The sequence below is a fragment of the Halomonas alkalisoli genome (assembly GCF_021412585.1).
Lineage (GTDB): Bacteria > Pseudomonadota > Gammaproteobacteria > Pseudomonadales > Halomonadaceae > Halomonas > Halomonas alkalisoli.
The window spans coordinates 281,876-364,847 of the sequence record NZ_JAKCMI010000041.1 but is presented as its reverse complement, the minus strand read 5'-3'; the positions used below and the strand labels follow the sequence as shown (position 1 = coordinate 364,847).

Sequence of the window (82,972 nt, the reverse complement as noted above, 5' to 3'; positions counted from 1 at the left end):
TAGCGTTGCGTTTTCTTCCCCGTGATCATCTCGGGCATCGGTTCTCTCCTGCTGGGGAGTTATCGATGCGTGTCCACTGGGGTGGGGGAAGTCCAATGGCCGCTAGCTGATCTAGTTAGCGCTTCGAAGTACCAGCTTTCAATGCTGCTCCGCGAACCTTTGCCTCACCTTCAATCAATACGCTCCATGCTTTGCGCCTCAGCTTCTGGTCACCCCCTGCCATCACTTCCAGGAGTTGGCGCTTCTCGGCCAGATAGACCCGGGCGAAGCCAGGGTCTCGTGCGACGATGCTGCCGGTGTTGTCGATCAGGTCGGCGTACTTGATGGTCTGCGCTTCGGGGGAAATCTCCGCCAGCCTGTCCCGCTCCAGCGCCTTGCGGTGGGTACGGTTGCCGATTTCCGGATCGATGAATTGATCCGTCAGTTCGTTGACCAGGATGGCGACCCGCTCGCCGAAGCACTCCTCGATGTCCGTCAGCGTAACGCCGGTATCCTCTAGCACGTCGTGCAGTAAGGCAGCGGCGATCATCTCCGGTGTCGCCGTCTCGACTGCTGACACGATCTCCGCGACGGCCAGCGGGTGGTGCCAGTAGGGCTCGCCGCTGTACTTGCGTCGTTGCCCAACGGCTTGATGTGCGGCTCTGCTGAACAGCGCAGCCCGTTCGGCTATGTCGTCCATTCAGGCAATCCCCTCAGCTTCACCTTTTCCATCATGATGCCAGATAACCTTCGGTCTCGGATGCCTCTCGCGAACTCGGTGGGAAGGGGAGTCGTGCCTCATGTGCTAGCTTGAAGCGTATCGAAGCCAAGGATGGGGTTCAGCCTATGGGCGAGCCGGTGAGTTACCAGGACGCTGAGGCGTGCGTGGAGCAGGTCATCGATCGGGTGGGCAAGAACATTGTGTTGGGGCTGCCGCTGGGGTTGGGTAAACCCCTGCGTTTTGTGAACGCCCTCTATGCTCGCGCCCAGCGTGATCCGACGATCAAGCTGCATATCGTCACCGCTCTATCCTTGCTGGCACCGGCGGGCAGCTCCTCCTTGGAGCGCCGTTTCCTGGGACCTTTTGTCGAGCGCCTGTACGGCGATATCCCCGAGCTGGCCTACGCCCGGGATGCCCAGGCCAACCGCCTGCCGGACAATGTCACGGTGGCCGAATTCTTTTTCCAGGCCGGCAACCTGAAGAACAACACCGACCAGCAGCGCCGCTATATCTGCACCAACTACACCCACGCGCTGCGCGATTTAATGGCCCAGGGCATCAACGTGATCGGTCAGATGGTATCGCCCGATGAGCGGGGCGAGACGGTGAGCCTGAGCTGCAACCCGGACCTGACCCTGGATCTGTTACCCCAGCTACGCGCGCAGCCCTATGCCACCGTTTGTGTCGCGGAAACCAATCGGCACCTGCCGTATCTGGGTAATGACGCGGCGGTGGCGCGTAGCGAGTTCGACCTGCTGCTGGAAAACCCGGATACCGACTACCCGCTGTTCAGTGCCCCCCAGACGCCCATCTCGCCGGAAGATCACCTGATCGGCTTCTACGCCAGTTGTTTGCTGAAGGATGCCGGCACGCTGCAAATCGGCATCGGTTCCCTGGGGGCGGCGCTGGTGCACAGCACCCTGTTGCGCCATCGGGACAACGCCCGCTGGCAAGCGATTTACCAGGACCTAAAGGTGGCCCGGCGGTTTCCGGTGGCCGAGCAGTGGGGCGACACCCAGCCCTTCAGCCGGGGTCTGTATGGCTGCAGCGAGATGATGGTGGATGGCTTTATCTACCTGATGGAAGCCGGTGTGCTCAAGCGCCCGGTCTTTGCGGACGCCGATTTTCAGGAGGCGATCAACCGGGGCGAGATCGACCCCGAGAGCAGCGACCACCCCAGCGCGGCCAAGGGTGTGGTGATGCACGGCGGCTTTTATGTAGGGCCTCGGCGTTTCTACGACAAGCTGCGCGAGCTGCCCGACGCCGAGCGCGCGCGCATCAACATGACCAGCGTCAACTACATCAATGATCTCTACGATCACCGCTTCGGGGATCAGCGGCTCAAGGTGGCCCAGCGCCAGCACGCGCGTTTTATCAATTCTGCCATGCTGTGCACCCTCGATGGGGCGGTGGTCTCCGATGGCCTGGAGGATGGCCGGGTGATCAGTGGTGTGGGCGGACAGTACAATTTTGTCGCCATGGCCCACGAGCTGAGCGGGGCGCGCTCGATCATTACCTTGCGCAGTACCCGGGAGGACGGCGGCACAGCCCAGTCCAATATTGTGTTCAGCTACGGCCACTGCACCATTCCCCGCCACCTGCGCGATATCGTGATCACCGAATACGGTATCGCCGATTTGCGCGGCCGCTCTGACGAGCAGGTATGCCTGGCGTTGATCGCCATTGCCGATGCGCGTTTCCAGCCCGAGCTGCTGGCGCGGGCCAAGTCCGCCGGTAAAGTGGCCGCCGACTTCGAGGTTCCCGCGCACTGGCGGGACAACACCCCGGAGCAGTTGGCGCAGCAGTTTGAGCAGATGGGGGGCGAGCAGGTCTTCCCCCGGTTTCCCTTTGGCACCGACTTTACCGACGAGGAGCTGACCCTGGGCAAGGCCCTCAAGCAGCTCAAGGCGCGCACCGCCACCCGGCGCGGCAAGCTCAAGGCCCTGCTCGGCGCTCTGGGTGCAGGCCAAGCCAGCGACGCTGAACGGTCGTTGCTGGCCCGGCTCGAGCTGGATCGGCCCACCGGCTGGAACGAACGCCTGGAGCGGCGATTGGTGCTGCAGGCGCTGCGAACGAGTTAGAGAGTAACAATCAGGCAGCCACTTCTTTCTCGTCCTCAATCGCCAGCTCGAGGTGGAAGCGAGCCGGCCCCGTCAGGTTGACCAGGGCGTCCAGACTGAACTTGTTGATGCGGCCGTTCAGCAGGTCGTTGAGGCGAGGCTGGGTGATGCCCAGTCGGTGCGCGGCCTCATTCTGAGTGATGCCCCACTCCCGGACACGGCCGGCGATCTTCGCCATGAGCTCGGAGCGCAGACGCATGTTCAGCGCCTCTTCGGGAGTGTCCTCGATGGCATCCCACACGCTGTCATAATACTCGATGGCCATGGTGTCACCTCGCTTGGTGGCCGGGCTTAGGGCAGCTCCTTGTATCGCTGCTTGCCCAGGTCGATGTCTTTCTTGGCGGTCTTCTGGGTTTTCTTCTGGAAGCAGTGGAGCACGAATACCGCATCGCCTCGGTTAGCCACATAGAAGACCCGAAAGGCCCCATTGTCTTCCCGGATGCGGATCTCCATGACGCCAGGGCCAACGCTTGGCATGGGGCGGAAGTCGTCTGGTTGTCCTCCAGCTTGAACCTTGTCGATCTGAAACCCTGCTTCGCGCTTGGCGTCCAGAGGGAAGTCGCGCAGCCGGTCCTTCGAGTCTCCGACGAATGCGACGGGTTTCTTCCGCGCCACGCTGCCCTCCTTGGCCTCTGTGATCCTATATCAATACCGATATAATAGGCTCATCAACCGAACGGTTCAAGATCGGTGCGGCAAGCCCTCCGCGCTGAGGGCAGTGAGGTGGCGTGCTGTAGCCAATTGCGCCGCACGACTACCTCGAGCCCCATCAGGTCCAGCACGTCTACATTGATAAAAGAACAAAAAAACCGCCACTTACGGATCATCCCGGGTGGCGGTTTTGCGTTTCTGATCTTGCTGTGGGGATTGCCTGGCATCGATTGCCGCTGGAGGACTGGCTCCGTTCAGCCGCGCAGCTTGAGCACATTCGATTGGGTCTTGGTGCTGTAGGGCTTCAGCGCTGCCGCGGTGATCTTGGCGGGATCGGCGCCGCTGGCCATCGCCACTGCCGCTCGCTCGGTCGCCGTGGCGTAAATCGTCCCTTTCTCCATCATCATGTTCATGGCATCGGGCAGGGTCATGGTGCCGCTGGCCATCATCATGGTGCGGCGGACGATCACCTCACTGGAAGAAAGCATCATCTGGTTGTAGGAAGATGCGATCTTCATCCATGCGAACATCATGTTCATCGGGTTATTCGACATTTGTCTGGTACTCCTCGTGATTCAGGTCTTCGATCTGGTGCTTGTTCATGGAGATTGCTCTTGGAGAGTGCTCCTGTGGATAGCGAGTATCCACGCCTGAGCCTCGCCATGGAGCCATCGGGACTCAGAGTTAGAGTCACGCTAACCTGGCCTGCGACCTGTGTCGGTGCGCTGGCCCACATTCACCAATCGGATAATCCCATCCTCACATTCAGAAGCGATCGACGCGGAACGGCGTCATATCCACCGCGGGCTCTTCGCCATCCATCATCTGGGCGAGCAGCTCGCCGGTGGCCGGGCCCAGGGTAAAGCCCTGATGGCCGTGGCCGAAGGCGAGCCACAGCCCCGCCTTGTCGGGGGCCGGGCCGATCACCGGTTTCATGTCGGGCAGGCAGGGCCGCGCTCCCTTCCAGGGCTGGCCGTCGCGACGCTTGCCCAGCGGGAACAGCTTGCGTGCCACCTTCTCGGCGGCGGCCAGCTGCTTGTACTGGGGTGGCGAGTCCAGGTCGGCAAGCTCGGCGCCGGTGGTCAGGCGAATCCCGGCGCGCATCGGCTCGAGCAGGAAGCCCTTCTCGGCGTCCATCACCCAGTGGTTGAGTTTGGCCCCCTCTTCGGCGGAGTAGTGCATGTGGTAGCCGCGCTTCACGAACAGCGGCACCTTCATGCCCAGCCTTCCCAGCAGCTCGCCGGCCCAGGGCCCCAGGGCCACCACAACCTCATCTGCCTCCAGGGGCCCCTCGCTGGTCTTGACCCGCCAGCCGCCATCGACCTGGAGCACGTCCTCGACGCTGGCCTGCATCACCTGGCCGCCCTGTTCCGCAAAGCTGCGGGCGTAGGCCTGCACCAGGCCGCCCGGGTCCGAGACCATCCAGGGCTGCGTCCAGAGGATCGCCCCGATCAGCCCCTTGCCCAGATACGGCTCCTTGGCGTAGAGCGCCTCGGCGTCAAGCACCTCATACTCCACCCCGAAGCGCTCGTGGTTCTCCCTGGCCTCTTCCTGGCGCTCCTCGAACGCCTTGCGGGTGCGGTAAAGCTCCAGCCAGCCGCCCTTGCGCACCAGCGCCTCGGCGCCGGCGGCCTCGATCATCGGCGCGTGGGCATCCTGGCAGCGCATGATCAGCGATGCCCACTCGCGTACGATGCGCTCGTAGCGCTTACCGCTAGAGTTCAGCCAGTAGTTCAGCAGCGGGCCTGCCGCGCTCATCATGCCGGTGGGGCGGTAGCGGATGTCCACCTGGCGGTTGGGCACCACCCGTAGCAGGGTAGCGACATCACGGGGGAAGGCGTAGGGGCGCACCGCCTCGCGCTGGATGATGCCGGCATTGCCGAAGGAGGTCTCGAGCCCCGGCTCGCGGCGGTCAACCAGCGTGACGTCATGACCGCGACGCACCAGATGCCAGGCCACTGATACGCCGACCATGCCGGCACCAAGAACGATGATATTGCGGGCCATGAAGGTCTCCCTGCCGATGTATATAGGATGTATATAGAAAGCTCCGCCGCGGGGCAGAGCCTGTCATGCAGGGAGTTTAGCAGCACTTCCCGGATAATCGGTCATGCGCTGATAATTAAGATAATAAATCTATTATTGTGGTAATTAGCAGTATTTTTATTCAAAACATGAAGAATAAATAGAGTGATTTTCGATCCAGCCTCCTGGCTCTGCGGCTTGGCACGAACGGGGGAGAGCTAGCTGCTCGATGCAGAGCGTATTCCGCTCCCATGAGGCCTGCCGGGAAGACGCTCCCGGGTATGGATTGACAGCGCCGCGCGCTCGGGCATCAATGGAGTCAATCCTGCCGAGAAGCGACGGGGAGAGACAGTGATGCTGAAGGCGGTATTGCTCGATATCAGTGGCGTGCTGACTGAGGACGGGCAGGCCCTGCCCGGCGCCGTGGACGCGGTGGCGCGGCTGCAGTCCAGCGGCCTGGCGCTGCGCTTCCTGACCAACACCTCGCGCAAGACCTCGGCCGCGGTGTGTGATGAGCTGCAGCGGCTGGGCTTCGCCCCGGCGACTGAACAGGTGTTCACCGCGCCGGGGGCCATCCGTCGCTATCTCGAGCGTAGTGGGCTCTGCCCCTACCTGCTGATCCACGAGCGGCTCGAACCCGAGTTTGCCGGTCTTCCCCGCGGAGAGCCCAATGCGGTGGTGATCGGCGATGCCGAGCAGCGCCTGGACTATGCCCACCTCGACGAGGCCTTCCGGCTGCTGCTGGAGGGGGCGCCGTTGCTCGCGGTGGGCACCAATCGCTACTTTCGTCAGGCGGGTGCCCTGCACCTGGACGCGGGGCCCTTCGTGCGCGCCCTGGAATACGCCGCCGGCATCGAGGCGAAGGTGCTGGGAAAACCCTCTAGCGACTTCTTTCATGCCGTGCTCGAAGAGATCGGCGTGGCACCCGGTGAGGCGCTGATGGTGGGCGATGATGTGGAGTGCGACGTGGTCGCCGCCATGGAGCTCGGCCTGCAGGCCTGCCTGATTCGCTCAGGCAAGTATCGCTCGGGGGACGAGGCGCGGGCGCCGCAGGCGCGCTGTGAGGCGAGCCTGGCCGATCTGGTCGATGCGCTGCTGGAAACGCGTTAGCCGTGCCCGCTCGGTGCGTCGTTGGCGCACCCGCTTGCCGAGGTCTTCGCTGTGGCGAAGGGGGGTGGCCAAGGGCGCATCAATCACGCGGGATCTTCTTCAAGCGCTCATCGGCAAGCTTCACCGTTTTCATCTTTTCCGGCCGCTTCATGGCTTTCCAATGGCGTATCTCCTCCACGGTGCGGCCGCAGCCGGTGCACAGGCCTCCCGATAGTTGGCAAATCGAGACACAGGGACTTTCGATCTTCTTGGCCATTCAGTGCCTCATGGTCTTGGTGCGTAGCCGACGCTGCCAGTCGCCGCCGTGTTCCCGCTGGCACGCGTCTTCGCTGTCGAAGTCGAGATGCCTTGAGGCGTCGCCGACATCGACGCCGGCCTCGGCCAATGCCTCGGCGGTCAGGTCAGTGATGCAGCGTCGGGCATCGCCCTTGAGCGCGCTCGCCAGGTTGGGGTGGGTATCGAACACCCAGGTGACCACCAGGCTCTCGGGAAAGCGCTGGTAATCGACCTCGTGGGTCAGCCAGCAAAAGCCGGGCAACAGGGGCTTGGCCTGCTCACAGGCATGTGTCAGCGAAGCGGCCAATCGCCGCTCCATCTTGCCGCGTTCTTTCTTGGCAATCATTCATTCTCCAAAACGCTCACTCCAAAAACGGTTAGCCTGCCACGGGAAACAGTCCCGCGAAGCCCTTGTCGGTGCCAAAGGCCGATCATGGTGGGCTATAAATTTTGACCGATCAAGGATGTTATAACGTAGCATCTTGAGGCGTTGCGTGTTGCTTTCCAAGTGGCGGCAGTGATGCACTATGAGGATGTGCCGAACGTCACCGATATGACCCATTCGAGGAACGCGCTATGCCGCTGGAACTGTGGCTCTCCTTCTGCCTGGCCTCACTGTTGATCATCGCCTCCCCCGGCCCCGCGGTGGCCCTGCTGGTCACCACCGGGGTCAACCGCGGGCGACGGGCCGCCCTGGCCATGCTGCCCGGCTTCTTCCTGGGTGACCTGCTGGCGATGACCCTGTCGTTCGCCGGGGTCGGCGCCCTGCTGATGGCTTCCGCCGAGCTGTTCCAGCTCTTCAAATGGCTCGGGGCCGCTTATCTGCTCTACCTGGGCATCAAGATGTGGCGCGAGGCCGGCCAGTTGGGCGACCTGCAGCCTACGGGTACGGATATTCGGCTCGGTACGGCCAAGGCGTTCCTGGTCACCGCGCTGAACCCCAAGAGCCTGGCCTTCTTCATGGCCTTCATGCCGCAGTTCGTGGTACCCAGCCAGCCCTTGCTGCCGCAGTTGGCCATCCTGTTCTCGACCTTTCTGGTCATCGGCGTGCTCAGCGATCTCGCCTTCACCTTCCTGGCGACCAGCGGCGGCCGGATGCTGAGCGCACGGCTGCGCCGCATCCTGCACCGCACCGGTGCCGGCAGCCTGATCGGGGCGAGTGCCCTGGTCGCCGCCATGCGGCGGCCTTGAGGACATTTGCTCGAATCATGGTGATATGTCCCGAAAGTTGTCAATTGACAACCCAGTGAGATGCGTCCTATGCTAACAGCAGGAGCCTGAATGACACGTCCTCGCCATAACAAGAAGGAAGTCGAGGCAGCTTTGCTGTATGCCGCTGTGGTGAGTTCTGCATCGTGAGCGTATGGAGTACGCCGAAGAATCCCGCCAACCATGCTAGACAGCTACGCCGTGTCGTCGACAACTGTACGGGTGGCTCATCCTCTGAGGAGGACGACAAACCATGACCCCATACGAGTTTACGCTGAAATTTGCTATTCCTGACACGCTCGATATGGAAGCGTTGGAAACCCGCCTCTTTGAGGCGGGCTGTGACGATGCGCTTGTCGGGCTAGGGCAGAGAGGTCGTCTGGCCCTGGAATTTTCACGTGAAGCAGGCTCGGCCCATGAGGCGGTCTCTAGCGCCATGGCGGATGTAAAACGAGCCATACCAGGGGCGCGCCTGATCGAAGCTGGCCCCGACTTGGTCGGTGTGACTGATATCGCAGAACTGTTCGCTTTCAGCCGGCAGAATATGCGCAAGTTGCTGCAGTTACATCTGACGACCTTCCCGCTGCCACTGCATGAAGGGCGTGCCTCACTCTGGCACCTGGCCGAGGTACTGGAGTGGTTCAGTACCCATCAGCACAAGAGGGTCGATGAGGCTCTGAGCGAGGTGGCCCGGGTCAACATGCAGGCCAATGTCGCCCGTGAGACCAGTCGCCTGGCGCCAGAGGAGATCCAGCGCTTCGACGCGCTGGCCTCGTAACCGCTGCCATCAGCGTTTCGGTTTTCGGGTGCTGGATATAACGCAACAAGGCCCGCCGAAGCGGGCCTTGTCATCGAACCCTAAGGTTCGACAAATCGTTTAACCGTTAAGTTATGCGATTTGCTTGATATTTGAAGCCTGAAGGCCTTTCTGGCCCTGGGTCACGTCAAAAGAGACGGAACTGCCTTCCTGCAGGGACTTGAAGCCTTCTGCCTGAATTTCGGAGAAGTGGGCAAAAACGTCATCGCCGCCGTCAGCCGGAGTAATGAAGCCGAAGCCTTTGGAATCGTTGAACCACTTAACTGTGCCAGTCGTCATAATATAAATCCTTTCGCGCTTAGCGCCTTGCAATGTTTCTGGTTTTACCCAGGTTTATAGCGGGTAGAACGAGATAAATTACAGACTGCCGAAAGAATCGAACACTACTGAAACTCTATAACGCTTACTAACCAGCTGCGACTACGGTGTCACGGTTACTGGCTTGGGTCAAAGTCTTTCTGTTTAATTTTCCAGTATTGGCGTGAAGCGCATGTTTTCGTTGAAATTAATAAAATGCTAATTTCGAGTGATGCGGTACGACAGCCTCACCCGCCCAGTCGATGGACGCGCGGCCCGACCCTGTGAGGCCTGGATTCGAGGGCGCCGGTGGCGGGCTGACAGCAGGGCTCACGTTCCAGTTTATGTTATGATATAACATAAAGGTTGGACTTGGGATGCACCCCTACTCGCCAAGGAAACGTGAGACACGCCAAGGCGGTGCGAGTGGGATGTTTCGCCGGGGCCTGCCAAGAACTCCCTTTCACTTCAACGATGTGGCGATGAACATGCCCCGTTACGGTGCTTCGTATGAGCCCTGATGACAACGTCCTGATCCCCGTTACCGTACTCACCGGCTTCCTCGGCAGCGGCAAGACCACGCTGCTCAATCGCCTTGTTCGTCAGCCCGCCATGAAGGATGCGCTGGTGGTGATCAACGAGTTCGGCGATATCGGGTTGGACCACCGGCTGGTCGCCGAGAGCGACGAGCATACCGTGGTGGAAATGAGCAGCGGCTGCTTGTGCTGCACCATCCGTGGTGACCTGAGCCGCACCGTGCAGCAGGCCTGCGAGGCGATCGAGCGGGAGGGGGGCAAGCCCTTCTCGCGGGTGATCATCGAGACCACGGGGCTTGCCGACCCGGCCCCCATCCTGCACACCCTGATGACCGACCACTGGCTGGCTCACCGCTTCTCGCTGGATGGCGTGATCTGCCTGGTGGATTCTGCCAGCGGCATCTCGACCCTGAATGCGCATCGCGAATCGCAGCGCCAGGTGGCGGTTGCCGACCGGTTGCTGCTCACCAAGACGGACCTGGTGGATGAGGAGCGGCTGTCGCGGCTGGCCAGCCATCTGGCGGCGATCAACCCGGCCGCCGAGCAGCTGCAGGTGCGCCACGGTGAGCTGGCGGCCGAGCATGTGGTCGGGAGCGGCTTGCCCGCACAGGGGCAGCGCGCCGAGCGTTGGCTGCGTGCGGCTTCCTATGCTCAGGTTTCCCCCGCCCAGGCTTCCCCCGGCATGGGTATGACGCCACCGACTCCCGGCGGCCTGGCATCGATGATGGCGCCTGCATCCGGCCCGGCGCTGACCCGGCACGGCGAACAGATTCGTTCCTTCTGCTTCACCGTCGAGCAACCCATCGCGCCCGAACTCCTCGAAGACTGGCTGGACCTGCTGTTGTCGCTGCTGGGCGATAAGATCCTGCGGGTGAAGGCCATCGTGAAGATTGCCGGGCGCGAGCAACCGCTGGCCCTGCATGGTGTGCAGCACATCTTCCACCCGCCGGAGCCGCTGCCGGTCGAGGCCTGCCGCGACGGTGTCTCGCGCTTCGTGTTCATTACCAACGGCGTGGCGCCCGAGGCGGTCACGCAGCTGTTCGACTACTTTCAGCCCGCACCGGCCACCTGAACCCGGTGGTCGGGGTGAACAGGTTAGCGCTTGAAGATATCGCCGCCGCACCCGCTTCCCGGCTTGGTGCACTGAGCTGGGTCGGCATGGAGCAGATCGCCCTGCGTGTGGTGCACGCCGAGAGCCTGCACGCCCACGACGCCGTGGCGCGCAGCGAGTGGAACTGGGGGGGCTCTGTTCGCCTAAGCTAGGGTATGCCTCAGGACAAGGACTGCCGATGACTGCCCAACAACGCTTGACCCTGACTCGCGCCGATGCCCGGCGCCTGCTGGTGCGCTACCACTTTCAACTGGCGCCGCTGGCGACCGTCATCCGTCGTCTGGGGACCATTCAGTTCGATCCCCTGGCGCCGGTCGGTACCAACCCGGACCTGGTCCTGCAGGCGCGGGTGCCCGGATACCGGCGGGGTGACTGGCTGCATGCGGCCTATGGTCAGCGGCTGCTGGTCGATGGCTGGGACAAGCAGGCCAGCCTGATCCAGCCCGGGGAGTGGTGGGCCCAGGCGCCGTTCCATCGCTGGTTCGCCCGGCGCTGGCGACAGCATGGGGTGGACGTCGAGTCCCCGGAAGCCCTCGCCCTGGTCGACCAGGTCGAACGCCATGGCCCCGCCACCAGCCTCGAGCTCGGCGATCAACGGGCCGACCCCGCATTGCGCGGCAGCTGGTACGGCCCCAAGCGCTCGCGCCACCTGCTCAAGGCGCTGTGGGACGCCGGGCGCTTGATGACGCACCACCGAGTGGGCGGTCGCCATGCCTACGACTTGCCTGAACGCGTGCTGCCCCGGGGCGCGAGCGTGCCGGACGCCACGCAGGACGATGCCCTGCAACGGCTGGTGGTCCGTCGCGTGCAAGCCGCTGGCTTGCTGCGCCCCACCGCCGATGCCGCCGTCTGGTTGCTGCCCTGCCCGCGCGCGGAACGTGACCGAATCGCCGCACGGGCCATCGCCAGGGGAGAGTTGATCGAACTCGACGTGGAAGGCTCGGGCTACTGGACCACGCCCGAGGCACTCTCGGTCCTGGAGGAGGCACCCGACTCGGCCGGTGCCACGAGTCAGGGAGTGCGTTTTCTCGCCCCGCTGGATCCGCTGATATGGGACCGCGGTGGCGTTGCCCGGCTCTTCGGTTTCGATTACGTCTGGGAGGTCTACAAGCCCCAGGCCCAGCGGCGCTGGGGGTACTATGTGCTGCCGGTGCTGTGGGGCGAGCGGTTCATTGCTCGTTTCGACGCCAAGTGCCAGCAGGGCACCTTGACCCTCCTCGCCTGGCACTGGGAGCCCGACATCCATCCGGCCAGGCTTCCCGAGGGCCTGCCCGAGGCCCTTCAGCAGGCCGCTCGTGAGTTTCTCGCCTACCTCGGGGCTACCCGTCTCGTCTTGCCCAGGGGCCTCGGTCGCGAGGCTCGACGCGCCTGGCAGCGGGCGGTTAAATGAACCTGCAGGGCACGATCAAATTCTGACCCCGGGTGATCGACCCGCTGGTCGGGGGCCGCCGGATGCGCTACACCGCAGCGTGGGTTCCTGGAGCAAATGCACCACGACAGCGTGGCTATTGTGCTTCGAAGTCCACGCGCCGGATGCTGAAACGCTCCACGGGCAGCTTGCCGGTTAACAGCCGGTCGAGCCTGGCGTAGAGCACGTAGGTTTCGTCGCCCCGCTGCGCCGCCGTCGTCACGAAAACGGCGCCCGTGTCCATGCCGCCGGAGACGTGAGCGCTTTTCCAGCCATCCTCACTGGACAGCTGCACTACCGCATCAGTGCTCACCTCGCCACCGATGATGGCGTTGGCTGTCAGGACCAGCTTGCCTTGCGAGTCCCAGACCATGCCGTCGGCACCCTCGAAGGTGCGGTCGAGCTCGACCTGCTGGACGTCTGAAGGATCATCGAGCGATACGCGAAACAGCGTGCCGTCATTGTACTTGGCGACGATCAGGTAGCCGTCGGGATGGTACACCAGCCCGTTGAGGTTGACGCCTTCGCCTTCGAACAGCTCTGATGTCGTCAGGACGTCGGGTTCGCCGTCCACCGGCACCCGGTAGATCACCGGCGATAGACTGTTGGTCACATACGCAGTGCCGTCTGGTCCGACGATGACATCGTTGCAGAAATGGGCTGCTCCCTCATGAAGGGCGGTGAGGTCGACATGGCGCAGCGGCTCACCGGTAGCGAGGTCGTAGATGGCAAGCTCCGCCACTTGCATCTTGGTGTCCTCCGCCGTTCGCTCGCCGACGCCGAGGTCGGAGTTGCACACCAGCACCCGATTGCGCTCCGTATCCAGGTGCAAGCCGAAGGTCGAGATCAGGCGCTCGTCCTCGACGAGCGGTTGGATATCGCCCTCAAGCGAGACGCGGTAGATGCCCCCGAAATATAGCGAACTCACGAGAAATTCGTCGCGGGCCTGATCATAGGCGAGACCCTCCGGGAAGAGGTTATGCTCCTCGAACACGATTTCGGAGGGGCCCGATGACAACGCCGGCCCGGCTTCTGGCGGCTGGGTTTCGGCGTTCGCATGACCGGCGAGCAGCAAGCCGGCACCGGCGAACAGGGCCGTGCCCAGCGCTTTGCATGGTGTGCTGGAGTGGAATGCTGGCATCAGGCTTCCCCCCTCGTGTGGCCAAGGATGGCCATGGTGTCGAAACATTCGGTTTCGACGGACGATGAGCCCAGAACAATCATCAAAAGATCATTAACCCATTGATTTCATTCCTACTGTTTTCCGTTGACATGGGTTGGTTCGCCTACGGGGCCATAGGGATGGGGTTTCAACAGAATAGCCCAACAGCAGACCGCGCGTGAGTTTCTCGATTACCTCGGCGCTACCCGTCTCGTCTTGCCCAGGGGCCTCGGTCGCGAGGCCCGGCGCGCCTGGCAGCGGGCGGTCAAATGACCCGATAACGCCTCCGTGCCTCGGCGATGGTGCGATGGTGGGTGTCGGCCCAGTCCACCATGGCTTGCATCGGCTCGAGAAATGAGTGGCCGAGCTCGGTGAGGTCGTACTCCACGCGTGGCGGTACTTCCGGGTAGACCGTGCGGGTGATGAAACCATCCTGTTCCAGGTGCTTGAGGGTGCGCGAGAGCATCTGCTTGGAGATGTCGCCGATCTCGCGCATCAATTCGTTGAAGCGCTTGGTGCCGGGTTGCAGGGTCAGCAGTATGAGCACGCTCCATTGATCGCCGATGCGGTCGAGTACGTCGCGGATGGGGCAGGGGTGATCGAATTCGATGATCTCGGGTTGTTGTGGCATGGCAGGCTCCTTGGACGCTCATGGGTCAGGGTGGTGTGACCGGGTCGCATGGCGGTGACTTCTTGCGCAGGGGCAAGAAGTACCATAGTTTGCTGCTTGGGTCTAATTAGTAGACCAGGTCTCGAAAGCAAACCAAGGAGAACTTGATCATGGCCAACGTCGCTCTTGTCGGCGCATCCGGCAACGCCGGTTCACGCATCCTCGCGGAACTCTCCGAGCGCGGTCACACGGTGACTGCCATCGCCCGGCATCCCGACAGAATCGCGACCCTGCCCGGGGTAACCGCCCGCCAGGGAGATGCCAACGACCGGGCGGGGCTCGCCGAGGCACTGCGCGGCCACGATGCCGTGATCAGCGCGGTGCACTTTGCCGCCAGCGATGCCGATACCCTGATCGGCGTGGTACGCGATTCGGGGGTGGGACGCTATCTGGTGGTGGGCGGCGCCGGCAGCCTGGAAATCGCGCCTGGCCAGCGCCTGATCGATCAGCCGGAGTTTCCCGCCGAGTACAAGGCGGAAGCGAGCGCAGGCGTGGTCTTCCTGGAGCGCCTGAGGACCGTCGACGATCTCGACTGGACCTTCCTGTCACCCTCGGCGTTGTTTGTGCCCGGGGAGCGTACCGGCAACTTCCGCCTCGGCAAGGATACGCTGCTGAGCAACGAGAACGGCTCCAGCATCTCCTTCGAGGACTACGCTATCGCCCTGGTCGACGAGCTCGAGCGCCCCGCCCACGTGCGGCAGCGCTTTACCGTGGGCTATTGATCCCGGAGCCGATTTGCTGCATCGACCGCGATTGAATACGCCAAGACCACTTGGGTATCGAAGCCAAGCGGCGGCTCCTTGCGGGGCCGCCGCTTCGCCGAGAGCCGTGCCTGCCTTCGACTGGACGAAGCGGTAGCCGGTGAGCTGTACTGCGATCAGCCAGCGGTCCGGTCGGCCTGGTCCTATTGGCCGGCCAGGCCCGAACAGCGCTGTCTGAGGGAAGAGACAGCGGGTCCGCTTCGATCAGGAAGAGATATATGACAGGAAATGGCGCATGGCGGCTGTTGGCAGTGTGGGCCGTAATGGCATTGTCCATCATCCTTTCCGGGCCCGGCATGGCCCAGATGCCGCAGGGTACGGATGCGAATGATGGCGAGAGTGAGAGCGAGGAGAGAGAGTGGTTTCCTCTCGAATCTCTGAATACCGGACTCGATGAGGTCCCCGAAGAGCTCAGGCGGGAGACACCACGAGAGACGATTCGCAGCTTTCTGGCGCTGACCGGACAGGAAGATTTTGCCGGCGCGGCCCATGTGCTCAATCTTTCCGATCTGGACCCCGACGAGCAGCGCGAGAGGGGGGAAGAGCTGGCCAGGCAGCTGGCCGAGGTGCTTCGGCGTGGTGAATGGCTGAATGTCTCTGACCTTTCCGGCCGCCCGGATGCCGCCATCGAGGACCCCGCAGGGCAGCATCCCCAGACCGGTCAACCGCGCCGCAACCTCGAACTGGCCTCGCTCGAGGCCAAGGGCGATACCTACGATGTTCGTCTGGCCCGCTATCGGGTGGAGGACGAGGATCCGGTCTGGCTGATCACTCCCGATAGCGTTGCGGCAATTCCCGTACTCTACGAAGCGTTTGGGCCGTCGCTGCTGGAGGCGTACATTCCGGATCGCTTCAAGGCCTCTCTCGGCAGGCTCCAGATCTGGGAATGGATCGCGATTCCGGTCTTCCTGCTGCTGATCGGCCTGGTGGGGTGGGGGGTCTACGGCCTGGTCGGCCTGCTGGCGCACTGGTTCCCCAGCGGCGCGCCCAGCATCTTCGCCAGCAGGATCCGCGGACCCATGGCACTCCTCGTCATGGCCTTCGTAGCCCAGGCACTGCTCGACTATGTGGTCTCCTTCACGGCCGTTGCCACCACGTTCATTCGGATCCTGTTGATCATCCTTATCGCCTGGGGTGTCGGTACGGTAGCGCTTCGCCTGGTGGACACCCTTCTGCTCAAGGTGACGCGGCGCATGGTGGGGGAAATCGACGACACCAAGCCCCGCGACGAGCGCAAGCTGCTCACCTCGCTCTACGCGCTGCGCCGGGTCATCATCCTGATCACGGTCGCTGCCGTTTCCGTCTATGTGCTGAGCCAGATCCAGCTCTTCGAGACGCTGGGCATGTCGCTATTGGCGTCGGCCAGTGTCCTGGCGGTGTTGGTGGGTATCGCGGGGCAGGCGGTGCTGGGCAATATCCTCTCCTCGTTTCAGGTGTCATTGGCCAAGCCCATCCGCATCGGCGACCTGGTGATGTTCGAAGGGCAGTGGTGCTACGTGGAGGGCATCTTCTATACCTTCATACGGCTGAGGAGCTGGGACGAGCGGCGCCTGATCGTGCCGGTGACGTATTTCGTCTCCAAGCCCTTCGAGAACCTCTCTGTCAAGAACGCCAAGATGTACCGGACGCTGGAGCTGGTTCTCCACCTGAGTGCTGACGTCCAGGTTATCAGGGACAAGTTTCTGGCGTTCGCCAAGGAGGAGGACAACGTCGTCGAACACCACAAGCTGTGCTGCTACGTCACCGCCCAGACCGAGAGGGCCCAGACGATTTCCTGCTACCTCATGGCCTCCGACCCCTTCGCCGGCTGGATAGCGGAAATGAATATCCGCGAGAGGCTGATGGCCTTCATTCGTGACAACCACCCCGAGTGGTGGCCCAGGGATGTGGTGGTGCTCAGCGATCACGATATTGCCAAGGGAGGCAGTGCAGGTGGCCGCGGGGCGAAAGGGGACGGTTCCGATGCAGGGCCTTCTGAATGAGGCGGCTGGATGGATTAACCTGAGCTGGCCTGTCATTGAAATTACCGGTCGGTAAGTTTCTTTGCGCAGATGCACGATGTTGGCGCCAAGCGAAGCACCTGCATTACCATCGTCTTATGGTAATGCCACAAGAACCGGCGACAGGCGCAAGCGCGGCATCACCACATCAAACGGAAAAATGACATGACTTCCATTCGCCGTGAGCTGGTGGCATTGATCGAGCGGGGTGCGATTCCGCATGAACAGGTAGCGCGGGCGGTCGCGCTATCCGGGCTCCATCCTTCGGGGCGGGCCTGGGGCGTGTTCCTGGATCGATTGCTGCTGTGGCTGGGCACGCTGTCGCTGGCCAGCGCGCTGCTGTTCCTGGTCGCCTACAACTGGGCCGACATGGGACGCTGGCTGCGTTTCGGGCTGGTGCAGGCGGGGCTGGTGGCGGCCATCGGCGTCTACTGGTGGGCCGAAGGACGCGGCCCAGTAGATGAGGGAAGAGCGGATAACGGTGTAGTCGATAACATCGTGGCACGGGCCGCGCTGACGACGGCCTCGCTGCTGCTGGGCGTGCTGCTGGCGCTGTTCGGCCAGGTGTACCAGACCGGCGCCGATCCCTGGCAGCTGTTCTTCTTCTGGGCCGTGCTGATGCTGCCCTGGGTGCTGGTCGCCCGCTTCGATGCGCTCTGGATCCTGTGGCTGGGGTTGCTCAACCTTTCGCTGCTGCTCTACTTCCGAACCTGGGGCGGGGTATTCGGGACCTGGTTCGCCAGCGATACCGCCGCCCTCTGGGGGCTGTTCGCACTCAATACCGTGGCACTCGCGCTCTGGGAGCTGGGCGCGCGGCACTGGCGCTGGCTCTCGACCGGCTGGAGTACTGGCCTGCTGGCGCTGGGCAGCGGCATTCCCCTGACCCTGCTGATGCTCATGTTCATCCTGGATGAGTGGGCCGATGTCTCCGCTGCCGTGCTGGTCTACCCGCTGTGGCTGGCAACACTCTATGTCGTCTATCGCCATTGGCGGCCCGATCTGTTCATGCTGGCGGGCGGCTGCCTGTCGGTCATCGTGGTCGTCACCACCTTCTTCGGCCGGCATCTGCTGTGGCAGGGCGGGGCGGGGGGCTTTCTGTTCTTGTCCATGGCGGTGCTGGCGTTGGGCGCCATGGCGGTGTTCTGGCTCAAGCGGATACACGTGGAGATGTCGGCATGACCCGGTCGCTCAATGAAAGGCTCGGCCAGGCCGGCATCGTCGTCGACGAGGGGGATGCGCCGCCGGTGCTCGAGACGCCCTGGTTCGTGCGGGCGCTGCAGGCGTTCTCTGGCTGGCTGGCCGCCCTGTTCCTGCTCGGCTTCATCGGCATGGGCGCGGTGTTCGTGCTCGACAGCAGCGCCGCTGCCGCCTCCCTGGGGCTGGTGATGATTGCCGGCGCCTTCGCTCTGCTGCGGGGGGCGAACGGAGACTTCGTCGAGCACCTGGCGCTGGCGGGTAGCCTGGCTGGCCAGCTGCTGGTGGCCTGGGCCCTGGGCGCCGCGCTGGGGAGCGTGAGCGCCGGCTTCTGGTGGTCGTTGGTGGGGCTGCAGGCGGTGCTGGCGCTGGTGATGCCAAGCCTCACGCATCGCACCTTTTCCGCCTTCGCGGCGAGCCTGGCGTTCTATCTGGCGTTGACCAAAGGCGTCTCTGCGCCTTCGCTGGCCGGCGGCCTGGTGCTGCTGTCACTGACCATCCTGTGGCTCAACGAGTTTCGCTGGCCGGCACATATGCGCCAGTTGCAGGCGCTGGGCTATGGCCTGTTGCTGGGCCTGCTCGCCATTCAGATCATGGGATATCACGGGCAGTCCCTGCTCCTCGGGCGCTACGATTACGGTACGGGTACGGGTATGGCCTGGCTGGAGCCCTGGGTGGGGGATGGCCTGGCCACGCTGGCGCTGTTGCTGCTGATTCGCCACGTCTTCCTGCGCCACAGGGACGCCATTGCCCCGAGCGCGCGGGTGGCAGCCTATGGCGCTTCGGCCGTGCTGATGCTGCTCTCGCTCGAGGCCCATGGGCTGAGCCAGGGCGCGGTGGTGATCGCACTGGGCTTCGCCATCGGCAACCGCCTGATCATGGGGCTTGGCGTGATATTGCTGCTGCTGGCCATCACCAACTATTACTACTGGCTCGACGTCACGCTGCTGGCCAAGTCAGTGACGCTGTGCTTGCTGGGCGTGTTGCTGCTGGCGTTGCGCTGGGTGTTGCGCCGCAGGTGGCGGATCGATAGGCGGGTCGCTGTCGGGGAGGACGAGAGCCAATGACGCCGACAGCCAAGTGGAACCGGATCATCGTGGTGGTAGCCCTGGTGCTGATCCTGGCACTGGTCAATTGGAGCATCTGGGCCAAGGAGCGTCACCTGGCCGAAGGCGAGGTGGTGTATCTGGAGCTGGCGCCGGTGGACCCGCGTTCGCTGATGCAGGGCGACTACATGGCGCTGAACTTCGAGGTCGGTAACCTCATCCGCGAGGCTCACTATGCCCAGCGCAGGGAGAGCGGCGAACGGCAGGCCACCGATGGCCATGTGGTGGTGCGCCTGGATGCGCAGCGTATCGCGCACTTCGAGCGGCTGGGCTCCGGTGAGGGGGCGCTGGATGCCGATGAGATACGTATAAACTACCGGATGCGCCACGGCCGCGTGCGGTTCGCCACCGATGCCTTCTTCTTCCAGGAAGGTCATGCCGAGCGCTTTGAGCCCGCCCGCTACGGCCAGTTTCGCGTCAACGGCCGCGGCGAGCCTTTGTTGGTTTCCCTCCACGACGCCGAGTTGGAACTGCTTGGAGAGATGGAGCGGTAATAGCGATGGGCTGTGGCAGCAAGCGAGATAGATCAAGGAGGGCAGACATGCATGGACCCAGTCCCGACAATACGCACCCAATGGAAGGGTTTCCCCAGGTTTGCTTCATCAAGAACGTCGTAAAGAGCCCGAATATCATCGTCGGTGATTACACCTACTACGATGACCCTGAGGATTCCGAAAACTTCGAACGCAATGTGCTCTATCACTTCCCCTTCATCGGCGACAAGCTGATCATCGGCAAGTTCTGCGCCATTGCCCGGGGTGCGAAGTTCATCATGAACGGGGCGAACCACAAGCTTTCCGGTATCTCCACTTACCCGTTCCAGATCTTCGGCAATGGCTGGGAAACGGTCGTGCCGGAGCCGGACGAGCTGCCCTACAAGGGCGATACCGTCATTGGTCATGACGTGTGGATTGGCTATGACGCCCTCATCATGCCCGGCGTGAAGATCGGCAATGGCGCCATCGTATCGTCGCGCTCGGTGGTGGTAAGCGACGTGCCGCCCTATACGGTAGTCGGCGGCAATCCGGCCCGGCCTATCAAGCAGCGCTTCCCGCCGGAGGCGGTCGAAACCCTGCAGGCCATTGCCTGGTGGGACTGGCCGGTGGAGAAGATAACCCGGCATCTTTCGCTCATCGTGGCGGGGGATATCGAGGCGCTTCAGCAGGCGTCGGGTGATTGAGTCTTGTTACTGCATCGTGTGTCAGGAGAAAAATGAACAGGGAAAGCGTTCACCGAATGTTGATCGCAGTCGAGATGCTCTTGCTGGCGCTGCCGACGAGTGTGGTCTGCCTGTTCTCCAGCGTGGCCCTGTTCGTCACCTTGGGTTTCCCTTGGAGCCTGATGGACTTGGCGGTCATGCACTTCGTGCTGATTGGAACGCTGGGTATTCTGGGGTTATGGCGTGTGGCGGTCGCTTACCTCTGGAATCGCGCGACGTGGCTCGATCACGAGAGTGCGTTGTTCTGGTGGTGGCGGGCGGCCTGCCTTGGGGCAGGGCTTGCGGGTGTGTCTTTGGTGCTGTTCAGCCTGCTCGCCTTGGGCTGGGATTCCCCTGAGTGGGTGATCATCATTGCCTTGGGCGTTTTTGGCAGCCCCTTGCTGGTGCCCTTTCTGCATCTCGTCTATCTACAGAGGACCGCTCGCTAGCAGCGACTGGCGAAGGCCTCGCGTCAACGCTTGGATTCGCGAGGCGCCGGACGCAACCGCATGTCGTGGGAGCGTCCGGCGTTTTTGCATCAGGCGACCTGCTTCTCGTCGACCGCCGGAGTGAGGGTTCGGCTCAGGAAGGAGCGGTTCAGCGGGCTGTGCGGCTTCCCGGCGAGACGCTCGTGGGCAAGGCCCTCGGCCACGTCGCGGTAGCCGCCGCGCAGGGCGGCTTCGGTCAGTGTCCAGTCGATGATGTCGCGCTGGGCGTGGCTGCCGCCGAAGGCGTTGGCGATGTGACGTGCTGGATACAGGCGTTCCACCGCGGTGTCGTAGTCGCCGCGCCAGAAGGCGACAAAGCCTTCGCTCAGCGGCATGCCGATTCGTTTTGCCCAGGTCGATGCTTCTCGGCCACTGTCGGGATCACGCAGGGTGGCCAGTAGCCGCGTCACCTGATCGTCACGCCCGGCGCCGAGGTACGCCATGACCGCATGCCAGTCGTTGAAGGGGTAGAGCTTGCCGTCGGCGTGCATGTCCCAGGTGTCGGCCAGTTCCTGCCAGCGGTCGCCTACGTTTTGGCCGGTCAGGTGCAGCCGCCAGAGCAGGGCCGAGGCGTCTATCATGTCCAGTGCCACCACGCTGCGCTCTTGCCGGATAGGGCCGTCATAGAGGGCGAGGGCCTCGTCGGCCTGTCCCAGTTCGAGATGGCAGAGCGAGCGATGCCACCAGTTGTGGACCTTGAACAGGTTGTCATCACCGGCCCAGTAGGGCTCGCGTGCGATCATCCAGCCGATGCCGTCCTCGGCGCGCCCCTGCATTTCCATCACATGTGCCACGGCGTGGTGCGCCCAGCAATCCAGCGGTTCCCTGTCCAGCGCCTGGCGGCCGGTCTCTTCGGCGCGGGCGTAGGCGCCAGTTTCTTCGAGCCCGAAGGCGTACATGCCAAGCAGGACCGAATAGCCTGGCATGTCGCGGCTCCATTGGGGCAGCACGCGGGCGAGGCGGTCGCGCAGGTTGCGGGCGTTGGCGCGGTAGAAGTCCATCAGGTGGCCGGCCTGCAGCGCCAATAGGTCATGAGGATAGTGCAGGTTGTGGCGATCCAGGGCGCACGCGGCGGTTGTCCACTCCCCCGCCAGCAGGTGCTCGAGGGCGGCGACGTGGGAGGCTTCGCGGTCATTCAGGCGGTACGACTTCACGGCCACTACATCGGCCCTGGCTGCTTCGGCGGCGTCGGGCTCGGTGGCCAGCGCAAACAGGTAGGCGCGGAGTATTCGCGCCATGGCGAAGTCCGGGGCCGCTTCGATGGCCTGGTCCAGCGGCGTGACGGGGTCGCCGCGGTAAAGGTTGAACGCTTCGGCCGAGCGGTCATAAAGCTCGGCGGTTTCGGCGGTGGCGCCGGAGAGGGGATTTCCTTGACGGTCGGTCTGCATGGGGTATGGCTCCGTGGTGGTGTCGTTGTCGTTCGTCAGGGGCGCAGGGCGGGCATCGAACTCGCCTTGCACCACGCTGCTAAACTACTCGGAGGTGCGGTGGCAGATAATGGTCGAGACGCCAGGGTTCTTGTCCGAGCCGCCGCCATCACGGAGCGTAGGCCGATGGAGGCTTCTCTCGATATGCTGCGCACGCTGCGGCTGACCGGCGGCATCTTCCTTGATGCGCAGTTCACTGCGCCCTGGTGCATTTCCGCCCAGGTTGCACCTGAGGATTGCCATCCCGCCACGCCGTTGCCCGGTGGGATCATTGCCTACCATTACGTCAGTACCGGCCGGCTGCTGTTGCGGGTAGGTGAGGGGGCTGCGATGGAGGTCTCGGCAGGGCACCTCGTGGTTCTGCCGCGCAATGAACCGCATGTGCTTGGCAGCACCCTGGATTGTCCTCCCATCAGTGCCGACCGACTGGTGCAGACGAGCATCGAAAGCGGTATCGCCCGTATCGTCCATGGCGGCGGCGGGGAGGCAACGCGCGTATGGTGCGGTTTCCTGCTCAGCGAGGCGACGAGCGATCCTCTCATGGGCATGCTGCCGGGCGTGATGATGCTCGACGTGTCGCAAGGTGCGGCCGGGCTATGGATCGAAAGCTCCTTTCGCCTGGCTGTCGGCGAGATCGCCAGCGGAGAGGTACGTTCACCGGCGTTGCTCTCCCGGCTTGCCGAACTGCTCTTCATCGAGGCCGTACAGCACTACCTCGTCAGCCTGCCGCCGGATCAGCGTGCCTGGGTAGGCGGGCTGCGTAACCCCTTCGTAAGCCGCGCACTGGCCTTGATGCATGACCGGCCAGCGCGTCATTGGACGACAGAAACACTGGCGCGAGAGGTGGGGCTTTCCCGCTCAGCCTTCGCTGAACACTTCTCCGAACTGATGGGCATGCCACCGATGCGCTACCTGGCGGGGTTGCGTATGCGGGTAGCGGCACGCCGCCTGCAGGAATCGTCAACCCCGATCGCGCTGATCGCCCAGGAAGCGGGATACGAGTCGGAAGCGTCGTTCACCAAGGCCTTCAAGCGGGCCTTCGGTGCGCCGCCCGCGACTTGGCGCCGCGGGCAGCAGGGACCGTCGTGATGTAAGTCATTTCCTACACCGCTGTCGGCGAAGCCCCTGAGGAATCAGGCGAGGTGATGCACTTCCTGCTGCCCGTATACCGGCGTGGGGATGCCTTCCATGCGTGCCTTGAGCTGCAGCGCCAGGTAGTGGGAGTAGTGGCGCGACTGGTGCAGGTTGCCGCCGTGGAACCACAGCGCTTCTTGCTGGGTGGGCTTCCACATGTTGCGTAGCTCGCCCTCCCAGGGGCCGGGGTCCTTGGCCGTGTCGGAGCCGAGCCCCCAGCACTTGCCGACCTTGTCGGCCACCTCCTGGGAGATGATGCGCGCCGCCCAGCCGTTCATGGAGCCGTAGCCGGTGGCGTAGACGATCAGGTCGGCGGGCAGCTCGGAGCCGTCGCTGAGCGTCACCGAGCGCGGGTTGATGCGCTCGATGCCCACGCCGCTGCGCAGCTTGATGTCGCCGTTGGCCACCAGGTCGCAGGCGCCCACGTCGATGTAGTAGCCGGAGCCGCGTCGCAGGTACTTGAGGAACAGGCCGGAGTCGTCGTCGCCGAAGTCGAGCAGGAAGCCGGCGTCCTCGAGTCGCTTGTAGAACTCGGCATCGCGTTCGCGGATCCGGTCGAAGGCGGGGCGCTGGAAGTCGGGCAGCAGCTTGTAGGGGATCGAGGCGAAGATCAGGTCCGCCTTGTCGTGGGTGATGCCGTTCTTCACCGCTTCCTCGGAGTAGAGCGGGCCGAGGGCGTGCTCCATGAGCGAGTCGGATTTCACGATATGGGTAGAGGAACGCTGGATCATGGTCACGTCGGCGTCGTTCTCCCACAGCGCCGCGCAGATATCATGGGCCGAGTTGTTGGAGCCCACCACGACCACCTTCTTGCCACGATAGGCGTCCGGCCCGGGGTGCTGGCTGGAGTGCTGCTGCTCGCCCTCGAAGGTCTCGGCGCCGGGGAAGTGCGGCACATTGGGCACACCCGACATGCCGGTGGCCAGGATCAGCTGCTTGGGGCGCAGCGTGACCCGTTCGCCATCGCGGTTGACCCGCACCGTCCACTCGCCGCTGGCCTCTTCATAGCTGGCGCCCTCGCACTCGGTGGAGCTCCAGTAGTTGAGCTCCATCACCTTGGTGTACATCTCCAGCCAGTCGCCGATCTTGTCCTTGGGTGCGAACACCGGCCAGTTCTCGGGGAAGGGGATGTAGGGCAGGTGGTCGTACCATACCGGGTCGTGCAGGCACAGCGACTTGTAGCGGTTGCGCCAGGCGTCGCCGGGGCGAGGGTGCTTGTCGAGCACGATGGTGGGCACGTCGAGCTGGCGTAGTCGCGCGGCGAGCCCGATGCCGCCCTGGCCGCCGCCGATGATCACGCAGTAGGGCTGGCGACTGTAGCCGAGCTCCCGTTCTTCCCGCTGGCGCGATTCGAGCCAGGTCTCGCGGGTCTTGCTGGCGCCGTGCTCGGCCCCCATGGGCCGATGGTCGCCGCCTGGCTCGGGGTGGTCCTTGAGTTCCTGCATGGTGGTCAGCAGGGTCCAGCACTTGCCGTTCTTCAAACGCAGGAAGCCCTTGCCGTGGGCGGCGTCGGTCTCGAAGGTGAACCAGGCCTCGGTCACGTCGTTGGCTTCGGTGGCCTCGCCGTCGAGCCGCCAGTGCGTGGGGTACGTCTCGCCCAGGGTGGCGTTGAGCATCGACTGGATGGCGTCCTTGCCTTCCAGCGTCTTGAGGTTCCAGGTGAAGGCGACCAGGTCGCGCCAGTAGCACTCGTCATTGAACAGGGCCATGACCCGTTCAATGTCGCGCTGCTCCAGCGCGCTCTCGAAGTCGTGCAGCCATTGCTGGACGTGTTGAGTTGGCGTGGGTGTCGTCATCGTTGTTCTCCGCTTGTTGTTTGGGGACACCCTGAGCCATGGCAGAAACCGTGCCAGTTGCGAAGGTCGAACGGAAAGGTTCTCTAGAGGATTGAAATAACGCGATTTTTATCAAGCGGAGAAAAGCCGCGGGTGCCCGGAGCTGTCTCGCCAACCTGTAACGCCTGTGACAGCTGTCACGCGACGGAGGGGGCTCAGCGTTACACCTGTAACCCCCCGACCAAGGGCGCAGGCGGCGTCGATTGACTCCTGCTCGGTACGGCATAGGCTTGGAGGTAGGCCTGCCACACAACAACAAGGCCCGCCGTCGCACGGTCGCAGGTAGATTGGCAAGACAGATTGGCAAGACAGAGCGGCAAGAGAAGAGCGGCAAGAAGTGCGGCGAGGCGGAGCATGAGAGAGGCAGCGATGCCACTGCGCAACGAGCAACGCCAGCATATCGAGACCCTGACCCGGCTCAGCGAAGGCCAGCCGGCGGACCTGGGTGGGTGCCGCGAGGTCATCCGGCGCTCCTGGGAGCGCTGCGTCGGCGAGTACCGGCTCGACCCCGGCCGCCCTCGCCCCGTGCGGGTGCTGACCCAGCAGGCGCTCAAGGAGCACCGCGAGCCGGTGGACGAGCTTCTGCACGTCGCCCGGGCGGGTGTCGATCAGCTTTTCACCCAGATCGCCCCGCTGGGCTATGTGCTGCTGCTCACCGACCGGCAGGGCATCACCGTGGACTTCCGCGGCCAGCGCGAGCAGGAGACGGCCCTGCGCCAGGCGGGTCTCTATCTCGGCGCCGACTGGGACGAGCGCTACGCGGGAACCTGTGCGGTCGGTACCTGCGTTCACGACGGCCAGGCCATTACCTGCCACCAGAGCGAGCACTTCGATGCCACCCACATCAGCCTGACCTGCACGGCGGCGCCGATCACCGACCCGCAGGGGCAGGTCATCGCGGTGTTGGACATCTCCGCACTGCAGTCGTCGAGCGCCCAGGAGAGCCAGAACTTCGGCCTGCCGCTGGTCACGCTCTATGCGCGGATGATCGAGGACGCCTATTTCCTGCATCGCTATCGCCACTGCCTGATGCTGCGCTTCGATACCGCCCGGGAATTCGTCCATCTCAATGGCCGCGGCTTGATTGCCATAGAGGAGGACGGCAGCGTCATTGCCGCCAATGGCGCCGGACGCGCGCTGATCGATGCCCACCTGCGCCGCTGGCCGCCGTGGTCACCGGGCTGGCAGCCTTCGATCACCCAGCTGTTCGATGGCGAGATGGGCGAGTTGCTGGGCATACCGGCGGCCAGTGACGATGGTATTCGCGCCTTTCGGGCGCGCGCCAATGACACCACCTGCTTCATCACCCTGATCGAACCGCGCGGACGGCGCTTGCCCCCGAGTGCCGCGACCCCTTCGCCCACGCCGGTGCCGGCGCTGGACCGGCTCGCCTCGGACGACCCCGCCATGCATCGCGTGCTTAAGCTGGCCCGGCGGTTGCGCAACGAGCAGGTCGGCGTATTGATCACCGGCGAGACCGGTACCGGCAAGGAGGTGCTGGCCCGGGCCCTTCACGACAGCGGTACGCGCGCCAAGGGGCCGTTCGTGGCGGTGAACTGCGCGGCGATTCCCGAATCGTTGATCGAGAGCGAACTGTTCGGCTACCTGCCCGGCGCCTTCACCGGCGGGCGCAGCAAGGGCATGCGCGGCCTTATCCAGCAGGCCGACGGCGGCACCCTGTTCCTGGACGAAATCGGCGACATGCCGCTGACGCTGCAGACCCGGCTGCTGCGAGTATTGGCCGAGCGTGAAGTGATGCCGCTGGGGGCCGAGAAGGCGGTGCGCGTCGATATCCGGGTGATCACCGCTACCCATCGCGACATGAGCGAGCTGATTGCCAGGGGCGGCTTCCGTGAGGACCTCTACTATCGCCTGAACGGGGCCCAGTTGAAGCTGCCGGCGCTGCGTGAGCGGGCCGACAAGCACTACGTGATTCGCAGCGTCTACCGGGCGCTTCTCACCGATCGCGGACGGGAAGTGCGCCTGCGCGCCGATGCCATGAGCGCGCTGCTGGCCCATGCCTGGCCGGGCAATATCCGCCAGCTCAAGAACGCCCTGGCCTTCGCTCTGGCCACGGCCGAGGGAGACGAGATCACGCTCCACGACCTGCCGGAAGAGTGCCAGGGGCATCTCGGCGCCGCGCCCCGGGTGATCGAGGCGGGGCCCAAAACGGGGGAGCCGAACGAGGGCGAGGCGCTGCACGCTCTGCTGAGGGAAAACAGTTGGAACGTCAGCCTCGTCGCGCGGCGGCTCGGCGTTTCACGGCCCACCATCTATCGGCGCATGCGCCGTCATGGCCTGGTGCCGCCGAACTGGCGCGAGGCCGGCTCGAACCCCGAACCTTAACAGGCTATCTTTTGTCGGACTGGTATGGGCGCATCCGCTTCGTGGCGGAGTGCCGTGCCATATCCCCCCGACAGGAGTCTTCATGAGCCAGGAACACGAGTACGTACCGCCGAAGGTGTGGAAATGGGAGAAGGCGAACGGAGGCCAGTTCGCCAACATCAACCGCCCCATCGCCGGTCCCACCCACGACAAGGCGCTGCCGGTCGGCAAGCACCCCCTGCAGCTCTACTCGCTGGCCACGCCCAACGGGGTGAAGGCCACGATCATGCTCGAGGAGCTGCTGGCATTGGGTCACACAGGCGCCGAGTACGATGCCTGGTTGATAAAGATCGGTGACGGCGATCAGTTCGGCAGCGGCTTCGTCGAGGTCAATCCCAACTCGAAGATCCCGGCGCTGATGGACCACGGCACCACGCCGCCCACCCGGGTGTTCGAGTCGGGCTCGATCCTGCTGTATCTCGCCGAAAAGTTCGGCGAGCTGTTGCCCCGCGACCCGGCCGGGCGCACCGAGACCCTCAACTGGCTGTTCTGGCAGATGGGCAGCGGACCATACCTGGGAGGTGGCTTCGGCCATTTCTACGCCTACGCGCCAACCAAGATCGAGTACGCCATCGACCGCTTCGCCATGGAGGCCAAGCGCCAGCTCGACGTGCTGGACCGGCGCCTGGCCGAGACGCGTTACCTGGGTGGGGATGACTACACCATTGCCGATATTGCGACGTGGCCCTGGTACGGGCAGCTGGCGCTGGACCGTGTCTACGATGCCGGCGAGTTCCTGCAGGTGCAGGAGTACGAGCACGTGCAGCGCTGGGCCAGGGAGATCGATGCCCGGCCGGCGGTGAAGCGTGGCCGCATGGTCAACCGCACCTTTGGCCCGCTGGAGCAGCAGTTGCACGAGCGCCATGACGCCAGCGACTTTGCATCAAGGACACAGGACAAGCTCGAGGCTGTGAGTAGCGATTAGGCAGTTTTCAGACAGTGCCTGGTGCACTACCTGCCACCGGCCGGGTGATAGCATTCGGCCCGTGGCGCTGGCACGCTTCAATCGTCGCTTTCCCTGCCGTGCTGGCTCCGGGCGATCAGTGCGTCGGCCAGGGCACGCGCGGCTAGAGCAAACTCCACCCGCGCGGCCGACAGCGCCCCCATGTCCTTGGAGCCGGCGTCCCGCTCCAGGCCATCGAGCAGAAGCTTGGCCCTTACCAGCCGTCGCTCCAGGTGTTCGTTCGACAAGAAGGCGTGGGACGATACGCCTCTGGCCATATTCAGGTCGTTCATTTCATCTCCTCCCCAGCGTCACCGCCCGCCTGGGGCGGTAGCGATGCATCGCCTGTCATATTCATCACCTGCTAATCTGGTTATCGGACCGCGATGGCCGAACTTGAGCCCTGCTCGCGCGACGGAGCGAAATGTTGCGGCTCGCTGTGACATCTGGGTTGTATTGCAAAGGAGACAGCCGACATGGCAACCATCTTTACCCGTATCATCCAGGGAGACATTCCGGGTCACTTCGTCTGGGACGACGCGCAGTGTGTTGCGATCATGACCCTCAACCCGATGAAGCCGGGCCACCTGCTGGTCATTCCGCGCCAGGAGATCGACCACTGGGACGATCTGTCGCCGGAGCTGTCCGCCCATCTGATGCGCGTGTCGCAGACGCTGGCCAAGGCGCAGAAGCGGGCCTTTCCCTGCGAGCGGGTGGGGATGTTAATCGTTGGCCTGGAGGTGCCGCATGTTCATCTGCACCTGGTGCCGATCGATGCGATGGAGGATATTCGACTGGAAGGGCTGGCTCAGGCGGAGCCGCAGGAGCTGGCCGATGCCGCTACCCGGATTCAGGCGGCGTTGTGAGTGGTGGTCTGGCTATGCCTGGCTCAGGCGATCGCCTCCCGTGGCGCGATCAAGCGCAGCCGAGAAACGGTGGCGGTCTTGTTGCGACCCTCTTTCTTGGCGGCGTAAAGCCCTTCGTCGGCCTGCTGAATCAGCGCCTGGGGGCTGCGGTGATGCACGGGCAGCAGTGAGGCAACCCCGATGCTGACAGTGACGCGATCTGCTACCGGTGAGGCGCCGAAGGCGATGCCGTGTTCGGTTAGCAGGGCGTGGATTCGCTCAGCCAGAACCGTTGCGCCTTCCTGTCCAGTGCGAGGGACGAGGATGACCATCTCCTCGCCACCGTATCGAGCCAGCAGGTCGCCGGGACGGTTGGCCGCCTGGTTGAGTATGGTGGTCACTTCCTGCAGGCAGCGGTCGCCCTCCAGGTGTCCGTAGGTATCGTTGAAGACCTTGAAGTGGTCGACATCGATCATCAGCAGGCTGAGGGGCTGGCGTTCCCGTGCGGCACGGCGCCATTCCAGATTGAGTACTCGCTCGAACTCGCGGCGGTTGACAATGCCCAGCAGGCCATCGCGGGTAGCCTGGTGGTGCAGGTCTTCGTTCAATGCTTCCAGCACTGCTTGTGTCTGCTTGAGCTGCGCTTCGCGAGCTCGGGCATTTCGCAGGGGCGGCAGGACAACGGCCGATGCCAGGGCGATGCCGCCGAGGAAGGCGGCCAGTATGAGGCCGGTATGCAGCGCACCGGGCGCCAGTCCTATCGGAAATGTGGCTTGAACGACAGTCTGTTCCGGTATCAGGCTGCTGAAGGCAAGCACGGCGGCAATGACGACCGCGCCTGCCAGAAGTCTCGGCAATAGGTTGGGGCTAATCTGTAGTGAGTGCTTGGGCTTCATTTGCATAGTGGCGTCTCGTTCCAAAGTCTGATCTCGCCGAGCGGAATAGAGCTTCCAAGTGATGCGCCGTGCCTGTTGCCTTGCCGGTAGAGGCAAAAAAAAAGGCCGCAGAGCGGCCCAAGTACGCAGGGAACTAAAGGATCTTGCTGTCCGTCAGCGAGCCGACATCCCGGACAGCTGAGAATAGGGGGGAGGCGACGTCTCCTTGTCGCAGCCAGGGCCTCCTTGGACTGAGCCGACCATGGTCTTGCCATTTGCCAGGTCCAGTCATCTTGCCATTGCCAACGATAATGCGATAAAGATGCCATGAATAATATTTTCCATTAAAAACAATAGGATAAATATTAACTATCTTGCATGGGGTGTCAGGATGACGGATTTCGGCCAGCGATAGGCGAAGAAGTGTTGCTGTTTGCCGACGCCTTTCTGGCCGGCTGGGTAATATCATTGAAAAACAATGAGTTATATCGTATCCATTTGGCGACACCTGCGGTGGGATATCGAGGGAATGGCGACAGCGGCCCGTTTCCGGCGCACCTCTCATTCGATGGCGGCAGGGGGGCGCGTTCTCTTCAGGCAAGGCTACAGCCCAGCGGGAGATGCCGGGCCCAGGGTGTCGGGCTCAGGTTTCCGGGCTGGGATTACCAGCCAGCGCCTGACAGCGGCCCGCGCAATTAGGGACCACATTGGCAGAGGGGGCGGCGAGAGGCCGCTATCACTGTACGGAGGTGACGAGTACCGGAGCGGTTCCGCGGTTGATCATGCCCAGTTCCCTGGCGGCGCGCTTGGAGAGATCGATGATGCGTCCCTGGACGAAAGGACCGCGGTCGTTGATCAGTACCGTGACCTCGCGACCATTGTCCGGGCGGGTCACCACGACTTCGGTGCCGAATGGCAGGCTCGGGTGGGCTGCGGTCAGGGCCTGCTGATCGAAGGGCTCACCGCTGGCGGTCGTCTGCCCCTGGAAGCGGTCGCTGTAGAAGGATGCTATGCCCTGGTCGATAAGCTCCGGTGTTTCATGGGCCGCTACTTTGCCAACCAGCAACAGGCCTACCAAGCTAACCAGAGCACCTGTCTGGATCAGGCGAGTTCGTGTCGCCATGTTTCACCTCGTGACTACTGCATCGCGCCGCATAATCGTATCCCACGATCAGGCGCCATGAGTGATTGAGGACGCGGGCTCATGCTGCACCAGCCTCGCACTCGTCTCAAACCAGCCCCCCAGGCATGTGTTGCCCACCGGAAATCGGTATCCATATGTCACCCGTGAGTTTCCATATGTCACAAGATCGCCGACGTTAACAGGGGTTGCCGGCAGGATAGTAGCCGTATTGCCCGCCAGGGGCAACCCGATATGAAAACACCCTGTTGGGCCGGGGCTCAACAGGGTGTGGTCGCTACCTCTACGTCACCCATCAGGATGGGTAATCTTCCTTGTACAGCTCGGCCTTGGCGTCACGCATGACGTCTTCGCAGGCCGCTTGCTGCGCGAGCTGGGTCAACAGCCCCTGGGTGACTTCAAAGCCCTTTCCCAGGCAGGTGTCGATATCCTGGCGGCTCACGTGGGGGGTAACGCTGCAGTCGATCTTGATCGTCCTTCCGCTGCCATCCAGCTTGTCGGCAAACTGCCGCAGTCGCCATGCGATGCGCTCTTTCCAGCTTGACGCTTCTTCCACGCCTTCATATACGCTAAACGTGCATTGCCACTCAGGTTTATAGATTTTCATATGAAACCTCCGGGCTGGCTTGGAAAAGTGGTCGATCGTGTTTTCTGCTCCGTATGAGAAAGATAGTACGGTGCCACTATATACCCTTTAAGCCGTCAATAAAGTGCAAAGACTCGGAAACACCACCATGGTGGTAGTTTCCGAGCACGGCCTGCCATGGAACGGCGGGGGCGCCGCCCTCACGGCTCTTGTCATGGTGCCAGTGGCAATGATGCTAGTGAGTGAGGTGGCCGGAATGACCCTGAGTGGGAGCCAGGGGGGCGTGACGTACGCTGGCCAGGTAGTCGGCTAAGGCATCGGATGCGGTACGCTCCAGCCGAGCCTGGTTGGCCCAGAACTGCAGTACTTCGGCTTCGAATGATTGAGTTTGCTGCGTTGCGGTGTTCATGCTTTGGCCCTCCTGAAGGGACTTCACGATCCAGCGTAGGCCCTTTCTTGCTGCATTGCAGCATTCTTTTTGTAACTGATCTGGCTGCACGACGCTTTGTCAAGCCATGGCGTGGGCCACACGCTGCGGCGATCAGGCGAATCCCCTGCTGTTCCCGGTTGGACTGATGCGGCTTCTCTGTCCATGGTTAAGGGTATCGGCGAGGCCAGGGATGGAAATGTGAACAGGGCGGCTCGACTAACGGGTATGGCGCTTGTGGGGGTGGTGCTGATTCTGGCGGCCACGGCGGGGGTGCTGCTGCTGGAGTCGGCGTGGATGCGCGCATGGCTGGAGCGACAGGCCAGTCAGCAGCTCGGTCGTGAGGTCGAAATCGACGACCATAGCATCGGCTGGGGCACGCCCGTCACGCTGCAGCTCGCTGAGGTGCGCATTGCCAGCGCCGAATGGGCCGAGGCGGAACCGCTGGCGCGCATGTACGAGCTGTCGGTTACCCTCAATGTCCGCGCCCTGCTGCAGGGCAGGCTGGAATTGGACCGCATAGCCATCGATCAACCTGTACTGCACCTGATCCGACGAGAAGATGGCTCCAGCAATTGGGAAGGACTGTTCGATGGCGGTGACTCGGAGGAGGGCGATGAGCCCCTGTGGCCCGATGAGTTCAACATCGGTCAGGGGCATCTGGTCTACCGCGATGCGGCCCTGGATCTCCAGCTCGATGCCGTCTTCCAGACGCCGGGAGCAGACACGACGGAGGGGCTGAGCCTCGAGGTCTGGGGCGATGGGCGCTTCAAGGAAGACGAGCTGGAGTATCAGGGGCTGGTTCATTACCTGCGTGCCGAGGGCTACCTCCACGCCGAGTCGATGGAGGGGCAGGTAGGGAACGACCTCTTCTCCGGTGCGCTGGAGCTGGATCTCGATCTGGACGTGCTCTCTCTCCAGGCGCGGCTCGATCTGGTCGAACTGGACCTGGAACGCTGGGTCGATGAGGTGGATATTTCCTTTCCCGGCCCTGAATGGGAGCAGGAGCTGGCCGAAGTGCTGGGGGCGCTGGAGTCCTACGAGGCGGTTCTGGACATTGCCGTGGAAGAGCTCCGCTACGGCGACCAGATCCTTCATGAGCTGATTCTTCAGGGCCGGGCCGGAGAGGGCAGTGTCATCATCGACCGCCTCCAGGCGCTGCAGCGGAAGGAGGACGAAGCGTCGCCTCGGGCGCTCGGCGCGGAAGGGCGCATCGAGCGGCATGAGGAACGTCCGGTGGCGGCAGTGGCGGCGCGGTTCGAGGCCTTCGACCTGACAGCGGCCCTGGCCCCGCTGGGCCTGGGCGAGGTGGGCATCGTCGATGGCCAGGTCAATGCCCGGCTGCAGGAGGGGGCGCTGCTGTTCGAGGATACCGCTCTCGACTATCGCGTACCGGCCTGGGAGCTGGCGCTTTCACTACGTGCCGAGAGCCACGAGGTCGACCATGACGACAGGCCGGCGGTGCGACTGGTCGGCAATGGCGCCTATGGGGGGCAGCCGGTCGAGTACGACCTGACGGTGGGGCCGGTCGACCTGGTCGAAGCGGCGCCGAGCTATCCGCTTGTCGGCCAGGTGAGCACGGGGGCCACCCTACTGCAGATGGATGGACGTCTGGTCCGTCCCTTCGAGCTCGAGGCAATCGAAGGCGACGCTCGCCTTGAGGGGCCCACGCCCGAGGAGTTCTTCGCGCTGTTCGGGGTCGACCTGCCGCCGCTGCCTCCCTACTGGCTTGAAGCCTTCCTGCGTTACAGCGATAACGTGCTGAGCCTCGACGATGCGCAGGGACGCATCGATGAGCTCCATCTCACGGGCGACCTGACGGTGGATTTCGGGCGTGATGTGCCCCACTTCGCCACTCGCATCCATGGAGAATCGCTGGACTTGAATCGCTGGGAGCTGCTGGATGACACCACCACCGATGGTTCGGCATGGGATGGACTGGGGCCGGGACATGACTGGGACCGGGGCCTGGCCGAGTCACTGAAGGGGCTCGATGGATACGATGCCAGGTTCGACCTGGCCTTCGACCGGCTGATCCATGCCGACCGGGTCCTGCACGAGGTGACGCTGGAAGGAGACGTCGAAGGGTCGCGCCTCACCATTGCGCACTTTCATGCGCTGCAGGAGGAGGCCTGGGGTCAGCAGGGGGCACTGACCCTGGAGGGCTGGGCGGAAGAGCGGGACCGGCGGCTGGCGGCGAACCTATCGGCCCAGCTCGACCAGATCAATCTCGGCATGGCGCTGGCGCCACTGGGCCAGGGCGAGATCGGCACCCTCTCCGGTCGGCTCAATGTGGCGGTGGTGGAGGGTGGGCTGCTGTTCGAGGACACCGCGCTGGACTATCACGGCCCGCAGTGGGGTCTGGCCCTGTCCCTGCGGGCCAGCTCCGTGGAGGGGGCCGACACCCCCGGCCTTCACCTGGTCGGCGACGGCACCTATGAGCAGTCACCGTTTGACTACGACCTGGTCGTGGGGCCATTGCTCGGCCTGGCCGTCGACGAGACACCTTATCCGGTGACCGGTGAGCTGAGTACCCGCGATACTCGGCTGTACATCAACGGCAGCGTGGTCCGCCCCTTCGCGCTGGAATCGTTGGAAGGCGATGCTCGGCTCGAAGGCCCCTCCCCGGCGGAGCTGACCGAACTGACCGGCATCAGCCTGCCGGACCTGCCGCCCTATGACGTTGCCGGCTACCTGCGCTACAGCGGCAATCTGCTCAACCTGGATGGCATGGAGGGAAGCGTCGGGAACAGCGACGTGGCCGGTGATGTGCGACTGCGCCTGGGTGAGCGGAATCAAGTATGGGCCACCCTGACCTCTGCATGGGTCGATGTCGATGAGCTGCTGGGTATCGAGCCGGAAAACGGGCCGGATGAAGGACGGCCGGGTCAGCGAGTTTTCCCCGACGATCACTGGAACCTGGAGGCGCTGCGTAACACCGATGCGGTGCTGGACTATCAGGCTGCGGAGGTTCATTCCCGGTACGCACCGCTCAACGACTTGAGTCTCGACCTCGAGCTGGAGCAGGGGGTGATGACCGTCTCGCCGCTGCGAGTGGGGCTCGGTGGCGGGCAGGTGTATGCGGCCTGGGTGCTGGATGCGCATCAGGAGACCACGGCGGGTGAGTTGCAGCTGGAACTCACCCAGGTAAACCTCGCCGCGCTGCTGGACGAGGCGGGGCTCCCCGATGTCGCCGAAGACACCCTCGGCATCATCGGCGGGCACGGGGAATTCACTTTTCGCGGACGCTCGATGGCCGAGATAATGGCCGGGTTGAACGGCGAGCTGGAGCTGGCCATGTCCGAGGGGTGGATGGACATCATCGCCGCAGAGCTGATGCCACTGAATGTCGCCAATGCCCTGGTGCTGGCGCTGGCCGGCGAGGATGAGCAGGTGCGTCTGGAGTGCAGCTATGTTCACCTCAAGGCCGACCATGGCCTGGTCACCCTGGAGAACTTCTTCATGGCCACCGAGATTGCTCACTTCATCGGCGCCGGGGCAATGAACCTGGCCACGGAAGAGCTGGACATGGCGTTTGAAGGCCACAACCGTGAGGTCACCCTGTTTACGGCCAATACCCCGGTCAAGCTGGAAGGACCGTTGAGCGATCTGAGAGTGGAAGTCGTGACCCCTGAACTGCTGGGACGAGGCTTACTATCAGCGCTTGGTGCCCTGGTCGCCCCGCCGCTGGCGATCCTGCCCTGGATCGATCCCGGCGGCGGCGAGGAGGTGGGGATGGGCTGTGACGAGGCGCTGAGGCAATACCATGAATAGCGTGATGGCGTCTGGCTAACCCGGTGTTCATTATTTCAGCGCTACCTTGCCAAGGGCGCGGGTCAGGCGCTCCAGCACGGTGCCGCTATGGCGCCAGAAATGCCAGTAGAGCGGGACCGAAAGCGATTTGCCCGGTGCGATGCTGGCCAGCTTGCCTTCTTCCATCAAGGCGTCTGCCTGCATCAATTGCGGGATCATGCCGTAGCCCATGCCGGCGAGGGCCAGTCGCACAAAGCCCTCCGAAGAGGGGCAGAGGTGATAGGGAAAGCTGCCGTGATAGCCGCATTGGGCCAGGAAGCGATGCTGCAGCTGGTCGTGGGGACCGAAGACGATGGCGGGGGCCTGGCGGAAGGCATCGTTGGAAAGGCCGTGGGGAAAATGACGGGCGATGTAGTCCGGTGTGGCCAGAGGGTGATAGGCCATCTCGCCCAGGGGGACGCAGCGGGCCCCGGCGATGGGCTGGGGACTGGCACAGAGGCAGGCGGCGACGTCGCCGTCGCGAAGTCGCTTGAGTCCCACGTCCTGATCCTCGACCACCAGATCCAGCAGCAGCCCTTCTGAGCGGCAGAGTTCACCCACGGCGTCGGCCCACCAGGTCACCAGGCTGTCGGCGTTGATCGCGATACGCAGCCTGGGAGCGGACTCCTCCAGGGTGGGCAGGGTGGTGCGCAGGTCCCGCTCGAGCAGCTGCACCTGCTGGTAGTGATTGAGCAGGCGCTGGCCGGCGGGGGTCGGGTGCAGTTCGGGGTGACGGATCAGCACCGGCTGCCCCAGTCGGATCTCCAGCGACTTGATGCGCTGGGAAATCGCCGATTGCGATAGCCCCAGGGCATCGCCGGCGCGCTCGAATCCCCCGCATTCGATGACCGTGGCCAGGGCCTGAAGCAGTTTGTAGTCCAGCATGGAGCGGCTCTTTATTAGAAAAACTGATGTGTCATTAGTGGTATGATTTTTCAGTATATCGCCTCCCCATTATGCTTGCCGCATTCAAGTCGGATATTCCGAGCATTCATTGAGGAGGGCAGGCGATGCTGGAGAGTTATCTCACCGGATTGATCGTATGTGGCGGGATCATCATCGCCATCGGCGCGCAGAATGCCTATGTGCTGGGCCTGGCGGTCAGGCGAGAGCATCACTGGTGGTCGGCGGGGCTCTGCATGGGCACCGATGTGGTGCTGCTGACGGCCGGCATGTTCGGTGTCAGCGCGATACTGCTGACCATGCCGAGCGCCATGGAGGCGATGCGCTGGCTGGGCGTGGCGTTTCTCTCATGGCTCGCCGCCCAGGCGTTCTATCGAGCCGCTACCGGGCGAGCGGCGCTGGCGGCCTCGAAGGAGGGCGGGCGCAGCCTGAAGCATGTGCTGTTCGCCACCCTGGCGGTGACGATTCTCAACCCCCAGGTCTATCTCGATACCCTGTTGCTGATACCTGCCATCGGCGCCCAGCAGGAGAGTGCCACCACCTTCGTTGCCGGAGCGAGCACCGCGTCGATCCTGTGGTTCAGCCTGCTTGCCTGGGGCGGTGCGCTGCTGTCGCCATGGCTCTCGCGCCCCCTGGCCTGGCGCCTGATCGATGGGGCGATCGGGCTGATGATGGCGGCGGTGGCCCTGCACCTGCTCCGCAATGGGGTGTAGAGGCCTTAGTCGAGATCCGCTTCATGCCATCCTTGGTGACCGCAACTCAGGCAGCGATAGAATGCCTCGAAGCCGGTACTGGCGTCGGCCGATTCACGCACCGTTCCCCTCTGGTAGGTGAAGGAGCGCAGCGAACAGATCGGGCAGCGGATCTCCTCATGGCGCGGTGCGGGGGGAGACGCCTTTTCCGGAGTGGCGGGGGGGCTCGGCTGGGCTGCGGCCTCAGCCGCCACACGGTCGAGATCGGCGCCGAGCTTGGCCGCCAGCTGTCGCGCCGGCTCCGCCTGCTCGGTTCCCGCCAGGTTCGCCAGCTTCCTGATCCCTTCCTTGACGGCTTCCAGCCGGGACGTGATATCGGCCATTGGCGCTCTCCTGGGGGTTGCTGAGACTCGTCACTTCCTTATATCAGCATACACCCAAGGGTCGCGAGAAGACTGTGGGGCCAGAAGGGGGCGGATCTCAGGGTAGAGGGAAGGCCTAAAGTCGATTGGATGGCCGCCGATAGAGAGAAACAGGGTTCGATTCGCTCCGTCCCCCTTTTTTCGATTACGCATTTCTCTATCACGCAGGCTATCTGGCGGAAGGTTTTATGTCGGGAAGGTTGGTAAGCGCTCTTGTCGCCGTGTCGCTCATCCTGGTGCTGTCGGTACAGAATGCACAGGCCCAGTTGTCGGATGCGCCGAGTCTGACGCTCAACGGCTTCGGCACGCTGGGTATCGTACACTCTGATGAGGATCAGGCAGCCGTTGTTTCCAGCATTTTCGCGCGAAGAGGGGCGGGACATAGCAGCGACTGGAGCGCCGAAGTCGATAGTCGGCTCGGCCTGCAACTTACCGCCGACCTCACGCCCAGCCTATCCAGCGTCGTACAGGTTGTCTCCGAACAACGTTACGACGGTTCCTATCGACCGGTTGTCGAGTGGGCCAACGTCAAGTTCGATGCCACACCGGATATAAGCTTGCGCCTGGGTCGTGTCGTGCTTCCAACCTTCATGAGTTCGGAGTATCGCAAGGTGGGATACGCCACCCCCTGGGTTCGTCCACCGCAGGAAGTCTATCGCACGATTCCCGTATCCAGCATCGATGGTATCGATGCCAGCTATCGGCACCGTTTCGGTGCCATGACCAACACCCTTCGTGCCACCTACGGCCAGACCAATGCGAAATTTCCCTACGTCGATGCGAGCGGGGCTCGAGCGACAGGTGAAGCCGAATCCCGTGAGGGGCTTACGCTAGGCACTCACCTGGAGTGGCGCGATGTGAGTCTTTTTGCCGCGTACAGCCAGGTTCGCCTGACCATCGAGGACTTCACTCCTCTCTTCGATATTTACCGGCTGTACGGGCCCCAGGGCGAGGCCATCGCTGATCGCTACGATATCGAGGACAAGCGTTTCGAGACCATCAGTCTTGGTGCGAGCCTTGATCGGGGCGATTGGTTCGTGATGGGCGAGTTGGCGCAGACTGAGAGCCGCACCTTTATTGCTGATACCCGTGGCTGGTATGTGACTGGGGGGTATCGGCTCGGAAGCGTTACGCCATATCTCACCTATGCAAGGCATCGTATTCTCAGCAATACATCGACTTCGGGCCTGTCCTTGCCAGGCACGGAGGAACTCGACGCCTTTCTCGACGGTATCTTGAGCAGCCAGCCGCAGCAGACGAGTGTTTCCCTGGGCGTTCGTTGGGACTTCAGCAGGAACATGGCCCTGAAAGCGCAGCTTGACCATATCAACCATGACGCGGGATCTCACGGGTTCCTGGTCAACTCTCAGCCAGGCTTCGAACCCGGTGGCACAGTCAATCTATTCAGCCTCGCGCTGGACTTCGTGTTTTGAGGGGGCGGCGAGTGCGAATGCGGCTGACGTCAATCGTCCTTGGGCTATTCCTGAGCTTTATTGTCGGCACTGCCAGCGCCGAGGTGGTGGTGGTCGTCTCGGTACAGAACCCCATCGAGAGCCTGTCGCGCGCTCAGCTCACCGACATCTACCTGGGCAGGCTGAACCGCTTTCCCCATGGCGGGGCAGTGACACCCATGGACCAGCGGGAAGGCACCACCGCACACAGCACGTTCTATCGGGACTATCTTGGCCAGAGCCCGGCGCAGATCAAGGCGCACTGGTCGAAGCTGATCTTCACCGGGCGAGGGCAGCCGCCGCGTTCGGTCGCCGGCGACAGCGCCATGGCGGATACCGTGGCGGCATCCCCCGATGTCATCGGCTATCTCGACTCGACCTATCTCGGCTCGGTCGATGAGGGCGACCGCCTGCGGGTGGTGGCAATTGAATAGCGCCTATGACAAGCATGCTCACAGCGTGTCGGATGACAGCGCGGTTGTCCGGCGTTGGCTGCATCGCCTGGTCGAGCCTGCGTGGCTTTTCACCATAGTTGCCCTGCTGGTTCTGGCGGTCATCTGGGGCGCCACCCTGAACCTCGTGACCAAGGAGTATGCGGCGGCTGACCGAACGGCGGCGGCACTGGTCGCGGATAGTGCCGATACCTATGAGGCACAGGTGGTGCGGGCGCTACGTGAAATCGATACGACTCTGAAGCTGGTGCACTACAGCCTTGGCGACAGGCCTGCACAGGCGGTGCTGGAGGAGCTGCGCGACCGGGATATGCTGCCTCCCGAACTGCTGTTCACGGTCAGTGTTGCCGACTCCGGGGGAGACGTGATTGCCAGCACACCCGAAGCGTCCCCCTCGCAGCGGAATGTGGCCGATTACGACTATTTCCTGCGTGCCCATGAAGACGAGGGCATGGTGGTGGGATTGCCACGACGCAACCAGGAGACGGGGGAGTGGCAGCTGTTCTTCAGTCGGCGCGCTCAAGCCCAGGCCGAGGGACTGACGGTCATCGTGGCCGTGTCGGTTCACGCCGGCTACTTCGTCAGTGGCTATGACCCGGATGTGCTGGGCGAGGGCGGAATATTGGCTCTGCTGGGAAGCGACGGCATCTTCCGGGTAAAGCGTACGGGTGACGAGCTCACCATGGGAGCGGCGGTCGACTACGCTGCTGTGATATCCACAAACGGCACGATTGGAGGGCCGGCAAGGGTCGAGGTCAATCCCTGGGACCAAACCCCGCGCTATACCGTGGCCAGGCAGCTGTACGAATTCCCGCTGGCCATCGTTGTCGGTCTTTCTGAAGCGGAACACCTGGCCGCAGCCAGGCAGTCCGTGCGCAGCTATCTCTGGTATGCCGCCCTGGCGAGCCTGCTGCTCCTGGCGGTCATCGCCCTGCTTGGCAGGCTGAGCTGGAGGCTTCAGCGCTCGCAGTCGCGGATCATGGAGGAGCGCGTAGCCCATGCTCGTCGTGTGGAGTATCTCGCCTTTCACGATAACCTGACCGGACTTCCGAATCGCGCCTATTTCACCCGGCTATTGACGCAGGGCATGCAGCAGTCGCGGCGTTACGGCAAACGGCTGGCGCTGCTGTTCCTTGACCTTGACCGCTTCAAGGCAATCAACGACTCACTGGGCCACGACGCCGGCGATGAACTGCTTCAGGAAGTGGGGCTGCGGCTCAATGGCTCGGTACGCGAGAGTGATATCGTCGCCCGGTTGGGCGGGGATGAGTTCGTGATCCTGTTGCCTGAAATAACCGACGCGTCGCAGGTGGCGGTGGTTGCCGACAAGATCCTGGCCGCGGTCAGTATGCCTTTCACCCTCGTTGGGCAGGAGTTTCGCATTACGGTCAGTATCGGTATCGCCCTGTTTCCACAGGATGGGGAGGATGAACAGACCTTGATGAAGCATGCCGATGTGGCGATGTATCACGCCAAGGAACAGGGCAAGAACAACGCTCAGTTCTACTCGGAAAAGCTGAGTGTCGATTCACTGGAGCGTCTTGCCCTGGAGTCGAGCATGCGCAAGGCGCTTGAGCACGAAGAGTTCCGACTCTTCTATCAGTCCAAGCAGGACATGCTCACTGGCCGTGTCACCGGCATGGAGGCATTGCTGCGCTGGCAGCATCCCGACCTCGGGCTGATAGCACCCATGCAGTTCATTCCGCTGGCCGAAGAGAACGGCCTTATCGTGCCGATCGGGCGCTGGGTGTTCAACACGGCATGCCGACAGAATGTCGAGTGGCAGGCACAGGGCTTCCCGCCGCTGAGCATGGCCGTGAATCTATCCGCCCGTCAGTTTCTCGATGATCACCTGCTGCAGGATATCAAGAGCGCACTGGACGAGACCGGCATGGCGCCGGAGCTGCTCGAACTGGAGATCACCGAGAGCATGATGATGCTCGACATGCCTCGGACGGTGCGGATCCTCAAGGATCTCAAGCGGATGGGCGTGCGGGTCGCTATCGACGATTTCGGTACTGGCTACTCGTCACTCTCCAAACTGAAGGAGTTCCCGCTCGATACCATCAAGATCGACGGCTCCTTCATCCAGGACCTGGTGAATAGCGCCGAGGACAGGAGCTTGACGGAGGCGATCATCGAACTGGGCAAGGGCCTGGGCCTGACGGTGGTGGCGGAAGGCGTGGAGTCGATTGAACAGGCCGATTACCTGCGTGTTCACTCCTGTGACCAGTTCCAAGGCTTCTATATCAACATGCCGATGCCGGCGGCCGAATTCGAGGTGGCGATGCGCCAACAGATTCGCCGCTTCGAGGATACCAACCCGACCGACTGAACTCGGCCACCTGCCAGAGCCAGGGCATGGCGACAGTCCAGCCTGCTGATGACCGTCGGCCTCAATGATGGTAGAGCGGCATTGCGCGACGCTTTCTGCTATTATTTGCGCCTTCGATTACGACCCACACGGCCCTTACCACGCGGCTCTCGCCTTCGCTCGCTCGTTACCCCGGCCCCCACTCATTTTTCAGGATGACTGCCGTGTCCGATTCCGCTCCCGACTCCGACTCTCCTGGCGAGGGTGCCTTCGCGTCGCTCGCGCTGCCGCCGGAACTGCTCGGCAACCTGGGCTCCCTCGGCTATCACGCCATGACGCCGATCCAGGCCGCCAGCCTGCCGGCGATGCTGGCGGGGCGAGATGTCGTCGCCCAGGCGAAGACCGGTTCGGGCAAGACGGCCGCCTTCGGCCTGGGGCTGCTCACGCGGCTTACCGTATCGAGTTTCAGCGTCCAGGCTCTCGTGCTGTGTCCCACCCGGGAACTGGCCGATCAGGTGGCCGGTGAGATTCGCCGTTTGGCGCGTGCGCTGCCCAATGTCAAGGTGCTGACCCTGTGCGGCGGGGCGCCCCTGGGGCCGCAGCTCAACTCGCTCTCCCACGGGGCCCATGTCGTGGTCGGCACGCCGGGGCGGGTCGAGGAGCATCTGCGCAAGGGCTCGCTGAGCCTGGCATCGCTTGACACCCTGGTGCTCGACGAAGCCGATCGCATGCTCGACATGGGGTTCCAGGCCGCGCTGGAGGCGATCATCGGCGAGACGCCGACGAGCCGGCAGACGCTGATGTTCAGCGCCACCGGGCTGCAGGGGGCCGGCGCAGAGGGCATTCGAGCCATCGCCGAGGGCTTCCTGCGTGACCCGGTGAGCGTGGAGGTAGGCGAGACCCATGACGAGACCAGTATTCGCGAGCATTTCTACCGGCTGGGTGACGAGTCGGAGCGCTTCGAGGCACTGCGCCTGCTGTTGCAGCATCATCGTCCGCAATCCAGCGTGGTGTTCTGCAATACCAAGCGTGAGACCGACGAGGTGGCCGAGGCCCTGGACCAGGCCGGTTTCAGCGCCTTGGCGCTACATGGCGACCTCGAACAGCGCGACCGCGATCGTCTGCTGATACTATTCGCCAACAAGAGCGCGTCGATACTGGTAGCCACCGACGTGGCAGCCCGGGGGCTGGATATCGACGCTCTGGATGCGGTATTCAATTACCGTATCGCCCGCGAACTCGAGGTGCATGTGCACCGGGTCGGGCGTACCGGCCGGGCCGGCAGCTCCGGTGTGGCCTGCACCCTGGTCAGCGAGCAGGAGGCTTATCGCCTGGAGCGGCTCGGTGAGTTTCTCGGTCAACAACTGGTGATGGAAGCGCTGCCCTCTCGCCGTGCCCTGTCGGGCGAGCCCATGGCACCGCCCATGGCCACGCTGCAGCTCGACGGTGGCAAGAAGCAGAAGGTGCGTCCAGGGGATATCCTGGGTGCCCTGACCGGTGATGGCGGTATCCGGGGTGACCAGGTTGGCAAGATCAAGGTGCTGGAGCGCAGCGCCTATGTGGCCGTGCAGCGTGAGGTCGCCAAGGCGGCGCTTGCGCAGTTGAGCGCGGGAAAACTCAAGGGGCGTTCGTTTCGCGCCCGGCGCGTCAGCCGCTGACATGCAGCAGGGCGATACGCTCGTAAGGCGATATGCCAAAGTGGTGATATGAAAATACCCAAGCGATTACAACCGCTGGTTGAAGACGGCATGGTCGACGAAGTCGTCGCCCAGCTGATGAGTGGCAAGGAAGCGCAGGTCTATGTGGTGCGTGCCGGCGGTGAACTGCGCTGTGCCAAGGTCTTCAAGGAGGCCAAGCAGCGCAGCTTCAAGCAGGCCGTGCAGTATCAGGAAGGCCGCAAGGTGCGCAACAGCCGGCAGGGCCGGGCGATGGCCAAGAAGACCCGCTATGGCCAGAAAGAGCAGGAGCAGGCCTGGCTGAATGCCGAGGTGGATGCGCTCTATCGGCTCGCGGCGGCGGAGGTGCGGGTGCCCCAGCCCTTTGGCTTCGTCGACGGCGTGTTGCTGATGGAGATGATCACCGACGCCGAGGGCTTTGCCGCTCCGCGCCTGGACGACGTCACCCTTACCGACGAACAGGCCCGTGCCTATTACGCCAAGGTCATCGGCGACGTGGTGCGAATGCTATGCGCCGGCCTGATTCATGGCGACCTCTCCGAATTCAATGTGCTGCTGGCGCCCGACGGCCCGGTGATCATCGACCTGCCCCAAGCGGTGGATGCCGCCGGTAACAACAGCGCCGAGATGATGCTGGAGCGCGACGTCAACAACATGCGTGCCTATTTCGGACGCTACGCGCCGGAACTGCTCAATACCGACTACGGCAAGGAGATCTGGGCGCTCTATGAAGCCGGGGAGCTGCATCCGGAGAGCAAGCTGACAGGCTGCTTTGCCTATGACACCACCGCGGTGGACGTCGACGACCTGTTGGCGGTCATCGAGGATGCCCGGGAAGAGCAGGACGAGCACCTGGCAATGCTGGCCCGCAACGAGCAGGGTGACGACGAGGACTGAGCCGGTTGCCGGTCCGTAGCGTACCCGACGGCCCGCAGGATCATCCCCGAGCGGTCGCCGCCCGGGGATGATTCGCTGAGGTACCCTGGGCCGACGCAATTGGCTACGCTCAGGTTTCCAAGCTATGCTCAGGATTTGGCCCATGCTCAGGATTTGGCATTGTGCTTTGGCTTGTTCTTCTGCTTGGTCGAGGCCATTTTCTCCAGTTCCTGCTCGTCCATCGATTCGTACATCTGCTTTGCGGCGCCATCGAGTTCGCTGACCTTCTTTTCTCCACGCTTGGCGGAAAGCGCAGCGCCGGCTGCCATCTGCTGGGCCTGGGACTTGGCTGGCATGGTTTTTTCCTCAAGAGTCCATTTGCTCCTCGAAATCTAGACGGTACGACGCCGGGTTGCCATGGAGGAATGGTTTCCTAACTATGCTGATTTGTTAATTGAAATATTCCTGAAAACCGATAGTTATCGGCAAGGTTTGACGCCAATGATCAGTGCGTGATATCGGTGTTGACTGACCAATAAGCAACAACAATGCGATCCGTTTCCTGAGCAAGCTCTAATAAAAAAGGATCGAATTAATCTGCTTGATAATGACAGGAGAACGGCCTTCTCATGCAGCAGCTTGCCACTAGCTTTCGGCCGCACGACCATGCAGTTCAGTTCTATGCGGACGAGGCCTTCCTTGCCGATGTCGTGGCCGACTACCTTCGGGTTGGGGTCGACGCCGGCGAACGCCTGTTGTTGTTGTTGACGGTTCCCCATCAAGCCCTCGTGCTGCAACGACTGGCGGCCGGTGGCCTTGATACCGACGCTGCCATGGCAGGCGGGCAACTCGTGGTGTATGACGCCGACCTCATGCTCGAGGCCATCATGCGGGATGGCATGCCGGTCGAAGCGCTGTTCAACCGACACATCCTCGCCGCAGTGGAAGCCGCCGGTTCCGCCCCCACCCGTGCCTTCGGCGAGCTGGTAGACCTGCTGTGTGCCCGGGGCAACGCCAAGGCCGCCGTCCAGTTGGAAATATTCTGGCATGCGGCCTGCCGCCGTCTGCCGCTGACCCTGTTGTGCGGCTACGCCATACGGCACTTCGACCGCCCCGGCGACCAGGCCGCCTTCGATGCCATCTGCCGTCATCACACCCATGTCATGCCGAGTGAGCCCCATGGCGGGCTGGCTTCAGGGCAGCAGCCATGCGAGGTTGCTCGCCCGCAGCAGGCGCCGAGGCTCAATCACGAGCGCGCCCCTAGCCAACTGGCCGAGCAGGGCGTGGGGCTCGATGAGCTGACCGGGCTGGCGACCCGCAGGGTCGGCGAGCGGTGGCTGGCGGAGCAGCTTTCCGCCGCGGCAGAAGGCGACGGGATTGCCGTGCTGCATATCGACGTGGATCAGCTCAAGGAGATCAATCACTCCCTGGGTATGGAGATGGGCGATGTCTACCTGAATCGGATCGCCCAGCGCATCAGGCGCTGCCTGGCCGATGGCGAGACGGTCAGTCGGCTCGGCAGTGACGAGATACTGGTGGTGGTGCCCGGCATCAGGCAGCCGGAGGATATCGCGGCTGTGGTCGAGCGGTTGCTCGATCGGACCGGCCAGCCGATTGAGTTGGCCGGCCAGACGGTGCTCGCCAGCTGTTGCATCGGTGCCAGCCTCTTTCCCGAACACGGCCGCACGGTCAATGAACTGATGCGCCACGCCAACCTTGCCCGACGGCAGGCGCAACGTCTCGGCAGGCGTCGATACCAGCTCTTCACGCCCGAGCTGCTCGATGAAGGCCCCGATGATCTTGTCCTGCGGACAGCGTTTCAAGGCGCCCTGGCACGCAACGAGTTGGAACTGCTTTATCGTCCGCTGCTCTGTGCGCGTAGCGGTCAGGTCGTGGCAGTGTCGGCGAAGCCGCGCTGGCGGTCGAGCCGCTTCGGCGTCTTGGAATCGGGATGCTGGATGGGTGCCGCTGCGGACAATGGCCAGCTCACCGATGTCTGCCAGTGGATACTGACGAATGCCTGCCAGCACGCCAAGTCCTGGTTCGAGGTGGGCATCGGCCTGCGGGTTGTGGTGCACGTCTCGATCGGAGGCCTGCTCGATGGCGAATTCCTCGGCCGTGTCGATGCGGCACTCGCCAGCAGCAACCTTCCCGCCAGGCTGCTGGAAATCGAGGTCATGGAGAGCGACCTGGTGCAAGAGATCCAGCGCGCAGCCTGGGTGCTCAAGCAGCTGGATGCCAAGGGCGTGCGCCTGTCGATGGATGGCTTTGGCAGCGGGTATTCGATCCTCGAACACTTGAGCAGCCTTCCCCTCGACGCGCTCAAGCTCAGCGGTCTGTTCATCAGTGAATGCCTCGACAACCCGCGCCACCAGGCAATCATTCGTTCCGTCATTGGCATGGCGCACGAACTGGACATCGAGGTCGTGGCCAACGGCATCAGCACCCGCCAGCAGGCGGACTACCTGCGCCAGCAGGGCTGTGACCTGCTTCAGGGCAGCCTGTGGGCGCGCATGGAGTACCTCGAACCCGTGCCCGGTTAGCCAGTGAGCTGAATAAGCGGGAGCCACGGACGTCATCGCCGCGTGATTTCCACTGCTGTGCTTCGCCCCTGATACGGTTGCGAAAGGGCGCCTTTCGGTCGACCATACAAGGCTCCGTTACCGCAGGAGTCGACGATGCCCATCGTGACCATTCAGCAGTTTCCCCGCGACCTGGCACAGAAGCGCGAGCTGGCGCGCCGTATCACCGAGGCCTTCGCCGAGGTCTACGGCACGAAGCCGGAGAGCGTTCAGGTCTTCTTCAGCGAGGTGGACGGCGAGAGCTGGGCCAAGGGCGGCGTGATGGGGTGCGATACGCCCTCCCGTTGAATCCGACAACACGACTGTAGCCAACACGACTGATAGAGGCGCTAGGCACCATGATCAGGCAAGAACAGCGAGAGTGGGTCCAGGGTCACCTGGAAGAAATTTTCACGGCCGTCCTCACTGCCTTCTTCACGGCACTGATGTTTCGGGTCGGATTGGGCATGTTGTTTTCGATCGTCACCGGCCTGGCGCTGGCCTATGGCGTTCGCCTCATTGCCATGCGCCGGGCCGTATCGGCGGTAAGACGGCGCGTTCCCTGGCTGAGGGAGCCGACGACCCCCGCCTGAGCCATCCGTGGCAAGAGCCTGGTGGCGGCTGTGGTGGGGTTTGGCCGGCACTGGAGTGCAGAGAATCCAAGGAGACCGTCATGAAGCTGCAGCATGCCACCTGGCAGGAAGTCGAGCGCTATCTGGAACGTGCCACCGGCATCATCATTCCCATCGGTTCCACCGAGCAGCATGGTCCCAACGGCCTGCTCGGTACCGATGCTATCTGCCCCGAAACCGTTGCCTGGGAGCTGGGGGAGCGCCACGGTGTGCTGGTGGGGCCGACCCAGAGCCTCGGCATGGCGCAGCATCACCTGGCCTTTCCCGGCAGCATCAGTCTGCGCCCCAGCACCCTGATCGCGGTGCTGCGCGATACCGTGACGTCCCTCGCACGCCACGGCTTCAGCCACGTGTTCTTTCTCAATGGGCACGGGGGCAACATCGCCACCGTCAATGCGGCCTTCGCCGAGATCTACTCCGAGCGTAGCCTGCGCAGCGATGGCCAGCCGTCAGCTGCGCTGCATCTGACCTTGAGCAACTGGTTCGCCGGCCCGCGTGTGCGTGAGCTGGCCCAGTCGCTCTACGGCGACGCGGAAGGGGGACATGCCACGGCGTCAGAGGTGTCGCTCTCCTGGTTTGCTCGCCCCGAGGCGGTCAAGGATGTGGCCATGTCGCCCCGTATCGCCCCCTCGGGCAGCGCCCAGTGCGATGCCGACGAGTTTCGTCGTCGCTTTCCCGACGGTCGCATGGGCTCGGACCCGTCGCTGTCGCGGATCGAGCATGGCGAGCGCTTCCAGGCCGCGGCGGTCGAGGATACCTGGGACGCGTACCGCGCCTTTCTTGGCCAAAGCCAGTAGTCGATCAGGTGATGCTGCGCATCCTTGCCTCCCTCGCGGCGATCTATGCCATCGTGGTGGTGCTGGCCTGGTTCTTCCAGGATCGCCTGCTCTACCTGCCGCATGTGGGGCGGGAGCATATGGCCACACCGGCGGACCGGGGCATGGCGTGGGAGCAGGTCGATCTCGACACCGAAGATGGCCTGACGCTGGATGCCTGGTGGATACCGGCGGAGAATCCCCGGGGCAGCTTGCTGTTCTTTCACGGCAACGCCGGCAATATCTCCCATCGCCTGGAGTCGATTCGCCAGTTCAACCGGCTCGGCCTGTCGGTGCTGATCGTCGACTACCGGGGCTATGGCCGCAGTGAGGGCAGTCCTTCGGAAGCCGGAACGGCGAGGGATGCCCGCGCCAGCTGGCGCTGGTTGGTCGACGAGGGCGGGATGTCGCCGGATGAGATCGTGCTGTTCGGGCGCTCGCTGGGGGCTGCCGTGGCGGCGGAGCTGGCCGCCGGGCTGGCGCCCGACGTGAGCCCGGCGGCGGTGGTCCTGGAGTCACCCTTCCGCTCGGTACCGTCGCTGGGCCAGAGCCTCTACCCGTTCCTGCCGGTACGCTGGCTGGCAAACCTGGATTACGATACCGAAACCTACGTGACCCGGTTCACGGCTCCGCTGCTGGTGATCCACAGCCGTGAGGACGAGATCATACCCTTCTCCCAGGGCGAGGCGGTCTTCGAGGCCGCCAGTGAGCCCAAGGAAATGCTGGTGATTCGAGGTGGCCATAACACCGGATTCCTCGACAGCGAGCCCGAGTACTCGGATGGTATCGACGCCTTCCTGGAGGAGCTGGCCGGCCTGCGCCGGAACTGACGGAGCTGCATGCCAGGCCGGCGCCGGCTCTGGTGCGTATCACTGTTCGTATCAGCTGTTCGTTTGAACTTCGGCGTTATGGAACACGTTCTGCACGTCATCCAGGTCGTTGAGGGTATCGAGCAGCTTGTCGAACATGGCGACGTCGTCGCCCTCGACCGGCGTCGTGGTCTGGGGCACGAACTGGATCTCGTCGATCTCGAAGTCGAGCTCACCGAAGGCGTCGAGCAGGGCCTGTTTGGCCTTGGCATATTCGGTATGCGGTGCGAAGACGGTGATGTGGCCATCCTCGCTTTCGATGTCGGTGACGTCCACGTCGGCTTCCATCAGCGCCTCGAGGATGGCTTCCTCGTCGTCGCCGCTGAAGGCGAGGATCGCGCAGTGGTCGAACATGTGGCTGACGGTGCCGGGGGTGCCGAGCTTGCTCTTGGCCTTGTTGAAGCAGGCCCGAACGTCACCGAAGGTGCGGTTCGGATTGTCGGTCAAGCACTCGACGATGACCATGCAGTTGCCCGGACCGAAACCCTCATAGCGTGCAGGCGAGAAGTCCTCGCCGCCCACGCCGCTGGCCTTGTCCAGCGCCTTGTCGATCACGTGCGACGGCACCTGGTCCTTCTTGGCGCGTTCGAGAAGCCCGCGCAGGCTCAGGTTGGCGGAGGGATCGACGCCCCCGGCCTTGGCGACCACGTAGATCTCACGCCCGTATTTACTGTACACCTTGGTCTTGGCGGCGGCCGTCTTGGCCATGGATTCCTTGCGGTTCTGAAAGGCCCTGCCCATAGCGTTGTCCTGTTGCATCGGATACGAGGCTGGATTCTACGAAACCGGCCTTCCCTGGAACAGCCCTATTTCGCCTCGGCAGCTGCCGGCGTGATGCATGTCATGACGACAAGGGGCACCCTGGCCGGACGCGAGCGCTCGTATGGCATGGGCTCGTGCTCGGTCGGCGACGGATTGGAGATGGATGAGTTGCTCCGTCACCGGTAGCGCTGTTCCACCTCGCGCAATGGCTCGCCGAGCTGCTCCAGTCCCTCGGCGGTGGCGGGCAGGCCAAGGGAGTCCAGCCAGCCACGGTGCACGCAGCTGACCCTGACCGGTACCCGCGCCGTGCCGAGCAGGCGTGCCGTGTAGAAACGATGGCTGCCGGAGCTTCCTTTGTAGAGAGTCCCGTCATGGCCAATCATGGCAGTACCGATGTCGACCCCTCGGCCTTCGATGTAGCCGTCCCGTTCCATGCTGCGGATCAGCTCCCCGACGTAATGATCGAAGAAGTCGATGATATCCTGGTCGCTGTGCATGACGATCGTCTTGTGGCGTGCGACTCCTTGCGCTCGCAGCTCGGCATCCAGCGTGGCGTACCACTGGCTGCGACGGAAGTCGCTGCGATTATCGAAGAGGTCGCGGACCTTACGGTACTTGCCAAGAGATTCGAAGGGGGTGGTATCGGGAAACCAGCCAGAGCCAATGATGAAAGGGTGGTTCTTGCGTAGGGGGAGGGTCACGGCCTTTCTCAGCGCGCGTGGTGCCGGTCTCAGCCAGTTCTCCAGTCGCTTGGCGATGGGTTTCTTGTTGTTGATTTCATGGGTAAGGCGGCGTGGATCGACCTGCAGAATCAACCGATCTCCAAGCAGCGCTCTGGCTCGCTTCTGCGTGATGGGCATGTTCGGCTCCCCCGTTACGAATGGTGCGGGTTTCCATTCGATTGTTTTTATTTCGTCAGCATAGTCCGTGCAGTGCAGCATCGCCTATCGACCGGGTATGCCTACACTGTCTGACATGTTCGTTATTAACGGGAGTTGTCTCATGGACCACCACCAGTACCGCCATGCCTTGGCGGTCCACCTGCAGGCTGCCGAACTGGCCTTCCCCGAAGCCGAATACGATGCGCGACAGGGGCGGGTCCGTGCCGCGATGGCGGACAGCGGACTGGATGCCCTGCTGGTGACCGATCCTGCCGATATCTACTACCTCACCGGATACAACACCTTCGAGGTATCGGTGCACACCTGCCTGGTGTTTTCGGCGGATCGCCTGGTGTTGCAGGTGCCCTCCATCGAGACTGGCCCGGCGGTGGTCACGGCCCGGGTCGACGAGCTGCTGGGCTATCGCTGGGAGGGTATCGAGGAGGTGCTCGAGCCCTTGGCCGAGACGCTATCGGGCTTTGCGGCCATTGGCCTGGATCCCTTCAGCCCCACCTTGCGCCACGGTATCATCGGTCCCTTGCAGCAGCGCCTGGGGGCCGAGCGCTTTCAGGCCGGGGGCGGTGAGTTGCTGGACCGCATCCGCATCGTCAAGAGCGAGGCGGAACTGGCCTGTCTGCGCGAGAGTGCGCGGATCACCTCGCGGGGGTTGGCTGCCGCCATCGAGGTCATTGCACCGGGCATGACCGACAACGATGTCGCGGCAGAAGGCGCCCGTGCGCTGCTGGCGGCGGGCAGTGAATTCATGAGCATGCAGCCCATCGTCACCACCGGGCGGCGTATCAGCGTGATTCACATGAACCACCAGCGTCACCGGATCGAGCCGGATGAGCCGGTGTTTCTTGAATTCGGTTCTTCTTTCCGTCGTTACACGGCGCCGATGATGCGAACTGCGGTGGCAGGGCGTGCCAGCGGGGAGATGCAGGCCATGCGCGATGTCTGCCGCGCACTGTTCGAGGCACTGAGCGGGGCCATGCGGCCGGGCAATACCTTCGACGATGCCGCGCGGGCCGCCGAGTCGGTGCTGGCGCCCCAGGTTGACCGGGTGTTCTTCTCTGGAGTCTTCGGCTATGCCGTGGGAGCGCAGTTCCCCCCCAGCTGGGTCGAGGGCAGCGGCTATATCGCCCGTGGCCAGCAGCGGGAGTTCGAGGCAGGCATGGTTTTCCACCTGCCGCTCTGCCTGCGGGTGCCGGGGGAGTGGGGCATTGGTATCAGCGATACCGTTCAGGTGACGCCCACTGGGGGCGTGCCGATCACCGATAACGATTGGCAGCTCAAGGAGCGTTCGGGGAGCTAAGGCAATTGCGTGCGAGGCGAAGGTCCATTCATCCTCCTGCCCGGCAGGCCCAGCCATGGGCATGACGCTGGCCCTGGTCGTGGTGACGACGACGGTGAGCGTGCTGGCCTGGATGTGGCCGCGACTTTTCGATGCGCTGATCTATTGGCCGCCGGGTGTGGCCCGCGGGCAGTGGTGGCGACTGCTTAGCCATGGCTTTATCCACGCCGACAGCACGCATCTGCTCTTCAACATGATCACCCTCTATTTCTTCGGCACCGTGATGGAGCTGGTGCTCACGCCGCACATCGGGTCGGCGGGCTTCATCCTGTTCTATCTCTCCGGACTATTGGTGGCGATCCTGCCGACCCACCTGCGCCATCGGCGTGATACGCGCTTCTACAGTCTGGGAGCGTCGGGGGCGGTATCGGCGATGTTGTTCGCCTATATTCTGCTGCGGCCCTGGTCGCTGATTTTCGTCTTCTTCGTACCGGTACCGGCGATCGCTTTTGCCGTCCTCTATGTCATCTATTCGTTTCGCGCCCAGCGGCGCGGTGGCGACAATATCAATCACAGCGCCCACCTCTGGGGTGGTGGCTGGGGCGTCGTCTTCATGCTCCTCCTGATGGCGCTCAACGGCATGGAGGGGATGATATGACAGTGCGTAGTCGAGGGCATCCTGATCACTGTCTAATCAGGGGATCTGGCTATACTGAGCAGACGGCAGGAGGGGATTGCCTCCGGCATCCGGCCGCAGCCGATGCGGCTCCATTCGTTCTGCTTCTCGTTGTTTTCAGGAGGGCGTCATGACACTGACCGTTACCGCCGACTACAGGGACCTGATGAAGGCCACTAACGCCTACGATGAGCTGGTATCCGAAGGTTTTCCGCGCGAGAAGCTCTATTTCGACAGGGAAACGCAGCAGATCAAGGTCATCGTGCCCGATGTCTCCCGGCCGGAAGCGGAAGAGATTCTGCGGCGCCATGAGCCCGTGGATCTCTGGGCGCGCCCTTTCGAGGAGGGGTAGCGCCGAGCAGCCCGCCCGTTGGCCTTGCACCCTCTGGTTGCTGCCAGCAGTGGCGAGCCGGGGCGGGTCAGAGGGGTTGATGTGGCGCTACCGATGCCATGGCCTGATCGTCCAGCCTGTTGGCGCGCCGATACGCTTCGCGGTCGCTGACCCGCGCCCAGTAGTCGACGAAGGCGGGGCATGACTCCAGGCTGCCGAACTGCAGGCCCCAGCCGATATGTGAGCCTAGATAGACGTCGGCTGCCGAGAAGTGTGCGCCGGCAATGTACTCGCTGACGCTGACCGCCTGTTCCAGCGTCTCGAGCACTGCCTCGATACTGCCGTAACCGACCCGGCCCTGCTGTTCGATATTGGGTTCCATGCCGAGATCCCGATCGGTCATGGCGGCTTCCAGGGGCCCGGCCGCGAAGAATAGCCAACGGTAATAGGTTCCGCGTGCGGTCAGTGGCGGGGCGAGGTCGGCCTCCGGGAAGGCATCCGCCAGGTAGGCGCAGATGGCAGCGCACTCGGTCACGATAGTCGTGCCGTGGCGAATCGCCGGTACCTTGCCCATCGGATTGATGGCCAGGTAGTCGGGCGACTTCATGGCGGGGCCGTAGTCGAGCACTTCAGTACGATAGGGGGCGCCGACTTCTTCCAGCATCCAGCGGGCGATACGCCCGCGGGACATGGGGTTGGTATAGAGTACGAGGGAATCATGCATGACGGAACTCTCCATGGATTGCCATGAAGATAGCAGTTCCTCGGAGAGGTGTTGCCGGGCCGTTAAACGGTACCGGGCCGGGGTAAGCCCCCGCTGGCCGGTCAAGGATCAGTCGGGGTCCAGCAGGCGGGGGCCGGTGCCCTCATCGGCCAGTTCGTCCTGCGGATTGCGCAGCGGACAGTCGTTCATCGATAGGCAACCACAGCCGATACAGTGATCGAGCTGGTCACGCAGCCGTGTCAACCGGGCAATGCGATCGTCGAGCCCATGACGCCAGCGGGCGGAAAGGCGTTGCCAGTCGGCGGCGGTGGGGGCACGGGACGTGGGAAGGGTCTCGAAGGCCTGGCGTATCTCGGCCAGCGAGATGCCGGTGCGCTGAGCCACCTTGATGATGGCCACTCGCCGAAGCACATCGCGGCTGAATCGCCTCTGGTTGCCGGCGTTGCGGCGACTGCTGATCAGACCCTTGGCTTCATAGAAGTGGATGGCCGAGACCGCCAGGCCACTGCGCTCTGCCACCTCGCCAACGCTGAGCTCCCGGTGCAGGTGTGACTGCATTGCTGTGTCTCCGGTCATTGCCTGGCCGCTGTTGTAATGATTGCTGTAACGATTGTTTTAACGAATGCTTTAACGCCTGTTCTAGCGGCTGTTCTTGCGACTGTATCAGGAATGGTTATGGCAACGGGTTCAGCGACTGCCTGCCACTGCTTAAGGAGCCGTATCGTCCATCGTTTTAACGTGCGGGGCTGGCGTTGGCAAGGAGCAATCCAGGCGTTGTCACAAGCTCACATGAAGCAAAGTATTCTTGGTATCAGGTTTCGTGATGGGTTCCATGACGATTATTGATTTCCCATGTGGCGGGGCGGCCTCTACTTTAAATTTCCTTCAAATGACTGTGTTGTTTTCCGGATTTTCATCTTGACCTCTACTTAGCTTGAGGTTTTAACCTGCAGGCTGAACCGGGTTGAGCCCAGTGCTCGGCCCGCTGATTTCCTGCTGATGGATGATGTCATGTTCCGTTTCTTTGAAACCCTGGTGAACCCTTACCCGGCGGGTAAGCCCGAGACGCCTCCGAGGGGGCTCCTGCCCTTCATCCTGCACTTTTCGCGGCCGGTGCTGCCGCTGCTGATCCTGATGTCGCTGCTCACGGCACTGGTGTCGGCCGCCGAGGTGCTGTTCTTCAGCTATCTCGGCGAGCTGGTGGATTGGCTGTCGGGTGCCGAGCGGGAGGGGTTCTTCGCCGAATACGGTTGGCGCTTGGGAGCCATGGCGGCAATAGTGGTGGTCGGGTTGCCGCTGCTGGTATTGCTGCAGTCCCTGCTGACGCATCAGGCGATCTTCGGCAACTATCCGATGATCGGACGCTGGCTGGCGCATCGGCACATGCTCGGCCAGAGCATGGCGTTCTACCAGGACGAGTTTGCCGGACGAGTCTCGCAGAAGGTGATGCAGACGGCGCTTGCCATCCGCGAGACGGTAATGAAGCTGCTGGGCCTGCTGGTCTATGTGGTCGTCTATTTCGGCGGTGCGATGCTGCTGATGGGCAATGCCGAGCCCTGGCTGATGCTGCCGCTGGTGGCCTGGCTGGCCGGATACATCGCGATCATGTGGATATTCGTGCCGCGGCTGCGCCGGGTTTCCATGGAGCAGGCCGATGCCCGCGCCCGCATGACCGGCCGTATCGTCGACAGCTACAGCAATATCCAGACCATCAAGCTGTTCGCCGATACCCGGCGCGAGCAGGCCTATGCCCGCGATGCCATGGAAGGCTTCATGGTCACGGTGCACCGCCAGATGCGCCTGGCAACGCTGCTGTCGGTGTGCCTGACGCTGCTCAACTCGCTGCTGCTGACGAGCGTCGCGGCCATGGCCATCGGTGCCTGGTACTTCCAGGCCATTTCGCTGGGTGCCATCGCCGTGGCCATTGCCCTGGTGATGCGAATTCGCTTCATGTCCGACTGGATCCTGTGGGAGGTGGCCGGCCTGTTCGAGAATATCGGCACGGTGCAGGACGGTATCAACACCATCGCCCGGGAGCCGGCGGTGAGGGACTTGCCCGGCGCCGCCTCGCTCAGCGTGCCACGTGGGGAGATCCACTTCGATGCGCTGCAGTTCGGCTATGAGCGTCCCGATGGTGAAGGTATCCGGGTCTTCGATGGCATGAGCCTGACCATTGCTCCCGGTGAGCGAGTTGGCGTCATCGGCCGCTCCGGGGCGGGCAAGTCGACCCTGGCCAATCTGCTGCTGCGCTTCTACGACCTGGAGGGTGGCCGCATCCTGATCGATGGCCAGGACATCGCCGAGGTCACCCAGGAATCGCTGCGACGCCAGATCGGCATGGTCACCCAGGACACCTCGCTGCTGCACCGCTCGGTACGCGACAACATCCGATACGGCAGCCCCCATGCCACGGAGGTGCAGGTCGAGGAGGCGGTGCGTCGTGCCCATGCCGATAGCTTCATCAACGATCTGGTGGATCTCAAGGGGCGTCGCGGCCTGGACGCACATGTGGGAGAGCGCGGCGTCAAGCTTTCCGGTGGCCAGCGCCAGCGTATCGCCATTGCTCGGGTTCTGCTCAAGAACGCGCCGATCCTGGTGCTCGATGAGGCCACGTCGGCGCTCGATTCCGAGGTCGAAGCGGCGATCCAGGAGCAGCTCTACACCTTGATGGAGGGCAAGACGGTGATTGCCATCGCCCATCGGCTGTCGACCATCGCCATGCTCGATCGACTAGTGGTAATCGACGAGGGTCGGATCGTCGAGAGTGGGACCCATCAGGAACTGCTGGCCCGCGATGGTCTCTACGCCGCGCTTTGGCGCCGCCAGTCCGGCGGCTTCCTGGGGCTGGACATCGACGCTGAGGCAGAGCAACACCACGGCAGGCCGCTAGGCGTGGAATCCTGAAGCAAGTGCAACCCATGGCAGAAGGAGGGGAAACATGAAAGGCGTGGAGAGGGAGGTCATCAATCCGCGGGGTGTGCCGAATACGCTGCAGTACGGCTTCAGCCAGGCCGTCATGGTCAAGGGAGGCTATCGGGTTCATCTCTCGGGACAGGTTGGCGTCGATGCCCATGAATGTCTGGTCGGGCCCGATCTCGAGGGTCAGGCCTTCGCCGCACTGGACAACGTAGCGGCGATTCTAGGCACCTTGGGCGGCGATCTGTCGGACGTGGTGATGATGCGGATCTATATCGCCGAGCCCGCCCGCTACGATCAGGAGGGCGTGATGCGGGCGCTGCTTGCGCGCTTCCCCAAGTCGCCGCCGGCGACGTCGTGGGTGATCGTGAGTGGACTTTCCGAGCCGGAATGGCTGATCGAGATCGAGGCCGAAGCGGTATTGCCGGAAGAGTCCATGGGACTGCGTCCGGTGAGGGCCCTGGCCTGATGAATGGGGGGCCGGGGCGTCACGCGGGCTCGTCGAGTGCCTCGGCAATAGCGGCGGGGGCTGCTGGCTGCCATAGCTCGGGCGCCGACAGGCTCTCGATCCGCATGCGCTCGACGACGAAGTCGACGAAGGTCCGCACCTTGGGCGAGACCAGGCTGCCGCCGGGAAAGACGGCGTGCATTTCGACCACAGGGCCCTCCCAGCCTTCCAGGATGCGCCGTGGGCGCGTGGTCTCCGCGCTGAGACAGACGACGAACTCGTTGGCCAGCATGATGCCTTGCCCATCTTCCAGCAGTCCACGCAGGGCAAAGGGATCGTTGGCGATGGCCACCGGGTCGACGTCGACCTCGACGGACTCCTGGCTCGCGCTGTTGTGCAACTGCCAGACGTAGCGTTGGCCGCGTTGGTCCATGGCCTTGGCCAGCACCGGGTGAGAGGCCAGGTCCGATGGCGTGCGAGGTTCGCCATGTCGAGCGAGGTAGGTTTCGCTGGCATAGACGAACGAGCGGAAGCGGGCCAGGGGGCGTGCCACCAGGCTGGAGTCCGGTAGGGGGCCGACCCGCAGTGCCACGTCGATCTGGTTGGCGACCAGGTCGAGGCGCTCGTTGGAGAGCACCAGTTCGATGCGCACCTGGGGATGCAGTTGGCGGAAATCCCGTATCAGTACCGAGGTGAACTCGGTGCACATGGTGAAGGGCGCGGTAACCCGCAGCCAGCCGCGGGGGCTCTCCTCGAGGTGGTGCACGGCCTTTTCCGCCTCGCCCAAGTCGCGGGAGATGCGGTTGCAGTAGTCGAAGTAGATGGCGCCAGCCTCGGTCAGGCTCAGGTTACGCGTGGTGCGGTTGAGCAGCCGGGCACCGAGGCGTCGCTCCAGGTCCTGTACCTTGCGACTGACCGTCGTCTTTCCGAGACGAAGTTGCTTGGCAGCGGCGCTGAAGCTGCCCTGTTCGACGACCTTGGCAAAGATCAGGGCGTCGTTGAGGTCCTGCAGCATGGTCATTGTCCTGTGCCGTGCATGCAATGTCAGGGGAAACACTGCGGGAAGAAAGACGAGAACGGCTGCACGGTGACTGTCCCGTCAACGGGACAGTATTTCCCTGTCGGCCCGACTAATCAAGTGACCGGTAACACTATATCGTGGCGTTCGGAAAATTTTTCGTTGTCGATTAATTACGCCGTCGAACGATATTAATAACGTCAGATAAAAGAGTTAAGAAAAACGGAATCTTGGCGAAAGCCTGCCGGTCGCGGTTACACGACATGCAAACTGCTACTTGGTATTGGGAGAAAAGAAACAATGAACGTCCACAAGATGTTCGGGAGTCGAGGGAGTCGGCAAACGCTCATGGTTATCGCCATGGTCGCCGGACTCTTCATGCTGACGGGGTGCGAAAGCCAGGCCGATACCCAGGACGGCGCCGAGCAGGGGCCGCCGCCGCCCCAGGTCAGCGTGGCCCAGGTGCTGGTCGAGAACGTGGAGCTGTGGGACGAATTCACCGGCCGAATCGAGGCGGTGGAAACGGTCGACCTGCGACCCCGCGTATCGGGCTACATCGATAGCATCCACTACACCGAAGGCCAGGAGGTCGAGAAGGGGGACGTACTGTTCACCATCGACCCGCGCCCTTATCGCGCCGAGCTGGAGCGGGCCGAGGCCGAATTGCAGCGGGCCCGAGCCCGGGCCGAACTGGCACGCAGCGAGGCCGCCCGGGCCGAGGCGCTGGCGCAGAGTCGTTCGATCTCGCGCGAGGAGCTGGACCAGCGGCGCTCTGCGGCCGCCACGGCGGAGGCCGACATCCTGGCCGCCCAGGCCAGCGCCGAGACGGCCAGGCTCAACATGGAGTTCACCGAGGTCCGCGCCCCCATCGGCGGGCGTACAGGGCGGGCGATGGTCACACCGGGCAACCTCGTTTCCGAGGCCACGCCGTTGACCCGCATCGTTGCCCTGGATCGGGTCCACGTGCATTTCCACAGCGACGAGCGGGCCTATCTGCGCTATGAGGCCATGTCGCGCAACGGCGAACGCGAGAACTTTCGCGGATCGAGCTTCCCGGTACGCGTCGGCCTGGCCAATGACGAGGGCTACCCCTACCGCGGTGAGGTCGACTTCGTCGACAACCACCTCGATGCCGAGGCCGGCACCATCCTGACCCGTGCCGTGCTTGAGAACAGCGAGGGGCGCTTCGCCCCGGGCATGTATGCACGCGTTCAACTGCTGGCGGGAAGTGCCGAGAACAGCCTGCTGATCGACGACAAGGCGGTGCTCACCGACCAGGATCGCAAGTATGTCTACGTGGTCGACGGCGAGGGTCGGGCCATGCGTCGCGACGTGCAGCTCGGCCGCATGATCGACGGCCTGCGGGTAGTGACAGCGGGGCTCGAGCCGACGGACCAAGTGGTGGTGAGCGGTGCCCAGCGGATCTTCTTCCCGGGCATGCCCGTGGCGGCAGAGAGCGTGGACATGCGCGGCTCGGGCGCGACAGCCGGTGAGTACGCCGCCATGCGCTGAGCCTTCACGACTCCAGCAATAACCATAATCCCCTGAATGACATGTTTGGGACGGGCGACTTGCCCGCCCCGGGAGGGAGTCTTGTCATGAATTTCGCCAAGTTCTTCGTCGACCGGCCGATCTTTGCCGCGGTGCTGTCGATCCTGATTTTCATTGCCGGCGCCATCACCATCCCGCTGTTGCCGGTCAGCGAATACCCCGACGTGGTGCCGCCGACGGTGCAGGTGCGCGCCATCTATCCCGGTGCCAACCCCAGCGAGATTGCCGACACGGTGGCTACGCCACTGGAGGAGGCGATCACCGGGGTCGAGAACCTGATGTACATGAAGTCGGTGGCCGGCTCCGACGGGGTGCTGGCGATGACGCTGACCTTCCGCCCCGGTACCGACCCCGACGAGGCCCAGGTCCAGGTACAGAACCGGGTCAGCCAGGCGCTGGCGAGGCTGCCCGAAGCGGTGCGCCGCCAGGGTGTGACCACCGACAAGCAGTCGCCCGACCTGACCATGGTGCCGCAGCTGATATCGCCCGACGGACGCTACGACAGCACTTACCTGCGCAACTACGCGGCGCTGCACGTGCGTGACGAGCTGGCGCGGCTGCCCGGGGTGGGCCAGGCGATGCTGTTCGGCGCCGGGGACTACGCCATGCGGGTATGGATCGACCCTGACCGTGCCGCCGCCCGCGGGCTCACCGCCGGCGACATCATCGCCGCGATCCGCGAGCAGAACGTGCAGGTCTCGGCCGGCCAGCTCGGTGCGCCGCCGACACCGACCACATCGGACTTCCTCATCTCGATCAATGCCCAGGGGCGCCTGACCACCGAGGAAGAGTTTGGCGACATCGTGGTCAGGGCCGGCAGCGATGGCCAGATCACCTACCTTTCGGACGTGGCACGTATCGAGCTCGGCGCCGCCGAGTATTCGCTGCGTGCGCTGCTCGACAACCAGCAGGCGGTGGCCATCGGTATCTTCCAGGCCCCCGGCTCCAACGCCATCGCACTCTCCGATGCGGTGCGCGAGAAGATGGACGAGTTGTCGGCGCGTTTCCCCGAGGGCGTGGAGCACACCATCGTCTACGACCCCACGGTGTTCGTGCGCGACTCGATCAAGTCGGTGATCAAGACCCTGCTCGAGGCGGTGCTGCTGGTGGTACTGGTGGTGACGCTGTTCCTGCAGACCTGGCGCGCCTCGGTGATTCCGCTGCTGGCGGTACCGGTGTCGATCGTCGGCACCTTCGCCGTGCTCCACCTGCTGGGTTTCTCGATCAATACCCTGACCCTGTTCGGCCTGGTGCTGGCCATCGGCATCGTGGTCGACGACGCCATCGTGGTGGTGGAGAACGTCGAGCGCAACATCGAGGAGGGGCTCGCCCCGCTGGCGGCGGCTCACCAGGCCATGCGCGAGGTGAGCGGGCCGATCATTGCCATCTCGGTGGTGCTATGCGCGGTATTCGTGCCGATGGCCTTCCTCGAAGGCGTCACCGGCCAGTTCTATCGCCAGTTCGCGGTGACCATCGCCATCTCCACGGTGATCTCGGCAATCAACTCGCTGACGCTGTCGCCGGCGCTCGCCGCGCTGCTGCTCAAGCCCCACGATGCGCCAAAGGATCGGCTGTCACGGCTGATCGACTTCCTGTTCGGCTGGCTGTTCCGCCCCTTCAACCGCTTCTTCAATGCCAGCTCCAAGGGCTACCAGGGCGGTGTGGCGCGCAGCCTGCGCCGGCGCGGCGCGGTGTTCGCCGTCTATGCGCTGTTGCTGGCGGGCACCGGCGTGATGTTCCAGATGGTGCCGGGCGGGTTCATCCCCACCCAGGACAAGATGTACCTGATTGGCGGGGCCAAGCTGCCGGAAGGCGCTTCCCTCGACCGCACCGAGGCGGTGATTCGGCGCATGACCGACCTGGCGCTGGAAACCGAAGGCGTGAGTTCGGCGGTGGCCTTCCCCGGGCTCAATCCGCTGCAGTTCACCAACACGCCCAACACCGGCACGGTGTTCTTCGGCCTCGATCCGTTCGAATCGCGCTCGCGCAGCGCCGATGAGATCGTCGCCGAACTCAATGGCAAGCTCGGTACCCTGCAGGAGGCGTTCAGCTTCGCCTTCACCCCGCCGGCCATCCTCGGCATCGGCTCGGGGTCGGGCTTCTCGCTGTTCATCCAGGATCGCGCCGGGCTGGGCTACGGCGAACTGCAGCAGGCCGTCGATGGCTTCAGCGGCGCGCTGATGCAGGCACCGGGCATGGGCTACCCGATCACCTCCTACCAGTCCAACGTGCCGCAGCTCGACTTGCATGTCGACCGGGTCAAGGCCAAGACCCAGGGCGTGGCGCTGACCGACCTGTTCGAGACGTTGCAGGTCTACCTCGGCTCGGTCTACGTCAACGACTTCAACCGCTTCGGTCGCACCTGGCAGGTGATGGCCCAGGCCGACGGCGACTACCGCATGGACGTGGAGAACATCGAGCGCCTGCGCACCCGCAACGCCTACGGCGAGATGGTGCCCATCGGCAGCATGATCCGGGTCGACCAGACCTTCGGCCCCGACCCGGTGATCCGTTACAACGGCTACCCGGCGGCGGACCTGATGGGCGAGGCCGACCCACGGATGCTGTCGTCGAGCCAGGCGATCGAGGTGGTCGAGCAGCTCGCCCCGGCAGTGCTGCCGGCGGGCATGTCCTTCGAGTGGACCGACCTGAGCTACCAGCAGGTCAACCAGGGCGGGGCGGCGCTGGTGGTGTTCCCGCTCGCCATCCTGCTGGTGTTCCTGGCGCTGGCCGCGCTCTACGAGAGCTGGACGCTGCCGCTGGCGGTGATCCTGATCGTGCCGATGTGCATGCTCTCGGCGCTGATCGGGGTGAAGCTGACCGGCGGCGACAACAACATCTTCGTCCAGGTGGGCCTGGTGGTGTTGATCGGCCTGGCGTGCAAGAACGCCATCCTGATCGTCGAGTTCGCCCGGGAGCTGGAGATGCAAGGCCGGGGCATCGTCGAGGCGGCCCTGGAAGCCTGCCGCCTGCGCCTGCGGCCGATCATCATGACCTCGATCACCTTCACCGCGGCAGTGGTGCCGTTGATGCTGGCCGGCGGCGCCGGCGCCGAGGTGCGCCAGGCGCTGGGCACGGCGGTATTCGCCGGCATGATCGGCGTGACCCTGTTCGGCCTGTTCCTGACCCCGGTGTTCTACGTCGCCCTGCGCAAGCTGGTGTCGCGCGGGGAGGCCCAGCCCCTTGAAGCGCTGTCCACGGAGGGCTCCTCCCATGCATAACCCGACCCTGCGCAACCTGCTGCTGTTGCCGCTCACTCTCGTGCTGGCCGCCTGCGCGGTGGGTCCCGACTACCGCACACCGGAGCTGCCGGCACCGCAGGCGCTGGCGCGTGCCGAACCGGGGCTTGTCACCGCCGAGCCGGTCGAGGTCGAATTCTGGCAGCGCTTCGAGGACCCGCTGTTGACCCAGTTGGTGGAGGATGCCCTGGGTGCCAACCATGACCTGCGGATCGGCCTGGCTCGCTATGACCGTAGCCGCGCTCTGCTACGCCAGAGCCGCCAGGATCTGCGCCCCGGCGTCAATGCCGAAGCCGGCGCCGCACACCAGCGCTTCAGCGCCGATCAGATGCCAGGCGTGTCACGCACCGACCGCGACAGTGAGAGCTTCGATGCCGGGGTGAGCGCCTTCTGGGAACTGGACTTCTTCGGCCGCGTGCGACGTGGCGTGGAGGCCCAGCGAGCCGAGGCCGAGGCCAGCGCCGCCGACCTGCGTGCCCTGCAGGTGGTGGTGGTCGGCGAACTGGTCGACCATTACTTCCAGCTGCGCGGCTTGCAGGAGCAGCTGCGGGTGGCCCGAGCCAATGCCGACAATCAGCGCGAGTCGCTCAGGCTGGTGAATGCGCGACTGGAGGCGGGGCGAGGCACCGAGTTCGACAGCGTGCGCGCCAGGGCCCAGCTGGAGAATACCCTGTCACGTATACCCGCCCTGGAAGGGGAGGTGGCTGCCCGGGTCCATCGCATCGCCGTATTGACCGGCAAGGAACCCGGGGCACTGGTGGCCACCCTGGAGCGGCCGACCCCCTTGCCCGCGTTGCCGGTACAGGTGGCGACCGGCCTGCCGGGGGACCTGCTGCGTCGACGCCCCGATATCGCTGCCGCGGAGCGCCGTCTCGAGGTCGCCAGTGCGCGCATCGGTGTTGCCACTGCCGACCTCTACCCGCGCTTCACCCTCACCGGGCTACTGGGCACCCAGGCGGCCAGTACCGGCGACCTGTTCCGCCGCGACAGCGAGACACGCCTGGTGGCACTCGGTGTCGATTGGTCGTTTCTTGACCGGGAGCGGGTGCGGGCGCGAATGGCCGCCGCCGATGCCGACGCCGATGCCAACCTGGCGCACTACGAACAGACCATCCTGCTGGCGCTGGAGGAGACAGAGACCGCCCTGGCGCGCTATGCACAGGCGCTGCGCGAGCGCGAACACCTTATCGATGCCGCCGAGGCCAGCGCCGAGGCGGCCCGGCAGGCGCGGGTTCGCTTCGATGTCGGGGTCATCGACTTCCTGCAGGTCATCGACGCCGAACGCTCGCTTCTGGAAGCGGAGGACAGCCTGGCGCGCAGCCATACGCGATCGGCGACGGCACTGGTGGGGCTCTATCGAGCGCTGGCGGGTGGATGGTCCCTGCGCGAGTCGGCCTGAGGCCCCGTCAATGGGCATGGATGGGAGGCCGGTTTCGTCATTCCCTGCCACAATGGCTCGGAACCCCCTGCGAAAGAGAGTTGCCTCGATGCGCCGTTACAGAACAAGGACCCTCGCCTCGTTGCCCGTGATCATGGCTATGGTGGTGCTTCTTCTCCTGGCTGGCTGCCAGACCCAGCCGCCGGAGCCGCCCGACGAGGACAAGCTGGCTATCGACCATATGCTGCAATTGATCGATGAGCGGCTCGACGTGGCGCCTATCGTGGCGCAATCGAAATGGAATTCCGGCGCTGCCATCGAGGCCCCGGAGCGAGAGGCCCAGATACTCGATCAGGTAGAGGAGGATGCGGCGGCTGTCGGCGTCGACGAAACCTTTGCCCGGGCGTTCTTCGACAAGCAGTTCTCCGCCAGCAAGCAGATACAGCGCCGGCTGCACCACCAGTGGCTTCAGGAGGGCCGGCCGCCGTTCGCCGACCCGCCCGACCTGGCCGAGGAGGTCCGCCCGGTGCTCGACCGCCTGACACCGCAGCTGATCGAGGCACTGGCCGACATGCAGCGCATCGCCGAGGTCGACGGTGCGGGGCGCTACCTCGAGCGGCGCGCCGCGGAGCTGGTTCAGGACGACTTCGATGGCGAGCCGCGTCATGTGGCCATTCAGCCACTGTTGGAGCGGATGGCGCCGTGAAGTCGGCAAGGCATGGGGCGTCTCACAGCTGCCAGATATCGGGATGCCCCGCCTTGAGCATGCCCTGCTCGTCCCAGTCGTCCCAACCGGCGAAGGAGATCGGCGCCTCATTGTCGAGTCCTTCCAGCCGTTGCGCCCAGGCCGCCTTCTCGGCCTCCAGGCGCTGGCGGAATGTCGACTCCGCTTCGTAGCTCAACCCGCCGCCCTGAACGCCGTAGGTGACCTGGGGCGGCAGCACGCTGACGCCGAGGTAGTAGAGCGAATAGTGGATCGGCCACAGCAGCGCCACGATATGGCCGCTGCGGCCGTGGCGAGTGAAGGTCGGCGCCGGGGCGCCGGTGGTCACCGAGAGCATCACCCGCTTCTCCGGAAAGCGCCCGCGGTCGTAGCGCATCCGGCCGGAGTAGAGCCCGCCGTAGACGAATACCCGGTCGAACCAGCCCTTGAGCATCGCCGGCTGGGCGTGCCACCACAGCGGGAACTGCAGGATCACCAGGTCGGCGCGTTCGAGCCGCTCGATCTCGCGCTGCACGTCGCCGGGCAGGTTGCCTCGATCATAGGCATGGCGCTGCTCGGTGAGCGGCAGGAAGGTGTCGGGCTCGGCGCGCTCGGTATAGTGCGTTGCTCCCTCCACCGGGTCGAAGCCTTCGGCGTAGAGGTCCGAGACCTCGACGCTATAACCCTGGCGCTGCAAGGTTTCGACGGCGACATCTTTCAGGGCGCCATTGAAGGAGTGGGGCTCGGGGTGGCAGAACACGATCAGGGCATGTGGGTGGGGACTATGCATTACAGGGCTCCGGTTCGTTGGCTACGGTGCATGCCCTCAGGCTATGCTGTACGAAAACGAACTGAAATCACCCAGAAATGACAATGAACCTTGCATAAATGAACAGGTGCTGTACTGGAACGACCTGTGTCTATACCGAGGTTCATGCTCCTTCCAGGATAAGGATATCCACTTCTGCAGCACCCTCCCGCGCGGACCTGGCCTTCTGATACTCCTCGGAGTGATAGCAATCGAGTGCCTGCTGGTAACTGGGAAACTCGATGATGACGCTCCGCTGAGGAGTGCCGCGCCCTTCCATGGCAGTAGATAGCCCCCCACGAGCCAGAAACTTGGCGCCAAAGCGAGTGAAGGCTTCCGGGGCCAGAGCCTGATAAGCAGCATAGGCCCGCGGGTCAGATACGGTGATATTGGCGATCCAGTAGCCTTTGGGCATGAGATCCTCCGGTAGGTAGTGACTGTTTGTATTATGGTATGCCAAAATGATGGCGAGTCCTATGCTCACCACCTATCAATACCTACCAAGTGGACCGGAACCGTTATGGCATTCGATCGAGTCGAAGACATCATCGAGGATATCCGCCAGGGGCGCATGGTGATCCTGCTCGACGATGAGGATCGTGAGAACGAGGGGGATCTCGTCATGGCCGCTGGCCACGTCACCCCTGACGCCATCAATTTCATGGCGACGCATGCCCGCGGTCTGATCTGCCTGACGCTCAGTGGCGCGCGCTGCGACCAGTTGGGGCTGTGGCCTATGGTCGAGAACAACGGTTCCGGTTTCGCCACCGCCTTTACGGTTTCCATCGAGGCACGCGAGGGTGTGACCACCGGCATCTCCGCGGCGGATCGGGCGACCACGGTGAAGGCGGCGGTGGCACCGAACGCCCAGCCCCGGGTTCTGGTCCAACCCGGCCATGTCTTTCCGTTGCGCGCCCACGACGGTGGCGTGCTGAGCCGTGCCGGCCACACCGAGGCCGGATGCGATCTGGCGCGCCTGGCGGGGCTGGAACCGGCGGCAGTGATCGTCGAGATCATGAACGATGACGGCAGCATGGCGCGGCGTCCCGAACTGGAGGCCTTCGCCCATCGACACGGATTGCGCATCGGCACCATTGCCGACCTGATCCAGTATCGCCTGGCCACCGAGAAGACGGTGCTGCCGACGGGGCAGGAACCCCTGCAGACCGTGCATGGTGAGTTCACCCTGCATACCTACGAAGACACCATCAGCGGTGAGGCGCATCTGGCTCTGGCCATGGGGGAGATGGAGGCCGACAGGCCGACGTTGGTGCGGGTGCATGTGATGGATCCGCTACGCGACCTGGTGGGAGCCGAGTATCAAGGTCCCCGGGCGTGGTCGTTATGGTCGTCCCTGGAAGCGGTGGCGGCAGAGCGCCATGGCGTGGTCGTCATACTCGCCAGCCATGAATCGTCGCAGAGCCTGCTGTCGCGGGCCACTCGGCTCAACAAGCCGCGCAGTGACAGCCCCTCTCCCCGGCACTATTCCTCCACAGGTACCGGCTCGCAGATCCTCGCTGATCTCGGTGTCGGCAAGCTGCGGCTCATGGGTGCTCCCTTGAACTACAAGGGCCTGGCGGGCTTCGAGCTGGAGGTGGTGGAGATCGTCTCGCCGCCCTAGTGGAGCAGCGTTAGCGCATGAAGTGGATGGCGCCGCTTTCCATACTGCCGCTATAGATGCCGTAGACGCCACCGGCTTGCTCGTCGATATAGCGCTCCAGGATCTGGCGAATGGCGGGGTAGAAGATCTCTTCCCAGGGAATCTCTTCCGGGTGGAACCACTTCACATCCAGTGTCTCGTGTCCTGGAGAGGTACTCCATTCCTGCAGACGTGCACGGTAGATGATATAGAGTTCGTTGGTCGGCGGAACGCTGAAGATCGAGTAGGGGGTCAGTATCTCGGCCTGGATCCCGGTTTCCTCCATCACTTCGCGTTGCGCCGCTTCCTCGACACTTTCTCCCCGCTCCATGAAGCCTGCCGGCAGGGTCCAGGTACCCACGCGTGGTGGTATGCCTCGCTGACATAGCAACAGGCGCCCTTCGCGTTCAATGATGGCTCCGGCAATCACCTTGGGATTGTCATAATAGACAAAGCCACAGGCACCGCAGTAAAGACGTTCATGGGTATCGTCTTCGGGGATACCGCGGGCAAGGGGATGGTGGCCGCAACGGCAGCAATAGAGGTGCATGGTGCCTCGCTACAAATGAGGAGCTACGCGCAGAGGCGGTGTGATCGGTTCCGGTGACTGGCCACTCTTGGCCGCCAGAACCGCCAGGGCGACCTTGGCGGCCGCCTGGATGTGCGCTACGCATGCTTCATGAGCGGCGACCGGATCTCGTGCCTTGATCGCTTCCACGATGCGCGTCATTTCACGGAAGCTGTCGAGGGAACGCTCTTTCTGGGATACCGACGTCGCTCGCAAGTAGTTGACGCGTGCCTGCAGTTGGCTGAGGATCTGGCCGGCGATACGGTTGCCCGCACCTTCGTAGAGCACACCATAGAAGTCGCTGACAGCCTCGACGATCTCGTTGGTATCGCCTTCGCGAAGCGTTTCCTTGAGGATCTCCCAGGTGTGCTCCAGTTCCGCCATCTGGCGCCGAGTGGCCTTCTGGGTGAACAGCTGAACAACCGTGCTTTCCAGCATGCAGCGCAGTTCGTAGATATCGCGAGCGTCCTCCAGCGTGATCACGGCGACGCGCGGCCCACGGGTACCAGAATGCTCCACCAGACCCTCGGCCTCGAGCTGGCGCAAGGCTTCGCGCACCGAGGTGCGACTGACCCCCAGGCGTTCGCATAGATCGCGTTCCACCAAGCGGTCGCCAGGCAACAACTGGAAGGTCATGATGGCCTGGCGAAGCTTGTCGACCACGATCTCGCGGAGGGTAGGCTGATTTCGCGTGACCCTGAGGCTGTCATCCCGTAGCGCTCTTCGCATTGTTACATCTCCAGATCCAGAGAGTCGCGCCATTGCCGGACTCCCAGGCTATAGCTCGCCCATTTCGCTCAATACCTCACGAGCGTTACGGAAGGCATCGATGGCCGCCGGCACCCCGCAGTAGACCGCTGTTTGCAGCAGAATCTCGCGGATCTCCTCGACGCTGAGACCGTTGTTGATCGCTCCGCGGACGTGCAGGCGCAGTTCGTGGGGGCGGTTCAGGGCGGTGATCATGGCCAAGTTTATCACGCTACGATCGCGGTCACTGAGTCCTTGGCGCTGCCACACTTCACCCCAGCAGTACTCGGTGACCAGTTGCTGCAGTGGCCGAGTGAAATCGTCGGCATTGCGTATCGACTGGTCGACATACTCGGCGCCGAGTACACGGCGTCGTTTCTCCAGGCCTCTCTCGAAACGTTCTTGTGACACAGGAAATACCTCGCGGTGTGTTTCAGGCTGGCGCCGCTGTAAATCGGAAGGTCTCGGGCAACTTGTCCATCTTTCCCCGACAGTACAGAAGAGGGTCGAGGTCTTCGTCACCGAGCCATAATGTCTGTACCTCTCCAACGACGATGGCGTGATCGCCACCTGGGTAATCTTCCCACAGCCGGCATTCCAGGTAGGCCGTGGCGCCGTCAAGAATGGCGTTGCCATGCTCGGAGCGATGCCAGGCGATTCCCTCGACCTTGTCGCGCCCCTTGCCGGCGAAACGGTAGGCGACGGCCTGCTGGTCATGACCGAGAATGTGCACGGCAAAACGGCCAGTTCGCTTGATGACGGGATAGGAGTCCGATCCCAGACTCGGGCAGATCAGGATCAAGGGAGGGGCCATGGAAACCGCCGAGAAGGCGCTGGCGGTGAACCCTACCAAGCTGCCATCTTCGTCGAGGGCCGTAACGATGGTTACGCCTGTCGGGAAGGCGCCGAGAACTTGCTTGTAATGTTGGGTATCGATCATGGTTCGCTCCGTACTCAACGCATGATGAAGGGATCGGGCATGGGCTGGGTGGACAAGTTGATCCACAGGGTCTTGAGTTCGGTGTAATCGTGTACGGCATTGATACCGCCCTCGCGACCGTAGCCGCTGGCACCGAAGCCGCCGATCGGTGCCATGGCCGAGACAGCGCGATAGGTGTTGACCCATAGGATGCCGGCGCGAATGTCGCGGCTCAGGCGATGAGCGCGCCCGACATCCTGGGTCCAGATACCGGCGGCCAAACCGAACTGACTGTCATTGGCCAGTCTCAGCGCTTCGGCCTCGTCATCGAAGGGAATTGCCGCCACCACCGGACCGAACACTTCTTCCTGCATGATGGGCATGTCGTGCGCCGTGCAGGCCAGGATCGTTGGGGTGTAATACCAACCTTCCGCAATGTCGGGGCGCATGCCGCCGTAGATTAGTTGCGCGCCATCGGCTTGCGCCTGGGCGACCATGCGCTCGACGGTCTCCAGTTGGGCCTGGGTCGCCATGGGCCCCATTTCGGTTTCGGCATCCGAGGGGGCGCCGATGCGGATGGTTCGCGCCCGCTCGCGAAGGCGCTCGATGACCTCGTCATAGATGCTGCGCTGAACCAGCAGGCGCGATCCCGCCACACAGCTCTGCCCGGAGGCGGCAAACACCCCGGCCACTACGCCATTTATGGCACTGTCCAGGTCGGCATCTTCGAACAGGATATTGGGCGATTTCCCACCCAGCTCCAGCGACAGCTTGGCGAAGTTCTCGGCGCTACTGCGAACGACGTGACGGGCTGCATTGGCGCCGCCGGTAAAGGCGATCTTGCGCACCAGTGGGTGGCTGGTGAGCGCCGCTCCCGAGGTTGGACCGAAGCCGGTGACCAGATTGACCACGCCGGGGGGGAAGCCGGCCTGCTCGACCAGGCGCATCAGCATGATCAGGCTAGCCGAGGCATGCTCCGAAGGCTTGATGACCACCGTGTTGCCGGCCGCCAGCGCCGGGGCAAGCTTGATGGCGGTCAGATACAGTGGACTGTTCCATGGCACGATGGCGGCCACCACGCCGAGCGGAACCCGCACGGTGGCACCGAACATGTCCGTTTTGTCCAGCGGCAGGGTTTCGCCGACGACCTTGTCAGCCAGACCGGCGTTGTAAAAGAAGAACTCGGGAAGGTAGCCGACCTGACCGCGCGTTTCGCGAATCAGTTTGCCGTTATCGCGGCTCTCCAACTGGGCGAGTTCCTCGCCGTGCTCGACAATCAACTCGCCGAGCCGGTACAGCAGCTTGCCGCGTGCGGTGGCCGTCAATCCGGCCCAGGCGGATGCCTCGAAAGCTCGCTGTGCGGCCCGTACGGCGTCATCGACATCGTCGATGCCGGCATCCGGCGCGCGACACCAGGCCTTGCCGGTCGCGGGGTCGTAACTGTCGAAGGTAGTGCCGGAACGGGCAGAGACCCATTCTCCATCGATGTACATGGATAGCGTATCAAGACTCATTGGAGTGCCTCCTTGGATGGGGCGTGGGCCAATGCCTTGGCAAGAAAGCGCAGCAGCACGGCGTTGACGGCTTCATGGTCCTCCATGGGCACCATATGCCGCTGGCCGGGGAAGATATGCACCTCGGCATTGGGAAGGTGTTCTGCCAGGGCGCGCGCCATGCGAGGCGTGGACCCCGGATCCAGCTCGCCGGTGGCGACCAGGGCCGGCACACGGATCGTCTGCAGACGCTCGGTACCGAAGCGATCCTCAGTTCCGAACAGGGCATAGCTGCGGTAATACCCTTGAGGATGGTTGTTTCTGACGATCTCATGGATCTCGGCGATCCGTTCGGGATGGGCCCGATGGAAGGCCGGGCTGAACCAGCGCTTCAATGCCTCGCCGACATTGGCTGCGGGGCCCCGCTCTCGGGTCTGGGCCAGGCGTTGACGGACCCCTGAGCGCTCATTCGCGTCACGATCGAAGACGCTGGACAGTACCGCCATCGCAGCCAGGCGTTCGGGGTGGCGCAGGGCAAAAGCGCGCGCCACCAGTCCGCCCATCGAGAAGCCCACCACGGCAACACGCTCGAGTTCCAGATGGTCGAGCAGTGTCGCCAATTGGTCCGCGTAATCATTCAACTCGGCATCTTCCCGAGGCAGGGCACTGTCACCATGTCCGAGCATGTCGTAGACGATGACCTCATGGCGTTGTGCCAATGCCTCGACTTGCAACTGCCACATGGTGGCATCGAGGCCCACGCCATGGATGAGGACGACTGGTGAGCCCTGGCCCTGGCGCCAGAAACGGGTGCCATCGGGAGTCTTGCGCGCCTTGGTGAGCTCCATGCTGCCTCCTCGATGCTCAGTCGTTGGTGCCGGCCTGCTCGGCCTCGTCGGCAAGTTCTTGCAGGTCCTGGTAGCGGTTGCCGATACGCGGGTGCAGACGACCGCCATCGGCGGCACCCAGAGCGACGAGGATCTCGTCATGGCGTGGGGCGTCTTCGATGCGCATTTCCAGGGTGACGTAGTGCGAGCGGAAGCCCTCGTCATGCTTGTGCATCATGGGGATCTGAATTGAGCTGCCCGGCCCGCCACGCTTGTTGGTGAAGCTCAGGTAGCTCTTCGCACCCACGGCATCGCGATAGTGGTTGCCGAAGCGCAGGGTGTGAATGATGGCCGAGGCGTGTTCGATCTCACCATCGGCGCCGACTACCGCTGCCTTGCCATACGCCTCGATGGCATCGCCATCGATCTCCTTCAGTACCAGCTCGACGAGCTGCTGGCCAAGCGCAGAGCAGCCACTGCGGATTTCCGGAGCCAAGTCCTCGACAAAGCCGCGGCCATGCCAGGGGTTGGCGATCACCGCTGCCACGCCAAGCATGGTCACTGGGCGCTCTCCCTGCTTGCCCCCCTCGATGTAGGTCGTCTCGCGGTAGGTCGCGATCTTGCGGATTTCAAAACCCATCGTCGTCTCCGTTGTTCTGCCCCGTTCAGGTGGCGGTCACTGTCTCAAGCATCTTGGCATACCATAATACCGAAATCAAAATCTGGCAACGCTTGCCTGGTGACAAGCCAACGATGGGAGCGGGAGTTCTTATGAAACTTCTTTTTAAATTATTGATAGTTAAGAATATTTTTATTCTTTGTGGGGGGAGTAAGGATCGAGAGCGAATAAGTGCTTGCGTATTGTATTATGGCATACCAAAATGTTTTCGAGCCATGACAGCCCTTAGGTGCATGGCTTGATGCGTCGCTAGGCTCGTATGCCCTTCAGGCACAGCCACAACTACAAGACAACTATAGGGAGAGACTCCCCATGCCAGACTCTCGACAGGCCACCCCAAGGCGCGGTGTGTTTGCCGGCGTGGACAGGACCATGGCGATCGCCTCGATAGCGATGGTGGTCGCCTTCGTCCTCTTCACCGTGCTGCAGCCAGCACTGGCCAACAGCATTTATCAGGGCGTGAAGCAGTTCATCGAACAGGAACTCGGCTGGTATTACATTCTGACGGTGAATGTGGTGCTGATCGTCACCATCGGGATCATTTTCAGCCCCTATGGCAAGTTACGTCTGGGGAACGATGATGAGCGTCCTGAGTTCTCCAACTTCACCTGGTTCGCCATGTTGTTCAGCGCCGCGGTGGGGACAGGGCTGCTGTTCTGGAGCATCGCCGAGCCATTGAACCACCTGCAGGGCAACCCGTTCATCGCCATGAGCGGCGTTGAGCCCTACTCCATGGAAGCGGCTCAGACGGCCCTTAGCATCACTATCTTCCACTGGGGACTGCACGGCTGGGCGATCTATATTCTGGTCGGCGCCATCCTGGCCTATTTCGCCTATCGCAAAGGACTGCCATTAACCATCCGCTCGGCTTTCTACCCTCTGCTTGGCGAGCGCATTCACGGGCCGATCGGCCATGCCATCGACCTGCTGGCCATCTTCGCCACGCTGTTCGGTACCGCCACCACCCTGGGGCTCGGGGTCTCGCAGATGAATGCGGGGCTGAATAGTCTGTTCGGCATGGAAATCAGCAGCACCAATCAGGTCCTGCTGGTGCTGGGCGTCACCGTGATGGCGACCCTCTCGGCCGTCTCCGGGCTCAAGAAAGGCATTCGGCTGCTCAGTGAATGGAACATCTATCTCAGCATGATCCTGTTCGCCTTCTTTATCCTGGCCGGGCCGACCATCTTCCTGCTGGCGACCTTCACCAACAGCGTGGGGGATTATCTGTCCAACGTCGTGAGCATGGGCTTCTGGACGAATTCAGATCCCGAAAGCCAGTGGCAGGGCTGGTGGACGCTGTTCTATTGGGGCTGGTGGCTCTCCTGGGGCCCGTATGTCGGTATTTTCATCGCTCGCATATCGCGCGGACGCACCCTTCGTGAAGTACTGCTCGGTGGAATGTTGGCTGCCACCTTGGGCGCCGGGGTCTGGATCGTCATCTTCGGTGGCACGGCGCTGCATCTGCAGCTGTTCGGTGGCGTTGATCTTGCCGCGGTCGCAAACACGGACGTGACCAAGGTTCTGTTCCAGACCATTACTGCCTTGGACGTGCCGTGGGCCACCACCTTCATGATCGGCATGGCGACGGTGATGATCGTGACCTGGTTCGTGACGTCCGCCGATTCGGGCACGCTGGTCATCTGCACCATCCTGGCCAAGGGCAACCCGCATCCTCCGCAGCTTTACCGTGTCATCTGGGGCCTGGGGCTTGGTGCCACTTCCGCCGTGCTGTTGCTGGCGGGAGGCCTCGAGGCACTGCAAACGGCCGCCATTGCCGCCGCCTTTCCCTTCTCGCTGGCCTTGCTGGTCATGGCCTACTGCATGATTAAGGCACTGAGTGAAGAAGGGCGTGACGCCGACATCGCCGTGAAGCAGACGGAAACTTCGTAAGATCCTATATCAGGAGAATCAAGATGCAGTTTTCACTCTTTCTGCATATGGAACGCTACCACCAGCATGAGAGTCATCGTCAGCTGTTCGAGGAGCTCTGCGAACTGGTGAAGATCGCCGAAGCCGGTGGCTTCCGTACGGCCTGGATCGGTGAGCATCACGGCATGCAGTTCACCTCATCACCCAGCCCAACGGCCCAACTCGCCTATCTGGCGGCGAAAACCGAGAGTATCCGGCTGGGGGCGGGCACCTTCGTGGCGCCGTTCTGGGATCCGATCCGCCTGGCCGGTGAAGCCGCCATGCTCGATGTGATCAGCGATGGCCGGCTCGAGTTCGGCATCGCCCGCGGTGCCTACCAGTTCGAGTTCGACCGCCTTGTCGATGGCATGTCGGCGGCGGAGGGGGGCCAGGCACTGCGCGAGATGGTGCCGGCAATTCGTAGCCTGTGGCAGGGCGACTATGCTCACCAGGGCGATGTCTATCGCTTCCCTGTCACGACCAGCGTCCCCAAGCCCATCCAAGAATCGCTTCCGCCGATGTGGATCGCGGCCCGTGATCCCAACTCTCATGACTTCGCCGTTAAGAATGGCTGTAATGTCATGGTGACGGCCTTGATGAAGGGTGACGAGGAGGTGGCGGATCTGGCGAAAAAGTTCGATACGGCCTGTGCTAACCATCCCGATATGCCGCGTCCCGATCTGATGCTGCTTCGCCATACTTATGTCCACGAAGAGAGTGATCCGGAGGGCTGGAGAAGAGGTGCCGAGGCGCTCAATCTCTTCTATCGCTACTTCCTGGCATGGTTCAAGAACGATCAGCAGGCGGTCGATGGTTTCTTCGAACCTGTGCCTGAGGAAGCCGTAGCTGACAATCCTGAGTTCGCGTTGGAAAGCCTGCGTCGCAACATGATGATCGGTACGCCGAATGAATTGGTCGATCGACTCAAGGGCTACGAGCGATTGGGCATCACTGAGTACAGCTTCTGGACCGACAATACGCTCTCCTTCGACGAGAAGAAGCGTTCGCTCGAGCTGTTTATCAATGAGGTCATGCCGCACTTTCGTTGATCATGGGGTGAGAGCCAACTGCTCAGACGCAACTTGCACCTGGAGTCGATAATGACATTGCAATTGAAAGATCCGGGACTGCTGAAGACCCAGGCTTATATCGATGGCCAGTGGGTGGCCGGTACCGACGGTGACAGCTTCGAGGTGACCAACCCTGCCACCGGTGACGTGATCGCCAAGGTGGCAAACGTTGGTGCGGCGGAAGCCCGGTTCGCCATCGAGGCGGCTCACCGCGCCCTGCCGGCCTGGCAGGCGAAGACCGCCAAGCAGAGGAGTGTGATCCTGCGTCGCTGGCATGACCTGATGCTGGAGCATCAGGATGACCTGGCGCTGATCATGACCTGCGAGCAGGGCAAACCCCTGGCCGAGGCCAGGGGCGAGGTGGCCTATGGGGCGTCATTCATCGAATGGTTCGCCGAGGAAGCGAAGCGCGTCTATGGCGATGTGATTCCGACCTTCGCCCATGATCGCCGCCTGGTCACCATCAAGCAGCCCGTGGGAGTGGTGGCGGCTATCACGCCCTGGAATTTCCCCAATGCCATGCTGGCCCGCAAGGCGGCGCCTGCGTTGGCGGTGGGCTGCACCTTCGTCATGAAGCCGGCCAAGGAAACCCCGCTGTCCGCTTTGGCCATGGTCGAGCTCGCCGAGCGTGCCGGAGTACCGGCTGGTGTACTGAACCTGGTAGTGGGGGAGAGTTCCAGCGAGATCGGTAACGAGCTGACCGGCAACCCCCTGGTGCGTAAGGTGACCTTCACCGGCTCGACCCCAGTGGGCAAGCAGTTGCTCAAGCAGTGCGCCGAGAGCGTGAAGAAGGTATCGATGGAGCTGGGCGGCAATGCGCCGATCATCGTATTCGACGATGCGGATCTGGACCAGGCCGTCACCGGGGCGTTGGCCTCGAAATACCGTAATGCCGGCCAGACCTGTATCTGTGCGAATCGCATTCTGGTCCAAGAGGGTATCTACGACGCTTTCGTGGAGAAATTCACCGCGGCGGTGAGCGAGTTGAAAGTTGGCAATGGCCTGGACGAGAACGTGACCATGGGGCCGCTGGTCAGCGAGCGTGCGGTACGGGAGGTGCATGAGAAGGTCGAAGAAGCCTTGGCCCAGGGAGCCAGGGCGACGATTGGCGGCACGCCCGACAGCCAAGGTGCCTGCTTCTATCGCCCCACCGTGCTGGTCGATGTCGACAGCGACATGCGGGTGTTTCGCGAAGAGATATTCGGGCCGGTGGCACCGATATTCCGCTTCAAGGACGAGGCCGATGCCATTGCCATGGCCAATGACACGGAGGTGGGGCTCGCCTCCTATCTCTACACCCGCGACCTCGGCTGCGCATGGCGCGTCTCCGAGGGGCTTGAATATGGCATGGTGGGCGTCAACGAGGTGGGTATATCCAGCGAAGTGATCCCCTTCGGTGGCATCAAGGAGTCGGGGCTTGGCCGCGAAGGTTCCAAGTACGGGCTCGAGGACTATCTGGAGGTGAAATACATCTGCATGGGAGGGCTGGATAGCTGAATTGCACCTCAGAGCACCGGTTCGTTGGCCTCATGATGCGTGCCTCCAGGCTATGTTGTACGCTTGCGATCCGGTGTTCCAAAAAACAGCAATGAGGCTTGCGTAAATGAACAAGCCGCAAGTGAGGACCTTCCATGAAAGCCGTGGTGTATGAGGCCTTTTCAGCCCCACCGCAAATCAGGCAGGTTCCCGACCCGATGCCGGAAGCGCATGGCGTCGTGGTAAAGGTGATGGCAACGGGAGTTTGCCGCAGCGACTGGCATGGCTGGGTCGGTCATGATCCCGACATTGCGCTTCCCCATGTTCCTGGACACGAACTGGCGGGCATCGTCGAGGCGGTCGGCAAGGACGTGCAGAAATGGCGCGTCGGGGATCGGGTTACGGTCCCGTTCGTCGGTGGCTGCGGCACCTGCCCCGAGTGTTACTCGGGGAACCATCAGGTCTGCGACAGCCAATTCCAGCCCGGCTTCACCCACTGGGGCTCCTTTGCCCAATACGTGGCGATCCACCAAGCGGACGTCAATCTGGTGGCCCTGCCGGAGACGCTGGATTTCGCCACGGCGGCCAGCCTGGGATGCCGTTTTGTGACGTCGTTTCGCGCCGTGGTCGACCAGGGCAAGGCATCCGCGGGGCAGTGGGTGGCGGTCCACGGCTGCGGTGGCGTCGGCCTGTCTGCGATCATGATCGCCAACGCGGTGGGCGCCAACGTCGTGGCCATCGACATCGCGGAAGACAAGCTCAAGCTGGCCCGCGAGCTGGGCGCGGTGGCCACCGTGAATGCGGCCGAAGTAGCGAACGTCCCCGAGGCCGTCATCGAAATGACGCGCGGCGGTGCCCACGTGTCGCTGGATGCGCTGGGACACCCTAGCACCTGCTTCAACTCGATCAGCAATTTGCGCAAGCGCGGCAAGCACGTCCAGGTCGGGCTCATGCTGGCCGAGAACAGCACACCTGCCATTCCGATGAGCAAGGTCATTGCCCATGAACTCGAGATACTGGGCAGCCACGGTATGCAGGCCTATCGCTATGGCGCCATGCTCGACATGATCCAGGCGGGAAAGCTGGCGCCCGAGAAACTGATCGGCAAGCGGATCGATCTGGAGCAGTCGATCGATGCGCTGATGGGCATGGACAAGTTTCAGGGTGCGGGGGTGACCGTGGTGACCGAATTCTGAGCGGCGAGCAGGGCATGCCATGCCGAGGGGCGCCCGATCGTGAATGAGCGGATGCTGCACTGGGACGACCTGCGCGTGGTACAGGCCATTGCCGAGGCGGGTACGCTCTCGGGCGCCGGACGGCGACTGGGGGCCAGCCACGCCACGGTGTTCCGGCGGCTGAATGCCATCGAGCGGCGCCTGGGCGTGGCGCTGTTCGAGCGCTCGCGCACGGGCTATGCGGCCACGGCGGCGGGGGAGGACCTGGCGGCTACCGCCGCCCGTGTAGCGGCCGAAGTGCATGGCGCCGAGCGGCGCGTGGCGGGGCGCGACCTGCGCCTCTCCGGCAGCATCCGCGTGACCACCACCGATACGCTGCTGATGGGGTTGCTGTCGCCGATCTTCGCCGATTTCCAGCGCGCCCATCCCGAGATCGTCCTCGAGGTGGCGGTTTCCAACCAGCTGTTCAATCTCTCCCAGCGGGATGCCGACGTGGCGGTGCGGCCCTCGTCGTCGCCGCCCGAGCACCTGGTGGGGCGGCGGGTCGGCTCCATTGCCCAGGCGGTCTATGCCCGCGCCGATAACCACAGCGATGCCTGGGTTGGGCCGGATCGCCACCTGGGCTATGCCGCGCTCGATGTATGGATGGTCAATAACGGTGCGGACGAGCGCTGCCGCTACCGCGTCGACACCATGTTCGGCATGCTGGCCGCCGCCCGCGATGGGCTCGGCCGCGCCGTGCTGCCCTGCTATCTGGCCGATGCCGAGCCGGCGCTTATGCGCCTCGGCGAGCCGATTCCCGAACTCGCCACCGACCTGTGGCTGCTGACCCATCCCGACCTGCGCCGGGTGGCGCGTATCCGGGCGTTCATGGCTTTCCTGGCCGAGGCCATTGGCGCACGCGAAAGGCGCCTGACAGGCTGACGGAAGATACCCGGACCAGTTCCGGCGACAAGGTTTGCGCGTGCCTACCAAGGCTGCCATGGTCATCACGAAATAGCGGTGGTTTCTATACGATGAGGAAAGGAGCGCAGAGATGAAGGTCGTTACCCTGAAAAGCCCCGGCGGGCTGGACCAGCTACAAGTCAGCGAGCGGGAGGCGCCCGGAGAGCCGAGACCGGGTGAGATTCGCGTGCGTGTACATGCCAGCTCCCTTAACTTCCACGACTACGGCGTGGCGTCCGGCATGATCCCCACCGAGGACGGTCGCATCCCCATGTCAGATGGGGCGGGCGTCGTCGAGGCGGTCGGCGAAGGTGTCGATGAGTTCGCCGTGGGCGATGCGGTCGTCTCCACCTTCTTCCCCTACTGGCTCGACGGCCCGGCGCGGGTCGGCGACTTCAAGACCACGCCTGGCGACGGCGTCGACGGCTATGCCCGTGAGCGGGTGATCCGCCCAACCACCTGGTTCACCCACGCACCCAGGGGCTACAGCCACGAAGAGGCTGCCACCCTGACTACCGCGGGGCTCACCGCCTGGCGTGCGCTGGTGGTGGACGGCAACCTCAAGGCCGGCGATACCGTGCTCACCCTGGGCACCGGCGGCGTCTCGATCTTCGCCCTGCAGTTCGCCAAGGCCATGGGCGCACGGGTGATTTCCACTTCTTCTTCTGATGAGAAGATCGAAAAGCTCAAGGAGCTTGGTGCCGACCACACCCTTAACTACAAAGCGGAGCCTGAGTGGGGGAAGAAGGTGAAGGCACTGACCGATGGCCAGGGCGTCGACCACGTGATCGAGGTGGGCGGCCCCGGCACCATGCCGCAGTCCATCGATGCCGTGCGCATCGGCGGTCATATTTCGCTGATAGGGGTGCTGACCGGTCGCGGTGGCGAGATTCCCACAGCCAAGCTGATGGCCAAGCAGGCGCGCCTGCAGGGGCTGATCGTCGGCAGTCGCATCCACCAGCAGGAGATGGTGCGCGGCATCGAGGCCAGCGGCGTACGCCCGATCATCGACAGCACCTTCGGGCTTGAGGAGATAGCCGACGCCTTCCGCCACGAGGAGGCGGGGCGCCACTTCGGCAAGATCTGTCTGTCGTTCTAGCCAGCCGGCACAGGCGCGGCCAATTGCTGCAGCGCTTTCTGGGTGGCCGTGTCCGCTGGGAAGAACGACTCGATGGCGAGTTCCTCCAGGGTGATGTCGAGCGGGGTGCCGAATACCGTGGTGGTGCTCAGCAGCGACAGCACGAGGCCATCCGGCATGGCCAGCTCCAGCGGTACTACGATGCCGGCATGACTCGATCTCGAGACCAGATGAGGACGAGCCCCGGCGGGCACCGGGTAGCCCTTCAGTTCTTCGCTGAGCGAGGCAAGCGCCGGGTCGGCCGTCGTGTCGGCCTGGCGGGCCAGGCGTTCGAGAATATGCGCACGCCATTCGCGGAAGTTGCGGATGCGCGACGCGAGCCCCTGGGGATGCAGGGTGAGCCGCAGCACGTTGACTGGCGGCTTCAGCAGTGTGGGGTCGATGCCGACGAGCAACCGCTCGAGCGGGTGGTTGGCCATCAGCAGATGCCAGTGACGGTCGACTGCCAGCGCCGGGTAGGGGGCGTGGCTCGCCAGCAGTCGCTCGATGACGCCGCGAACCGTCTCGAGTTCCGGCGCATCGATGCCGCGTTCGCCGAAGGCCGGGGCGAAACCGGCAGCGAGCAGTAGCCGATTGCGCTCGCGCAAGGGAACGTCCAGCTGTTCCGTCAGGCGCAGCAGCATTTCCCGGCTCGGCAAGGCACGCCCGGATTCGACGAAGCTCAAATGGCGCTGGGAGATGTCGGCTTCGGTGGCGAGCGCGAGCTGACTCAGCCGCCGCCGCTGGCGCCACATCTTCAACAGCTGCCCGGGGGTGTGGGAGGTCGTGGTCATGGACCTAGATTAGCGCCAAGCAATATGGCTGGCTATTACCTCGCAGGTAATCGCCAGGCTGTGCGCGGTGGGTGAAGCTGGTGGCGAAACTCACCACAGGAGCATTGCCATGACCGCCTACGCCATCGCCCGATTGCAGGACGTCACCATGGGGCCAGAGATCGTCGAGTACCTGGAGAAGATCGACGCCACCCTGGCCCCCTTCGGCGGCCAGTACCTGATCCACGGCGGTACCACCCAGGTGCTGGAAGGGAGCTGGCAGGGTGACACCATCATGCTCGGCTTTCCCGACCTGGATCAGGCCCGAGCGTGGTATCGCTCCGAGGCCTACCGGCGCATCCTGCCGCTGCGTACCGCCAACGCCGTGGGCGACGTCATCCTGGTGGAGGGCGTGGCGGAAGGGCACCGGGGTATCGATATTCTCGGCTGAGGGGGTTCGAGCTATGTCAGCCCGTCTCGACGACCGAGCGCACGAAATCCCCCTTGGCCCGGGTGTAGGCCTCGCGATCTTCCCGGTGGCAGGAGGCCAGCTCGCGCTTGAGGGCGGCGTAGCGAGCGGCCAGCGAGGAATCGGCGCGCAGGGCGTCGCGAAAGGCCAGCCGCTGGTTCCACAGGTCACCGTCGTGGACCACTACGTGCAGATGGTGGGTGCGTCGTCCGTTGGCGTGGCGCATGAACCAGCGGCGGTCGGTCAGGCTGGCGTTGAACTCTCGTGATGTCACGTAGCCGTAATCGAGAATTGGCTCGAACAGGTCATCGGCCATGGCCATGGAAGCGACACCGGCCATGACGTCGATGATAGGCTTGGCCGGCATGCCGGGAATGGCGGTACTGCCGATGTGTTGCACGTCGAGCAGCTCGGCGGGGAAGCGCTTCAGCAAGCGCTCGCGCTCGGCGTCGAAGCGTGCCGGCCAGGCGGGGTCGTAGCCTACCAGGCGCACCGGTTCATCAATGGCCTGCTGCAGCGACTGGGCTTCGTTCATCAGGGCTCCCG

83 protein-coding genes are annotated in these 82,972 nt (G+C 63.4%); 47 read left to right on the top strand and 36 right to left on the bottom strand.

Going from position 1 to position 82,972, the window contains the following annotated elements; translation table 11 throughout:
• Positions 1–115: 115 nt before the first annotated feature.
• Positions 116–679: an HD domain-containing protein gene (locus LY622_RS19790; RefSeq protein ID WP_234292451.1), complete on the bottom strand. Its 564-nt coding sequence runs from the start codon at positions 677–679 to the stop codon at positions 116–118.
• Between the two features lie 110 nt (positions 680–789).
• Here LY622_RS19790 and LY622_RS19785 point away from each other — a divergent pair, with 110 nt between their 5' ends.
• Positions 790–2,781, top strand: coding sequence for an acetyl-CoA hydrolase/transferase C-terminal domain-containing protein (locus LY622_RS19785; protein ID WP_234292450.1), 1,992 nt, complete (start codon positions 790–792; stop codon positions 2,779–2,781).
• A 10-nt stretch (positions 2,782–2,791) separates the two neighbouring features.
• Here LY622_RS19785 and LY622_RS19780 read toward each other — a convergent pair whose 3' ends face one another.
• The 4 genes from LY622_RS19780 to LY622_RS19765 form a co-directional block, all read right to left on the bottom strand.
• On the bottom strand, positions 2,792–3,085 hold the full coding sequence (locus LY622_RS19780) for a helix-turn-helix domain-containing protein (protein ID WP_234292449.1): 294 nt from the start codon (positions 3,083–3,085) through the stop codon (positions 2,792–2,794).
• Positions 3,086–3,111: 26 nt separating this feature from the next.
• Positions 3,112–3,435, bottom strand: coding sequence for a type II toxin-antitoxin system RelE/ParE family toxin (locus LY622_RS19775; protein ID WP_114572305.1), 324 nt, complete (start codon positions 3,433–3,435; stop codon positions 3,112–3,114).
• 290 nt (positions 3,436–3,725) lie between these two features.
• Positions 3,726–4,025 (bottom strand): hypothetical protein, encoded by a 300-nt coding sequence (locus LY622_RS19770; RefSeq protein WP_234292448.1) that lies wholly within the window; start codon positions 4,023–4,025, stop codon positions 3,726–3,728.
• Positions 4,026–4,236: 211 nt separating this feature from the next.
• Positions 4,237–5,478: an NAD(P)/FAD-dependent oxidoreductase gene (locus LY622_RS19765; protein WP_234292447.1), complete on the bottom strand. Its 1,242-nt coding sequence runs from the start codon at positions 5,476–5,478 to the stop codon at positions 4,237–4,239.
• Positions 5,479–5,850: 372 nt separating this feature from the next.
• Between LY622_RS19765 and LY622_RS19760 the strand changes: the two genes are divergently transcribed.
• The gene (locus LY622_RS19760; RefSeq protein WP_234292446.1) at positions 5,851–6,606 is read left to right on the top strand and encodes a TIGR01458 family HAD-type hydrolase; all 756 of its coding nucleotides are present in this window, start codon (positions 5,851–5,853) and stop codon (positions 6,604–6,606) included.
• Positions 6,607–6,685: 79 nt separating this feature from the next.
• Here the strand turns inward: LY622_RS19760 and LY622_RS19755 are convergent, their stop codons facing one another.
• Both LY622_RS19755 and LY622_RS19750 read right to left on the bottom strand, forming a co-directional pair.
• Entirely contained in the window at positions 6,686–6,862 is a 177-nt protein-coding gene (locus LY622_RS19755) for a DUF1289 domain-containing protein (protein ID WP_234292445.1), read from the bottom strand.
• On the bottom strand, positions 6,863–7,228 hold the full coding sequence (locus LY622_RS19750; protein ID WP_234292444.1) for a hypothetical protein: 366 nt from the start codon (positions 7,226–7,228) through the stop codon (positions 6,863–6,865). It abuts the gene before it with no gap.
• Positions 7,229–7,458: 230 nt separating this feature from the next.
• Between LY622_RS19750 and LY622_RS19745 the strand changes: the two genes are divergently transcribed.
• Positions 7,459–8,073, top strand: coding sequence for a LysE family translocator (locus tag LY622_RS19745; protein WP_234292443.1), 615 nt, complete (start codon positions 7,459–7,461; stop codon positions 8,071–8,073).
• A gap of 271 nt (positions 8,074–8,344) precedes the next feature.
• Positions 8,345–8,869: a helix-turn-helix transcriptional regulator gene (locus LY622_RS19740; protein ID WP_234292442.1), complete on the top strand. Its 525-nt coding sequence runs from the start codon at positions 8,345–8,347 to the stop codon at positions 8,867–8,869.
• A gap of 111 nt (positions 8,870–8,980) precedes the next feature.
• Here the strand turns inward: LY622_RS19740 and LY622_RS19735 are convergent, their stop codons facing one another.
• On the bottom strand, positions 8,981–9,187 hold the full coding sequence (locus LY622_RS19735; RefSeq protein ID WP_234279965.1) for a cold-shock protein: 207 nt from the start codon (positions 9,185–9,187) through the stop codon (positions 8,981–8,983).
• A gap of 528 nt (positions 9,188–9,715) precedes the next feature.
• Between LY622_RS19735 and LY622_RS19730 the strand changes: the two genes are divergently transcribed.
• Genes LY622_RS19730 through LY622_RS19720 form a run of 3 tightly spaced genes read left to right on the top strand, consistent with a single transcriptional unit; the run spans position 9,716 to position 12,242 of the window.
• The gene (locus tag LY622_RS19730; RefSeq protein WP_234292441.1) at positions 9,716–10,813 is read left to right on the top strand and encodes a CobW family GTP-binding protein; all 1,098 of its coding nucleotides are present in this window, start codon (positions 9,716–9,718) and stop codon (positions 10,811–10,813) included.
• A 14-nt stretch (positions 10,814–10,827) separates the two neighbouring features.
• Positions 10,828–11,004 carry a hypothetical protein gene (locus LY622_RS19725; RefSeq protein ID WP_234292440.1) on the top strand — a complete coding sequence of 59 codons (177 nt, stop codon included), beginning with the start codon at positions 10,828–10,830 and terminating at the stop codon, positions 11,002–11,004.
• A gap of 26 nt (positions 11,005–11,030) precedes the next feature.
• The gene (locus LY622_RS19720; protein ID WP_234292439.1) at positions 11,031–12,242 is read left to right on the top strand and encodes a DNA glycosylase AlkZ-like family protein; all 1,212 of its coding nucleotides are present in this window, start codon (positions 11,031–11,033) and stop codon (positions 12,240–12,242) included.
• Positions 12,243–12,357: 115 nt separating this feature from the next.
• On the opposite strand, the gene LY622_RS19715 is transcribed toward LY622_RS19720, so the two are convergent.
• Positions 12,358–13,401 carry a hypothetical protein gene (locus tag LY622_RS19715; RefSeq protein ID WP_234292438.1) on the bottom strand — a complete coding sequence of 348 codons (1,044 nt, stop codon included), beginning with the start codon at positions 13,399–13,401 and terminating at the stop codon, positions 12,358–12,360.
• Between the two features lie 286 nt (positions 13,402–13,687).
• Positions 13,688–14,053 (bottom strand): winged helix-turn-helix transcriptional regulator, encoded by a 366-nt coding sequence (locus LY622_RS19710; RefSeq protein WP_234292437.1) that lies wholly within the window; start codon positions 14,051–14,053, stop codon positions 13,688–13,690.
• Between the two features lie 149 nt (positions 14,054–14,202).
• On the opposite strand from LY622_RS19710, the gene LY622_RS19705 reads away from it, so the two are divergent.
• From LY622_RS19705 to LY622_RS19675, 7 genes are all read left to right on the top strand, one after another.
• Positions 14,203–14,814 (top strand): NAD(P)-dependent oxidoreductase, encoded by a 612-nt coding sequence (locus LY622_RS19705; protein ID WP_234292436.1) that lies wholly within the window; start codon positions 14,203–14,205, stop codon positions 14,812–14,814.
• Positions 14,815–15,071: 257 nt separating this feature from the next.
• A complete protein-coding gene (locus tag LY622_RS19700) occupies positions 15,072–16,835 on the top strand; it encodes a mechanosensitive ion channel family protein (RefSeq protein WP_234292435.1) in 1,764 nt (587 codons plus the stop codon).
• Between the two features lie 183 nt (positions 16,836–17,018).
• Positions 17,019–18,032, top strand: a complete 1,014-nt coding sequence (locus LY622_RS19695) for a DUF2157 domain-containing protein (protein ID WP_234292434.1) — start codon at positions 17,019–17,021, stop codon at positions 18,030–18,032.
• Complete coding sequence (locus LY622_RS19690; protein WP_234292433.1) at positions 18,029–19,114, top strand: DUF4401 domain-containing protein; 1,086 nt, start codon at positions 18,029–18,031, stop codon at positions 19,112–19,114. The genes LY622_RS19695 and LY622_RS19690 overlap by 4 nt, the downstream gene beginning before the upstream one ends.
• Positions 19,111–19,647 carry a GDYXXLXY domain-containing protein gene (locus LY622_RS19685; RefSeq protein WP_234292432.1) on the top strand — a complete coding sequence of 179 codons (537 nt, stop codon included), beginning with the start codon at positions 19,111–19,113 and terminating at the stop codon, positions 19,645–19,647. Before LY622_RS19690 ends, LY622_RS19685 begins: the two co-directional genes overlap by 4 nt.
• 47 nt (positions 19,648–19,694) lie before the next feature.
• Positions 19,695–20,333, top strand: a complete 639-nt coding sequence (locus LY622_RS19680) for a Vat family streptogramin A O-acetyltransferase (RefSeq protein ID WP_234292431.1) — start codon at positions 19,695–19,697, stop codon at positions 20,331–20,333.
• A gap of 32 nt (positions 20,334–20,365) precedes the next feature.
• The gene (locus LY622_RS19675) at positions 20,366–20,800 is read left to right on the top strand and encodes a hypothetical protein (protein ID WP_234292430.1); all 435 of its coding nucleotides are present in this window, start codon (positions 20,366–20,368) and stop codon (positions 20,798–20,800) included.
• Positions 20,801–20,889: 89 nt separating this feature from the next.
• On the opposite strand, the gene LY622_RS19670 is transcribed toward LY622_RS19675, so the two are convergent.
• Complete coding sequence (locus LY622_RS19670) at positions 20,890–22,227, bottom strand: tetratricopeptide repeat protein (RefSeq protein WP_234292429.1); 1,338 nt, start codon at positions 22,225–22,227, stop codon at positions 20,890–20,892.
• A 165-nt stretch (positions 22,228–22,392) separates the two neighbouring features.
• On the opposite strand from LY622_RS19670, the gene LY622_RS19665 reads away from it, so the two are divergent.
• Positions 22,393–23,355 carry an AraC family transcriptional regulator gene (locus LY622_RS19665; RefSeq protein WP_234292428.1) on the top strand — a complete coding sequence of 321 codons (963 nt, stop codon included), beginning with the start codon at positions 22,393–22,395 and terminating at the stop codon, positions 23,353–23,355.
• Positions 23,356–23,399: 44 nt separating this feature from the next.
• Here the strand turns inward: LY622_RS19665 and LY622_RS19660 are convergent, their stop codons facing one another.
• Positions 23,400–25,196, bottom strand: a complete 1,797-nt coding sequence (locus LY622_RS19660) for an NAD(P)/FAD-dependent oxidoreductase (protein ID WP_234292427.1) — start codon at positions 25,194–25,196, stop codon at positions 23,400–23,402.
• A 408-nt stretch (positions 25,197–25,604) separates the two neighbouring features.
• On the opposite strand from LY622_RS19660, the gene LY622_RS19655 reads away from it, so the two are divergent.
• Positions 25,605–27,581, top strand: coding sequence for a sigma-54-dependent Fis family transcriptional regulator (locus LY622_RS19655; protein WP_234292458.1), 1,977 nt, complete (start codon positions 25,605–25,607; stop codon positions 27,579–27,581).
• An 82-nt stretch (positions 27,582–27,663) separates the two neighbouring features.
• On the top strand, positions 27,664–28,545 hold the full coding sequence (yghU, locus tag LY622_RS19650) for a glutathione-dependent disulfide-bond oxidoreductase (protein WP_234292426.1): 882 nt from the start codon (positions 27,664–27,666) through the stop codon (positions 28,543–28,545).
• A gap of 77 nt (positions 28,546–28,622) precedes the next feature.
• On the opposite strand, the gene LY622_RS19645 is transcribed toward yghU, so the two are convergent.
• On the bottom strand, positions 28,623–28,856 hold the full coding sequence (locus LY622_RS19645) for a hypothetical protein (protein ID WP_234292425.1): 234 nt from the start codon (positions 28,854–28,856) through the stop codon (positions 28,623–28,625).
• 183 nt (positions 28,857–29,039) lie between these two features.
• Between LY622_RS19645 and LY622_RS19640 the strand changes: the two genes are divergently transcribed.
• Positions 29,040–29,429 (top strand): HIT family protein, encoded by a 390-nt coding sequence (locus tag LY622_RS19640; protein WP_234292424.1) that lies wholly within the window; start codon positions 29,040–29,042, stop codon positions 29,427–29,429.
• 23 nt (positions 29,430–29,452) lie between these two features.
• Here the strand turns inward: LY622_RS19640 and LY622_RS19635 are convergent, their stop codons facing one another.
• The 4 genes from LY622_RS19635 to LY622_RS19620 all read right to left on the bottom strand — a co-directional run bounded on the left by LY622_RS19635 (position 29,453) and on the right by LY622_RS19620 (position 32,419).
• A complete protein-coding gene (locus LY622_RS19635; RefSeq protein WP_234292423.1) occupies positions 29,453–30,310 on the bottom strand; it encodes a diguanylate cyclase in 858 nt (285 codons plus the stop codon).
• 709 nt (positions 30,311–31,019) lie between these two features.
• The gene (locus LY622_RS19630) at positions 31,020–31,406 is read right to left on the bottom strand and encodes a septal ring lytic transglycosylase RlpA family protein (protein WP_234292422.1); all 387 of its coding nucleotides are present in this window, start codon (positions 31,404–31,406) and stop codon (positions 31,020–31,022) included.
• A 313-nt stretch (positions 31,407–31,719) separates the two neighbouring features.
• Positions 31,720–32,031, bottom strand: coding sequence for a hypothetical protein (locus LY622_RS19625; protein WP_234292421.1), 312 nt, complete (start codon positions 32,029–32,031; stop codon positions 31,720–31,722).
• Between the two features lie 214 nt (positions 32,032–32,245).
• Positions 32,246–32,419 carry a hypothetical protein gene (locus LY622_RS19620; RefSeq protein ID WP_234292420.1) on the bottom strand — a complete coding sequence of 58 codons (174 nt, stop codon included), beginning with the start codon at positions 32,417–32,419 and terminating at the stop codon, positions 32,246–32,248.
• Positions 32,420–32,665: 246 nt separating this feature from the next.
• On the opposite strand from LY622_RS19620, the gene LY622_RS19615 reads away from it, so the two are divergent.
• Complete coding sequence (locus LY622_RS19615) at positions 32,666–36,211, top strand: AsmA family protein (RefSeq protein WP_234292419.1); 3,546 nt, start codon at positions 32,666–32,668, stop codon at positions 36,209–36,211.
• 30 nt (positions 36,212–36,241) lie between these two features.
• Here LY622_RS19615 and LY622_RS19610 read toward each other — a convergent pair whose 3' ends face one another.
• Positions 36,242–37,114, bottom strand: a complete 873-nt coding sequence (locus LY622_RS19610) for a LysR family transcriptional regulator ArgP (RefSeq protein ID WP_234292418.1) — start codon at positions 37,112–37,114, stop codon at positions 36,242–36,244.
• A 125-nt stretch (positions 37,115–37,239) separates the two neighbouring features.
• Between LY622_RS19610 and LY622_RS19605 the strand changes: the two genes are divergently transcribed.
• Positions 37,240–37,845, top strand: a complete 606-nt coding sequence (locus tag LY622_RS19605) for a LysE/ArgO family amino acid transporter (RefSeq protein ID WP_234292417.1) — start codon at positions 37,240–37,242, stop codon at positions 37,843–37,845.
• A gap of 5 nt (positions 37,846–37,850) precedes the next feature.
• Here the strand turns inward: LY622_RS19605 and LY622_RS19600 are convergent, their stop codons facing one another.
• The gene (locus LY622_RS19600; RefSeq protein ID WP_234292416.1) at positions 37,851–38,207 is read right to left on the bottom strand and encodes a zinc ribbon domain-containing protein; all 357 of its coding nucleotides are present in this window, start codon (positions 38,205–38,207) and stop codon (positions 37,851–37,853) included.
• Positions 38,208–38,434: 227 nt separating this feature from the next.
• Between LY622_RS19600 and LY622_RS19595 the strand changes: the two genes are divergently transcribed.
• The 5 genes from LY622_RS19595 (at position 38,435) to LY622_RS19575 (ending at position 45,036) form a co-directional block, all read left to right on the top strand.
• Complete coding sequence (locus tag LY622_RS19595; RefSeq protein WP_234292415.1) at positions 38,435–39,679, top strand: porin; 1,245 nt, start codon at positions 38,435–38,437, stop codon at positions 39,677–39,679.
• Positions 39,680–39,696: 17 nt separating this feature from the next.
• On the top strand, positions 39,697–40,131 hold the full coding sequence (locus LY622_RS19590) for a type 2 periplasmic-binding domain-containing protein (protein WP_234292414.1): 435 nt from the start codon (positions 39,697–39,699) through the stop codon (positions 40,129–40,131).
• Complete coding sequence (locus LY622_RS19585) at positions 40,124–42,484, top strand: putative bifunctional diguanylate cyclase/phosphodiesterase (protein ID WP_234292413.1); 2,361 nt, start codon at positions 40,124–40,126, stop codon at positions 42,482–42,484. Before LY622_RS19590 ends, LY622_RS19585 begins: the two co-directional genes overlap by 8 nt.
• Positions 42,485–42,687: 203 nt before the next feature.
• Entirely contained in the window at positions 42,688–44,121 is a 1,434-nt protein-coding gene (gene dbpA / locus LY622_RS19580; protein WP_234292412.1) for an ATP-dependent RNA helicase DbpA, read from the top strand.
• Positions 44,122–44,169: 48 nt separating this feature from the next.
• Positions 44,170–45,036 (top strand): PA4780 family RIO1-like protein kinase, encoded by an 867-nt coding sequence (locus tag LY622_RS19575; RefSeq protein WP_234292411.1) that lies wholly within the window; start codon positions 44,170–44,172, stop codon positions 45,034–45,036.
• A 146-nt stretch (positions 45,037–45,182) separates the two neighbouring features.
• Here the strand turns inward: LY622_RS19575 and LY622_RS19570 are convergent, their stop codons facing one another.
• The gene (locus LY622_RS19570; protein WP_114478388.1) at positions 45,183–45,371 is read right to left on the bottom strand and encodes a DUF3008 family protein; all 189 of its coding nucleotides are present in this window, start codon (positions 45,369–45,371) and stop codon (positions 45,183–45,185) included.
• 273 nt (positions 45,372–45,644) lie between these two features.
• Between LY622_RS19570 and LY622_RS19565 the strand changes: the two genes are divergently transcribed.
• The 5 genes from LY622_RS19565 (at position 45,645) to LY622_RS19545 (ending at position 49,853) form a co-directional block, all read left to right on the top strand.
• Positions 45,645–47,558: a putative bifunctional diguanylate cyclase/phosphodiesterase gene (locus LY622_RS19565; protein ID WP_234292410.1), complete on the top strand. Its 1,914-nt coding sequence runs from the start codon at positions 45,645–45,647 to the stop codon at positions 47,556–47,558.
• Between the two features lie 135 nt (positions 47,559–47,693).
• Positions 47,694–47,885: a tautomerase family protein gene (locus tag LY622_RS19560; protein WP_234292409.1), complete on the top strand. Its 192-nt coding sequence runs from the start codon at positions 47,694–47,696 to the stop codon at positions 47,883–47,885.
• 50 nt (positions 47,886–47,935) lie between these two features.
• Complete coding sequence (locus LY622_RS19555) at positions 47,936–48,169, top strand: hypothetical protein (RefSeq protein ID WP_234292408.1); 234 nt, start codon at positions 47,936–47,938, stop codon at positions 48,167–48,169.
• An 80-nt stretch (positions 48,170–48,249) separates the two neighbouring features.
• On the top strand, positions 48,250–49,005 hold the full coding sequence (locus LY622_RS19550) for a creatininase family protein (protein WP_234292407.1): 756 nt from the start codon (positions 48,250–48,252) through the stop codon (positions 49,003–49,005).
• Between the two features lie 11 nt (positions 49,006–49,016).
• Entirely contained in the window at positions 49,017–49,853 is an 837-nt protein-coding gene (locus tag LY622_RS19545; RefSeq protein ID WP_234292406.1) for an alpha/beta hydrolase, read from the top strand.
• A 51-nt stretch (positions 49,854–49,904) separates the two neighbouring features.
• Here the strand turns inward: LY622_RS19545 and LY622_RS19540 are convergent, their stop codons facing one another.
• Together LY622_RS19540 and LY622_RS19535 are read right to left on the bottom strand one after the other, a co-directional pair.
• Positions 49,905–50,633, bottom strand: coding sequence for a YebC/PmpR family DNA-binding transcriptional regulator (locus LY622_RS19540; protein WP_234292405.1), 729 nt, complete (start codon positions 50,631–50,633; stop codon positions 49,905–49,907).
• A 197-nt stretch (positions 50,634–50,830) separates the two neighbouring features.
• Positions 50,831–51,514: a hypothetical protein gene (locus tag LY622_RS19535; RefSeq protein WP_234292404.1), complete on the bottom strand. Its 684-nt coding sequence runs from the start codon at positions 51,512–51,514 to the stop codon at positions 50,831–50,833.
• Positions 51,515–51,656: 142 nt separating this feature from the next.
• On the opposite strand from LY622_RS19535, the gene LY622_RS19530 reads away from it, so the two are divergent.
• The 3 genes from LY622_RS19530 (at position 51,657) to LY622_RS19520 (ending at position 53,857) form a co-directional block, all read left to right on the top strand.
• Positions 51,657–52,850 carry a M24 family metallopeptidase gene (locus LY622_RS19530; RefSeq protein ID WP_234292403.1) on the top strand — a complete coding sequence of 398 codons (1,194 nt, stop codon included), beginning with the start codon at positions 51,657–51,659 and terminating at the stop codon, positions 52,848–52,850.
• Between the two features lie 55 nt (positions 52,851–52,905).
• On the top strand, positions 52,906–53,487 hold the full coding sequence (locus LY622_RS19525) for a rhomboid family intramembrane serine protease (RefSeq protein WP_234292402.1): 582 nt from the start codon (positions 52,906–52,908) through the stop codon (positions 53,485–53,487).
• Positions 53,488–53,635: 148 nt separating this feature from the next.
• The gene (locus tag LY622_RS19520) at positions 53,636–53,857 is read left to right on the top strand and encodes a hypothetical protein (RefSeq protein ID WP_234292401.1); all 222 of its coding nucleotides are present in this window, start codon (positions 53,636–53,638) and stop codon (positions 53,855–53,857) included.
• Between the two features lie 67 nt (positions 53,858–53,924).
• Here LY622_RS19520 and LY622_RS19515 read toward each other — a convergent pair whose 3' ends face one another.
• Together LY622_RS19515 and soxR are read right to left on the bottom strand one after the other, a co-directional pair.
• A complete protein-coding gene (locus LY622_RS19515; RefSeq protein ID WP_234292400.1) occupies positions 53,925–54,560 on the bottom strand; it encodes a glutathione S-transferase family protein in 636 nt (211 codons plus the stop codon).
• Positions 54,561–54,668: 108 nt separating this feature from the next.
• Positions 54,669–55,118, bottom strand: coding sequence for a redox-sensitive transcriptional activator SoxR (soxR, locus tag LY622_RS19510; protein ID WP_234292399.1), 450 nt, complete (start codon positions 55,116–55,118; stop codon positions 54,669–54,671).
• A gap of 453 nt (positions 55,119–55,571) precedes the next feature.
• On the opposite strand from soxR, the gene LY622_RS19505 reads away from it, so the two are divergent.
• Positions 55,572–57,464 (top strand): ABC transporter ATP-binding protein, encoded by a 1,893-nt coding sequence (locus LY622_RS19505; protein WP_234292398.1) that lies wholly within the window; start codon positions 55,572–55,574, stop codon positions 57,462–57,464.
• 34 nt (positions 57,465–57,498) lie between these two features.
• On the top strand, positions 57,499–57,945 hold the full coding sequence (locus LY622_RS19500) for a RidA family protein (protein WP_234292397.1): 447 nt from the start codon (positions 57,499–57,501) through the stop codon (positions 57,943–57,945).
• A 19-nt stretch (positions 57,946–57,964) separates the two neighbouring features.
• Here LY622_RS19500 and LY622_RS19495 read toward each other — a convergent pair whose 3' ends face one another.
• On the bottom strand, positions 57,965–58,939 hold the full coding sequence (locus tag LY622_RS19495) for a LysR family transcriptional regulator (RefSeq protein WP_234292396.1): 975 nt from the start codon (positions 58,937–58,939) through the stop codon (positions 57,965–57,967).
• A gap of 381 nt (positions 58,940–59,320) precedes the next feature.
• Between LY622_RS19495 and LY622_RS19490 the strand changes: the two genes are divergently transcribed.
• The 4 genes from LY622_RS19490 (at position 59,321) to aroQ (ending at position 65,816) form a co-directional block, all read left to right on the top strand.
• Positions 59,321–60,454, top strand: coding sequence for an efflux RND transporter periplasmic adaptor subunit (locus tag LY622_RS19490; protein ID WP_439649604.1), 1,134 nt, complete (start codon positions 59,321–59,323; stop codon positions 60,452–60,454).
• A gap of 86 nt (positions 60,455–60,540) precedes the next feature.
• Positions 60,541–63,714, top strand: coding sequence for an efflux RND transporter permease subunit (locus LY622_RS19485; protein WP_234292394.1), 3,174 nt, complete (start codon positions 60,541–60,543; stop codon positions 63,712–63,714).
• A complete protein-coding gene (locus LY622_RS19480) occupies positions 63,707–65,131 on the top strand; it encodes an efflux transporter outer membrane subunit (RefSeq protein WP_234292393.1) in 1,425 nt (474 codons plus the stop codon). Before LY622_RS19485 ends, LY622_RS19480 begins: the two co-directional genes overlap by 8 nt.
• 88 nt (positions 65,132–65,219) lie before the next feature.
• Positions 65,220–65,816, top strand: coding sequence for a gamma subclass chorismate mutase AroQ (gene aroQ / locus LY622_RS19475; protein WP_234292392.1), 597 nt, complete (start codon positions 65,220–65,222; stop codon positions 65,814–65,816).
• Between the two features lie 22 nt (positions 65,817–65,838).
• On the opposite strand, the gene LY622_RS19470 is transcribed toward aroQ, so the two are convergent.
• Positions 65,839–66,603 (bottom strand): NAD(P)H-dependent oxidoreductase, encoded by a 765-nt coding sequence (locus tag LY622_RS19470; RefSeq protein WP_234292391.1) that lies wholly within the window; start codon positions 66,601–66,603, stop codon positions 65,839–65,841.
• Positions 66,604–66,745: 142 nt separating this feature from the next.
• Positions 66,746–67,036, bottom strand: a complete 291-nt coding sequence (locus LY622_RS19465) for a DUF1330 domain-containing protein (protein WP_234292390.1) — start codon at positions 67,034–67,036, stop codon at positions 66,746–66,748.
• 105 nt (positions 67,037–67,141) lie between these two features.
• On the opposite strand from LY622_RS19465, the gene ribBA reads away from it, so the two are divergent.
• The gene (gene ribBA, locus LY622_RS19460; protein WP_234292389.1) at positions 67,142–68,242 is read left to right on the top strand and encodes a bifunctional 3,4-dihydroxy-2-butanone-4-phosphate synthase/GTP cyclohydrolase II; all 1,101 of its coding nucleotides are present in this window, start codon (positions 67,142–67,144) and stop codon (positions 68,240–68,242) included.
• 10 nt (positions 68,243–68,252) lie between these two features.
• Here the strand turns inward: ribBA and LY622_RS19455 are convergent, their stop codons facing one another.
• Genes LY622_RS19455 through LY622_RS19425 form a run of 7 tightly spaced genes read right to left on the bottom strand, consistent with a single transcriptional unit; the run spans position 68,253 to position 73,454 of the window.
• Entirely contained in the window at positions 68,253–68,810 is a 558-nt protein-coding gene (locus tag LY622_RS19455) for an NUDIX hydrolase (protein WP_234292388.1), read from the bottom strand.
• 9 nt (positions 68,811–68,819) lie between these two features.
• The gene (locus LY622_RS19450) at positions 68,820–69,557 is read right to left on the bottom strand and encodes a GntR family transcriptional regulator (protein ID WP_234292387.1); all 738 of its coding nucleotides are present in this window, start codon (positions 69,555–69,557) and stop codon (positions 68,820–68,822) included.
• A gap of 48 nt (positions 69,558–69,605) precedes the next feature.
• Positions 69,606–69,986: a 4-carboxymuconolactone decarboxylase gene (gene pcaC / locus LY622_RS19445; RefSeq protein ID WP_234292386.1), complete on the bottom strand. Its 381-nt coding sequence runs from the start codon at positions 69,984–69,986 to the stop codon at positions 69,606–69,608.
• Between the two features lie 22 nt (positions 69,987–70,008).
• Positions 70,009–70,515 (bottom strand): flavin reductase family protein, encoded by a 507-nt coding sequence (locus LY622_RS19440; RefSeq protein ID WP_234292385.1) that lies wholly within the window; start codon positions 70,513–70,515, stop codon positions 70,009–70,011.
• A gap of 14 nt (positions 70,516–70,529) precedes the next feature.
• Positions 70,530–72,008 carry an aldehyde dehydrogenase gene (locus LY622_RS19435; RefSeq protein ID WP_234292384.1) on the bottom strand — a complete coding sequence of 493 codons (1,479 nt, stop codon included), beginning with the start codon at positions 72,006–72,008 and terminating at the stop codon, positions 70,530–70,532.
• Positions 72,005–72,835 carry an alpha/beta fold hydrolase gene (locus LY622_RS19430; protein WP_234292383.1) on the bottom strand — a complete coding sequence of 277 codons (831 nt, stop codon included), beginning with the start codon at positions 72,833–72,835 and terminating at the stop codon, positions 72,005–72,007. The genes LY622_RS19435 and LY622_RS19430 overlap by 4 nt, the downstream gene beginning before the upstream one ends.
• A gap of 16 nt (positions 72,836–72,851) precedes the next feature.
• The gene (locus LY622_RS19425; RefSeq protein WP_234292382.1) at positions 72,852–73,454 is read right to left on the bottom strand and encodes an amino acid synthesis family protein; all 603 of its coding nucleotides are present in this window, start codon (positions 73,452–73,454) and stop codon (positions 72,852–72,854) included.
• A 351-nt stretch (positions 73,455–73,805) separates the two neighbouring features.
• Here LY622_RS19425 and LY622_RS19420 point away from each other — a divergent pair, with 351 nt between their 5' ends.
• The 6 genes from LY622_RS19420 to LY622_RS19395 all read left to right on the top strand — a co-directional run bounded on the left by LY622_RS19420 (position 73,806) and on the right by LY622_RS19395 (position 81,166).
• Positions 73,806–75,383, top strand: coding sequence for a BCCT family transporter (locus LY622_RS19420; RefSeq protein ID WP_234292381.1), 1,578 nt, complete (start codon positions 73,806–73,808; stop codon positions 75,381–75,383).
• 23 nt (positions 75,384–75,406) lie between these two features.
• The gene (locus LY622_RS19415) at positions 75,407–76,450 is read left to right on the top strand and encodes an LLM class flavin-dependent oxidoreductase (protein ID WP_234292380.1); all 1,044 of its coding nucleotides are present in this window, start codon (positions 75,407–75,409) and stop codon (positions 76,448–76,450) included.
• Between the two features lie 51 nt (positions 76,451–76,501).
• Positions 76,502–77,968, top strand: coding sequence for an NAD-dependent succinate-semialdehyde dehydrogenase (locus LY622_RS19410; protein ID WP_255762644.1), 1,467 nt, complete (start codon positions 76,502–76,504; stop codon positions 77,966–77,968).
• Between the two features lie 134 nt (positions 77,969–78,102).
• Positions 78,103–79,143, top strand: a complete 1,041-nt coding sequence (locus tag LY622_RS19405) for a zinc-dependent alcohol dehydrogenase family protein (protein WP_234292379.1) — start codon at positions 78,103–78,105, stop codon at positions 79,141–79,143.
• A 39-nt stretch (positions 79,144–79,182) separates the two neighbouring features.
• Positions 79,183–80,046, top strand: a complete 864-nt coding sequence (locus LY622_RS19400; protein WP_234292378.1) for a LysR family transcriptional regulator — start codon at positions 79,183–79,185, stop codon at positions 80,044–80,046.
• 112 nt (positions 80,047–80,158) lie between these two features.
• Complete coding sequence (locus LY622_RS19395; protein WP_234292377.1) at positions 80,159–81,166, top strand: zinc-dependent alcohol dehydrogenase family protein; 1,008 nt, start codon at positions 80,159–80,161, stop codon at positions 81,164–81,166.
• Here LY622_RS19395 and LY622_RS19390 read toward each other — a convergent pair.
• Positions 81,163–81,978, bottom strand: a complete 816-nt coding sequence (locus LY622_RS19390) for a helix-turn-helix domain-containing protein (protein ID WP_234292376.1) — start codon at positions 81,976–81,978, stop codon at positions 81,163–81,165. The two genes, LY622_RS19395 and LY622_RS19390, sit on opposite strands and share 4 nt — an antisense overlap.
• Before the next feature lie 109 nt (positions 81,979–82,087).
• Here LY622_RS19390 and LY622_RS19385 point away from each other — a divergent pair, with 109 nt between their 5' ends.
• Positions 82,088–82,408 (top strand): DUF1330 domain-containing protein, encoded by a 321-nt coding sequence (locus tag LY622_RS19385; protein ID WP_234292375.1) that lies wholly within the window; start codon positions 82,088–82,090, stop codon positions 82,406–82,408.
• Positions 82,409–82,424: 16 nt separating this feature from the next.
• Here LY622_RS19385 and LY622_RS19380 read toward each other — a convergent pair whose 3' ends face one another.
• Complete coding sequence (locus tag LY622_RS19380) at positions 82,425–82,961, bottom strand: GrpB family protein (RefSeq protein ID WP_234292374.1); 537 nt, start codon at positions 82,959–82,961, stop codon at positions 82,425–82,427.
• Between the last annotated feature and the right edge of the window lie 11 nt (positions 82,962–82,972).

What these genes read in the sequence shown, in the direction of transcription:
- LY622_RS19575 (WP_234292411.1), top strand. Translation starts at nt 44,170, where the DNA reads ATGAAAATACCCAAGCGATTACAACCGCTGGTTGAAGACGGCATGGTC.
- LY622_RS19415 (WP_234292380.1), top strand. Translation starts at nt 75,407, where the DNA reads ATGCAGTTTTCACTCTTTCTGCATATGGAACGCTACCACCAGCATGAG.
- soxR (WP_234292399.1), bottom strand. Translation starts at nt 55,118, where the DNA reads ATGCAGTCACACCTGCACCGGGAGCTCAGCGTTGGCGAGGTGGCAGAG.
- LY622_RS19625 (WP_234292421.1), bottom strand. Translation starts at nt 32,031, where the DNA reads ATGAAAATCTATAAACCTGAGTGGCAATGCACGTTTAGCGTATATGAA.
- LY622_RS19520 (WP_234292401.1), top strand. Translation starts at nt 53,636, where the DNA reads ATGACACTGACCGTTACCGCCGACTACAGGGACCTGATGAAGGCCACT.
- LY622_RS19500 (WP_234292397.1), top strand. Translation starts at nt 57,499, where the DNA reads ATGAAAGGCGTGGAGAGGGAGGTCATCAATCCGCGGGGTGTGCCGAAT.
- LY622_RS19590 (WP_234292414.1), top strand. Translation starts at nt 39,697, where the DNA reads ATGCGGCTGACGTCAATCGTCCTTGGGCTATTCCTGAGCTTTATTGTC.
- LY622_RS19530 (WP_234292403.1), top strand. Translation starts at nt 51,657, where the DNA reads ATGGACCACCACCAGTACCGCCATGCCTTGGCGGTCCACCTGCAGGCT.
- ribBA (WP_234292389.1), top strand. Translation starts at nt 67,142, where the DNA reads ATGGCATTCGATCGAGTCGAAGACATCATCGAGGATATCCGCCAGGGG.
- LY622_RS19640 (WP_234292424.1), top strand. Translation starts at nt 29,040, where the DNA reads ATGGCAACCATCTTTACCCGTATCATCCAGGGAGACATTCCGGGTCAC.
- LY622_RS19420 (WP_234292381.1), top strand. Translation starts at nt 73,806, where the DNA reads ATGCCAGACTCTCGACAGGCCACCCCAAGGCGCGGTGTGTTTGCCGGC.
- LY622_RS19600 (WP_234292416.1), bottom strand. Translation starts at nt 38,207, where the DNA reads ATGGCCGATATCACGTCCCGGCTGGAAGCCGTCAAGGAAGGGATCAGG.
- LY622_RS19685 (WP_234292432.1), top strand. Translation starts at nt 19,111, where the DNA reads ATGACGCCGACAGCCAAGTGGAACCGGATCATCGTGGTGGTAGCCCTG.
- LY622_RS19720 (WP_234292439.1), top strand. Translation starts at nt 11,031, where the DNA reads ATGACTGCCCAACAACGCTTGACCCTGACTCGCGCCGATGCCCGGCGC.
- LY622_RS19525 (WP_234292402.1), top strand. Translation starts at nt 52,906, where the DNA reads ATGGGCATGACGCTGGCCCTGGTCGTGGTGACGACGACGGTGAGCGTG.
- LY622_RS19755 (WP_234292445.1), bottom strand. Translation starts at nt 6,862, where the DNA reads ATGGCCAAGAAGATCGAAAGTCCCTGTGTCTCGATTTGCCAACTATCG.
- LY622_RS19680 (WP_234292431.1), top strand. Translation starts at nt 19,695, where the DNA reads ATGCATGGACCCAGTCCCGACAATACGCACCCAATGGAAGGGTTTCCC.
- LY622_RS19470 (WP_234292391.1), bottom strand. Translation starts at nt 66,603, where the DNA reads ATGCATAGTCCCCACCCACATGCCCTGATCGTGTTCTGCCACCCCGAG.
- LY622_RS19540 (WP_234292405.1), bottom strand. Translation starts at nt 50,633, where the DNA reads ATGGGCAGGGCCTTTCAGAACCGCAAGGAATCCATGGCCAAGACGGCC.
- LY622_RS19485 (WP_234292394.1), top strand. Translation starts at nt 60,541, where the DNA reads ATGAATTTCGCCAAGTTCTTCGTCGACCGGCCGATCTTTGCCGCGGTG.
- LY622_RS19440 (WP_234292385.1), bottom strand. Translation starts at nt 70,515, where the DNA reads ATGATCGATACCCAACATTACAAGCAAGTTCTCGGCGCCTTCCCGACA.
- LY622_RS19380 (WP_234292374.1), bottom strand. Translation starts at nt 82,961, where the DNA reads ATGAACGAAGCCCAGTCGCTGCAGCAGGCCATTGATGAACCGGTGCGC.
- LY622_RS19505 (WP_234292398.1), top strand. Translation starts at nt 55,572, where the DNA reads ATGTTCCGTTTCTTTGAAACCCTGGTGAACCCTTACCCGGCGGGTAAG.
- LY622_RS19425 (WP_234292382.1), bottom strand. Translation starts at nt 73,454, where the DNA reads ATGGGTTTTGAAATCCGCAAGATCGCGACCTACCGCGAGACGACCTAC.
- LY622_RS19410 (WP_255762644.1), top strand. Translation starts at nt 76,502, where the DNA reads ATGACATTGCAATTGAAAGATCCGGGACTGCTGAAGACCCAGGCTTAT.
- LY622_RS19560 (WP_234292409.1), top strand. Translation starts at nt 47,694, where the DNA reads ATGCCCATCGTGACCATTCAGCAGTTTCCCCGCGACCTGGCACAGAAG.
- LY622_RS19450 (WP_234292387.1), bottom strand. Translation starts at nt 69,557, where the DNA reads ATGCGAAGAGCGCTACGGGATGACAGCCTCAGGGTCACGCGAAATCAG.
- LY622_RS19635 (WP_234292423.1), bottom strand. Translation starts at nt 30,310, where the DNA reads ATGCAAATGAAGCCCAAGCACTCACTACAGATTAGCCCCAACCTATTG.
- LY622_RS19780 (WP_234292449.1), bottom strand. Translation starts at nt 3,085, where the DNA reads ATGGCCATCGAGTATTATGACAGCGTGTGGGATGCCATCGAGGACACT.
- LY622_RS19740 (WP_234292442.1), top strand. Translation starts at nt 8,345, where the DNA reads ATGACCCCATACGAGTTTACGCTGAAATTTGCTATTCCTGACACGCTC.
- LY622_RS19745 (WP_234292443.1), top strand. Translation starts at nt 7,459, where the DNA reads ATGCCGCTGGAACTGTGGCTCTCCTTCTGCCTGGCCTCACTGTTGATC.
- yghU (WP_234292426.1), top strand. Translation starts at nt 27,664, where the DNA reads ATGAGCCAGGAACACGAGTACGTACCGCCGAAGGTGTGGAAATGGGAG.
- LY622_RS19765 (WP_234292447.1), bottom strand. Translation starts at nt 5,478, where the DNA reads ATGGCCCGCAATATCATCGTTCTTGGTGCCGGCATGGTCGGCGTATCA.
- LY622_RS19715 (WP_234292438.1), bottom strand. Translation starts at nt 13,401, where the DNA reads ATGCCAGCATTCCACTCCAGCACACCATGCAAAGCGCTGGGCACGGCC.
- LY622_RS19710 (WP_234292437.1), bottom strand. Translation starts at nt 14,053, where the DNA reads ATGCCACAACAACCCGAGATCATCGAATTCGATCACCCCTGCCCCATC.
- LY622_RS19660 (WP_234292427.1), bottom strand. Translation starts at nt 25,196, where the DNA reads ATGACGACACCCACGCCAACTCAACACGTCCAGCAATGGCTGCACGAC.
- LY622_RS19620 (WP_234292420.1), bottom strand. Translation starts at nt 32,419, where the DNA reads ATGAACACCGCAACGCAGCAAACTCAATCATTCGAAGCCGAAGTACTG.
- LY622_RS19790 (WP_234292451.1), bottom strand. Translation starts at nt 679, where the DNA reads ATGGACGACATAGCCGAACGGGCTGCGCTGTTCAGCAGAGCCGCACAT.
- LY622_RS19675 (WP_234292430.1), top strand. Translation starts at nt 20,366, where the DNA reads ATGAACAGGGAAAGCGTTCACCGAATGTTGATCGCAGTCGAGATGCTC.
- LY622_RS19605 (WP_234292417.1), top strand. Translation starts at nt 37,240, where the DNA reads ATGCTGGAGAGTTATCTCACCGGATTGATCGTATGTGGCGGGATCATC.
- LY622_RS19545 (WP_234292406.1), top strand. Translation starts at nt 49,017, where the DNA reads ATGCTGCGCATCCTTGCCTCCCTCGCGGCGATCTATGCCATCGTGGTG.
- LY622_RS19610 (WP_234292418.1), bottom strand. Translation starts at nt 37,114, where the DNA reads ATGCTGGACTACAAACTGCTTCAGGCCCTGGCCACGGTCATCGAATGC.
- LY622_RS19570 (WP_114478388.1), bottom strand. Translation starts at nt 45,371, where the DNA reads ATGCCAGCCAAGTCCCAGGCCCAGCAGATGGCAGCCGGCGCTGCGCTT.
- LY622_RS19750 (WP_234292444.1), bottom strand. Translation starts at nt 7,228, where the DNA reads ATGATTGCCAAGAAAGAACGCGGCAAGATGGAGCGGCGATTGGCCGCT.
- LY622_RS19455 (WP_234292388.1), bottom strand. Translation starts at nt 68,810, where the DNA reads ATGCACCTCTATTGCTGCCGTTGCGGCCACCATCCCCTTGCCCGCGGT.
- LY622_RS19735 (WP_234279965.1), bottom strand. Translation starts at nt 9,187, where the DNA reads ATGACGACTGGCACAGTTAAGTGGTTCAACGATTCCAAAGGCTTCGGC.
- LY622_RS19490 (WP_439649604.1), top strand. Translation starts at nt 59,321, where the DNA reads ATGCTGACGGGGTGCGAAAGCCAGGCCGATACCCAGGACGGCGCCGAG.
- LY622_RS19385 (WP_234292375.1), top strand. Translation starts at nt 82,088, where the DNA reads ATGACCGCCTACGCCATCGCCCGATTGCAGGACGTCACCATGGGGCCA.
- LY622_RS19495 (WP_234292396.1), bottom strand. Translation starts at nt 58,939, where the DNA reads ATGCTGCAGGACCTCAACGACGCCCTGATCTTTGCCAAGGTCGTCGAA.
- LY622_RS19535 (WP_234292404.1), bottom strand. Translation starts at nt 51,514, where the DNA reads ATGCCCATCACGCAGAAGCGAGCCAGAGCGCTGCTTGGAGATCGGTTG.
- LY622_RS19690 (WP_234292433.1), top strand. Translation starts at nt 18,029, where the DNA reads ATGACCCGGTCGCTCAATGAAAGGCTCGGCCAGGCCGGCATCGTCGTC.
- LY622_RS19655 (WP_234292458.1), top strand. Translation starts at nt 25,605, where the DNA reads ATGCCACTGCGCAACGAGCAACGCCAGCATATCGAGACCCTGACCCGG.
- LY622_RS19760 (WP_234292446.1), top strand. Translation starts at nt 5,851, where the DNA reads ATGCTGAAGGCGGTATTGCTCGATATCAGTGGCGTGCTGACTGAGGAC.
- LY622_RS19645 (WP_234292425.1), bottom strand. Translation starts at nt 28,856, where the DNA reads ATGAACGACCTGAATATGGCCAGAGGCGTATCGTCCCACGCCTTCTTG.
- LY622_RS19550 (WP_234292407.1), top strand. Translation starts at nt 48,250, where the DNA reads ATGAAGCTGCAGCATGCCACCTGGCAGGAAGTCGAGCGCTATCTGGAA.
- LY622_RS19515 (WP_234292400.1), bottom strand. Translation starts at nt 54,560, where the DNA reads ATGCATGATTCCCTCGTACTCTATACCAACCCCATGTCCCGCGGGCGT.
- LY622_RS19700 (WP_234292435.1), top strand. Translation starts at nt 15,072, where the DNA reads ATGACAGGAAATGGCGCATGGCGGCTGTTGGCAGTGTGGGCCGTAATG.
- LY622_RS19480 (WP_234292393.1), top strand. Translation starts at nt 63,707, where the DNA reads ATGCATAACCCGACCCTGCGCAACCTGCTGCTGTTGCCGCTCACTCTC.
- LY622_RS19730 (WP_234292441.1), top strand. Translation starts at nt 9,716, where the DNA reads ATGAGCCCTGATGACAACGTCCTGATCCCCGTTACCGTACTCACCGGC.
- LY622_RS19705 (WP_234292436.1), top strand. Translation starts at nt 14,203, where the DNA reads ATGGCCAACGTCGCTCTTGTCGGCGCATCCGGCAACGCCGGTTCACGC.
- LY622_RS19665 (WP_234292428.1), top strand. Translation starts at nt 22,393, where the DNA reads ATGGAGGCTTCTCTCGATATGCTGCGCACGCTGCGGCTGACCGGCGGC.
- aroQ (WP_234292392.1), top strand. Translation starts at nt 65,220, where the DNA reads ATGCGCCGTTACAGAACAAGGACCCTCGCCTCGTTGCCCGTGATCATG.
- LY622_RS19430 (WP_234292383.1), bottom strand. Translation starts at nt 72,835, where the DNA reads ATGGAGCTCACCAAGGCGCGCAAGACTCCCGATGGCACCCGTTTCTGG.
- LY622_RS19405 (WP_234292379.1), top strand. Translation starts at nt 78,103, where the DNA reads ATGAAAGCCGTGGTGTATGAGGCCTTTTCAGCCCCACCGCAAATCAGG.
- LY622_RS19630 (WP_234292422.1), bottom strand. Translation starts at nt 31,406, where the DNA reads ATGGCGACACGAACTCGCCTGATCCAGACAGGTGCTCTGGTTAGCTTG.
- LY622_RS19390 (WP_234292376.1), bottom strand. Translation starts at nt 81,978, where the DNA reads ATGACCACGACCTCCCACACCCCCGGGCAGCTGTTGAAGATGTGGCGC.
- LY622_RS19465 (WP_234292390.1), bottom strand. Translation starts at nt 67,036, where the DNA reads ATGCCCAAAGGCTACTGGATCGCCAATATCACCGTATCTGACCCGCGG.
- LY622_RS19615 (WP_234292419.1), top strand. Translation starts at nt 32,666, where the DNA reads ATGGCGCTTGTGGGGGTGGTGCTGATTCTGGCGGCCACGGCGGGGGTG.
- LY622_RS19595 (WP_234292415.1), top strand. Translation starts at nt 38,435, where the DNA reads ATGTCGGGAAGGTTGGTAAGCGCTCTTGTCGCCGTGTCGCTCATCCTG.
- LY622_RS19435 (WP_234292384.1), bottom strand. Translation starts at nt 72,008, where the DNA reads ATGAGTCTTGATACGCTATCCATGTACATCGATGGAGAATGGGTCTCT.
- LY622_RS19695 (WP_234292434.1), top strand. Translation starts at nt 17,019, where the DNA reads ATGACTTCCATTCGCCGTGAGCTGGTGGCATTGATCGAGCGGGGTGCG.
- LY622_RS19555 (WP_234292408.1), top strand. Translation starts at nt 47,936, where the DNA reads ATGATCAGGCAAGAACAGCGAGAGTGGGTCCAGGGTCACCTGGAAGAA.
- LY622_RS19670 (WP_234292429.1), bottom strand. Translation starts at nt 22,227, where the DNA reads ATGCAGACCGACCGTCAAGGAAATCCCCTCTCCGGCGCCACCGCCGAA.
- LY622_RS19395 (WP_234292377.1), top strand. Translation starts at nt 80,159, where the DNA reads ATGAAGGTCGTTACCCTGAAAAGCCCCGGCGGGCTGGACCAGCTACAA.
- LY622_RS19770 (WP_234292448.1), bottom strand. Translation starts at nt 4,025, where the DNA reads ATGTCGAATAACCCGATGAACATGATGTTCGCATGGATGAAGATCGCA.
- LY622_RS19565 (WP_234292410.1), top strand. Translation starts at nt 45,645, where the DNA reads ATGCAGCAGCTTGCCACTAGCTTTCGGCCGCACGACCATGCAGTTCAG.